Annotated in this window: 106 protein-coding genes and 3 tRNA genes; 51 read left to right on the top strand and 58 right to left on the bottom strand. The window is 63.1% G+C overall.

The features are described 5' to 3' along the window. The first annotated feature begins 108 nt into the window (after positions 1–108). Genes rpsF through rplI form a run of 3 tightly spaced genes read left to right on the top strand, consistent with a single transcriptional unit; the run spans position 109 to position 1,297 of the window. Positions 109–471 (top strand): 30S ribosomal protein S6, encoded by a 363-nt coding sequence (gene rpsF, locus ABUH87_RS00800; protein WP_367767949.1) that lies wholly within the window; start codon positions 109–111, stop codon positions 469–471. A 3-nt stretch (positions 472–474) separates the two neighbouring features. Further along, on the top strand, positions 475–699 hold the full coding sequence (rpsR, locus tag ABUH87_RS00795; RefSeq protein WP_367767947.1) for a 30S ribosomal protein S18: 225 nt from the start codon (positions 475–477) through the stop codon (positions 697–699). 13 nt (positions 700–712) lie between these two features. Beyond that, positions 713–1,297: a 50S ribosomal protein L9 gene (gene rplI / locus ABUH87_RS00790; RefSeq protein WP_367767945.1), complete on the top strand. Its 585-nt coding sequence runs from the start codon at positions 713–715 to the stop codon at positions 1,295–1,297. 166 nt (positions 1,298–1,463) lie between these two features. On the opposite strand, the gene apaG is transcribed toward rplI, so the two are convergent. Both apaG and ABUH87_RS00780 read right to left on the bottom strand, forming a co-directional pair. After that, the gene (gene apaG, locus ABUH87_RS00785) at positions 1,464–1,862 is read right to left on the bottom strand and encodes a Co2+/Mg2+ efflux protein ApaG (protein ID WP_367767943.1); all 399 of its coding nucleotides are present in this window, start codon (positions 1,860–1,862) and stop codon (positions 1,464–1,466) included. A gap of 133 nt (positions 1,863–1,995) precedes the next feature. Beyond that, complete coding sequence (locus ABUH87_RS00780; protein ID WP_367767941.1) at positions 1,996–3,207, bottom strand: trans-sulfuration enzyme family protein; 1,212 nt, start codon at positions 3,205–3,207, stop codon at positions 1,996–1,998. Between the two features lie 96 nt (positions 3,208–3,303). On the opposite strand from ABUH87_RS00780, the gene ABUH87_RS00775 reads away from it, so the two are divergent. Beyond that, complete coding sequence (locus tag ABUH87_RS00775; protein ID WP_367767939.1) at positions 3,304–4,581, top strand: phospholipid carrier-dependent glycosyltransferase; 1,278 nt, start codon at positions 3,304–3,306, stop codon at positions 4,579–4,581. Positions 4,582–4,788: 207 nt separating this feature from the next. Here ABUH87_RS00775 and ABUH87_RS00770 read toward each other — a convergent pair whose 3' ends face one another. From ABUH87_RS00770 to ABUH87_RS00745, 6 genes are all read right to left on the bottom strand, one after another. Next, the gene (locus ABUH87_RS00770; protein WP_367767937.1) at positions 4,789–5,964 is read right to left on the bottom strand and encodes a glycosyltransferase; all 1,176 of its coding nucleotides are present in this window, start codon (positions 5,962–5,964) and stop codon (positions 4,789–4,791) included. 59 nt (positions 5,965–6,023) lie between these two features. Continuing rightward, positions 6,024–7,067, bottom strand: coding sequence for a 3-isopropylmalate dehydrogenase (gene leuB, locus ABUH87_RS00765; protein WP_367768037.1), 1,044 nt, complete (start codon positions 7,065–7,067; stop codon positions 6,024–6,026). A gap of 31 nt (positions 7,068–7,098) precedes the next feature. Further along, positions 7,099–7,707, bottom strand: coding sequence for a DNA repair protein RecO (gene recO / locus ABUH87_RS00760; RefSeq protein ID WP_367767935.1), 609 nt, complete (start codon positions 7,705–7,707; stop codon positions 7,099–7,101). 76 nt (positions 7,708–7,783) lie between these two features. Further along, positions 7,784–8,038, bottom strand: coding sequence for an accessory factor UbiK family protein (locus ABUH87_RS00755; RefSeq protein ID WP_367767933.1), 255 nt, complete (start codon positions 8,036–8,038; stop codon positions 7,784–7,786). A gap of 44 nt (positions 8,039–8,082) precedes the next feature. After that, entirely contained in the window at positions 8,083–8,637 is a 555-nt protein-coding gene (locus ABUH87_RS00750; protein ID WP_367767931.1) for a TspO/MBR family protein, read from the bottom strand. A gap of 83 nt (positions 8,638–8,720) precedes the next feature. Further along, on the bottom strand, positions 8,721–9,500 hold the full coding sequence (locus ABUH87_RS00745) for a TlyA family RNA methyltransferase (RefSeq protein WP_367767928.1): 780 nt from the start codon (positions 9,498–9,500) through the stop codon (positions 8,721–8,723). A gap of 225 nt (positions 9,501–9,725) precedes the next feature. Between ABUH87_RS00745 and ABUH87_RS00740 the strand changes: the two genes are divergently transcribed. The 3 genes from ABUH87_RS00740 to yghU all read left to right on the top strand — a co-directional run bounded on the left by ABUH87_RS00740 (position 9,726) and on the right by yghU (position 13,157). Further along, positions 9,726–10,091 carry a hypothetical protein gene (locus ABUH87_RS00740; protein ID WP_367767926.1) on the top strand — a complete coding sequence of 122 codons (366 nt, stop codon included), beginning with the start codon at positions 9,726–9,728 and terminating at the stop codon, positions 10,089–10,091. A gap of 626 nt (positions 10,092–10,717) precedes the next feature. Then, positions 10,718–11,821 (top strand): branched-chain amino acid aminotransferase, encoded by a 1,104-nt coding sequence (locus ABUH87_RS00735; RefSeq protein ID WP_367767924.1) that lies wholly within the window; start codon positions 10,718–10,720, stop codon positions 11,819–11,821. A gap of 493 nt (positions 11,822–12,314) precedes the next feature. Next, positions 12,315–13,157: a glutathione-dependent disulfide-bond oxidoreductase gene (gene yghU / locus ABUH87_RS00730; RefSeq protein ID WP_367767922.1), complete on the top strand. Its 843-nt coding sequence runs from the start codon at positions 12,315–12,317 to the stop codon at positions 13,155–13,157. A gap of 138 nt (positions 13,158–13,295) precedes the next feature. Here yghU and ABUH87_RS00725 read toward each other — a convergent pair whose 3' ends face one another. Continuing rightward, entirely contained in the window at positions 13,296–15,815 is a 2,520-nt protein-coding gene (locus ABUH87_RS00725) for a TonB-dependent receptor (RefSeq protein WP_367767919.1), read from the bottom strand. A 133-nt stretch (positions 15,816–15,948) separates the two neighbouring features. On the opposite strand from ABUH87_RS00725, the gene ABUH87_RS00720 reads away from it, so the two are divergent. After that, positions 15,949–16,023: transfer RNA gene (locus ABUH87_RS00720), tRNA-Gln, on the top strand. A 185-nt stretch (positions 16,024–16,208) separates the two neighbouring features. On the opposite strand, the gene ABUH87_RS00715 is transcribed toward ABUH87_RS00720, so the two are convergent. Further along, positions 16,209–17,468 carry an MFS transporter gene (locus ABUH87_RS00715; RefSeq protein ID WP_367767917.1) on the bottom strand — a complete coding sequence of 420 codons (1,260 nt, stop codon included), beginning with the start codon at positions 17,466–17,468 and terminating at the stop codon, positions 16,209–16,211. A 231-nt stretch (positions 17,469–17,699) separates the two neighbouring features. Between ABUH87_RS00715 and ABUH87_RS00710 the strand changes: the two genes are divergently transcribed. The 3 genes from ABUH87_RS00710 (at position 17,700) to ABUH87_RS00700 (ending at position 19,345) form a co-directional block, all read left to right on the top strand. Continuing rightward, on the top strand, positions 17,700–18,206 hold the full coding sequence (locus ABUH87_RS00710) for a hypothetical protein (RefSeq protein ID WP_367767913.1): 507 nt from the start codon (positions 17,700–17,702) through the stop codon (positions 18,204–18,206). A 264-nt stretch (positions 18,207–18,470) separates the two neighbouring features. Continuing rightward, complete coding sequence (locus tag ABUH87_RS00705; RefSeq protein WP_367767911.1) at positions 18,471–18,989, top strand: hypothetical protein; 519 nt, start codon at positions 18,471–18,473, stop codon at positions 18,987–18,989. A 38-nt stretch (positions 18,990–19,027) separates the two neighbouring features. Then, the gene (locus ABUH87_RS00700) at positions 19,028–19,345 is read left to right on the top strand and encodes a PRC-barrel domain-containing protein (protein ID WP_367767909.1); all 318 of its coding nucleotides are present in this window, start codon (positions 19,028–19,030) and stop codon (positions 19,343–19,345) included. A gap of 157 nt (positions 19,346–19,502) precedes the next feature. Here ABUH87_RS00700 and ABUH87_RS00695 read toward each other — a convergent pair. The 4 genes from ABUH87_RS00695 to grxC form a co-directional block, all read right to left on the bottom strand. Beyond that, positions 19,503–19,579 (bottom strand) — tRNA-Arg (locus ABUH87_RS00695). 40 nt (positions 19,580–19,619) lie between these two features. Next, the gene (locus ABUH87_RS00690; RefSeq protein WP_367767907.1) at positions 19,620–20,111 is read right to left on the bottom strand and encodes a DUF1178 family protein; all 492 of its coding nucleotides are present in this window, start codon (positions 20,109–20,111) and stop codon (positions 19,620–19,622) included. 8 nt (positions 20,112–20,119) lie between these two features. Then, positions 20,120–20,953 carry a carbon-nitrogen hydrolase family protein gene (locus ABUH87_RS00685; RefSeq protein ID WP_367767905.1) on the bottom strand — a complete coding sequence of 278 codons (834 nt, stop codon included), beginning with the start codon at positions 20,951–20,953 and terminating at the stop codon, positions 20,120–20,122. Continuing rightward, the gene (gene grxC, locus ABUH87_RS00680) at positions 20,950–21,213 is read right to left on the bottom strand and encodes a glutaredoxin 3 (RefSeq protein ID WP_367767903.1); all 264 of its coding nucleotides are present in this window, start codon (positions 21,211–21,213) and stop codon (positions 20,950–20,952) included. The genes ABUH87_RS00685 and grxC overlap by 4 nt, the downstream gene beginning before the upstream one ends. 162 nt (positions 21,214–21,375) lie before the next feature. Between grxC and ABUH87_RS00675 the strand changes: the two genes are divergently transcribed. Continuing rightward, positions 21,376–21,849, top strand: coding sequence for an Hsp20 family protein (locus ABUH87_RS00675; RefSeq protein ID WP_367767901.1), 474 nt, complete (start codon positions 21,376–21,378; stop codon positions 21,847–21,849). A gap of 55 nt (positions 21,850–21,904) precedes the next feature. Here the strand turns inward: ABUH87_RS00675 and ABUH87_RS00670 are convergent, their stop codons facing one another. The 3 genes from ABUH87_RS00670 to tpiA form a co-directional block, all read right to left on the bottom strand. Next, positions 21,905–23,533 carry a CTP synthase gene (locus ABUH87_RS00670; protein WP_367767899.1) on the bottom strand — a complete coding sequence of 543 codons (1,629 nt, stop codon included), beginning with the start codon at positions 23,531–23,533 and terminating at the stop codon, positions 21,905–21,907. A gap of 112 nt (positions 23,534–23,645) precedes the next feature. Further along, positions 23,646–24,035 (bottom strand): preprotein translocase subunit SecG, encoded by a 390-nt coding sequence (gene secG, locus ABUH87_RS00665; protein ID WP_367768035.1) that lies wholly within the window; start codon positions 24,033–24,035, stop codon positions 23,646–23,648. 135 nt (positions 24,036–24,170) lie between these two features. Then, entirely contained in the window at positions 24,171–24,929 is a 759-nt protein-coding gene (gene tpiA, locus ABUH87_RS00660; RefSeq protein WP_367767897.1) for a triose-phosphate isomerase, read from the bottom strand. 247 nt (positions 24,930–25,176) lie between these two features. Between tpiA and ABUH87_RS00655 the strand changes: the two genes are divergently transcribed. The 9 genes from ABUH87_RS00655 to lexA all read left to right on the top strand — a co-directional run bounded on the left by ABUH87_RS00655 (position 25,177) and on the right by lexA (position 34,275). Beyond that, entirely contained in the window at positions 25,177–27,060 is a 1,884-nt protein-coding gene (locus ABUH87_RS00655) for a peptidylprolyl isomerase (protein WP_367767893.1), read from the top strand. Between the two features lie 27 nt (positions 27,061–27,087). After that, positions 27,088–28,608 (top strand): anthranilate synthase component I, encoded by a 1,521-nt coding sequence (trpE, locus tag ABUH87_RS00650; RefSeq protein WP_367767885.1) that lies wholly within the window; start codon positions 27,088–27,090, stop codon positions 28,606–28,608. A 2-nt stretch (positions 28,609–28,610) separates the two neighbouring features. Beyond that, complete coding sequence (locus ABUH87_RS00645; protein ID WP_419956648.1) at positions 28,611–29,387, top strand: phosphodiester glycosidase family protein; 777 nt, start codon at positions 28,611–28,613, stop codon at positions 29,385–29,387. Beyond that, positions 29,384–29,968, top strand: coding sequence for an anthranilate synthase component II (locus tag ABUH87_RS00640; RefSeq protein ID WP_367767883.1), 585 nt, complete (start codon positions 29,384–29,386; stop codon positions 29,966–29,968). Before ABUH87_RS00645 ends, ABUH87_RS00640 begins: the two co-directional genes overlap by 4 nt. Further along, on the top strand, positions 29,965–30,945 hold the full coding sequence (trpD, locus tag ABUH87_RS00635; protein WP_367767881.1) for an anthranilate phosphoribosyltransferase: 981 nt from the start codon (positions 29,965–29,967) through the stop codon (positions 30,943–30,945). The genes ABUH87_RS00640 and trpD overlap by 4 nt, the downstream gene beginning before the upstream one ends. Positions 30,946–30,950: 5 nt before the next feature. Continuing rightward, positions 30,951–31,739 carry an indole-3-glycerol phosphate synthase TrpC gene (trpC, locus tag ABUH87_RS00630; protein ID WP_367767879.1) on the top strand — a complete coding sequence of 263 codons (789 nt, stop codon included), beginning with the start codon at positions 30,951–30,953 and terminating at the stop codon, positions 31,737–31,739. 86 nt (positions 31,740–31,825) lie between these two features. Next, positions 31,826–32,305 carry a cyclic pyranopterin monophosphate synthase MoaC gene (gene moaC / locus ABUH87_RS00625; protein ID WP_367767877.1) on the top strand — a complete coding sequence of 160 codons (480 nt, stop codon included), beginning with the start codon at positions 31,826–31,828 and terminating at the stop codon, positions 32,303–32,305. Then, a complete protein-coding gene (locus ABUH87_RS00620) occupies positions 32,302–33,522 on the top strand; it encodes a molybdopterin molybdotransferase MoeA (protein ID WP_419956647.1) in 1,221 nt (406 codons plus the stop codon). The genes moaC and ABUH87_RS00620 overlap by 4 nt, the downstream gene beginning before the upstream one ends. A 69-nt stretch (positions 33,523–33,591) precedes the next feature. After that, on the top strand, positions 33,592–34,275 hold the full coding sequence (gene lexA, locus ABUH87_RS00615) for a transcriptional repressor LexA (RefSeq protein ID WP_367767875.1): 684 nt from the start codon (positions 33,592–33,594) through the stop codon (positions 34,273–34,275). A 128-nt stretch (positions 34,276–34,403) separates the two neighbouring features. Here lexA and ABUH87_RS00610 read toward each other — a convergent pair whose 3' ends face one another. After that, a complete protein-coding gene (locus ABUH87_RS00610; RefSeq protein WP_367767873.1) occupies positions 34,404–36,653 on the bottom strand; it encodes a ComEC/Rec2 family competence protein in 2,250 nt (749 codons plus the stop codon). Between the two features lie 28 nt (positions 36,654–36,681). Here ABUH87_RS00610 and gltX point away from each other — a divergent pair, with 28 nt between their 5' ends. Then, the gene (gltX, locus tag ABUH87_RS00605) at positions 36,682–38,166 is read left to right on the top strand and encodes a glutamate--tRNA ligase (protein ID WP_367767871.1); all 1,485 of its coding nucleotides are present in this window, start codon (positions 36,682–36,684) and stop codon (positions 38,164–38,166) included. Positions 38,167–38,180: 14 nt separating this feature from the next. Beyond that, positions 38,181–39,464 carry a citrate synthase gene (locus tag ABUH87_RS00600; protein ID WP_367767869.1) on the top strand — a complete coding sequence of 428 codons (1,284 nt, stop codon included), beginning with the start codon at positions 38,181–38,183 and terminating at the stop codon, positions 39,462–39,464. A gap of 71 nt (positions 39,465–39,535) precedes the next feature. Here the strand turns inward: ABUH87_RS00600 and ABUH87_RS00595 are convergent, their stop codons facing one another. After that, entirely contained in the window at positions 39,536–39,910 is a 375-nt protein-coding gene (locus ABUH87_RS00595; protein WP_367767867.1) for a YidH family protein, read from the bottom strand. A gap of 5 nt (positions 39,911–39,915) precedes the next feature. Beyond that, a complete protein-coding gene (locus tag ABUH87_RS00590) occupies positions 39,916–40,419 on the bottom strand; it encodes a DUF421 domain-containing protein (RefSeq protein WP_367767865.1) in 504 nt (167 codons plus the stop codon). Positions 40,420–40,669: 250 nt separating this feature from the next. On the opposite strand from ABUH87_RS00590, the gene ABUH87_RS00585 reads away from it, so the two are divergent. Further along, the gene (locus ABUH87_RS00585; RefSeq protein ID WP_367767863.1) at positions 40,670–41,119 is read left to right on the top strand and encodes a DUF983 domain-containing protein; all 450 of its coding nucleotides are present in this window, start codon (positions 40,670–40,672) and stop codon (positions 41,117–41,119) included. Between the two features lie 85 nt (positions 41,120–41,204). After that, entirely contained in the window at positions 41,205–41,777 is a 573-nt protein-coding gene (locus ABUH87_RS00580; RefSeq protein WP_367767861.1) for a hypothetical protein, read from the top strand. 69 nt (positions 41,778–41,846) lie between these two features. Here ABUH87_RS00580 and ABUH87_RS00575 read toward each other — a convergent pair whose 3' ends face one another. From ABUH87_RS00575 to ABUH87_RS00560, 4 genes are all read right to left on the bottom strand, one after another. Continuing rightward, positions 41,847–43,052 (bottom strand): type III PLP-dependent enzyme, encoded by a 1,206-nt coding sequence (locus tag ABUH87_RS00575; protein ID WP_367767858.1) that lies wholly within the window; start codon positions 43,050–43,052, stop codon positions 41,847–41,849. 341 nt (positions 43,053–43,393) lie between these two features. Further along, positions 43,394–44,590, bottom strand: coding sequence for a carboxynorspermidine decarboxylase (locus ABUH87_RS00570; RefSeq protein WP_367767855.1), 1,197 nt, complete (start codon positions 44,588–44,590; stop codon positions 43,394–43,396). Between the two features lie 16 nt (positions 44,591–44,606). Then, positions 44,607–44,960, bottom strand: a complete 354-nt coding sequence (locus tag ABUH87_RS00565; RefSeq protein WP_367767851.1) for a DMT family protein — start codon at positions 44,958–44,960, stop codon at positions 44,607–44,609. A gap of 2 nt (positions 44,961–44,962) precedes the next feature. Further along, positions 44,963–46,174, bottom strand: a complete 1,212-nt coding sequence (locus ABUH87_RS00560) for a saccharopine dehydrogenase family protein (RefSeq protein WP_367767849.1) — start codon at positions 46,172–46,174, stop codon at positions 44,963–44,965. Positions 46,175–46,309: 135 nt separating this feature from the next. Here ABUH87_RS00560 and ABUH87_RS00555 point away from each other — a divergent pair, with 135 nt between their 5' ends. Both ABUH87_RS00555 and ABUH87_RS00550 read left to right on the top strand, forming a co-directional pair. Continuing rightward, positions 46,310–47,284, top strand: coding sequence for a threonine ammonia-lyase (locus tag ABUH87_RS00555; protein WP_367767847.1), 975 nt, complete (start codon positions 46,310–46,312; stop codon positions 47,282–47,284). A 2-nt stretch (positions 47,285–47,286) separates the two neighbouring features. Beyond that, the gene (locus tag ABUH87_RS00550) at positions 47,287–47,556 is read left to right on the top strand and encodes a hypothetical protein (protein ID WP_367767845.1); all 270 of its coding nucleotides are present in this window, start codon (positions 47,287–47,289) and stop codon (positions 47,554–47,556) included. On the opposite strand, the gene ABUH87_RS00545 is transcribed toward ABUH87_RS00550, so the two are convergent. From ABUH87_RS00545 to ABUH87_RS00515, 7 genes are all read right to left on the bottom strand, one after another. Then, positions 47,545–48,747 carry a class I SAM-dependent RNA methyltransferase gene (locus tag ABUH87_RS00545; protein WP_367767843.1) on the bottom strand — a complete coding sequence of 401 codons (1,203 nt, stop codon included), beginning with the start codon at positions 48,745–48,747 and terminating at the stop codon, positions 47,545–47,547. The genes ABUH87_RS00550 and ABUH87_RS00545 overlap by 12 nt on opposite strands. Continuing rightward, the gene (locus ABUH87_RS00540) at positions 48,744–50,141 is read right to left on the bottom strand and encodes an NAD(P)H-hydrate dehydratase (RefSeq protein ID WP_367767841.1); all 1,398 of its coding nucleotides are present in this window, start codon (positions 50,139–50,141) and stop codon (positions 48,744–48,746) included. Before ABUH87_RS00540 ends, ABUH87_RS00545 begins: the two co-directional genes overlap by 4 nt. Positions 50,142–50,145: 4 nt before the next feature. After that, positions 50,146–50,508 carry a hypothetical protein gene (locus ABUH87_RS00535; protein ID WP_367767839.1) on the bottom strand — a complete coding sequence of 121 codons (363 nt, stop codon included), beginning with the start codon at positions 50,506–50,508 and terminating at the stop codon, positions 50,146–50,148. Next, entirely contained in the window at positions 50,508–52,364 is a 1,857-nt protein-coding gene (gene ilvD, locus ABUH87_RS00530) for a dihydroxy-acid dehydratase (RefSeq protein WP_367767837.1), read from the bottom strand. Before ilvD ends, ABUH87_RS00535 begins: the two co-directional genes overlap by 1 nt. 145 nt (positions 52,365–52,509) lie before the next feature. Further along, positions 52,510–53,241, bottom strand: coding sequence for an N-formylglutamate amidohydrolase (locus ABUH87_RS00525; protein WP_419956646.1), 732 nt, complete (start codon positions 53,239–53,241; stop codon positions 52,510–52,512). 14 nt (positions 53,242–53,255) lie between these two features. Continuing rightward, complete coding sequence (locus ABUH87_RS00520; protein WP_367767834.1) at positions 53,256–54,068, bottom strand: 4-(cytidine 5'-diphospho)-2-C-methyl-D-erythritol kinase; 813 nt, start codon at positions 54,066–54,068, stop codon at positions 53,256–53,258. 58 nt (positions 54,069–54,126) lie between these two features. Next, on the bottom strand, positions 54,127–55,779 hold the full coding sequence (locus tag ABUH87_RS00515; protein WP_367767832.1) for an electron transfer flavoprotein-ubiquinone oxidoreductase: 1,653 nt from the start codon (positions 55,777–55,779) through the stop codon (positions 54,127–54,129). A gap of 91 nt (positions 55,780–55,870) precedes the next feature. On the opposite strand from ABUH87_RS00515, the gene ABUH87_RS00510 reads away from it, so the two are divergent. The 3 genes from ABUH87_RS00510 to moaB are packed head-to-tail and all read left to right on the top strand — an operon-like array spanning position 55,871 to position 58,959. After that, positions 55,871–56,635, top strand: coding sequence for a uracil-DNA glycosylase family protein (locus ABUH87_RS00510; RefSeq protein ID WP_367767830.1), 765 nt, complete (start codon positions 55,871–55,873; stop codon positions 56,633–56,635). A gap of 28 nt (positions 56,636–56,663) precedes the next feature. Continuing rightward, positions 56,664–58,442: a lytic transglycosylase domain-containing protein gene (locus ABUH87_RS00505; RefSeq protein ID WP_419956645.1), complete on the top strand. Its 1,779-nt coding sequence runs from the start codon at positions 56,664–56,666 to the stop codon at positions 58,440–58,442. Further along, entirely contained in the window at positions 58,432–58,959 is a 528-nt protein-coding gene (gene moaB / locus ABUH87_RS00500) for a molybdenum cofactor biosynthesis protein B (protein ID WP_367767828.1), read from the top strand. The genes ABUH87_RS00505 and moaB overlap by 11 nt, the downstream gene beginning before the upstream one ends. Here the strand turns inward: moaB and ABUH87_RS00495 are convergent, their stop codons facing one another. Next, positions 58,960–59,802 (bottom strand): arylamine N-acetyltransferase family protein, encoded by an 843-nt coding sequence (locus ABUH87_RS00495; RefSeq protein WP_367768025.1) that lies wholly within the window; start codon positions 59,800–59,802, stop codon positions 58,960–58,962. 274 nt (positions 59,803–60,076) lie between these two features. Here ABUH87_RS00495 and ABUH87_RS00490 point away from each other — a divergent pair, with 274 nt between their 5' ends. After that, on the top strand, positions 60,077–61,147 hold the full coding sequence (locus ABUH87_RS00490; RefSeq protein ID WP_367767826.1) for a PA0069 family radical SAM protein: 1,071 nt from the start codon (positions 60,077–60,079) through the stop codon (positions 61,145–61,147). 62 nt (positions 61,148–61,209) lie between these two features. Continuing rightward, positions 61,210–61,479, top strand: coding sequence for a hypothetical protein (locus ABUH87_RS00485; protein WP_367767824.1), 270 nt, complete (start codon positions 61,210–61,212; stop codon positions 61,477–61,479). A gap of 35 nt (positions 61,480–61,514) precedes the next feature. On the opposite strand, the gene dnaE is transcribed toward ABUH87_RS00485, so the two are convergent. The 6 genes from dnaE to ABUH87_RS00455 all read right to left on the bottom strand — a co-directional run bounded on the left by dnaE (position 61,515) and on the right by ABUH87_RS00455 (position 69,369). Continuing rightward, positions 61,515–65,084, bottom strand: coding sequence for a DNA polymerase III subunit alpha (gene dnaE, locus ABUH87_RS00480; RefSeq protein WP_367767822.1), 3,570 nt, complete (start codon positions 65,082–65,084; stop codon positions 61,515–61,517). 74 nt (positions 65,085–65,158) lie between these two features. Continuing rightward, positions 65,159–65,638 (bottom strand): glutathione peroxidase, encoded by a 480-nt coding sequence (locus ABUH87_RS00475; protein ID WP_367767820.1) that lies wholly within the window; start codon positions 65,636–65,638, stop codon positions 65,159–65,161. Between the two features lie 152 nt (positions 65,639–65,790). Continuing rightward, the gene (locus tag ABUH87_RS00470) at positions 65,791–66,090 is read right to left on the bottom strand and encodes a hypothetical protein (RefSeq protein ID WP_367767818.1); all 300 of its coding nucleotides are present in this window, start codon (positions 66,088–66,090) and stop codon (positions 65,791–65,793) included. Between the two features lie 370 nt (positions 66,091–66,460). Continuing rightward, the gene (locus ABUH87_RS00465; RefSeq protein WP_367767816.1) at positions 66,461–67,075 is read right to left on the bottom strand and encodes an outer membrane protein; all 615 of its coding nucleotides are present in this window, start codon (positions 67,073–67,075) and stop codon (positions 66,461–66,463) included. A gap of 370 nt (positions 67,076–67,445) precedes the next feature. Next, complete coding sequence (locus ABUH87_RS00460) at positions 67,446–68,135, bottom strand: ABC transporter ATP-binding protein (protein WP_367767814.1); 690 nt, start codon at positions 68,133–68,135, stop codon at positions 67,446–67,448. Then, positions 68,128–69,369: a lipoprotein-releasing ABC transporter permease subunit gene (locus tag ABUH87_RS00455; protein ID WP_367767812.1), complete on the bottom strand. Its 1,242-nt coding sequence runs from the start codon at positions 69,367–69,369 to the stop codon at positions 68,128–68,130. The genes ABUH87_RS00460 and ABUH87_RS00455 overlap by 8 nt, the downstream gene beginning before the upstream one ends. A 249-nt stretch (positions 69,370–69,618) precedes the next feature. Here ABUH87_RS00455 and purF point away from each other — a divergent pair, with 249 nt between their 5' ends. The 3 genes from purF (at position 69,619) to ABUH87_RS00440 (ending at position 72,216) form a co-directional block, all read left to right on the top strand. After that, the gene (gene purF, locus ABUH87_RS00450) at positions 69,619–71,088 is read left to right on the top strand and encodes an amidophosphoribosyltransferase (RefSeq protein WP_367767810.1); all 1,470 of its coding nucleotides are present in this window, start codon (positions 69,619–69,621) and stop codon (positions 71,086–71,088) included. Beyond that, a complete protein-coding gene (locus ABUH87_RS00445; RefSeq protein WP_367767808.1) occupies positions 71,085–71,804 on the top strand; it encodes an SDR family NAD(P)-dependent oxidoreductase in 720 nt (239 codons plus the stop codon). Before purF ends, ABUH87_RS00445 begins: the two co-directional genes overlap by 4 nt. Before the next feature lie 67 nt (positions 71,805–71,871). Next, on the top strand, positions 71,872–72,216 hold the full coding sequence (locus ABUH87_RS00440) for a PilZ domain-containing protein (protein ID WP_367767806.1): 345 nt from the start codon (positions 71,872–71,874) through the stop codon (positions 72,214–72,216). Here the strand turns inward: ABUH87_RS00440 and ABUH87_RS00435 are convergent. Together ABUH87_RS00435 and ABUH87_RS00430 are read right to left on the bottom strand one after the other, a co-directional pair. After that, a complete protein-coding gene (locus ABUH87_RS00435; protein WP_367767804.1) occupies positions 72,213–73,523 on the bottom strand; it encodes a class I SAM-dependent methyltransferase in 1,311 nt (436 codons plus the stop codon). The genes ABUH87_RS00440 and ABUH87_RS00435 overlap by 4 nt on opposite strands. A 50-nt stretch (positions 73,524–73,573) precedes the next feature. Continuing rightward, positions 73,574–74,956 carry a cryptochrome/photolyase family protein gene (locus tag ABUH87_RS00430; RefSeq protein WP_367767802.1) on the bottom strand — a complete coding sequence of 461 codons (1,383 nt, stop codon included), beginning with the start codon at positions 74,954–74,956 and terminating at the stop codon, positions 73,574–73,576. 41 nt (positions 74,957–74,997) lie between these two features. Between ABUH87_RS00430 and ABUH87_RS00425 the strand changes: the two genes are divergently transcribed. Further along, entirely contained in the window at positions 74,998–75,705 is a 708-nt protein-coding gene (locus ABUH87_RS00425) for a phosphatase PAP2 family protein (RefSeq protein WP_367767800.1), read from the top strand. Here ABUH87_RS00425 and ABUH87_RS00420 read toward each other — a convergent pair. The 3 genes from ABUH87_RS00420 to ABUH87_RS00410 are packed head-to-tail and all read right to left on the bottom strand — an operon-like array spanning position 75,686 to position 79,747. Then, on the bottom strand, positions 75,686–76,669 hold the full coding sequence (locus ABUH87_RS00420; RefSeq protein WP_367767798.1) for a metal-dependent hydrolase: 984 nt from the start codon (positions 76,667–76,669) through the stop codon (positions 75,686–75,688). The two genes, ABUH87_RS00425 and ABUH87_RS00420, sit on opposite strands and share 20 nt — an antisense overlap. A gap of 35 nt (positions 76,670–76,704) precedes the next feature. Next, positions 76,705–77,754, bottom strand: a complete 1,050-nt coding sequence (locus tag ABUH87_RS00415) for a 2-oxoacid:ferredoxin oxidoreductase subunit beta (RefSeq protein ID WP_367767796.1) — start codon at positions 77,752–77,754, stop codon at positions 76,705–76,707. 37 nt (positions 77,755–77,791) lie between these two features. Continuing rightward, on the bottom strand, positions 77,792–79,747 hold the full coding sequence (locus tag ABUH87_RS00410; protein ID WP_367767794.1) for a 2-oxoacid:acceptor oxidoreductase subunit alpha: 1,956 nt from the start codon (positions 79,745–79,747) through the stop codon (positions 77,792–77,794). A 267-nt stretch (positions 79,748–80,014) separates the two neighbouring features. Between ABUH87_RS00410 and ABUH87_RS00405 the strand changes: the two genes are divergently transcribed. After that, on the top strand, positions 80,015–80,497 hold the full coding sequence (locus tag ABUH87_RS00405; RefSeq protein WP_367767792.1) for an RNA pyrophosphohydrolase: 483 nt from the start codon (positions 80,015–80,017) through the stop codon (positions 80,495–80,497). Positions 80,498–80,520: 23 nt separating this feature from the next. Here the strand turns inward: ABUH87_RS00405 and ABUH87_RS00400 are convergent, their stop codons facing one another. The 4 genes from ABUH87_RS00400 to ABUH87_RS00385 form a co-directional block, all read right to left on the bottom strand. Next, positions 80,521–81,024, bottom strand: a complete 504-nt coding sequence (locus tag ABUH87_RS00400; RefSeq protein ID WP_367767784.1) for a tetratricopeptide repeat protein — start codon at positions 81,022–81,024, stop codon at positions 80,521–80,523. Between the two features lie 50 nt (positions 81,025–81,074). Next, positions 81,075–82,250 carry an RsmB/NOP family class I SAM-dependent RNA methyltransferase gene (locus ABUH87_RS00395; RefSeq protein WP_367767779.1) on the bottom strand — a complete coding sequence of 392 codons (1,176 nt, stop codon included), beginning with the start codon at positions 82,248–82,250 and terminating at the stop codon, positions 81,075–81,077. A gap of 108 nt (positions 82,251–82,358) precedes the next feature. Next, the gene (gene guaB, locus ABUH87_RS00390) at positions 82,359–83,819 is read right to left on the bottom strand and encodes an IMP dehydrogenase (protein WP_367767777.1); all 1,461 of its coding nucleotides are present in this window, start codon (positions 83,817–83,819) and stop codon (positions 82,359–82,361) included. Positions 83,820–83,886: 67 nt separating this feature from the next. Then, positions 83,887–85,401, bottom strand: coding sequence for a M28 family peptidase (locus ABUH87_RS00385; protein ID WP_367767775.1), 1,515 nt, complete (start codon positions 85,399–85,401; stop codon positions 83,887–83,889). Between the two features lie 261 nt (positions 85,402–85,662). Here ABUH87_RS00385 and ypfJ point away from each other — a divergent pair, with 261 nt between their 5' ends. Genes ypfJ through ABUH87_RS00370 form a run of 3 tightly spaced genes read left to right on the top strand, consistent with a single transcriptional unit; the run spans position 85,663 to position 88,431 of the window. After that, complete coding sequence (gene ypfJ, locus ABUH87_RS00380; RefSeq protein ID WP_367767773.1) at positions 85,663–86,526, top strand: KPN_02809 family neutral zinc metallopeptidase; 864 nt, start codon at positions 85,663–85,665, stop codon at positions 86,524–86,526. 35 nt (positions 86,527–86,561) lie between these two features. Continuing rightward, entirely contained in the window at positions 86,562–87,227 is a 666-nt protein-coding gene (locus tag ABUH87_RS00375) for a hypothetical protein (RefSeq protein WP_367767771.1), read from the top strand. Between the two features lie 55 nt (positions 87,228–87,282). Beyond that, positions 87,283–88,431: an alpha-hydroxy acid oxidase gene (locus ABUH87_RS00370; RefSeq protein ID WP_367767769.1), complete on the top strand. Its 1,149-nt coding sequence runs from the start codon at positions 87,283–87,285 to the stop codon at positions 88,429–88,431. 8 nt (positions 88,432–88,439) lie between these two features. Here the strand turns inward: ABUH87_RS00370 and ABUH87_RS00365 are convergent, their stop codons facing one another. Then, entirely contained in the window at positions 88,440–90,290 is a 1,851-nt protein-coding gene (locus ABUH87_RS00365; protein WP_367767767.1) for a M56 family metallopeptidase, read from the bottom strand. Next, positions 90,287–90,676 carry a BlaI/MecI/CopY family transcriptional regulator gene (locus tag ABUH87_RS00360; RefSeq protein WP_367767765.1) on the bottom strand — a complete coding sequence of 130 codons (390 nt, stop codon included), beginning with the start codon at positions 90,674–90,676 and terminating at the stop codon, positions 90,287–90,289. The genes ABUH87_RS00365 and ABUH87_RS00360 overlap by 4 nt, the downstream gene beginning before the upstream one ends. A 154-nt stretch (positions 90,677–90,830) precedes the next feature. Between ABUH87_RS00360 and ABUH87_RS00355 the strand changes: the two genes are divergently transcribed. Continuing rightward, positions 90,831–91,625, top strand: a complete 795-nt coding sequence (locus tag ABUH87_RS00355; RefSeq protein ID WP_367767763.1) for a hypothetical protein — start codon at positions 90,831–90,833, stop codon at positions 91,623–91,625. A 24-nt stretch (positions 91,626–91,649) separates the two neighbouring features. Here the strand turns inward: ABUH87_RS00355 and ABUH87_RS00350 are convergent, their stop codons facing one another. The 5 genes from ABUH87_RS00350 to ABUH87_RS00330 form a co-directional block, all read right to left on the bottom strand. Then, positions 91,650–91,925 (bottom strand): type II toxin-antitoxin system RelE/ParE family toxin, encoded by a 276-nt coding sequence (locus ABUH87_RS00350; protein ID WP_367767761.1) that lies wholly within the window; start codon positions 91,923–91,925, stop codon positions 91,650–91,652. Continuing rightward, positions 91,922–92,107 (bottom strand): type II toxin-antitoxin system RelB family antitoxin, encoded by a 186-nt coding sequence (relB, locus tag ABUH87_RS00345; protein WP_367767759.1) that lies wholly within the window; start codon positions 92,105–92,107, stop codon positions 91,922–91,924. Before relB ends, ABUH87_RS00350 begins: the two co-directional genes overlap by 4 nt. 280 nt (positions 92,108–92,387) lie before the next feature. Continuing rightward, positions 92,388–93,494 carry a hypothetical protein gene (locus ABUH87_RS00340; protein WP_367767757.1) on the bottom strand — a complete coding sequence of 369 codons (1,107 nt, stop codon included), beginning with the start codon at positions 93,492–93,494 and terminating at the stop codon, positions 92,388–92,390. Positions 93,495–94,269: 775 nt separating this feature from the next. Continuing rightward, a complete protein-coding gene (gene lepA, locus ABUH87_RS00335) occupies positions 94,270–96,072 on the bottom strand; it encodes a translation elongation factor 4 (RefSeq protein WP_367767755.1) in 1,803 nt (600 codons plus the stop codon). 31 nt (positions 96,073–96,103) lie between these two features. Then, positions 96,104–98,692, bottom strand: coding sequence for an EAL domain-containing protein (locus ABUH87_RS00330; protein ID WP_367767753.1), 2,589 nt, complete (start codon positions 98,690–98,692; stop codon positions 96,104–96,106). A 331-nt stretch (positions 98,693–99,023) separates the two neighbouring features. Between ABUH87_RS00330 and ABUH87_RS00325 the strand changes: the two genes are divergently transcribed. After that, on the top strand, positions 99,024–100,337 hold the full coding sequence (locus tag ABUH87_RS00325; protein ID WP_367767751.1) for an FAD-dependent oxidoreductase: 1,314 nt from the start codon (positions 99,024–99,026) through the stop codon (positions 100,335–100,337). Between the two features lie 20 nt (positions 100,338–100,357). On the opposite strand, the gene uvrC is transcribed toward ABUH87_RS00325, so the two are convergent. Together uvrC and ABUH87_RS00315 are read right to left on the bottom strand one after the other, a co-directional pair. After that, positions 100,358–102,301 (bottom strand): excinuclease ABC subunit UvrC, encoded by a 1,944-nt coding sequence (uvrC, locus tag ABUH87_RS00320; protein ID WP_367767749.1) that lies wholly within the window; start codon positions 102,299–102,301, stop codon positions 100,358–100,360. Between the two features lie 63 nt (positions 102,302–102,364). After that, positions 102,365–104,968 (bottom strand): TonB-dependent receptor domain-containing protein, encoded by a 2,604-nt coding sequence (locus tag ABUH87_RS00315; protein ID WP_367767748.1) that lies wholly within the window; start codon positions 104,966–104,968, stop codon positions 102,365–102,367. A 211-nt stretch (positions 104,969–105,179) separates the two neighbouring features. Here ABUH87_RS00315 and infA point away from each other — a divergent pair, with 211 nt between their 5' ends. The 6 genes from infA to ABUH87_RS00285 all read left to right on the top strand — a co-directional run bounded on the left by infA (position 105,180) and on the right by ABUH87_RS00285 (position 108,821). Further along, positions 105,180–105,425 (top strand): translation initiation factor IF-1, encoded by a 246-nt coding sequence (gene infA / locus ABUH87_RS00310; protein WP_058735963.1) that lies wholly within the window; start codon positions 105,180–105,182, stop codon positions 105,423–105,425. 8 nt (positions 105,426–105,433) lie between these two features. After that, the gene (locus ABUH87_RS00305) at positions 105,434–106,036 is read left to right on the top strand and encodes a Maf family protein (protein ID WP_367767747.1); all 603 of its coding nucleotides are present in this window, start codon (positions 105,434–105,436) and stop codon (positions 106,034–106,036) included. Further along, positions 106,029–107,003 carry a ribonuclease E/G family protein gene (locus ABUH87_RS00300; RefSeq protein WP_367767745.1) on the top strand — a complete coding sequence of 325 codons (975 nt, stop codon included), beginning with the start codon at positions 106,029–106,031 and terminating at the stop codon, positions 107,001–107,003. Before ABUH87_RS00305 ends, ABUH87_RS00300 begins: the two co-directional genes overlap by 8 nt. After that, positions 107,000–107,167, top strand: a complete 168-nt coding sequence (locus ABUH87_RS00295) for a DNA gyrase inhibitor YacG (protein WP_367767743.1) — start codon at positions 107,000–107,002, stop codon at positions 107,165–107,167. The genes ABUH87_RS00300 and ABUH87_RS00295 overlap by 4 nt, the downstream gene beginning before the upstream one ends. Before the next feature lie 92 nt (positions 107,168–107,259). Continuing rightward, a tRNA-Phe gene (locus tag ABUH87_RS00290) sits at positions 107,260–107,335 on the top strand. A 160-nt stretch (positions 107,336–107,495) separates the two neighbouring features. Beyond that, positions 107,496–108,821 carry a tyrosine-type recombinase/integrase gene (locus ABUH87_RS00285; RefSeq protein ID WP_367767741.1) on the top strand — a complete coding sequence of 442 codons (1,326 nt, stop codon included), beginning with the start codon at positions 107,496–107,498 and terminating at the stop codon, positions 108,819–108,821. 133 nt (positions 108,822–108,954) lie between these two features. Here ABUH87_RS00285 and ABUH87_RS00280 read toward each other — a convergent pair whose 3' ends face one another. Then, the gene (locus tag ABUH87_RS00280; RefSeq protein ID WP_367767739.1) at positions 108,955–109,584 is read right to left on the bottom strand and encodes an SOS response-associated peptidase family protein; all 630 of its coding nucleotides are present in this window, start codon (positions 109,582–109,584) and stop codon (positions 108,955–108,957) included. A gap of 122 nt (positions 109,585–109,706) precedes the next feature. Here ABUH87_RS00280 and ABUH87_RS00275 point away from each other — a divergent pair, with 122 nt between their 5' ends. Beyond that, a complete protein-coding gene (locus tag ABUH87_RS00275) occupies positions 109,707–110,171 on the top strand; it encodes a thermonuclease family protein (RefSeq protein ID WP_367767737.1) in 465 nt (154 codons plus the stop codon). Positions 110,172–110,416: 245 nt separating this feature from the next. Here the strand turns inward: ABUH87_RS00275 and ABUH87_RS00270 are convergent, their stop codons facing one another. Continuing rightward, a complete protein-coding gene (locus ABUH87_RS00270) occupies positions 110,417–110,545 on the bottom strand; it encodes a hypothetical protein (RefSeq protein ID WP_367767735.1) in 129 nt (42 codons plus the stop codon). Positions 110,546–110,554: 9 nt separating this feature from the next. On the opposite strand from ABUH87_RS00270, the gene ABUH87_RS00265 reads away from it, so the two are divergent. Next, positions 110,555–110,845 (top strand): hypothetical protein, encoded by a 291-nt coding sequence (locus tag ABUH87_RS00265; RefSeq protein WP_367767733.1) that lies wholly within the window; start codon positions 110,555–110,557, stop codon positions 110,843–110,845. Between the two features lie 87 nt (positions 110,846–110,932). Then, positions 110,933–112,420 (top strand): PIN domain-containing protein, encoded by a 1,488-nt coding sequence (locus tag ABUH87_RS00260; RefSeq protein ID WP_367767731.1) that lies wholly within the window; start codon positions 110,933–110,935, stop codon positions 112,418–112,420. Positions 112,421–112,581: the final 161 nt, after the last annotated feature.

Raw genomic sequence — 112,581 nt, 5'->3', positions numbered from 1 at the left:
CCTGCGCTTCCCCGACACAGTTGTGCCGTGGAAACTGAAGAAAGCCGGAGGGGCCCCGCAATGGTGCGGACAAGCCAGCGATCGGTTACAGATGTAAAGGAAGCTGCCGTGCCGCTTTACGAGCACGTGTTCCTGGCCCGCCAGGATCTGAGCCAAGCGCAGGTCGATGCGCTGGCCGCCACCGCAACCGAGATCGTCGAGAACAACGAGGGCAAGGTCACCAAGACCGAGACCTGGGGCCTCAAGAATCTCGCCTACAAGATCAAGCGCAACCGCAAGGCGCACTTCGTGATGCTGAACATCGAAGCTTCGGGCGATACCGTCGCTGAGCTCGAGCGTCAGACCTCGATCAACGAAGACGTCATCCGCTGGATGACCATCCGCGTTGACGAGCACGAGGGCGGCCCCTCTGTGATGATGCGCAAGTCCGACCGCGAGCGCACTCGCCGTCGCGAACGTGAAGGAGCCTGACACATGGCACGCGCCTTTTTCCGTCGCCGCAAGTCCTGCCCCTTCTCGGGTAAGAATGCGCCCACCATCGATTACAAGGACGTGCGTCTGCTGCAGGGCTTCATGTCCGAGCGCGGCAAGATCGTACCTTCCCGTATCACGGCCGTTTCGGCCAAGAAGCAGCGTGAGCTGAGCCAGGCGATCAAGCGCGCCCGGCACATCGGCCTGCTCCCCTACATCGTCAAGTAAGGAGGAAAGCCCCATGGACATCATCCTCCTGGAGCGCGTCGAAAAGCTCGGCGCCATCGGCGACGTCGTCACTGTCAAGGACGGTTACGCTCGGAACTACCTGCTCCCCAACAAGAAGGCCCTGCGCGCTAACGAGCGCAACAAGCAGGTCTTCGAAGCCAACCGTGCGAAGATCGAGGCAGAAAACGCCGAGCGCCGTTCGGACGCTGAGAAGCACTCGAGCGACGTCGAGGGCAAGCAGGTCGTCCTGATCCGCGCTTCGTCGAACTCGGGCCAGCTCTACGGCTCGGTTTCGGTGCGCGACATCGTCGACGCCCTGAACGAAGACGGCGCAAACGTCACCAAGCAGATGATCGTGCTCGAACGCCCGATCAAGACGCTCGGCATCTTCGACGTTCGCGTTTCGCTGCACCCCGAGGTCTCGGTTAACGTCAAGGTCAACGTCGCGCGTTCGCCCGACGAAGCCGAACTGCAGTCGCAGGGCGTGGACGTGATGGCCGCGATGTTCGAACAGGACGTCTCCGGTTTCACCGAGAAGCGCGATCCGAGCCTTGAGCCGGGTGAAATCGCGGCAGAAGAGACTGAAGAGCAAGCCTGATCAGGCTCCTCTCCTAAGCTCACCGATAAGCCCTCGTCTCTTTCGGGAGACGGGGGCTTTCTGTTTTGAAGCCCCTGAGTTCACCTCAGCGATCAACAGTTTCAAAACAACGTCAGGTGAGTGCGCTGTCTTGTTCGTACGTTTGCTTGCCGGTCGGAAAGACCGATCAGCCGGCGGTTGCGGGAGCTGCGAGGGGGAAGAACGGGATCGCAGCGCGCACCTGGGCACCATCGTGGCACTCAAAGGTGTAGTAGCCTTCCATGCTGCCCTGCGGCGTCGAAAGGGGACAGCCAGAGACATAATCGTGGCTCTGGCCCGGCTGCAGGATCGGCTGTTCGCCCACCACGCCTTCCCCTTCGACAAGATTGACGGCGCCGTGCCCGTCAGTAATGCGCCAATGTCGTGTCACCAGCCGCACTGTGCGGTCCGATCCGTTCTCAATACGGATGTGATAGACCCAGAACCATTTGCCCGCCTCCACGCGCGATTGCTCGGGCAGGAAGTTGACCGCGACACGAACGGTAATGCCATCAGTGATGGCGGCGTGCTGAAAAAGCTCCTTCATCTCAAGAGGGAGCGTAACGGCAAATCGGCGAGCGGACAACACCGCTCATCTCTAATCACCCGAGGTCACATCGCAGCGCCAGCAACGGGGATCGACGTCCGGTTCTTTCGCCGTGTACGACACAACAGAACCGCTACGACAGGCCTGCCTTGGTCAGCGCCTGGTCCAGATCATCGATCAAGTCGTCAGGATCCTCCAGGCCGACATTCAGCCGCAGCATTCCCTCGGAAATCCCCATAGCCTCGCGCCCCTCCGGCCCCATGTTATGGTGCGTCGTCGAAGCCGGGTGACACATCAGCGACCGCGAGTCGCCGATGTTGTTCGATATGTCGATGAGTTCGAGAGCATCGAGCAGCGCATGTGCCTGCTCACGCCCCCCATCCAGAACGAAGCTGAAAATTGGTCCACAGTCGGCCATCTGCTTGCGCGCGAGGGCGTGCTGAGGATGGCTCGGAAGCCACGGATGAAGGATCCGTGGGACGCGGCTCTCAACGAAGCGCCCCACCTTCAGCGCATTTTCGCTTTGACGTTTGGCGCGCAGGTCCAAAGTCTCAAGCCCCTTCAGCACGACCCACGCGTTGAACGGCGAAAGGTTCGGCCCCGTGTTGCGCTGGAATGGCAGAAGCTTGTCGTTGATGAACTCCTCGCTCCCGCAAACCGCGCCGGCGAGTACCCGGCCCTGCCCGTCCATCAGTTTGGTCGCCGAATAGGCAATCACATCGGCTCCGAACTCGAGCGGACGCTGCAGTACGGGTGTGCAGAACGCGTTATCGATCACCGAAGTGATTCCGTGAGCACGCGCGAGGCCGCAAATGTACTCCAGGTCGGCGATGTCCATCGTCGGATTGGCCGGTGTCTCGAAGAAGAAGACCTTCGTATTCGGCCTGATCGCCGCTTCCCACGCAGCATTGTCGCGCGCGTCGACGACAGTCACCTCGACGCCGAATCGCGGCAGGAGGTGGTCGCCCAACCAGCGGCAGGAACCGAACGCCGCCCGCGCCGTGACCATGTGATCTCCAGCCGAAAGCTGGCACAGCAAGGCGGCCGTCATGGCGGCCATCCCGGAAGCCTGCACACGGCAGGCCTCAGCCCCTTCCAGCAGAGCGATGCGGTCTTCCAGCATCTGAACGGTCGGGTTCTGCAGGCGCGAGTAGGTCATGCCCTGCTCCTCCCCCGCAAACCGCGCAGCGACCGTGGCAGCATCATCGTAGGAGTAGCCAGACGTCAGGAACAGCGCCTCGCTCGTCTCCCCTTGCTCCGAGCGCCAGGTGCCCCCGCGCACCGCCTGCGTGGCCGGACGCCACTTGGACGTCTTGCTGCGATCTTGTCCGGTCGTCCTTTTCATGGTCTGGCGCTCTACGATCCAGCGTCCCCAAGCACAAGCGGGGAGAGGCCAAACGGCCTTGCGGGCCGCGCACTTGGCTCCTATGCCGCCGCCTCGATGCATGCTCCGAGCGAACGCGATCCGCTGCCCTGGTGCCTGGCGCTATGCTTTGCCTTCCTCCTCGTGTGTCTGCATCGACTGGACGTGCCGAGCAGGATCTACTTCGATGAGGTCCACTACGTCATCGCGGCGCGCAAGATGCTCGAAGGCGTCCCGGCGAACCGCGAACATCCGATGTTTGCCAAGGAGGTAATTGCCGCCTCGATCGCGCTTCTGGGCGACCGCGCCTGGGCGTGGCGGATCCCCTCCCTTCTGTTCGGCGTCCTGGGCCTGCATGCTTTCGGCCGCATGCTCTGGCACGTGAGCCGGCGGCGCTTCGCGACCATCGCAGGGGTGTTCCTGCTGGCCGTCAATTTCCTGTGGTTCGTTCAGAGCCGCATCGCCATGCTCGACATGATCTCTGCAGGGCTAGGCATGGTGGCGCTGTGGCAATTCGCCGCCGTCCTCCATCAGCCTCATTGGCGACCCAGACTGCGGCTTGCACTCTGCGGGATATCGATGGGCCTCTCTCTTGGCGCAAAGTGGAGCGTCGCGCCCATCCTGATTTTACCTGGCCTCCTCTTCCTGGCGCTTCGCGTAAGGGAGAGAGGCTGGAGGATCATCGGCAGCAAAGGGGCCGGGCCGATCCCGGGCGTGTCTCTGGTCGAGGCGTTCTGGTGGCTAGGGGTGCTTCCGCTTGCACTATACTGGCTGACGTACTTGCCGGGCTTCTTTTGGACCAAAAGGCCCATAGATCCGCTCGGCGCCCTCGCCCACCACCGCTACATGATTGAATTGCAGGACAGCGTGAAGCGCCTGCACCCTTATCGCAGCGTCTGGTACCAATGGATGAGCAACTGGCGCGTGATCTGGTACCTGTACGAGGCCACCGACGGATCTCAGCGGGGGATTATCCTCGTGGGTAACCCGTTCACGATGCTTGCGGGGCTGCCGGCGCTCCTCTGGTGCGCCTGGGCAGCATTCTGGCGACGCAGGTATGATGCTCTCGCGCTTGTCGTTCTGTACGTGCTGACACTTGGGATCTGGATCGTGAACGGAAAGCCGATCCAGTTCTATTACCACTATCTTCTTCCCGGCGCCTTTCTGATGGGCTGCCTCGCGCTGGCCCTGGACGCACTATGGCGACGCAACGACTACTGGCGCTGGCTGACACCTGCTGCCCTCATCGTTGCTCTGGCCATGTTCGTCTACTTCTATCCGATTATCTCGGCAGGCCAGCTTCACGGAGGAAAGCAGAGCTTTCTGCAGTGGACTTGGCTGGCCAGCTGGCGCTGACGGCTTCATCGGGGGTCAGGGGTCTGATGAAGGCCGCCAGCGCACTGACCCGGATCTCGGGCTAGGTCAATTTGCCTGCCTCCCCGCAGGAGTTCAGGCAACCCGTTCACAAGGCGAAGGGGGGCCTAGGGAAATCAGGCGCAGCAAGGTGCGCCCGTTCGTCGAACGGTCAACGGCGTCCGACGAACGCCGTCTTCGCGCAGGGGATCAGGCCGTGCCGTACTTGCCCCAGACGAACTTGGACGAGAGGGCGAAGTTCCAGACCGAAGCGATGACGATGCCGGTGAGTGCAGCGGGGTACTCATGAACCCCGTAGTGCACGAGCACGGCAGCCACGCCAACGTTGGCGGTCAGTCCCACGGAGCACGTTGCAGCGAACTTGGCCCAGCCGCGCACGAGCGGCAGAAAGCCCGTGAGCCGTTTGTCGGCGTACGTAAGCGCGTTGTTGAGGAAAAAGTTGAACGTCATCGCGCACACTGCTGCGATCGTCTGCCCCACCTCAAACGCTGTAACGAGCTGGCCTCGGATCGGCGGCCCTCCAAAGATGGCGAGAAAAACCATCAGCACCGCCATATGCACCAACACGCCGATGGCGCCGATGGTGCCGAACAGGGCAAACCGGGTGGGGATCACGCGACCGAGCCACTTGTCGTAAAGCCCGACGAGAAACTCGAAGACGACAGTACGGTCGAGCTTGCTTTCCCCGTCAGCACGGGCGGCAAACGCGAGCGGGAATTCCTTGACGCGCAACGGGGTCTCCACAGTAGCAAGAATGTCGAGAAGGATCTTGAAGCCGACGCCCGACAGGCGATGAGCATCGGCACGAAGCGTCTGCGTGCGCAGCATGAAAAAGCCGCTCATCGGGTCGGTAAGCGTCAGCCCGGTGACGCGGCGTGCCAGGCTGTTGGCCAGCCCGGACGCTTTCACGCGGTCAGGACGGTTCCAAGCCTCGGTACTCGCCCCTTCGCAGAAGCGCGAGGCATAGGAGAGGTCATATTCACCCGAGGTGATGGCTCGCAGCATCCCAGGCAAAAGCTTGGGATCGTGCTGATGGTCGGCGTCCATCACGGCAACGATCGGCGCGGCGGTAGCGCACATCCCCTCTATCGCGGCGGAAGACAGCCCCCGCCGCCCGATCCGCTGGATCACGCGAAGACGTGGGTCTCGCAGCGAAATGGCGCGCGCCGCATCGGCAGTTCCATCGGGACTGTTGTCATCGACGACGATCGCTTCCCAGGCGATGCCCCGCAGCGCCTCGTCGAGCCGCTCGACCAATGACTCCAAGTTATTGCGTTCGTTGAACGTCGGCAGAACAATAGCCAGCTCCAGTGGCTGCACAGCCGTACAGACAGCCAGAGTAAGGGCGGGACTGGGCATGTTCATGGACACGCGCTCTATATCTCAAACCTGAAGGATGGTTTAGCGTTATCAACTTTGCCGGATTACAATCGGGCGAGCACCGCATCCCCGATCTCGCGGGTCCCCGCCTGCCCACCCAGATCGCCGCCGCGGATACCATCCCCCAGCGCCTTCGCAACCGCGCTCTCGATGCGCGCTGCCTCAGTTTCTAGGCCGAAGCTGTGGCGCAGCAACATTGCGGCGGAGAGGATGGTGGCCATCGGATTGGCGAGACCTTTGCCAGCAATATCCGGCGCGGAGCCGTGGATCGGCTCATAAAGGCCGAAAGTGCTTTCGGCCAGGCTGGCGGATGCAAGCAGCCCGATCGAGCCCACACACATGCTCGCCTGATCCGAAAGGATGTCGCCGAACAAATTGCCGGTCACAATGACGTCGAACTGGCCGGGATTCTTCACCAACTGCATCGCCGCGTTATCGACGTACATATGGCTGAGTTCGACCTGGGGATACTCCTTGGCGACTTCGATCATGACATCTCGCCAAAGCTGCGAAGTCTCCAGTACGTTGGCCTTGTCCACCGAGCAGAGCTTCCTGCGGCGTCCCATTGCCGCCTTGAAACCGGTGTGAGCGATGCGCCGGACCTCGTCCTCTGCGTAGGACATCATGTCCCACCCCTCACGCCGCCCGTCCTGGGTCGTACGAAGGCCCTTCTCGCCGAAGTAGACGTCTCCGTTCAACTCACGGACGATAAGCAGGTCGATCTTCTCTGCGACTTCAGGGCGCAGCGTCGTGAGATCTTCCAAGCCCTTGAACACAGTTGCGGGACGCAGATTCGCGAACAGGCCCAGTTCCTTGCGCAGCCCGAGGATTGCCTGCTCCGGACGCAAGTGACGCTCCAGATGGTCGCAAGAGAAGTCACCGACCGCGCCAAAGAGAATAGCGCCGCACGAACGAGCGATGTCGAGTGTCTCGGGTGGAAGGGGATGTCCGTGCTTGCGGTAGGCAACACCGCCGACGTCACCATAGACCAGTTCCAGGCCAGGAAGATCGAGCGCCTCCAGCACGCGGACCGCCTCAGCAGTGACCTCCTGGCCGATTCCGTCTCCGGCAAAAACCGCCACCCGCATTGCACTTGCGCTCATCTTCGTCCCCACCAGCTCAGGCGCCGGCAATCCGCGCCCACCGATCCCTCAGGATAGCGCGGGTCGCCATAACGCCTACGTGCCGTTCGGCAAGCGGGTAGCGCTCAAGCTCGCGACCAATTCGGTCAAACGCAGCAAAAATGCCAGTCCAGTCGCCCTCCTCGGGGCGCTTTACCGTCACGCCGTAGCCCAGTTCACGCAGCAGGAGTACTTCATAGGACAGCAGGGGAATGACCCAACCCCGCGCCGACGGGGCGACGCAGATCGCCGTCAGTAGCGCGGATAGCGCACTGAACAATGCGGGGAATGCCTGACGCTCTGGCAAGGCCACCGCGGTCAGCGCGGTTACCCAGGCGATCCCCGCGGCGGGTAGTGGCTCCGCCAGCCAAGGCCCGCGGCTTTCCCGCAGTTCAAGTCTTGCGAAAGGAAGCTGGCTCTCAACCCGTGAACGGACCTCGGCCTCCACAAAGTTGCCAGGCAGCAGCACAGGCCGCAACTGCCGTCCCCGCCCTCCCGCCACGTAAGCCCCGAGAAGACCGTGGTCCGCTGTCAGCAGCCGTGTGACGACGGCTGTCTCAGCGTGGTTGCGATTGGAACAGACAATTGCAGGTCCGCGGTACTCCATCGGCTATTGAAGTTCGCACGGATGGAGCAATGGAGCAAATTCACATCGAAAGAGGGCCGCGCTCTTGCAGCCGCCTTCAGCTCTTCGCGATAAGCTTCATCTCGAGTTCGTCGACACGCTTCTTGAGGGTCTCAGCCTCTTCGCGCGCCTTGGCGGCCATGTCCTTGACCGTCTCGAACTCCTCGCGACTTACGAAGTCCATCTCGCCCATGAGCTCCTTGAAGCGTTCACGCGCGGAGTCCCGCGCCTCACGCCCAACGCCGGCCAAGGTGCCGGCCGCACTGTTCATCAGCTTGACGAAGTCGGATATGATGGGATTGTCGCTCTGCATGGTCTTTAGATGGGCGGTATTTTCATCGTCCGCAAGTGTGACGATCAGAACTCGATCCTCTGCACAGCCACTGGAACCTGAATGCCGTCCAGATCCGGGTTCTTCTGGAGAATGGCCCAGTTGAGATAGGACGCAAAGAGAACCCAGACGAGGTATGGCGCCAAGAGCCAAGCAGCTACCGGCCGCACCCGTGCGAACAGGACCATGGTCACCACGATCGCCACGTCGAGCAGCAGGATGTCGACGAGCGCCCAACTCATGCGGTGCGCTCCGAAGAAAATCGGTGACCAAGCCAGATTGACCGCCAATTGCACAGCAAAGGCGATGATCGCGAGGCCTCTGCCTCGTGCACCGTAGGCGGAAATTACCAAGGCGAGCGCCATGCCCATGAGCGCATAGAGAACACCCCAGACGATCCCAAACGCGGCAGGAGGGGGATAGGCGTCTGGCTTTTCCAATGCAGCGAACCACGCTCCTTCGGCATTAGTGCCGGAAAGCGTTCCCGAAAGCGTACCAAGCAGAAGCACCAGCGGTACGCAAATGAGAGCCGAACGGATAAGACCAGCGCGCAATTGCCCTGTGGACGCCAGGAAGTTCATCCGCCCGTTTTCTCCGCCGAATCGGTGGTACCCTTTCGATCTGTTAAGCAATGCGGGCAAACACGCAAGAATTGGTGAACGGCTCACTTTCCGCGCGTGGCATAGATGAGGAATTCGACATTGCCCTCTGGCCCGGTGATCGGACTCTCGACAAGTCCTCGCACCGACCAGCCCTTTGCGACAAGCCAGTCTTGCACTTCGCCGCATACCCGCTGATGCAACTGCGGGTCACGCACCACCCCACCTTTACCCACTTCGCCGCGACCGACTTCGAACTGCGGCTTGATAAGCGCCACCAGCGTACATTCGCCCCCGGCAAGCGACAGAGGCACTTCCAGGACCTTGGCCAGTCCGATGAAGCTGGCATCGCACACCACCCAATTGCACTCAGCGTCGATCAGCTCGCGCGTGAGCACACGTGCGCTGGTCTGTTCCAGCACTGTTACTCGAGGATCCTGCCGCAACTTCCATGCAAGCTGATTTGTGCCGGAGTCGACGGCGAAGACCCGAGATGCCCCCTTGGAAAGCAGGACATCCGTAAAGCCGCCGGTCGAACTGCCGATATCCATCGCCACCGCCCCAGCCGGATCCAAAGCGAAGTGCTCGATAGCATGCGCAAGTTTGATGCCACCGCGCGACACCCATGGATGGTCTCGGCCGCGCACATCCAGAGGCGCATCTGCGGGTAACTGCTGCCCCGGCTTCGCCAGCTTGACCTCCCCCGTAAAAACCAGGCCGGCGAGAACAAGCGCCTGCGCGCGCGTTCGGCTCTCGGCAAGCCCACGGTCCACGAGCAGTTGATCTGCGCGCAGTTTGGCCGGGCCCTTACGGGCGGCAGGTCGAGGCGAGTGCGAGTTGGACATGGCTGGAGCGGGCTTGTGGTGGAGAGCGTCTCATTCCATACCATGGCCATGAAGGCAAACCTGCTCGCACCCGCCGCGCTGGCGATCGGAGCTCTCGCGGTGGCATCTTGCGCCAGTCAGCGTATCATCCCACCTCCCGCGCAAGCCCCGGCTCCTCCGCCGCCTGCCCGAACACCAAGCCCCCCGCCAGCGGCCGCGCCACGGACCGATTGGATCGACGCGCCCGTGACGGCAGGCAATTGGCAATGGAACATGGAAGGACAGCAATCCGTCGCACGCTTCGCCGGAAACCGCCTCACCCTGCGGTGTGACCCGACCGCACGGACCATTCACATCGAGCGGCGCGAGCCTTCTGCCAGCACACAGTTTTCCGGTAGTGCAACTCTGACCGTTCGCACGCAATCACAAACGCGGGTCTTTGCCGCGATACCCCAAGGAGGCGCAGTGACAGTAAGCCTCGCCGCTCGAGATCCTCTGCTGGACGCCATGGCGTTCACGCGCGGCCGCTTCGCTGTCGAGGCATCAGGCATGCCAACGCTGTACGTCCCGAGTTGGACGGAGGTGAGCCGAGTGATCGAGGATTGCCGCTGATCTATCCACCGAGCCTCAAGCCCTCGGGCGAAGCTGGGGAAAGCAGCGCGAGCAGGCGATCTTGCCGCCAAAAAAAATGATTGCAAGGCTTGTTGTGCGCTCCAGAATTTCCCACAATTAGAGGCAGGGCAGGCTGGCATCCGAAGGGTCCCTTCAAGGCGCCAGCAGCCCCCGCCGCTTAAGTGCGGCATCTTGGCTCAACAGCGCGAAAGGAGGTGATCCGATGTCTCATGGTTCAGCAGAGAGGTCGGCAATTTCCGTCGCGAGGCATTATCGCTGAAGTTTAAGCAGTAAGCGATAAAGGTTTCGCTGGCGGCACTTCCGGCCGCTGACCATGCGAAGGGCCGTATCGGTATTCCCGGTGCGGCCCTTCTCATTTCTGCACGCTACTGCAGCATTCGCACCGACTCGCCTTCTTTGAAGCTGCGCCGGAGCCTTGAGAGCGGCTCCAACCGCCTCGCCCTCCATGTAGAAGGAGCCGGGTAGCGTTCGCTCCGCCGGCGTTTGCGTCATTGTGCCCTCGTGCTAGAAGGAAGCCTCCGCGACCTAAAGTTGCCTTTAGGTTGTCAAACGCGCAATTTTCGTTCAACGGCTCACTGACCTCAAAGCTGAAGGAATCCCGCTTCATGGCGACTGTCGCCGATACCGGCCTGCAATTCACCAATCGGCCCCTCACTTCGCCCATCAGCGCGGACGAGCGCGCGGCGGTGCTCGCCAACCCCGGCTTTGGGACGAAGTTCTCAGAGCACATGGTCACGATCGAATGGACCGAGGAGCGGGGGTGGCATGACGCAGTGATCGGACCGCGCGGACCGATCGCACTCGATCCGGCATGCGCCGTGCTCCACTATGCACAGGAGATCTTCGAGGGGCTGAAAGCGTATCGTCACCCGGACGGGAGCGTTGCCCTGTTTCGCCCTTACGCGAATGCTGAGCGCTTCAACCGATCGGCTCGGCGGCTTGCCATGCCCGAATTGCCGGAAAACGTGTTCGTCGAATCGGTGCGGCGCCTGGTCGAAGCGGATCGCGATTGGCTGCCGAGCGTTGAAGGCGGATCGCTTTACCTTCGGCCCTTCATGTTCGCGTCGGAGGTTTTCCTCGGCGTGCGTCCGGCCAAGGAATACAAGTACATCGTCATCGCCAGCCCGGCAGGCAACTACTTCAAGTCAGGCGCGCCTGCCGTGTCCATCTGGGTTAGCCAGGAGTACACACGTGCCGCTCCCGGCGGCACTGGTGCGGCAAAGTGCGGCGGCAACTACGCGGCAAGCCTGGTGCCCCAGGCCGAGGCGATCCGCGAAGGGCACGATCAGGTCGTGTTCCTCGACGCTGTCGAGAACAAGTGGGTTGAAGAACTGGGAGGCATGAACCTCTACTTCGTCTTCGACGACGGCACGCTTCTGACGCCGCCGCTGTCTGGCACGATCCTGGCGGGTATCACCCGCGACAGCCTTCTCACCCTGGCGCGTGACGAGGGTCTGACCGTTCGTGAGGAGCGCTACAGCCTCGATCAGTGGCGAGAGGACGCGAAGTCAGGGCGCCTCGTCGAATGTTTCGCTTGCGGTACGGCTGCCGTGGTCACGCCGGTCGGAAAAGTCGCCGGGCACGACGGAGAGTTCACGATCGGTAGCGGCGGGCCGGGGCAGCTGACGCAGGAGCTGAAGGACCGACTTGTGGCAATCCAGCGCGGCGAGGCTCCGGATCCTCATGGTTGGGTGATGAAACTCAGCTAAGTACTCGGGAGGGGGAGGCAAACCTCCCCCGTCCTTCCACCCTGCGATGCAAGCTGCCTCCGGCACCACACCCAATATACCCTATATCCCTGCAACAGATCCGAGCGCTCCGAGAGTGGGCGTTTGAAGCCGCTTTGGGGCGGCTGAAGCCTCGCGCAAGAACCAAGCGTCTCCACCAAAGGCGCCCTTCCCCCCTCCTTCGATATGCAGGATGGCAGGCGGTTGAGAGGCCGGGTCCGAAGACACCTGACGACAGCCGTCCGTTCGCAAGTCGTCTACTACGCGCTGATTGAACTTCTGGGTCGCGACCAACTGCGACCGTTCTCACGCTCCTTCCCGTCATCGGTGCCCTGCCCAAGTCTGCGCCAGTCCTCGCCTGCGGGTCGTGGACTCTCTGCTCGGCGGTGGGTTCCGGCTCTCCTGCCCAGACCTTGCGCGACCATCGCGGAGTCCTAGATGAAGGGCTCCTCCGATCAGCAAGGATGTGAAGCGCATGGAAGATACCACCTACACGCCGCCCGAAGTCTGGACTTGGGACAAGGAAAGTGGAGGCCGCTTCGCCAACATCAATCGCCCGATTGCGGGAGCGACGCATGAGAAGGAACTGCCTCGTGGGCGGCATCCGTTCCAGCTCTACTCGCTCGGAACACCGAACGGGCAGAAGGTGACGATCATGTTCGAGGAACTCCTCGCCGCCGGCCATGCAGAGGCGGAGTATGACGCGTGGATGATCGAAATTGCGAACGGAGATCAGTTCGGCTCAGGCTTCGTCGCCATCAATCCTAACTCAAAGATCCCTGCTCTCCTGGACTGCAGCGGCTCGGAGCCGTTTCGCGTATTCGAGTCGGGCGCCATCCTGTTGCATCTTGCAGAGAAGTTCGGCGCCTTCATTCCGACAGACGCGAAGGGGGTTGCCGAATGCCTGTCATGGCTGATGTGGCAGATGTCGACGGCCCCGGTGATCGGCGGGGGCTTCGGGCACTTCTATGCCTATGCCCCAGAAAAGTATGAGTACCCGATAAATCGCTACACGATGGAGACCAAGCGTATCATCGACGTGGCAGACCGGCGGTTGGGCGAAGAGCGATACCTTGCGGGCGACGAGTACACGATCGCCGATATCGCGACCTATGGCTGGCTGGGCTACCTGGCTCGAGGCGAGGCTTACGGAGACGCGTTCCGCTTCCTCGATATGGCAAGCTATACCAATGTGGCGCGCTGGGCTCAGGAACTTGGCCAACGCAAAGGGGTGATGCGAGGCACGAAGGTCAACCGCGAGGGTGACGGGCTGTTGCGGGAGCGTCACCAGGCACAGGACATCGATGCCCTTATGTAAGAGGCCCTGAACGGCCATCAGAATAGCCCAGAAAACGAGAGGCCCGCCAACCATCAGGTCGGCGGGCCTTCGCTTTAGGACCAGTAGCAAGTCTCTGACCTGCAGGCCTTGGCCTGCAGGTCAGTTCCTCTTGCGACTTCAGCCGCCGCCGAAGGTGACGCGCAGACGCGCGCCGTACATCCGCGGCTGGCCGAGGATCAGGTTCTCGGAACCCGTGGAGAGCCACGAGTTGCCAACGAACACCGGGTACTTCTCGTTGGTCAGGTTCGTGACGAACGCTGCGAGATCGACCGGGCTGCCGCCCACCGAGTTCCAGTTCAGGTTGAGGTTCCACAGATCCGACGACGGCAGAACACCGTACGGCGAGTCGTTCGTGGCAACCTGCTTGGCCGTGTAGGTGTAGGTCGCCGAAATGCTCACGCGTCCGATGCTGTAATCCAGCGGAAGTGTGTACGACGGCGTGACGGTCAAGCGGTGCTTCGGCGAAAGCGGAAGGTCACCGCCGATCAGAGCGCCGGTGGTTGGCTCGAAATAGCCTTCGAACGCCGGCGGATTGTAAGACTTCAGCTCGGTATCGAGGTACGCATAACCCACGTTGAGGTTGGCACCTTCGTACGAAATCGAAGCATCAGCTTCCACGCCCTGGATCTTCGACTTACCGGCGTTCACGATCGCCTGTGAAGGCGACGCGTTGGGCACCGTGCCATTCGGGATCAGGTTTGCGGCGAGCTGCTGGTTCGAGAAGTCGTTGTAGAACGCAGCGATATTGAAATAGCCCGACAGCGTACCGCGGAACGAGGTCTTCGCACCGATTTCGTACGTGTCGACCTTCTCCGGACCCCATGCGACCGGGATCGTGTTCGAAGCGTTCACGTTGCCCTGACGATAGCCGCGAGCGTACTTCGCGTAGAGCAGCACGTCGTTGGTCGGCTTGTAGTCAAGGCTGATCAGCCACGTGGGCTTTTCGGACTTCTGCTTGATCGTGGTCAGGCAGTCAGGACCCGTTCCGCTGGCGGCGCAGCCGATGATCGGCGGAGCACCGTTGATGATGCGGATCGTGCGCGTAGCGCCCTGCCCCTTCACCTTGTCGATCGTGTAGCGGATGCCACCTGTCAGCGAGAGCTGATCGGTCAGGGCGTAGGTTCCCTGAGCGAAGAAGCCGACGTTCTGATACCAGTAACGCGTGAGCGAGTTCTGGATGATCGACGGGATCAGCGGATTGCCGACGTTGTTGATTGCGGTGCAATCCAGCGCCTGCAGGTTCGCACAGCTCACGGTGGTGAAGATCGGGATCGGTGCACCCGTCTGCGACGGCTGAAGCACAGTCGTGATTGGCGAGAGCGAGCCCTGGAACTGGCTTCCCGGCGCACTGCCTTCGTAATAGCCGCCAAGAACGTAGTTCAGCGAACCATCGGTCGTACGGCCCTGGATCTGGAACTCTTCAGTCCAGGTCGCCTGGTTCACGTTGTCGTAGTTCGGATCGGGCGCGAGGCCGACCCATGTGAACGGCAGACCCACCTGCGAAGCGGGCGTGTTGAACCAGCGGGGATCGGTCCCCGGAGCCGGCACGCTGTAGTTGTCCGAGCCGATGTTGAACGACTGCCGCTGACGGAACTCCTGATAGCTGGCAATGTTCTTCAGCGTAATCGTATCGCTGACGTTCCAGGTGGTCGTGTTCTGCACGCCCCACTGCTCGATCTTCAGGAACGGGTTGGGGTTGTTCACCTCGACGTCGAAGTACCCGTCGCCGCGTGCTTCTGAACGCTGCAACTGAGCGCAAGCCAGGGGCGCGAGGTAATAGGCGGTGCTCGTCGGGCTCGGCAGTCCGAAGCGCGAGCGATCGACACCCGCGTCGCATCCCGCTGCGTTTGCACCCACCAGCTTGCCGGCGGTGCCATTGGTGTCGGACTTGCTGTAACGCGCAATGATGTAGTTCTCGAGATCCGGCGTCAGCTCGGCGAGAATGCTCAGGCGCAATGCAGTGTAGTCAACGTCTCCGAACGCATCCGGGCCGACGGACGCCTGGTTCTTGAGGAAGCCGTCGCGCTTCATGCGGTCGAAGCCCAGACGGACCTTGAACGTATCTGCCAGAGGAACGTTCAACGCGCCCTGCACGCGCTTCATGTCGTAGTTGCCGTACGAACCCTCGATGTAGCCGCCCAGCTCGTCCTTGGGACGCTGCGGAACGATCAGAACCGCGCCGCCCGTGGTGTTACGACCGAAGAGCGTACCCTGCGGGCCTTTCAGAACCTGAACGTTCTGAAGGTCGAAGAACTGACCCACGCCAGCGCCGTTACCACCGGGCGTGCCGCCCTGTGCACGCGGACCGATGACGTCAGCGAAATAGATCGCGACCGACGGCGAGGTGAAGCTTTCCTGCGTGAAGCCGCGGATAGCGAAGGTCGCGGTCTCTGCGCCATAGCGCGAGTTGGCGGCCAGCGACGGGGTGTAAGTGGCGAGATCGGCGCCGGACACGATGTTCCGGTTGCTGACCTGCTCTTGGTTGAAGACGGTGATCGAAATCGGAACGTCCTGAAGGCGCTCTTCCGTACGACGTGCGGTAACGACGATGTCGCCCCCGTCCTGCGCCATGGCCGGAGCGAAGCTCCCCAGCGCGGTCGTCGCAAAAAGAAACAGCTTGGCAGCTGTATGCCTCATTTGTGCATCTCCCTGAAAATGACGGCCATATCCCTCAAGCCGTCGATGGCGGCCCGCTGACATAAAGCAGCGGATGCAGCAAGGGGCCTTTTCATCAGCAAGGTTAGCAGCTAAGCGCCCCTCACCAACGCGATGGGGCGTCGCCAAGTGGTAAGGCACCGGTTTTTGGTACCGGCATTCGCAGGTTCGAATCCTGCCGCCCCAGCCATCGCCAGCGCGATATCGCTGTTCTCACGGCCTTGAAGGCCGGATCTTTGCCTAAGAAGATCGTTTCAGCCGCTTTTTCGGGACCATTGTTCTCACTGCGGCTGGACTGCGAATCACTCCTTTTGCTCGCCGGAGCTGATCCACACGACAACCGCCGTTGCCGTGGGAGTGCTCCGGTCAGAGGGATCAGCCCACCTTCTCATGCTCTGAACTCCAAGGGAGCAGCAGGAACAGGAGGCTGCCGACAATCACCGCACCGCTGAGGAAGAACAGATAGGGTGAGAAGCTGCCGCTGGCCGCGAGAGTCCAGCTGATGCCCAAGGCACCAAGTGCGGAGGCCAGGAACGACACGCAGTACAGCAGACCCAGCGTGGTCGCGTAGATCCGCAGCTTGAAATAACGCGCGACTAGATAGGAGATAAGATCCGACTCGGCACCGATGGACAGGCCCACGATGAACATGGCGATTCCGATGACAAGCAAGCTGTCGAGATCAGTGCCAAGCAGAAAGAATCCAACGGCCGGGAGGATCAAGGAAATTGTGGTGACCGGCGGCGTGGCGAAGCGGTCTAGTGCAAGACCGCAGCCGATTCTGCCGACGATAGTACCGAACGCATAGAGCGGAACGATGTTGGCAGCAGCCTGCGTCGAAATGCCGTTGTCCACGAGCATCAGGTTCATCTGCGTCGAATGCAGTGGCATCTGCAGCAAGCATAGGAACATGCCGAGGAAGACGATCCAGAATAGGCGGCTGGAGAAGATCGCCTTGTAGTCTTGCCGAGCCGTGGCGGTCTGGGGCGTGGCGCTGGCGATCTGGGGCGTTGCGCTGACGACCTCTGTAGCGGCGACCTGAGTTGGCTCGGGCTGTGGTCGTTTCCTCGGAATGAGCGAAATTGCGGCCAGTCCGCCAAGAAGGCTCACTGCGCCAAGCGCAAGGTAGGCGCTACGCCAGTCGTAGACCTCGATCCACCAGTTCAGCAGCGGTACGAGCACGATCGCAAGCGCTGCAGGAACGCAGTTGACCACCGTGAGAGCAAGGCCGGTGGCGCGACTGAAGTTTTCCGCAATCAGGCGGGTGTAGACTAGCGGGCTCGTAAGGCTGCCGACGGCCAGCACGAGAGTGAACACCGCAGCATACCACAAGAAACTTCCATTCTGGGCCGCATAACCCAGGAAACAGAGCGGAACGAGGAGGGTCCCCAGAAGGGCAACGGGACGCACGCCCTTGCTGTCCGTAAATCGGCCAGCGAACGGCAGCACGACAAGAGTGGTAAGAGTAGCCAGACCAATCAGGGCGAACTGCGCGCGTGACCACCCGAACTCCTCCACCAGATGCGGTGCAAACACGCTATTGGTGTAGGCGAACAGCGGAATGCTTGTGCCTGATCCCAAGCTTGCAGCAAGCAGAGGTCGCAAATTGCGACGAAATTCGCCGAGGTAGGTCACGCAGCTCTCCCAATCCGCCGCCGCGTTCACCCGGCATGCTTTTCCGGGCTTGTCGGCGATAAGACGCTGATTGTCGAGAGACGCTATGTTGCGCGACGTTCTTCATCCGGCACACTCACGAAACTCTGGAGTTTTCTGCACGGCCTGCCGAGAGGGGGGCGGCAAGAAGGTGGATCGTCTATAATGAGAAACGGCAATCAGTCAGAACGCGAACGATCCGAAGGCGATTTCATGTTTCAGGACCAGGGCTGCGCCCTTCCCACGCCGCTTGCGGTGACCGCAAGCACGCGGTCCGATACTCTTGACGAGCAGTTTGCGAGACTGCTGGGCACCCGCATTCATATGATCGAGTTCGCGAGCTCCGGTCTGCTCGAAATCAAGGGGAGAGATACCGAGGGACGCCCCTGCTGGACTCTGATCGTAGCAGGAAGCGCTCGCTTCACTTTCGCGAACAGGGCCAGCAATGGCAGCTGGCAGGTCGAGGCGAACTTCGATGCTGGAGGGACCGTCAGGAGCAGCGATCGTTCAATGATTCTCGCCATGTGCGGCATGGTGGTATCGTCCTTCCTCGCGGGAGCGGACCACTTGGTTGTGGAGAGCGATGACGGCCGCAGGATCGAAGTGCCCTATGATCTGAATGAAGATGGCATCGTCATCAACATCCACGCCAGAACGGACCAGGGAAAGCCGCATCACATCATAATTGCCCCCGGCGCGGATGCTGAAAGCCCAGAATAAAAGAATCGTGAATGGCCTGCCGACAGCAAGGCTATTGCCGCATTGCGACGGGACGCATCCTACCACGCGAAAGTGGTTCGAAGATCGCAAACCACACCATTTTGCATTTTCTCGGAACCGCATGGCTGCACCGACCTTCTGTACAGGAGTCCTTGGCCCTTGCCGCACGAAGCCTCCGCTCCTGGATAAGCCTCGCTTAAAGGCAAAGGCCTGCCAAAACAGGAGGAAGCCTTGGCTGAGATACCCGTCGAACGCAAAAGGAGCATGACTTGGCTCTGGGTCCTTTTAGCGCTGATTGCACTAGCTCTCGTCATTTGGTGGATCGCAGGAAGCAACGAGAACGAAGAACTCGCCAACAACGAGATCGTCGGCGCAGAGCCGGTCGCTGTTGCACCCGTCGATCCAGTCGCTCCCGCTTCGCCCAATGCTGGCGAGGGAGCTTTCACAATCGCGAGCATTCTGGAAACGCCCGCAACCTACATCGGACGCGACGACTTCCAGGCTGACGTTGCCGTTCCGGAAGTCCCGACCGACCGCGGGTTCTGGGTTGAGCATGAGGGCCGCCGCATGTTCGCTATCATCATCGATGCGCCGCGCGAAGTCCCCAAGGACATCAACGCCGGTCAGCAGCTTCGTGTCCGAAACGGCATGGTTCGCGATGCCACCTTCCTCTCCGATTTGCCCGGTAAAGCACTCGATGCCGACACTCGGCGGATTGCCAACGAGCAGGACGCCTTCCTCGTGGTTGATGAAGACGACATCGAAATAATGTCGCGGCCGTAACCGCAAGCGACACTGTAACGAAGAGAGGAGAACTGACTGTGGTAGACCAGTACACAAGTCTCACAGATCTCGACAAGTACAAGCTCGAGAACGAGGAACAGGACTTGCGCGGGCGCGCACTGCGGACATACGATGGCCGCAGGCTCGGCACTATACAGCGGATGCTGGTTGATCCCGAGCGCCAGCACGTGGCCGCGCTCGTCCTGGAAGACGGACGAGGCGTTCCGGTGGCCGACATCGAGATCAAGGATGGGGACGCCTACATCGATCCGATCGAAGAGTCGCGCTACTTCAAACCGCCAGCTGCGCGCACAACGGTTCCGCGCGGTCCCGTTCGGGTAAGAAACCGCGCCTGACCCTTATGGCTCCGGGAAGGTATGGGAGAACTGAACCATCTCGGAGCCACTGATCTGAGAAACTCCGGTTGCATGCAGGGTACCAACACCTCTGCATCGACTGGACAGATCGCCAACCCTTGATCGCCAAAGCGCGATGACCGCAATCCTTGAGAAATGGTGCGCCCGACAGGATTCGAACCTGTGGCCCCCAGATTAGGAATCTGGTGCTCTATCCTGCTGAGCTACGGGCGCACGCAAGCTGTCTCTTAAGCGGCGCCGTGCGCCTTTGCAATCAGTTCGCCTGCTCGGGCGGCACCGCAGGGAACGGCAAGGGTGCGACCGCTATGCCCTCCTCGATGAGTTCCTGCGCCTCGGCCAGCGTCGCCTGCCCGTGAATAGCCTCTGGATCCCGCTCTCCATAATGCATGGCGCGCGCATCCTCGGTGAAGCTCTCGCCAACGTAGCGAGACGTTTTGAGCGCCTCCGCCTGCATGGTTGCGAGCTTATGCATCAGCGCAACCGCCTCAGGCGGCATAGGCGCAGAAGCCATCGGAGCCGACGGGACTTGCTCCGCTTTCATCTTCTCAGGACGAACAGGGGTCGGAAGCTGATTTCCCTTCCGTCCGATGCGCGGCGCCATGATCGCCTTGCCGACATCCGGCGAACCGCAGTGCGGACATATCACAAGCCCGCGCTCCTGCTGGCGCGTGAAATCGTCGGAGGACCCAAACCAGCCCTCGAACTTGTGACTGCCCTCACGGCATTCCAGATCGAATACAATCATCGGATCGCCTAATTGGGAATCGCGCGCCGATTGGCAAGACTCGGAAGTTGCGAGCGCACCTCGGCAATTCGAGCGCGATCGATGGTTGCAAATCCCAGACATGCAGATTCGCCACCAAGGTCAAGCAGGACATCGCCCCAGGGGTCTACCACCAGGCTATGGCCGTAAGTCGAACGCCCATCTTCGTGGCGCCCCACCTGGGCCGCTCCGATAACGAACGCACTTGCCTCGACCGCACGGGCTCGCTGCAAGAGATGCCAATGCGCTTGCCCGGTCGGGATCGTGAAGGCGGCCGGGATGGCAATGACATCGCACCGCGCCCGGCCCAGCGCTTCGAACAGCGCTGGAAAGCGAATATCGTAGCAGATCGAGAGCCCCAGACGCCCGAGCGGAGTCTCGGCGGTGACCAGTGCGTCTCCCGCCACGTAGGCGTTGGACTCGCGCCAGGACTCTCCATCGGCAAGATCCACATCGAACATGTGAAGCTTGTCGTAACGCGCCACGACTTCACCGCTGGCGTCGATCACGAAAGAGCGATTGGCCCATCGGCCATCATCGCGCTCGACGGCAAGTGAGCCGATCGCGACCCAAAGGCCGGCGCGCGCCGCCGCCTCCCGCACTGCAGCCAGGACTCCATCGTGCTCCTCAGGAACAATGGCGCGTGCCGCTCTCTTGCGATTGCGGTCGAGCAGCCCCGACATTTCGGGGGTGAACAACATGGCTGCACCGCCCTCCTTAGCCTCCTGAACGGCGGCAGAAATGGCGACCGCGTTCGCTGCCGGATCAACTCCGCTGGTCATCTGCAGCACGGCGACGCGCGACGCCGCTGGCGCAGTGCTCAAATTCCGAGCACCGCGTCGAGTTTGCCATCGGCGTCGAGAGCGCTGATATCGTCGAAGCCGCCGAGCGCCTTTCCATCCGCCAGCACCTGGGGAACCGTGCGCGCACCCGGTACGCGCTCCACCATCTCGGCTCGCTTCGCACCTCCCATGGTGACGTCGTACTCCTCGTAGGAGACGCCCTTCTTGTCCAGCAGCGACTTCGCGGCAACGCAGTAGGGACAGCCCCACTTGGTATAGATCTCGACCTTGGCTTGAGCCATTCGACGTCAGTCCTTTTCTCTTGGGTCTGGCGGCCCTTGAAACCGCCGGCAGCTACCATATCTCTCGAAACGAGTCATGGCCCACCGGGGATGACTCGCCAACGGGGTGCCGGGTTCCCGGGCCTCGAACACACGAAGATTGCTCATTGGAGGATTTTTGTCATGAACCGTATCGACTTTTCGCCCTACCGCCGCACGATGGTCGGCTTCGATCGTTTGTTCGACATGATCGAGAATCAGGCCCGGGTGCAAGGCGGCGACAAGTACCCACCCTTCAACATCGAGCGCCGCGGCAGCGACGCTTATCGCATCACTCTTGCGGTCGCAGGCTTCAAGCCGGCTGACCTCGATATCACCGCGCAGGCCAACCTGCTGGTGGTCAAGGGCAACAAGCCCGAGGAGTCGAGCGAGAGTGAATTCCTGCACGTCGGTATCGCCCAGCGGGGCTTCGAGCGTCGCTTCGAACTGGCGGACTATGTCCGCGTTCAGAGCGCCGACCTTGCAGACGGCCTCCTGGTGATCGACCTGGTGCGCGAAGTGCCCGAGGCGATGAAGCCGAAGAAGATTGCGGTTGGCGGCAATACGCTCACCGTGGTCGACAACAACGGCGAGCAGGCTGACGCTGCCGCCGCCTGAGCATAAGAGCGCACAACTGTTGAGGGGCGGCCCTGCGGGTCCGCCCCTTTTTAGTTCAAACCAGCCGCGCCTGACGGACAGCAGCGCCGATAAATCCAGCGAAAAGCGGATGCGGGTCGAAAGGCTTGCTCTTGAGCTCGGGGTGGAACTGAACGCCAACGAACCAAGGATGATCCGGCCGCTCGACGATCTCCGGCAGGAGACCATCGGGCGACATGCCCGAGAAGATTAGCCCGTTGCCCTCAAGAGCTTCGCGGTAGGAGCCGTTCACCTCGTACCGGTGGCGGTGGCGCTCTGAAACCTCGGTGGTGCCGTAGATGGCCGCGACATGGCTATTGGCGGACAGCATGGCGGGATAGGCGCCGACACGCATCGTGCCGCCCAGGTCACCGCCCTCCGCCCGTTTCTGCAGGCCGTCCTTGCTCATCCACTCGGTGATGATCCCGACGACGGGTTCCTCAGTAGCCCCGAATTCGGTGGAGGATGCACTCGCGATACCAGCTGATCGGGCTGCCTCAACGCAGGCCATCTGCATGCCGAGGCAAATTCCAAAGAACGGCACGCTGCGCTCACGCGCAAAGCGCACACTGGCAATCTTGCCCTCCGTTCCGCGCTCGCCGAAGCCACCCGGAACGAGGATACCGTGCATGGGCTCAAGAAGGGCTGCGACCTCGGAGGCCTCGCGCTCGAACACCTCGGCGTCGATCCAGTTGATGTTGACCTTCACGCGATTGGCCATGCCGCCATGGACCAGAGCCTCGTTCAGCGACTTGTACGCATCTGGCAGGCCCACATACTTGCCCACGACGCCGATCGTCACTTCACCTTCCGGGTTCTGGTAACGGTCGACGATGTCGGCCCAGCGCGAGAGCACGGGTGCTGGCGAGGTCATGCCGAAGTGGTGCAGCACTTCGGCGTCCAGCCCCTCACCGTGATACTGAAGCGGCACCGAGTAGATGTTGGGAGCGTCCAGCGCAGGGATCACGGCCTCGCGACGCACGTTGCAGAACAACGCAATCTTGGCGCGCTCGCTCTCCGGCAGTTCGCGCTCACAGCGGCACAGCAGAATATCGGGCTGAATACCAAGTCCCGTCAACTCACGCACTGAGTGCTGCGTGGGCTTGGTCTTCAGCTCGCCGGCAGCGGCAATGTAGGGGACGAGCGTGACATGGACGAAGCAAGTCTGCTCGCGCCCCAGCTCGTTACGCAACTGGCGCAGCGCCTCGATGAAAGGCAGGCTCTCGATGTCGCCCACTGTGCCGCCAATCTCGCACAGCACGAAGTCGAGATCCTCAGTGTCGGCCATCGCGAACTGCTTGATCGCATCCGTCACGTGCGGGATCACCTGCACAGTGGCGCCGAGGTAGTCGCCCCGGCGTTCCTTCGCGATGATATCGCGATAAATGCGTCCGGAGGTGATGTTGTCGCCCTGGTGCGCCGAAACGCCGGTGAAGCGCTCGTAATGGCCGAGGTCGAGGTCTGTCTCGGCCCCGTCGTCCGTCACGTAGACTTCGCCATGCTGATAGGGGCTCATCGTGCCCGGATCGACGTTCAAGTAAGGGTCGAACTTGCGGATTCGGACTTTGAAGCCCCTCGCCTGCAGCAGGGCTGCCAAGCTTGCCGCCATGAGACCTTTGCCGAGCGAGGAGACCACGCCGCCGGTGATAAAAATGTGCCGCGCCATGGGAGTTGGGCCTTAAATCGCATGAAGGCACCAGGGCAAGCGCCCTGCGCCTCAGTTCCACAAAAAGAGGATGCGCCGAGCCTTGCTTCAGGTCATCGGCGCCACCGCGTGCTTACTGCGCAGCAGAGCCCGCGAGCGGATCCTCAGCCGGTGCGGGAGCCGTTGGCTGCTGGGGTGCGGCGCCAGGATTGGCAGCGCCCGCCAGCGGATCTACCGGCGCTTGCGGCACCACCGGTGCATTGCGCTGGAGCGAGGTGTCGAGTTCACGCGTCGTGCTGACATCGACCGCCATTGCGGCAAGAGCGATGCTGAGCACGACAAAAAGCGTCGCGAGGATCGCCGTCGTCCGCGTAAGAAAATCAGCCGCGCCGCGTGCCGACATCAGTCCGGAAGGATTGCCACCACCGGTGCCCAGACCACCTCCTTCCGAGCGCTGCACGAGGATCACCCCCACCAGAGCGGCGGCGATCAGCGCCTGAACAACAGTCAGAAAGAGAAACAGCGACATGCGAACCCCGGAGAATCATTCGCGGGAAGAGCCATCGCCGCCCGCATATATGCCCGCGCAAATAGGCGTTCGCCGGCCCGGGTGCAACCCACCCCTCCGGTGCAACTCCAGCGAACTGAGCGATTTTGCTCAGCCCTCCTCCAACGCGGCTGCGGCCCCGACGATTGCGAGGAAGCTTTCAGCAGTGAGGCTGGCACCGCCAACAAGGGCGCCACCCACCTCAGGGATCGACAGAAGCTCTGCGGCATTGTCCGCCTTCACCGAACCGCCGTAGAGGATCCGCACCTGCGCACCGGCGTCGCCGTAGATCGTGACCAGCTTGGCGCGGATAGCCTTGTGCATCGCCGCCACGTCCTCGACGGATGGCACCCTTCCGGTACCGATCGCCCAGACCGGCTCGTAGGCGACGGTCAACTTATCCACCGCACCCTCGAGCCGCGGCACCGAACCCTCGACCTGTGCGCCGACGACCGCCTCTGCGTTTCCGGCATCGCGTTCCGCCTCGATTTCTCCGACGCACACGATCGTTGCCAAGCCGGCAGAGAATGCAGTCTCGGCCTTGGTCCGCACGACCTCATCCGTCTCGCCGTGCAGCGTACGGCGCTCCGAATGTCCGACGATCGTGAAGTCGGCCCCGGCGTCCTTCAGCATTGGCGCGGAGATATCCCCGGTGAAGGCACCGCTTTCCTTTACGTGGCAATCCTGGCCGCCGACGCCGATCAGTTCGACCGCTTCACGCGTCCGATAGATGAGCGTTGCTGGCGGAGCGACGGCGACCTGCACCCTGGGCAGCCGGGCCGCGGCCCGATCAATGGCGCGCGCCTCGTTCAGCATCGCGCGCGTGCCGTTCATCTTCCAATTGCCGACAATGTAAGGCAGACTTGCCATCTTCAACCCTTGTTAACGAGCCGACTCCAGACTCGGCCCCCTGTTAGAACGGGCAGCTAGGACAGGGGCACCCGGCTTGTCAAAGCAGGCGCACCGCCTTTGCGACGACCGGCGCTGGCCCACCACGGCGGATGCACAAGTTTCCCGCGCGCCATTGCAGGAATGCACATTGGCTCTTAAAGCGACGGCGCTCAGGCGGAGAGGTTCGGTCCTCCCCGGCATCCACGGATAAACGGCCCCCTCGCGCATGCTTCAGTTCTTCCGCTCGTTCCTCAAGTCCAAGGTCGGTGCCTTCGTGGGCCTTGCCGTGCTGGCGCTCATTGCGCTCGCGTTCGCCGCTGCCGACATCTCGGGAGGCAGTTTCGGCGCCGCCGGGTCCAGCGGTCATGTTGCCGAAGTCGGCAGCGAGGAAGTCACACCGGCAGAACTCAGCCGCGAAGCGAACGAGGCTCTCCAGCGCGTGCGCCAGCAAGAGCCGACCATGTCGATGAGCGGCCTGATCGCGCGCGGCGGCCTCGACATCATTCTTAACGACCTCATCGACCTTAAGGCGCTTTTCGCATTTGGGGACGACCACGGGATCGTCGCCGGCGATCGCCTGATCGACAGCGAGCTGCAGCGTGCAGGAGCGATTCAGCCTCAGGCCATCCCGCGTGATTCGGTCGCCCAGCGCCTTGTTGCGCGTCAGTTGCTTGCGCCTGCCGAGTACGGCGCGATCCTGCCGCGCGAGATGGCGGTGCGCTATGGTCAATTGCTGGGGGAGCGGCGGACCGGCTCGATTGCCATCCTGCCCTCGATGCTCTTCGCTCCGGAGGGTGAGCCAAGCGCCGCCGAGCTCGCGGCCTATTACAAGGCCAACACGGACGCGTTTATCCGTCCTGAGCGGCGGGTAATCCGTTATGCCACTTTTGGCGCGGATACCGTGAAAGATGTCCCTCCACCTTCGGACGCAGAGATCACGCAACGCTACAATGCCGACAAAGCTCAGTATGCAGCACTTGAACGGCGTCAAATCACGCAGCTGGTGGTGCCGACGGAAGCGGCTGCCAAGGCGATTGTTGCGGAAGTGGAGGCTGGTAAGTCGCTTGAAGCCTCGGCTTCGGCAAAGGGACTGTCGGCTGCAAAACTCGGCCCGCTGAGCAAAGCGGAGCTTGCCACGCAGACCTCGTCGACCGTAGCGGATGCTGCGTTCGGAGTGCAGCAGGGCGAACTTACAGTCGCGCGCAGTCCCCTCGGTTGGTATGTCATGCGGGTTGAAGCGATTGAGCAGCGCTCGGCGCGTACCCTCGAACAAGTGAGGGGTGAGATTGCCAGCGCTCTTACCACTGAGAAGCGCCGGAATGCGCTGAGCGAAACGATCTCCAGGATCGAAGAGCAGTTCGAAGAAGGTGCGAACCTGCCGGAAATGGCCAAGGGCTTGGGCGTGCAAGTGCAATCCACGCCACCGATCACGGCTGATGGAAGCGTCTACCAGCAGCCCGGCCAAGGCATCTCACCAGCTCTGAAGCCCGTCCTGCAGACTGCGTTCGCCATGCAGGAGAACGAGCCGCAAGTCGCAGAGGCGGAAGCCGGCACGACCTTCGTCATCTATGAGGTGACAGACGTCGCCGCATCCGCGCCAGCCCCGCTGCGCGAGATCACGGAAGACGTCAAAACCGCCTATGCGCTCGACAAGGGAGCGGAGGCAGCCAAGGCGCAGGCGCAGAAGATCATGGCCGCCGTGCGCAAGGGTGAGAAGCTGGAGACAGTGGTCGCCAAGCTGGACAAGAAGCTGCCGCCCGTGGAGCGCGTCGGCATGACTCGCCCGCAGCTGATGCAGATCCAGCAGTCGGGTCGTCCAGTCCCGCCGCCGATCCGCCTTCTGTTCGCCATGGCATCCGGCTCGGTGAAGATACAGGAAGCACCGCAGCAGCGTGGCTGGTTCGTGGTCGCTCTCGACGAGGTGGAGCCCGGTAAGGTCGAGCGAGACGACCCGTCGGTCAGTCAGACGCAGCGTGAACTCGGTAAGGTCGTGGGCAGCGAGTACTCAGAGGCGCTGCGCAAGGCGATCACCAAGGAAGTCGGGGTCGAGCGCAACGAGGCTGCCATTCAAGCAGTGCGCGAACAGCTCACCGGCACGAACGGAAACTAAGCGGACAGGTCACGGAATAGTGCGGTTATGGTAGGCGTGAGTGGAACGCACCAGCGACAGTCGGCTATCGCAAAGCTTGAGACGGGCACCCCTGCCCTCGTCTGGCGGCGGCTGGTTGCCGATACCGAAACGCCTGTAGGCGCTGCCCTCAAGCTGTTCGAGGCCGGGCGCGGCGACTTCCTGCTGGAATCGGTGGAAGGTGGCGAGACGCGCGGTCGCTACAGCCTCGTTGGCCTCGACCCGGACCTCGTCTTCCGCGCCGGACCCGAGGGCTGCGAGATCAACGCAGAGTGGCAGCGCGATCGCGACGCCTTCGTTTCGCTCGGAGCTGACAGCCTTGCTGAGCTGCGTTCGCTGGTTTCCGCCTGCCGCATAGATGTACCGCCGGAGCTTCCGTCCGCGTTGGCCTGCCTTGTCGGGTACTTCGGATACGAGACGATCGGCCTGGTCGAGAAGCTGCCCCGGGCTCCGCAGGGTATGCTGCAGTTGCCGGACATGCTGTTCGTGCGTCCATCCCTGATCCTCGTGTTCGACCGGCTGAGCGATGAGTTGTTCTGCGTCGCTCCGGTATGGCCGGGCAAAGGTGCCTCATCCGAGACTGTCACTCGGGCTGAAGAGCGCATCGAGGAAGCTTTGCGCAACCTCATGCGGCCGGCGCCGCTTTCTTCTGCCCACGTGCCGGATACCGTCCCTTCGCCGCAACCGGTGATGGCACCCGAGGACTACCGCGCGATGGTCCTCCGGGCCAAAGACTATATCGAGGCCGGCGACATCTTTCAGGTGGTGCTGGCACAACGCTTCACCTGCGAATTCCCGCTTCCGCCGCTTGCGCTTTACCGCGCATTGCGCCGCGTAAACCCGTCACCGTTCCTCTACTTCCTGGATCTGCCGGGATTTGCGCTTATCGGTTCCAGTCCGGAGATCCTGGTACGGGTGCGCGACGGCGACGTGACCATTCGCCCGATCGCGGGAACACGACCACGCGGAGCCACTCCAGCAGAGGACAAGGCGAACGAGGCGAGCCTGCTTGCCGACCCGAAGGAGCGCGCAGAGCACCTCATGCTGCTCGATTTGGGGCGCAATGACGTCGGTCGCGTTGCTACTGCAGGGAGCGTAGAAGTCACCGACAGCTATACAATCGAACGATACAGCCACGTCATGCACATCGTCTCCAACGTGGTTGGCAAGCTCGACACCGCGCGTCACGACGCGGTGGATGCGGTGCTTGCCGGATTCCCGGCGGGGACCGTGTCCGGTGCCCCTAAGGTCCGCGCCTGCGAGATCATAGCGGAGCTTGAGCCGGAGACCCGGGGCGCATACGCAGGCGGCGTCGGCTACTTCGCTCCGGATGGTTCGGTCGACTCCTGCATCGTCCTGCGAACAGGTGTGCTGAAGGATGGCGTGCTCCACGTTCAGGCCGGCGCGGGGATCGTGGCGGACAGCGATCCGGCCTCCGAACAACGCGAATGTGAGGCCAAGTCGGGCGCACTCTTCGCCGCTGCCCGAGAAGCTATGCGCGTCGCGGGAGAGCCGGGCTTCGGCCAGTGAGGATCGCGCTGCCTGTTCTGGCCGCGCTCACGCTTGTCGGCTGTGGCCGCGGGCGGGACACAGCCTCGGCTCAGGAGGCTCCCCCGCAGCCACCCTGCTCGAGCGCCAAGTTCGAAGATGTGCCCCTCACCCACTGCATAGCCGACCCCGCGCAACACACCGTCCGCGTCGTTCTTGGGCCCAGCGATGGTTCCCCTTACCGCAGCCTCTCTGAGCTGGCCGTGAGTCTTGGCGAGAAAGCGGAGCGGGTCGCGTTTGCCGTCAACGGCGGCATGTTTGATGCTGAGGGCATGCCGATCGGCTATTATGTCGAGAATGGCGAACGCCGTCATACGCTCAACCGCAACGAAGGCTGGGGCAATTTCCACCTGCAGCCCAACGGCGTGTTCTACGGCAGCGGCGGCACCTGGGTGGTTCGCACCAGTGACGACTTCGCCGCAAAGGTCGACAAGCGTCCTGAATTCGGCACGCAGTCCGGTCCTATGCTCGTCATCGAGGGCAGGCTCCACCCTCGATTTGACGAGGACGGTCCCTCGCGCAAGCTGCGCAACGGCGTGGGTGTCGACAAGAAGGGCCGCGCCCATTTCGTCATCAGCGAGGCGCCGATCTCCTTCGGCAAGTTCGCACGTTACTTCCGCGACGAGCTCAAGACGCCCAATGCCCTGTTCCTCGACGGCAGCGTTTCCTCCTTGTGGGATCCGCATACGGGACGCGTTGATGGCGGGCCTCCGCTGGGCCCCTTGATCGTGGTCGAGAAAAGGCACAAGGCAAAGCCATGATCCTCGTCGTCGACAACTATGACAGCTTCACCTGGAACCTGGTCCATTACCTGATGGAACTCGGCGCCGAAGTGGAAGTCGTACGCAACGACGCACTGTCTGCCGAGCAGGCCCTTTCAAGCGGGGCTCAGGGTTTTCTGATCTCTCCTGGGCCATGCACGCCGAACGAGGCCGGCATCAGCCTCGATCTTGTCGGCGCTGCCGCGGATGCGGGCAAGCCGCTGCTGGGCGTGTGCCTCGGCCACCAAGCCATCGGGCAGTATTTCGGCGGCAAGGTCATGCGCGGCGGGCTGATGCACGGTAAGACGTCACCGGTTACGCACGACGACAGCGGCGTGTTCCACGATGTTCCCTCGCCCTTCACCGCGACGCGCTATCACTCGCTGATCGTGGACGACATCCCTGAGGTCCTGCAGGTAAATGCCCGGTCGGATGATGGCCACGTCATGGGCTTTCGGCACAAAAGCCTGCCCATCCACGGCGTTCAGTTCCATCCGGAGAGCATTGCGACCGAGCATGGTCATGCGATGCTCGCCAATTTCCTGAAGGGCTGCGGCATAGAGACGCGCCTTCCCGCATGAGCGCCGTAACCCACCCCAGCATCGCCGAAACCGAGGCACTGTTCGGCCGCATGCTCGATGGCGAGATGAGCGACCTTGAAGTGACCGAGGCGCTGCTCGGCCTGTCCGATCGCGGCGAAACGGCAGAAGACATCGCTGGCGCCGTGCTCGCGATGCGCGCGCGCATGATACCGGTGAAGGCACCCGCGAACGCCATCGACGTTTGCGGTACCGGCGGTGACGGGCAGCACAGCCTTAACGTCTCCACGGCTGTCGCCATCGTTGTCGCAGCGTGCGGAGTGCCTGTCGCGAAGCACGGCAACCGTGCGGCCTCGTCGAAGGCCGGCGGTGCCGACACACTTGAGGCGCTGGGCCTGGACCTGACCCGAGCCAGCGAAACAGCTGAGGAAACGCTGGCCGATATCGGGATCGCATTCCTGTTTGCGCAGAAGCATCATCCGGCTCTCGCCCGGCTTGCACCGATCCGCAAATCCATCGGCAAGCGCACAATCTTCAACCTGACCGGTCCAATGTGCAACCCGGGGCGGGTGACGCGCCAATTGGTGGGCGTGGCAAATCCGGTCTATGTGCCGATCTACCGCGATGCGATGGCGATGGTTGGCTGCGGCGCCGCGATGGTCGTAGGCGGCGAGGAAGGTCTGGATGAGCTCTCCATCGACGGGCCAAGCGTCGTGGCCACCCTCAACTGCGGGAATGTGCCTGAACGGATCACACCCGGCGATGCAGGGCTCGCGACGCACCCGCTGGACGCCTTGCGCGGCGGCGATGCGGCATACAACGCGGCAGCCTTGCGGCGCCTGCTCAATGGCGAACCTGGCGCCTATCGCGATGCGGTGCTGCTTAACGCCGCCGCCGCACTCATCCTTGCCGGGGAAGCAACGGACCTGCGCGACGGAGCCGAGGAAGCGGCCGAGGTGATCGACAAGGGCTTGGCCAAAAGCCTGCTCGACTGCTGGATCGCGACAACGGCCAAGTGAACGAGATGTCCGACAAACTCATTGAAATCTGCGCCACGAAGCGCGAGGAGGTCCTGGCTCGCAAGGGCTACGCCACGCTGGCTGACCTGGATGCACGGGCTACCGGGCAGACACCACCAAGGGGCTTCCGCAAGGCTCTCGAGGTCAAGGCAGCAGACGGCTTTGCGCTCATCGCAGAGATCAAGAAAGCTTCACCCTCCAAGGGACTGATCAGGCCAGACTTCCGCCCGGCTGAGCATGCCATCGCTTACCAGCGCGGCGGCGCAGCCTGCCTTTCCGTGCTTACTGATGCGCCGTATTTCCAGGGGCACGAGGATTTCCTGGTCGATGCGCGCGCCGCTTGCGACCTGCCCGTCCTGCGCAAGGATTTCATGGTCGATCCTTGGCAAGTCGCCGAGGCGCGAGCGATCGGAGCCGATGCAATCCTGATCATCGTGGCGGCTTTGGAAGACAGCCAGATGGCGGAGATCGAGGCTGCAGCCATAGAGCGCGGCATGGATGTGCTCGTCGAAGTTCACAACGAAGACGAAATGGCGCGGGCAAGCGATCTGCAATCCCGCCTCATCGGCATCAACAACCGGGACCTGAAGCGCTTTGTTACCGACCTTGCCGTAACCGAGCGGCTTGCGCCTCTCGCACCTGAGGGCACGCTCCTGGTCAGCGAGAGCGGTATCAATACCCATGCCGACCTCCAACGGCTGTCGGGCTGCGGCACACGCACCTTCCTCGTGGGGGAAAGCCTGATGCGCCAATCGGATGTAGAGGCAGCGACAAGAACGCTCCTGCTCAGCTAAAACCTGCTCGGGTTGCGGGCGGATCGTCGCCACCCCGCGCACTTTCCGGGTTTTGAAACGCTGTCGTTTGCGGCAACACTCGGGTCATGAACAAATCCCTGACCCATATCGATGGCGATGGCACCGCGCGCATGGTCGACGTCGGTGCCAAAACGGAGACGCAGCGCCTCGCCGTCGCCTCTGGCCGGATCCGCATGAGTGCTGATGCGATCGCCGCAATTCGGGCCGGCGATGCGCCCAAGGGAGACGTACTCGGCACCGCGCGGATTGCAGGCATCATGGCGGCCAAACGAACCGGAGAGCTCATCCCGATGTGCCATCCGCTGGCCCTTGACGCGGTAGATATCGACTTCGCCTTCGAACCGGACGCGGTGCGTGCCACGGCCACCGCATCGCTCACCGGCAAGACGGGCGTGGAGATGGAGGCCATAACGGCTGCCACAATCGCGCTGGTGACCATGTATGACATGGCCAAAGCCCTCGACAAGGGAATGGTGATCGAGGACGTTCGCCTGATCGAGAAGCGCGGCGGCAAATCGGGCCATTGGCGCGCGCAGGAGGGATGATGCACGAACCGCCGCTACCGCTGGAAGAGGCACAGGCACGCCTGCTTGCTCTTGTCGAGCCGTTGCCGATCGAGCGTGTCGACATTGATGGTGCGCTCGGCCGCTACTTGGCTGAGCCGTTGCGCGCGCGGCGCACGCAGCCCCCCGCCGCGCTCTCGGCCATGGATGGCTATGCCGTGGCGGAGGACGATTTCGCCGGCCCCTGGCGTGTCGTCGGTGAAAGCGCTGCCGGTCACCCGTTCGCAGGCTCTCTCGCACGCGGGGAGGCAGTGCGGATCTCAACCGGCGCTCGCCTGCCGGCCAATGCTGCGTGCGTAATCGTTCAGGAGGACATTGCCCGAGCTGACGACCACATCAGCCTCTCGGGCGAACCGCCCTCTCCTCCGCATAAGCACATCCGCCCCTGCGGGCTGGACTTCCACATGGACGAGCAAGTGCTGCCTGCGGGCGCACGCCTCGGGCCCGCGCAACTGGCACTTGCGATCAGTGCTGGACACCGCCACCTGCCGGTTCGGCGCGCTCCGCGGGTGCTCGTGATGGACAGCGGGGATGAACTGGCCGCCGATCCCGAGAACTGCCGCGAGCACCAAGTCCCTGCGAGCAACGGCGCAATGCTTGCGGCGATGGCGCGGGGACTTCCGTGCGAAGTGCAGCGTATTGGCCCGGTTCCCGATGCAATGGACGCTCTGGCCGAAGCGCTGGCGCAGGCCGATGACGCAGACGTGATCGTGACCAGCGGGGGCGCCTCTGTAGGGGATCACGACCTTGTGAAGCCGGCGCTCGAAGCCTGGGGTGCCGAGCTCGGCTTCTGGCGCGTGGCTATCAAGCCGGGCAAGCCCCTCATCGTCGCCACGCGCGAGAAGTCCGGCAGGCGGCAGATCGTCCTCGGCCTGCCCGGTAACCCGGTCTCCAGCCACGTCACGGCATACTTGTTCATGCTGCCCCTGCTGCGGGCGCTGCTGGGCGCTGCCCATCCCCTTCCTCAGGCATTTCCAGTCCGCCTAGGCGCACCTCTGCCTGCGAATGGCGGCCGACGCACCTTCATGCGAGCGATCTGGGACTTCGACACTGTGTCTCCCGCCGCCGTTCAGGACAGCAGTGCTCTGGCGGCGTTGGCAGCAAGCAATGTCCTCATCGACCGGCCCGCGAATGCGCCTGCCGCGGAGGCGGGAGCGCAGGCCCATGTCTTCTGGCTCGAGAACGGCGGAATTGCTTGACGCGGGGATGTTTGTTTCTTAATTGTTCGCCAATTGTTCACAATAAGAACGCCTGAGGAGGCGCCGAACATGTTGACGCGCAAGCAGCACGAATTGCTCCGGTTCATCCAGGTTCGGCTGGAGGAGACTGGCATCTCTCCCAGTTTCGAGGAGATGAAGGAAGCGCTTGATCTCAAGTCGAAGTCCGGCGTGCACCGGCTGATTTCGGCACTGGAGGAACGCGGCTTCATTCGCCGCCTGCCCAATCGTGCGCGCGCTCTTGAGGTGCTCAAGCAGCCAGAGAATGCGCCCCCCCGGCCGTCGCCCCGGGTTCCGGCAAATGCCAACGATGGACCGCGCCCGCAGATGACACCGCCGTCGGCAGCGAACGACGTTATCGAGATCCCACTCCACGGGCGCATCGCCGCTGGCGTGCCGATCGAGGCGCTTGAGGGTCAGACCACCCTGCCCGTACCGGCAGCACTGCTTGGTTCCGGTGAGCATTATGCGCTGGAAGTCTCTGGCGATTCGATGATCGAGGCAGGAATTCTCGATGGCGACTTCGCTCTGGTGAAACGCACCAGCACGGCGCGCGATGGTGAGATCGTGGTCGCTCTGGTGCGTGGTGAGGAAGCCACTCTCAAGTACTTGCGTCGCGAGGATGATATGGTGCGGCTCGATCCTGCGAACGCAGCTTACGAACCGCAGGTCTATCGTTCGGGCGAGGTCGAGGTACAGGGGAAGCTTGCCGGCCTGCTGCGTCGCTACAATTGAGGCACAGCTCTCCTCGGGTCCACAGCGTTAGAGGGTGCGTAACCGGCATGTAAGCGCATTCAGGTCTGTCAGAGTTTAGACCTGAAGGCCGATATGTCGCCTCCGGCTGCAAGTCGGTGGTCGGCTGCTCACTCACCAACGGCGGTCGAAACGCCGGCTGTCGCTGCACGAGTCCTTTCACGCTGGCGAGGCCTGTCGGCCTCGCTCCGCCACCACCCATGTTGCCCCTCGCCTTCGGCCACGCTCATCACACTCGCGTGAGCCAGATCGATGGCGAGGCCACCGGTGCGCGCAAGCGTTCTGCGGTCGGCCTTCAGCCAACGAGGACGGCAGCTGCGCGGCAGCCATCGGTCCGAGATGACGATGTCGACTCGCTCGCAGACGGCGGCAAGCGCACGCTCAGGCACGGTATATCGCCCCCGAGTTAGCAGCAGATGCCATCGATAAGATCCGCGTTGCACGGCGATCACGCACGCGTCGCTGTTGCAGTTGGCTCCTGCAAGCCGGGTAAAGGGCACGGGCGTACCCTGCATGCCTGCAATCTCCAGCAGATTGTCCCGCACGAAGTCACTTCTGGTTTCGCGAAGAACGAACAAGGCGTCGCGCGTCTTTGAAAGCAGGCCCACATGGCGGCCATCGCCGGAGATCAGCAGATCCGGTGGCCGCGCGGTCGCCACCAGCAGCACTCCGGCGACGGCGGGCGCAAGTCCGAACCAGCGGATCTTGCCCGACCACAGGCCGAGCCACAATCCGCCTGCAATGAACAGGCTAAAGGCTCCACCTGCCATGGCGGGCATCACGGTCACTGCACCCGGACGGCTTGCGATCCAGTGCGCCAGTGCGTTCAACGCAGCTATGCCCTCGCCGGCGATCCACCAGAACGGAGCGCCCAAACCGATCAGGTCCATCAGCAAGGCGAGCAGCAGCGCCGGCATCACCACGAGCGTCGTCAGCGGAATCGCCACGACGTTGGCGAAAGCGCCACAAATCCCCGCCCGATGGAAATGATAAAGCCCGATCGGCATCAAGGCGAATTCGATGACAAGGCCGGTCAGCAGCACCAGCGCCAGATGGCGAAGCGCTCTTGCCGGTACGCCCTCTTCGCGCGGCGCCAGAAACCGCCGGATCGGACCGGCTCCCGACAAAGCGATGATGGCGAGCACAGCGGCAAAGCTCATCTGGAAACTAGGGCCCATCAGCGCTTCAGGCCACAGCAGCATCACCAGAAACGCCGCAATCGCAAGCATGCGCAGCGACAGCGGTTCGCGGCCGATGGCAAGAGCAATGAGCACGAGCAGAGCGCCGATGCACGAACGCACCGTTGGCACCTGCGCCCCCGTCAACAAGGTATAGGCGATTCCGGCGAGTGCGCCGAAACCTGCTCCAACCACGGGGAGACGTACCCGCAGCGTCAGCCATGGCCAGAACGCCAGCAGCTTCAGCGCCACGAAATAGACAGCGCCGATGACGGCGCTAACGTGGAGGCCGCTGATTGATAACAGGTGCGCCAGACCCGCATCCCGCATTGCCTGAGCGTCCGCTTCCGGGATGCCCCCGGTGTCACCCGTCGCCAGCGCCGCTGCAATGCCCGCCTCGCCCCCGTCGAGGCGCGCACGGACATGGGCAGAGATATTGCGCTGGGCTCCACTGACCAGACTAGCGCTATCACTACTTCTCAGGATCTCAGGTGCGCTCAGAGCCGTACCGGTAGCGGCAAGACCCTTGAACCAGGCCGTACGCGCAAAATTGTAGGCGCCGGGCAGCATGGGCGGGGCCGGAGGCATCAGCCTGGCTCTCACTCTCACCAGATCACCGGTGTTGAAGCGCGAACCTGGGGCGAGCCTGTCAGGCAGGTTGATCCGCACCCGGATGGGTCGTGCCGTTCCCGGTTCGCGCGTCGCCATGACCAGCCGGCTGCGCTCCTGCGCCGGCTGAACCTCGACGGAGAGTATCCTGCCCTCCAGCGTGACGACGACCGGCCCTGGGATCGGCGCGGCGCCAACCAGGTGAGACCGCGCCCAGACCGAGCCGCAGCCCGCCGCGACGACGAGGGGAATGACGATGCCGCTCAACCGCAGGTACGGGTAGCGCCCGTACTTGTGGAGAAGCGCGGCGAAGCTCGCCGACAGACCTGCGCAAGCGACCATCAGCGCCAGCCAGTGCCCGGGCGATGGGAGGGCGAACCAGATTGCGATTCCGATACCAAAAGCAACGGCGAGCCACGGCACCCGATCAAAGCCGGCACCGGCAAGAAATCGCTCGATCCCTTCCAACCCCCTCGACAAGCGGCGCGCGCTGTTCCATGGCCGATGTTGCAATGCAGCGCCCTCCGGGGCGGCTTGGGGCAGGATATCTTCGCACGCGGCTCGGGTGGCCATGCGCGCATTGGACAGGAAGGATCGATCGATGGCAAGCGGCAGCTTAGCGGAGGCGACGCAAAGCGGAGCTTCGGCTGACGCTCGTCCCGGTTCCGCGCGGCCGGTCGTCACCCGGTTCGCGCCTTCGCCCACTGGCTTTCTGCACATCGGGGGCGCCCGCACGGCGCTGTTCAATTGGCTCTATGCGCGCCATCACGGCGGCAAGTACCTCCTCCGGGTCGAGGATACGGATCGCGCCCGCTCAACCGAGGCTGCCATCGGTGCGATTTTCGATGGCCTGTCATGGCTTGGTCTCGAGGGGGATGAGGAAGCCGTTTTCCAGTTTGCCCGAACCGAGCGTCACGCCGAGGTGGCACGCAAGCTGATCGAGGCAGGTCACGCCTATCGCTGCTACATGACGCAGGAGGAGCTTGCCGCTCACCGTGCAAAAGCGCAGGAAGAGCGTCGGCCTTTCCGTCTCGTCAGCCCCTGGCGCGATGCGGATGAGGGAAGCTGGCCGGCGGCGGAGCCTTTCGTGGTGCGCATCAAAGCCCCGCGGGAAGGCGAGACGGTCATCGAGGACCTGGTCCAGGGGACCGTTACGGTTCGCAACGAAGAGATCGACGACTTCGTCCTTTTGCGCTCGGACGGAACTCCCACGTACATGCTCGCAGTTGTGGTGGACGATCATGACATGGGCGTCACGCACGTCATTCGCGGCGACGATCACCTCAACAACGCCTTCCGGCAGCTCGCGATCATAGATGCCATGGGCGCGATCGAAGGTTGGGAGCGCCCGCTCTATGGTCATGTTCCGCTGATCCACGGAGCCGATGGTGCCAAGCTTTCGAAGCGGCATGGCGCTCTCGGCGTAGACTCCTATCGTGACGAGCTCGGCATTCTGCCCGAGGCGCTTTTCAATTACCTTCTCCGCCTCGGCTGGGGCCATGGAGACGATGAGATCATCGCGCGTGAGCAGGCCGTCGAGTGGTTTGATATCGCTCACGTCGGCAAGTCACCTTCGCGGTTCGATCTTGCCAAGCTACAGAACCTCAATGGGCATTACATGCGTGAGGCAGACGACGGCCGCCTCGCCTCTCTTGTCGCGCAGCGCATGGGCGGGACGGCGAATCTCGACCTGCTCACCCGCGCCATGCCGGTTCTCAAGGTGCGCGCCAGGGATCTGAACGAGCTCGCGGAAGGCGCCGCATTCCTGTTCGCCACGCGACCGCTGCCTCTGACTGAAAAGGCCGCGGCTCTTCTTACCGAGGATGCGCGCGCGCGCCTTGGATCCGTGCACGAGCACCTCGCCCAGGAGGCAGACTGGACTGTTGAAAGTCTGGAAGGCAGCCTCAAGGCAATGGCCGAGACTCTGGGGATAGGTCTCGGCAAACTCGCACAGCCCTTGCGGGCTGCCCTGACGGGTCAGACGACTTCGCCAGGGATTTTCGATGTTTTGGTTCTGCTCGGACGGGAAGAGAGCCTGGCGCGGATCGCCGCGCAGGTTGCCACTCCTGCCGGGTCGCAAGTCTAAGGGAGTATAAGCACTTGGCAAACCAGGCAAAGCTGAACGCAGCAGGCAAGGACTTCGATTTCCCGGTCCTTCAGGGCAGTGTCGGTCCCGAAGTGATCGACATCCGCAAGCTCTACGGCCAGACGGGAATGTTCACCTTCGACCCGGGCTTCACCTCGACGGCGTCGTGCGAGTCCGCACTGACCTACATCGATGGCGACGAAGGCGTGTTGCTGCACCGCGGCTACCCCATCGGTCAACTGGCTGAAAACTCCAACTTCATGGAAGTCAGCTATCTCCTGCTCAACGGCGAACTGCCGAGCAAGGACGAGCTGGAAAGCTTCACCTACACCATCAGCCGCCACACCATGCTGCACGAGCAGCTTGCAACGTTCTATCGCGGTTTCCGCCGCGATGCGCACCCGATGGCGATCATGTGCGGTGTCGTCGGCGCGCTCTCGGCGTTCTACCACGACTCCACCGACATCGCGGATCCCGAGCACCGCAAGATCAGCTCGCACCGCTTGATCGCGAAGATGCCGACGATTGCGGCGATGGCGTACAAGTATGCAGTCGGGCAGCCCTTCCTCTATCCCGACAACAACCTGAGCTACACCGGCAACTTCCTGCGCATGACCTTCGGCGTGCCCGCGGAAGAGTACGAGGTGATCCCCGCGGTCGAGAAGGCGATGGACCGCATCTTCATCCTCCATGCCGACCACGAACAGAACGCGTCGACTTCGACCGTCCGGCTGGCCGGTTCTTCGGGCGCCAATCCGTTCGCATGTATCGCTGCTGGCATTGCCTGCCTCTGGGGCCCCGCCCACGGTGGCGCCAACGAGGCGGCACTCAACATGCTGAAGGAGATCGGCACGCCCGATCGCATCCCGCACTACATCGAGCGCGCCAAGGACAAGAACGATCCGTTCCGCCTCATGGGCTTCGGTCACCGCGTCTACAAGAACTACGACCCGCGCGCGACTGTGATGCAGTCCACCGTGCGTGAGGTGTTCGAGGCGCTGAAGGTCACCGATCCGCTGTTCGAGACCGCACTGCGCCTCGAAGAGATCGCGCTGAACGATCCTTACTTCATCGAGAAGAAGCTGTTCCCGAACGTCGACTTCTATTCGGGCATCATCCTCTCGGCGATCGGCTTCCCGACCACGATGTTCACCGTGCTCTTCGCGCTGGCCCGCACCGTGGGCTGGGTCGCGCAGTGGAACGAAATGATCAGCGATCCAGGCCAGAAGATCGGCCGTCCCCGTCAGCTCTACACGGGTCCGACGCAGCGCGACTACGTGCCGCTCGACAAGCGCTGAGCCGCCTCAGATTCACGTCGTCAGAGGGGCCTCGGTGCAAAGCCGGGGCCCTTCTTTCTTGTCGAGGCCCCTCAAACGGGCACGAGCAGCCAGATGGCTCCCGTCAGCACCACGGTGACAGTCACAAGCGACCAACTCATGAAGCGTATGCGTATCGAGCCAAGCTCCGATACCGTATGCGCTTCGAGCCGACTGATAATCCGACAGGCGCGCCGCTCCGCAGAGTAAAATATCAGGATTGCAATCAGGAAGAAGCCGGTAGCGATTGCCTTGGCGACCCAGCCAGGCTCTAGCGCCCGAAACAGCGCGTTCAGCCCTAGTCCGATCCCGACAGAGGCCATGCCCGTCCTCACCCAGCCCGCAAAGGAGCGCTCGTGGGCGAGCACCGTGCGGTCTTCGGCGAGATCCGTGCGGTCCTGCGCCAGCGCCTCGTTGTCTTTGCCCATCGTCCCTAGCGCCGGACGTGCTTCAGAACGGTAAGAGGGCCATCCGCCTTCTTGATCACGCTCATGCTGCCATCCGTCTCCAGCACGACAGCTGCCACTTCCTCCCTGCGCCCAATCCCCGCATTTCGGATCGCCGAGTCTACCTCCGGCTCCGTCACGCGTTCGTCGGCCATCGCTCCGTCGAGGAGCCGGCCTTCCTCCAACAGCAAGCGCGGCTGACTTCGGATGAGGTCCCGAAACCGCGTCGACGAGATCGAGAAGCGCGACACCAGCCACTGGAGCAGCGCCAGCATCGCAAACGCCATTGCGCCCTCGGCAAGCGCAACATCCTGCGTCAGCAGCACAGTTGCCAGCGTGGAGCCGAGTGCAATTGTCACCACGAAGTCGAACGCATTCAGCTTGGCCAGCGCCCGCTTGCCCGTAACCCGAAGTACGACGACCAACACGCCGTATGCGAGCACCGATATGACGACGACGCGGAGCAGACCTTGCAGATTATCGAACAGCATGCTCGATTAAGCTCATACGACCGCCGTTTGTTTCCGCGGCCTTGTCCCAGCGATCGGGGATAATTCCGCCCACCGGCGCCCAGCTCAGCGAACCCGGCGCCCGCTGCGCTTTCGCGGCCGCATCGAGATCGTGCGCCATCTGACAGTGAAAACAAGGCTCATCGTCGCTATGTGGGCGACGCGAGAGCCTCTTGCTCAATGACGGGCGGACGCGCCCGACGCGCGCTACTCAGGGAACAGTGAATCCGATATGTCAGAACAGGTATCAGAACGCCGCGAAAAGCTCCTCTGGATCGCGCGGTGCGGCTGGAAGGGACTGTGCCCGCGCTGCGGCCAAGGCCGCATGTTTCGCAAATGGCTGAAGCTGGTCGATACCTGTCCCACCTGCGGCCTGAACTATAGCTTTGCGGCTCCCGATGACGGCCCTGCATTCTTTTCGCTGTGCATCATCGCGTTCCCGTTGATCTTCTTCGTGGTGTGGCTTCAAGTCGCCTTTGATCCGCCTTTCTGGGTTCACCTCCTCACTTCCTTTCCTCTCCTTGGGCTTGGCTGCATCCTGCCGCTCCAGCCGATCAAGGGCTGGCTCGTCGCCTCGCAGTACGTGAACAAGGCGCAAGAGGCCGGCACCGCGCAATTATGGGAGCAGCTTCACGGCAGCCGGGGTAACTGGCTGGACGATCACACCGAACCTAAACCCTGAGCCACAGCCGCGGCACATGACATCCGTCAAGGAAGCGCCGGCGGCGGCGTGGTAACCAGCCAGCGATGGCTAGGCTCGGCACAAGATGATGGATCAGGCGGTGTTCCTGGCCGCCATACTGGCGCTGCTGTGCGCTCCCGGTCCGACGAACACGCTTGTCGCGCTGGCGGGGGCGCAAGGAGGGATGCGACGCGTCCTGGGACTGCTGCCTGCCGAGGTTGCAGGCTACCTCACAGCCATCCTCCCGCTGGTCCTTGCTGGCGACGCCCTCTTCATGCGCTGGCCCGCTCTGGTCGTCGCGATCAAGGCTGCAGCTGCGGCATGGGTGTTGTTGCTGGCCGCCAAACTCTGGAGAACCGGGACCCTCCGGCACGACACCTTGGCCGTAAGCGCACGCAGGATCTATCTCACGACCTCGCTCAACCCGAAAGCGCTCGTCGTCGCGTTTGCACTGCTACCAAGCCCCTCAACCAAGCTCTTCGCCTATCAGTTGCTACTGTTCTGCGCGGTGGTGCCCGCGGTAGGCCTGGGCTGGGGAGCGCTGGGCGCCACTCTGCAGGACAGAAGCCGATCGCGCATGCCACTCATCCATCGCGCTGCGGCCCTCTGGCTGACGGCCGTTTCGTGCAGCCTGGCGGCTAACGCCTTCAGCGCATAGGCGGCGCCGGAATGCAAAAGACCTTGCGGAGCAAGCCCCACAAGGTCTCCTGACAAACTTGGCTATACGTTAGCGCAGCGAGACAACGTTGTCCGAAACGCGCGGATCCTGACGTTCACCGGTGTAGAGGCTCGCCATCGGTTCGTCGGTCACGATCACGCTTTCGCCCTGTCCGAAACCGTTGAAGGCGGTCCGCATAGCAGCGCCGTAAGCTCCGAGCATGCCGACCTCGATGTGGTCGCCCGCCTTGATGTCCTCAGGCAGTTGGAAGGGACCCTCCATGTAGTCCGCGTCATCGCAAGTCGGACCGTAGAACGCGAAGTCCTCCAACACCTCCGAGCGGCCCTCTGCCAGGCACTTCACCGGAAAGCGCCAGGCGACATGCGCGGCGTCGTAGAGCGCGCCGTAGGCGCCGTCGTTGATGTAAAGCTCCTTGCCCCGGCGCTTCTCCACTTTGACGATCAGCGAGTTGTATTCCGCACACAGTGCGCGGCCCGGCTCGCACCACAACTCGGCGTTATAGGCGATCGGCAGCGCTTCGAAGTGACGGTGAATGATCGCAAAATAATCCTCGAGCGGCGGCGGCTCCATTCCCGGATAGACCGAGGGAAAGCCTCCACCGACGTCGATCATGTCGATAACGACGCCTGCATCGGCGATCGCCGCACGCACGCGCTCCAGCGCCTGCACATAGGCGAACGGCGTCATCGCCTGGCTCCCCACATGGAAGCATACGCCTAGCCAGTCCGCGACCTGACGCGTCTCCTGAAGCAGTGGACCAGCGTCAGCGAGATCGATCCCGAACTTGGAAGCGAGACTCAGTTCGGAATAGTCCGAAGAAACCCGCAGACGCACGCACAGGCGCAGATCGCTGGCCGGATTGCCATCGGCATCAGCGGTGGCGGCCACGATCTTTTCCAGTTCCTCGCGTGTGTCGAGGCTGAAGGTGCGCACGCCATGCTGGAAGTAGGCCTCACGAATGGCGCTCGCCGTCTTGACCGGATGCATGAAGCACAGCGTCGCTTCAGGCAACGTCGCGCGCACGAGCCTCACCTCAGCAATGGAGGCGACATCGTAATGCGTGATCCCCGCACCCCACAGGATCTGGATGAGATCCGCAGAAGGATTCGCCTTCACCGCATAGAGCGACTTGCCCGGAAACTTCGTCGCGAAGAAACGAGCAGCGCGCGCCGCAGCATGCGGGCGGTTCAGAATAACGGGTTCGTCGGGCGCGAGAGCGCGCGCTACAGCCGATGCGTCAAGGTGATGGTGCAACTCAAGGGACCCCCAAACGGATGTTAGCGAAAAGCTGCCTTGCGGTTTGGAAGGTCCCATGGGGCAGCGGAGGGCGGATATAGGGGGGTAGAGACGAATCGCAAGTTAAAAACGATCCGTTTCACAAAATCGTCATACGAGACGAGACATCGCTTGCGGACCGGGCGCGCCTTTAAACATTCATTAGGTTTATCAGGCACTTACCATCACCTCCCGCTGATCCCTCCTGCTCTTCGTGAAGTAGCGTATCATTGCAGGGAACGTGCTCCCCCGCTCCACGTTGCGCCTGGCCATTAGAGTCCGGGTTCGGACGCCTGCGCGATGGGCCGGATCGTGACCATTCAGCTCAGACGGTCGCGAAAGTCCTCATACTCGAATCGCCTTATGCACTCGAGTGCATCGGTTTCCGAGTCCCAAAGCCAGATGGAAGGCAGCGGGACGCCGTTGAAGGTCGTCGTCTTCACCATCGAATAGTGCGCCTGGTCCAGAAACGCGAACCGCTGCCCCGGCTCGACGGGAGCCGGCAAAGCATAGTCTCCGATCACGTCTCCCGCGAGGCACGACGGTCCACCGAGGCGCACCCGATTGTGGTCCTCCATGATCTCTCCTGCCGGTGACGCTCTCTCGCCCAGCATGGCGGGACGATAAGGCGCCTCAATCACGTCGGGCATGTGGCAGGTGGCCGAGATGTCCGTGATGGCGAGAGGGATGCCATTCCAACCGGTGTCGAGGATGGTGCCCACCAGAATCCCGGCGTCCAAGGCTACCGCCTCACCCGGTTCGATATAGACCTGCGCACCAGTATCCTCGGCTATGTCGGACAACAGCTGCACCAGAGCGTCTCGCTGATAGTCGGCGCGGGTGATGTGATGCCCTCCGCCAAGGTTGATCCAGCTGAACTGCCCGAACCAGGGCTCGAGGAAGTCGAAGACCTTGTCCCACGTCCTCGCAAGCGGCTCGAAGTCCTGCTCGCACAAGGTGTGCATGTGGATGCCGTCGATAAGCGCCATGTGGTCATCGGTTAGCTGATCGATCGGGAAACCGAGCCGGGAGTGCGGAGCGCAGGGATCGTAGCGCGGCACCTCACCCTCAGCATGCAGCGGATTGATCCGCAGACCTATGTCAAAACTCTCGCCGCCCGCGCGCGAAACCTCGATGATCGGCCAGAGCCGTTCGATCTGCCCGGGAGAATTGAAGATGACGTGATCCGACAGCCGGAGGATCTCTGGCAGATCTTCGGGCTTGTAGGCCGCACAGTAGGTTGTGATCTCGCCATCGTAGAACTCTGAGGCGAGGCGCGCTTCCCACAGGCCCGAAGTGCACACACCGTCCAGATACTCACCAACGATGGGCGCGGTGGACCACATGGAGAACGCCTTGAGTGCGGCGAGCACCTTCGCGCCCGATCGCTCCCCCACGTCCTGCAACACACGCAGGTTTGCCCGCAGCTTGGCCGCATCCACCACGAAAGCGGGGCTGTCGACGCGGCTGAGATCGAACTGCGCGAATGCGCCCGGATCGCCGGCTCTGGTTTCCATCACATGTCTCCTGCGCTCAACCGAGCGGCCCCTTGAAGATGAACCAGGCGCCTGCTCCGACAAGAGCGAAGCCAACGACTTCGTTCCAGCCCGGCTTCTGCCCGAACAGGCTCCAGGCCACGAGGACGAATGCGAGAAGCGAGAACGCCTCCTGCATGATTTTGAGCTGCCCCAGCGAATAGACCGCACTGCCGATCCGGTTGGCCGGGACCGCCAGGCAATACTCGAAGAAGGCGATGCCCCAGCTCATCAGCACTGCAATCCACAGCGCCTTGCCTGGCATCTTCAGGTGAAGATACCAGGCTGTATTCATCAACAGGTTCGAGCCGGCCAGAAGAACGACCGGCGCGATCCAGGTCCAGCCGCCCACCGTCAGAACGGAAGCGGGCCGGGAAGCTCCTCAACCGTCCAGGGAAGTCCCTGGGCGTTCAGCATCTCCATAAACGGATCGGGATCGAGCTGCTCGATGTTGAACACGCCCTCGCCCTTCCACTTGCCGGTGAGCATCATGGCCGCGCCGATCATTGCCGGCACGCCGGTGGTGTAGCTCACCGCCTGGTTACCGGTCTCCTCGAACGCTTCCTCGTGATCGCAGATGTTCTTGATGTAGAACGTCTTCTCGCCCGAACCGTCGAGCGCCTCACCCGTTGCGATGTCACCGATGTTGGTCTTGCCCCTGGTCGTCGCACCCAGGCTCGAAGGCTCAGGCAACACCGCCTTGAGGAACTGCAGAGGAACGATTTCCACGCCGTTGTAGGTGACAGGATCGATGCGGGTCATGCCCACGTTCTGCAGCACGGTCAGGTGCTGGATGTAGGCGTCGCCGAAGGTCATCCAGAAGCGTGCGCGCTCCATCTCGGGAACGAACCGGGCGAGGCTTTCCAGCTCCTCGTGGTACATCATGTACATGTTCTTGGGGCCGACGCCCTCGAAGTCGAAGCTCTGCTTCACGGCCATTGCCGGGGTCTCGATGAACTGACCGTTCTCCCAGTGTCGCGCAGGGGCCGTCACTTCGCGGATGTTGATCTCCGGGTTGAAGTTCGTCGCGAAGGGCTGACCATGGTCGCCGCCATTGCAGTCAAGAATGTCCAGAAGGCGGATGGTCTTGAGCTTGTGCTTCTTCAGCCACATCGCGAAGACGCTGGTGACGCCCGGATCAAAGCCGGAGCCGAGCAGCGCCATCAGACCTGCTTGCTCGAACTTCTCCTGATACGCCCACTGCCACTTGTACTCGAACTTGGCTTCGTCGCGCGGCTCGTAGTTGGCTGTGTCGAGATAGTTTGTGCCCGTGGCGAGGCACGCGTCCATGATCGCGAGATCCTGGTAGGGCAGCGCCAGATTGACGACGAGTTCGGGTCCGATGCTCTCAATCAGCTTGCTCGTGGCGGCCACATCATCCGCGTCGATCGCGTAAGTGGAGACGGAAACGCCGGTGCGCTCCTTTACGGACTGCGCGATGGCCTCGCACTTCGAGACCGTGCGGCTCGCCAAATGAATGTCGCTGAAGATGTCCGGGTTCATCGCCATCTTGTGAACCGCAACCGAGCCGACGCCACCTGCGCCGATCACCAGAACCTTGCTCACTCGCCCGTCTCCTTCATCGTCGGCGCGGATTGGCCGACGGCTGCGAAAGGCCCGCATATAGGCGCGGCTTGTGACAAGACAACCGCACACGAACGGTGCTTGCCCAAGCCGCCATCCAGCGCCTAACCCGGCGGAATGCTCTTTGCTCCATCCCGCGCGCCCGATCGCGCCGGCGTGCTCCGCGCAGCCGACAAGATCGCGGCCATTCTGCCGCCCACGCCCTTGCTACCGCTCGAGTTCGACGGCGGTACGATCTGGTGCAAGGCCGAGTGTCTGCAACCCGTCGGCGCCTTCAAGATACGGGGCGCGTGGCACCGGCTCAGCGACTTGTCGCAAGAGGAGCGCGGGCGCGGCGTGGTCGGCGTTTCCAGCGGCAATCATGCACAGGGCGTGGCCTGGGCGGCAAAACGACTGGGCATTGCGGCTACCATCGTCATGCCGTCCGACGCGCCGCAAGTGAAGCTCGCCGCGACTCGCGCGCTAGGCGCCGACGTTGTGCTTTACGACAGGATGACGCAGTCGCGTGAGGAGATCGCCGGTCAGATCTGCGAACAGACCGGAGCCACTCTCGTCCACGCGTTCGCAGATCCCTGGATCATCGAGGGACAAGGCACCGTCGGTGTCGAGCTGGACGAACAGATGCGTGCGCGCGCAGGCGGGTCGCCATACAAGATTATCCTGCCGTGCGGCGGCGGCGGACTGACAGCTGGCGTCGCGCTCGCCTGTCCTGATGCGGCTATTATCCCCGTCGAACCCGAGGGATGGGATGATGTTGCGCAAAGCCTCGCCTCGGGAGAGATCGTGCCCGTCGGCGAGGGGCCGCCACCCACCGCGTGCGACGCACTGCAGACGCTCTCCACCCAGCCAGTCAATTTCGCCGTCCTGAAGGAGCGCTGCGGCTTCGGCCTCAGCGTGACACCGGCTGAGGTACGAGCAGCACAGCGGCTTGTATTCTCGCGACTGCACCTCGTCGTTGAACCGGGAGGCGCAGCGGCGCTTGCCGCGGTACTCGCGGGGAAAGTGGAGCTGGAGGATCGCACCGCCGTAGTGCTCTCGGGCGGGAACACCGACCCGGCCGCGTTCGCGCGGGTAATCGAGACCGGAGACTGAGCATGGACTTCGACGACCAGCTGCGCCGTTATTTCGGCACCCCCGATCTCTCCGCCGTCACCACCCCTGCGATGCAGGCCGGCATCGAGCGGATGGCGGTCGACCTTGGCATGGAGACGGACCGGGGGCGCCGATTCGCCCTTTGGTCCCTCATGTACCTGTTGGGGGCTGCGCCCGATCTGGACGTCGCCTTCAAGTCCGAGGAGGACCGCGAGGCCGCCCGTGACTTCATGGACATGATGGATCAGGCGACCCGCGACTCAGACCCGTAGAAACAGGCTCGCAAGCTCCACATGCGTGGACCAGCGGAACTGCCCCACGGGGCGTAAGTCCGCCAGACGGTATCCGCTCGCGACCAGAGTGGCAGCATCGCGTGCCCAGCTCGACGGATTGCACGAGATATAGACCACACGCGGAACGGTGCTTTCTGCGATCCGGGCCACCTGATCGCGTGCCCCGGCTCGCGGCGGATCGATCAGAACAGCTACGAAACGGTTGAGCTCATCCGCTTGAAGGGGATTGCGGAACAGATCGCGGTGAAGCGCGTGAACAGGCACCTGCGCCCGGCCTGCCGCCGATTTGCAGGCAAGATGGATATCCCGCGCGGCCTCGACCGCGAGCACCTTCGTGCCCGGCCCGGCTAGTGCGAACGCGAATGTGCCCAGTCCCGAGAATAAGTCGGCGACGGTACTCGCCCCGTCCAGCCACTCGCGCGCGGCCGTGACGAGCGCATCCTCTCCGTCAGCGGTGGCCTGAAGGAAGGCACCCGAAGGCAAAGGTACGCTGACGCTGCCAAGACGCACGGTTACGGGCTCCGGCTCCCAGACGGCCTCGGCACCATAGCCCTGATCAAAGGTGAGGCGAGCAAGACCCTGCCGGCGTGCGAAGTCGAGCATGGCCTCTGTCGCGGCGAGACCTTCGACGGCCAACCCGTTGATGCCCACGTCAACGCCCTGCTCCGCGAGTGTCATCTCAACGTCTACGGCAAGACGTCCGGGCTGCGCCGCAAGCAGGCGTCGTAGCGGGCCAACGAGCGCAAATAGCTCCGGCGCCAGAACATGGCATTCCTGCATGTCGACGATGCGGTGCGAGCCGGCTTCGCGGAAGCCGAGCAGAATGCGCCCGCCCGCGCGTTGAGCATGAAGCGAGGCCCGACGCCGGCTGTTTGGAGGCGACAGGTGCGGTGAAGCAACCGCTCCCGCTTCGAGCCCTTGACCACTCGCTGCATTCGTGACGCGCTCCGCTACGAAGCGGGCAAGCACCTCCTCGTCCAGGTGCTGCAATTGGCAGCCGCCGCATGTTCCGAAGTGTCGGCAAGGTGGCTCTGCGTGGTGTGGACCGAACTCAAGAGTGCCATCTTCCCGGATGCGATCGGCGGGCGCGGCGAAGGACACGTGTTGGCCGCTCGCCGTGACGCCCTCGCCTTTTGCGGCGACGCGGACGATCTCTTCAGCCACGGTCACAGGCACGCCCCGAGCGCTTGGGGTATGGCGCGGGCCAACTCGCCTGCGGTGAATGCTGGCGGAGAGAGGCGCGCTGCTTCCGCGTGCAGCCAAACGCCCTCACATGCACTTTCGAAAGGCTCGCGACCATTCGCAAGCCGACTGGCGATAACACCGGCCAGGACGTCTCCCGTGCCCGCCGTGGACAGCCAGCTGCTCGCGACTCCGGCACATGCAAGCCGCCCGTCAGGAGCGGCGACGAGTGTGTCGGGACCTTTGGAGACGATGATCATTCCGGTTGCTTGCGCGATGGCGAGAGCACGCTCCGCCTTGCTTCCCGTGGCTTCGCACTCGAATGCGCGCTCCAGCGCCAGCAATTCGCCCTCGTGAGGCGTCGCGATAATCGGCGCGGTCCGCTCGCTCAAATTGCGAGGTGAGAGCAGCACGAGCGCATCGGCATCGATAACCGCAGGGATTTCAGCCGCAAGCGCGACAGCGAGCCGCTCACGCGCGTCGGCGTCGCGCCCAAGGCCGGGTCCGACCAGAACTGCCGCGATGCGCCCATCCTCCAGAGCCTCCCCGAGCGGATCGGTGCTGAGCACAAGATCACTCGGGACTTGTCCCGTATGCTCCGAAAAGATCCGCACATAGCCTGCACCGGCACGCTGTGCCGCAGTCGCCGCCAGCACCGCAGCGCCGGGCATCGCGCCGGCGACCAGTGCCACAAGGCCACGCGTGTACTTGTGAGCGTCGGGCGCCGGTCTTTTCAGAGAAGGACGGACGATCGCCTGCGCCGCGCTCTCAATCGGCTCAACCCCTATGTCGATCAGGTGCAGGGCCCCCATCAGCCCCGCCGCAGGACGCAGAAAGTGCGCGAACTTCCAGGCGCCCAGCGCCACAGTCAGATCGAAGCGACACAAGTGGCCGGCCAGCAGCATACCGGTATCAGACTGCACGCCGCTAGGCACATCGACAGCAATGCGGTGATGGTGCGCGGCCGCAAGTTGCGCGATCAGCGCTTCGTCGTCGAGTTGCAGCGGACGCGTCAGCCCGCTGCCGAAGAGGCAATCGACGAATACCTCGCCACGCGCCTCGACCGACCGGGCAAGCACCTCGCCCGAGTAAAAGTTGCGAGCGTTGCGTGCCGCCGGCGTCTGCGGCGGGTAGGCCGCGACAACCACCGCGTCTCCGCCGCGTTCGCGAATAGCCTGCGCTATCACATAGCCATCGCCACCGTTGTTGCCGGGGCCGCAAAGCACCGTTACCCGATGACGTGCGGCAACCCGCCAGACCCAGTCGGCTGCGCCGCGCCCGGCCACGTCCATCAGCGCCTCCACGCTGCTGCCGCGCGCGATCAACGCTTCCTCAGCTGTGCGCATCTGCGCAACGGAAAGGATCTGATGGCTTTCGGGCATCGGCTTATGAAGGCCGTTTGACCGTAGCCGGGAACAGATAGCGATCTTCGGCGACGGTCACAGCCAGCTTGTCCCCGTCCACGCGCGTCAGCGCCTCCTCCGCGCCATCCGCGACGACGAGCCCTCGCCCGTCGCTCACAACCGCAAAGCGGCGAAAGGCGCCGTCCGGGTGGCGCACAACCAGCGTGAGCCGGCCGTCCGCCACAGTCCGCTCAACCGCGCAGGCCTCAGAGAACTCCACAGACCCGCCGAGGGCGCAGGAGATACGATCCTCCCCCGAGGCCAGATCCGACGCATCGTCAGCACCTGATGAACAGCCGGCCAGCGTCGCGCAGGAAGCGAGGAGCAGCAGACGCAAGGCGCGCATCAGCCCCGCTTCAGCTGCGAAACATCGCGCACTGCACCGCGCGCAGCACTCGTCGTCATCGCGGCATAGGCCTGAAGCGCAACGGACACCTTGCGAGGGCGCGGGTGCACCGGCTTCCAGGCCGCTTCGCCTTTCGCCTCCATCGCAGCTCTGCGCTCGCGCATCACTTCATCCGAGATGGCGAGGTGGATCGTGCGGTTCGGGATGTCGATCTCGATAGTGTCGCCGTTCTCCACCAGTCCGATCGCTCCGCCCTCGGCCGCCTCCGGGGACGCGTGCCCGATGGAAAGCCCCGAGGTTCCTCCGGAAAAGCGCCCGTCGGTAATCAGCGCGCAGGCAGCGCCCAGCCCCTTCGATTTGAGGTAGCTCGTCGGGTAAAGCATTTCCTGCATGCCCGGGCCACCACGCGGCCCCTCATAGCGGATGACGACCACGTCGCCCGCCTGGACCTGCCCGCCCAGAATGCCCGCAACAGCCGCATCCTGACTCTCGTAGACGCGCGCGGGGCCGGTAAACTTCAGGATCTTCTCATCCACGCCAGCGGTCTTCACGATGCAGCCATCCAGCGCAATGTTGCCGGATAGCACCGCAAGGCCGCCGTCCTGGCTGAAGGCATGCTCCTTCGAACGGATCACGCCGCCTTCACGGTCGACGTCGAGCGAATCCCAGCGACGGGACTGACTGAACGCAGTCTGCGTCGGCACGCCGCCGGGGGCCGCCGCATAGAACTCCCGCACTTCGCCGGAGGGCTGGAGTGCGATGTCCCAACGCTCGATCGCCTCACCAAGCGTGCGGCAGTGAACAGTGGGCAAGTCGCGATTGATCAAACCCGCACGGTCCAGCTCACCCAGGATTGCCATGATGCCACCTGCGCGGTGAACGTCCTCCATGTGGACGTCGTTCTTGGCTGGAGCGACCTTCGACAAACAAGGCACTTTGCGGCTGAGGCGGTCGATATCGGTCATGGTGAAATCGACGGCCGCTTCATGCGCAGCGGCGAGCAGGTGAAGCACCGTGTTCGTCGAGCCGCCCATCGCGATGTCGAGGCTCATTGCGTTCTCGAAAGCGCCGAAGCTGGCGACCGCGCGGGGGAGGACGCTTGCATCTTCCTGCTCGTAATACCGGTGACACAGGTCGACCGCCACTCGTCCCGCCTCAAGGAAGAGCTTCTCCCGGTCGGCATGCGTTGCCAACATCGAGCCATTGCCCGGAAGAGACAGGCCGAGCGCTTCGGTCAGGCAGTTCATCGAGTTGGCGGTGAACATGCCAGAGCATGATCCGCAGGTGGGGCACGCGGAGCGCTCGATCGCCTTCACGTCCTCATCCGAGTACGACTCGTCGGCGGCGGCAACCATCGCATCGACCAGATCGAGCGCGTGCTCCTTGCCCTTCAGGATGACCTTGCCCGCTTCCATCGGCCCGCCCGAGACGAACACAGCCGGAATGTTCAGCCGCAGCGCTGCCATCAGCATGCCCGGCGTGATCTTGTCGCAGTTGGAGATGCAGACCATGGCGTCGGCACAGTGTGCGTTGACCATGTACTCCACGCTGTCGGCGATGAGGTCGCGGCTGGGCAGCGAATAAAGCATGCCGTCGTGGCCCATCGCGATGCCGTCATCCACGGCGATGGTATTGAACTCCTTAGCCACACCGCCAGCCGCCTCGATCTGGCGGGCGACAAGCTGGCCCAGGTCTTTGAGGTGCACATGGCCCGGCACGAACTGGGTGAACGAGTTCACCACCGCGATGATCGGCTTTCCGAAATCGGAATCCTTCATCCCCGTTGCTCGCCAGAGACCGCGCGCGCCCGCCATGTTGCGGCCGTGAGTGGTGGTGCGGGAACGATAGGCAGGCATGGATCGGCTCCGGAACAGCGAACACGGACAGTGGGCGTGAGACTTCCCCCTACTCCACACGAGCAGTCAGTCGAAGGGGAAAATGGTGGTTTGTCGCCGTGGTGTAAGACCTGCGCTGCAATTCCTCGCTTGGTGGGGGCAAAGCTCAGCTCAGGCGCAGGGCCACTTCGTTGGCGATCCGTGAGAGCCGCTCAGCCCAGACCGCCTGCCCATCCGCGTCAGCGATCTGGTCCTGTCGGATCTCGACGCCCAGGTATGGCCGTCCGTCGGCCTCGGCATGGCGGTTCATTGTCGCGTTGAGGAGCTTGCCGGAATAGGGCTGCTGATCGCCGACGGTCAGCCCCTCAGCCTGCAGCAGCGGGATGGCCAGACGGGCGGCCCGATCGTCCTCGTTGTAGAGAACGCCGACTTGCCATGGCCGCTGCTGGTCAGGATCGCTGGCGAGTTGCGGAGTAAAGCTGTGCAAGGAGACGATCAGCGACTGCGGCGTTCCATCGAGCAATGCGGCGAGCCCGGCATGATACGGCTCGAAATAGCGCGCGATCCGCTCGGCGCGCGCCTCGTCGCATAAGAGATTGCCGGGAATCTCATGCCCGTCGCTCACCGCCGGAAGCACCCCGAGTGCGTCGCATTCCCGATTAAAGTCGCATACCAATCGGCTGACATTCGCGAGGTAAGCCGCAATCCCCGGGCGCACCATGCGCTCGGCAACGCCGCCCACGCCGATGTCCACTGCGATGTGCTCGTCCAGCAACTCAGCCGCAACACCGAGTTCCACATCCTCTGGCACGCGGTTGGAGGCATGATCGGCGACGACGAGAATCCCGCCGAAGCGCGGTTCGCCCAGGAGGCGGAAGACGTCCGATTGCAATGCCATTCCTCCAGTTACCTTCAGCGCAACTTGCCCGACATCTGCCACCAGGCAGGGTAACGCGCCGCAATCGCCGCTGCCGCTTCGGCCATATGAGCGCTACTGTCGTAAAGTCCGAAGCACGTCGCGCCCGACCCCGACATGCGAGCGAGAAACGGGGCCGTCGCTCGCAAGGCGGTGAGGACATCGGCTATGACGGGGCAGATCGAAATGGCGGCGTCTTCCAGATCGTTACGGCCGTTGAGCGCGACGGCGCGAACAGAGCCCGGTGGCATCGCCCCTCGATCCACTCCGTCCCACGCCTTGAACACGGGACCGGTAGGAACCGGCTCACGCGGGTTGACCAGAAGCACACGGGTTCCGGCAAGATCGTTCTCGATGGGCTCCAGCTCGGTTCCGGTGCCTCGGCCGATACAAGCACGCGAACGGACGCAAGCGGGTACGTCTGCCCCCAGCCTGGCTGCTCTGGCTTGCCAATCGTCCGGCAACTGACCTTGCGCCTGTTCGATCATGCGAAACACGGCACCCGCGTCGGCCGATCCGCCGCCCAGCCCCGCCGCGACGGGAAGGCGCTTATCCAGTTCGACCGCCAGCCCGCCCTCGTGCGGTAGTGTACCAAGCGCCTTCGCGACGATGTTGCCGAATGGATCGTCGATCCCCGAAGCGAATTCGCCGACTGTGCGCAGCGTGTCCCGTTCTGACGAACGCGCTGTCAACTTGTCGCCGTCATCCACGAACGCGAACAGGGTCTCAAGCTCGTGATAGCCGTCATCACGTCGCTCGCGGACATGCAGCGCGAGGTTGATCTTGGCGTATGCGGTTTCGGTCAGCATGGATCGCCCCGACGGTGCGGCCGGACCTCAGCGCAGATGCGCCAAGGTCCGGTGAGGATCACATGTTCGGATAGTTGGGGCCGCCGCCGCCTTCCGGAGCGGTCCACTCGATCTGCTGCCCCGGATCCTTGATGTCGCAGGTTTTGCAGTGGACGCAGTTCTGCGAATTGATCTGGAACCGCATCGCCCCGGTGTCCTCGTTGCGAACGTACTCGTAGACCCCCGCCGGGCAGTACCGCGTCGAAGGTCCGCCGTAGACCGGAAGCTCCGTCTCCAGCGGATAGTCCGGATTCTTCAGAACGAGGTGAACCGGCTGGTCTTCCTCATGGTTCGTGAAGGAGTACGACACGCTTGTCAGGCGATCGAAGCTGATGACGCCGTCCGGCTTGGGATACTCGATCGGCCGATAATGATCAGCGCGCTGGGTCGCGGAAGCATCGGTGTGGTGCTTCATCGGCTTGGCGACGCCAAAGCCGAACAGCGTACGCAGCCACATGTCGGCGCCGGCGAGGATGGTCCCCATTTCGCCGCCCCACTTTGCTACGAGCGGCTCGGCGTTCTGGACCAGCTTGAGCTCCTTGGCGATCCAGCTTTCGCGTACCGCGCTGTCGTACTCGTCCAAGCTATCCTGCTCGCGCCCGGCCTTGACAGCGGCGGCAATCGCCTCGGCAGCCAGCATGCCGCTCTTCATCGCGGTGTGGGTGCCCTTGATGCGCGGCACGTTGACGAAGCCAGCCGAGCAGCCCGCGAGCACGCCGCCGGGGAACGCCAGCTTGGGCACCGACTGCCAGCCGCCCTCGTTGATGGCGCGCGCGCCGTAGGCCACGCGCTTGCCACCTTCCAGGATTGCGCGGATGTCCGGGTGCTGCTTCCAGCGCTGGAATTCCTCGAACGGGAAGACGTAAGGGTTCTTGTAATCGAGCGCAGTGACGAAGCCGAGCGCCACCTGATTGTTCGCTTGGTGATACAGGAAGCCGCCGCCCCAGCTGTCGCTTTCCGACATCGGCCAGCCCTGCGTGTGGATGACGCGACCGGGCACGTGCTTGTCGGGATCGATGTCCCACAGCTCCTTGATGCCCAGGCCGTAGATCTGCGGCTGGCAATCGGCTTCCAGATTGAACTGCGCCTTGAGCCGCTTGGTCAAGTGGCCGCGTGCCCCCTCGCAGAACACGGTGTACTTGCCGAGCAGTTCCATGCCGGGCTCGAAGTCAGGCTTCGGCGTGCCGTCGCGAGCGATACCCATGACGCCGGCGACCACGCCGCGCACTGCGCCATTCGCGTCGAACAGAACCTCGGACGCCGAGAAGCCGGGGAAGACTTCTACCTCAAGCGCTTCGGCCTGCTCGGCCAACCAGCGGCACAGGTTGCCCAGCGACCCCGTGTAGTTGCCGTCGTTCGACATGAACGGAGGCATGATGAGGTGAGGCATCGCGTACTTCTTGCCGCGCGTCAGATGCCAGTGCCAGTTATCGGTTACCGGCGTCTCCGCCATCGGGCACCCGTCGTCGCGCCAAGTGGGCAGGAGTTCGTCGAGCGCCCTTGGGTCGATCACTGCGCCAGACAGAATATGCGCGCCGATCTCTGATCCCTTTTCAAGGACGCAGACGCTCAGTTCCGGATCCACCTGCTTGAGCCGGATCGCGGTGGACAGGCCTGCAGGTCCGCCGCCGACGATGACGACGTCAAAGGGCATCGATTCGCGTTCACTCATGGCCGTCCGGCCCCCCATCTCAATTTTCAATCGCGCGATTAACTGTCGGAATGCCTTGATTGGTGGAGTGCGGCAGGTCAAGACCCGAGACATGGGGATCGGAACAAATCCGGATTACGATCAGGCTTTTGCCGCCGCACTGGACTGGTGGCGGCAGGCCGGGGTCGACTGTGCCTTCGAGGATGCCCCGCGATCGTGGCTGCCCGATCCACAGGAGCCCGAATCCGCATCCGGCAAGAAGCCTGCCCGGGCGCGGCGGATTGAGGTTATCGAGCAACCGGACACCCCTGCTCCGCTCATACTGCCCCAGGATCTGGAGAGTTTCCACGCATGGTGGATGACCACGTCGGAACTCGACCCTGGGAGTGTGTCCAGCCGAGTTGCCCCGCGCGGTGACGCAAACCCCGCCTTGATGATTCTCGCCGCGACTCCGGAAGACTGCGACCGTGAACGCCTGTTATCGGGGCCCGAGGGCGGCATTATCGACGCGTTCCTGCAGGCTGCGCAGGTGCCGGAAAACGATGTCTATCGGGCAAGCGTGCTGCCGTGCCATTCGCCGGGTGCGGACTGGTCTCCAGAGGCGAACCGCGTCGCTGCGGAAGCCCTGGCGCGCCATATCGCGTTGGTGCGCCCGCAGCGCATCCTTGTCTTGGGTTTCATCATCCTGCCGCTACTTGGCCACGATTCACCTCAAGTCCCTGCAGTTTCGCTAGATTTTAAGCATGAAGGGGCATCGACACCGATGCTCGCCTTGCGGAGAATACCTGCGGCGGCTTCGCGGCCGCGCTGGAAAGCCGCATTGTGGCAGGCCTGGCTGGAGTGGACGTCTTGCGCTTCTCCAGACCACACAGGCTGATGGATCGAATAGGGAACGGGGTGCAACCTTGAAGAAAGCTGCCAGAATCGGGCTGCTCGGACTGCTGGGCGCCGCTTCGCTTACCGCCGTACCGGCACTCGCCAACAGTGCTGCGGTCGACTACTTCCGCTCGCGCGCAGACCGCACTGCGGTTCCGTCGCTGCTCAGCCAGGATGAGCGCGAGTATTACCGCAACTTGTTCGGAGCGATCGACGGCAAAGACTGGTCGCGCGTTCAGCAGCTTTTTGCAGAACGAACCGACGGTCCCCTTCATCAGCAAGCGCGTGCCGAATACTATCTCGCTGCTGGATCGCCGAAGATCGAATTGCCCGATCTTCAGGCATGGCTCGCTCAAGGTACGGAGCTGCCGGGCGCGGACCAGATCGGGCGCCTGGCGTTGAGGCGTGGCGCCAGTAGCCTGCCCGCCCTTCCGGCCGCTCAGCAGTTCGCGCGGCTGCCTTCACTTTCCAAGCGGGTAAAGCCTGATCCGATCAATGACGGCACAATGCCGGCGATGATCTCCAACAGCATCCTCGACCGCATTAAGGCGGACGATCCTCTGGGCGCGCGCGTGCTGCTGGACGGCATTGACGCTGCCCTGAGCCCATCCGCACGCGCAGAGTGGCGCCAGCGGGTCGCGTGGTCCTATTACATCGTCAACCAGGATGCGCCCGCCTACGAGATGGCGCAGCTCGCCGCGCGAGGTGTGGGACCTTGGGTTGGCGAGGCGTGGTGGACTGCGGGCCTGGCCGCCTGGCGCCTGGGTGACTGCGACGGCGCGGCGGACGCCTTCAAGAACGCTGCGGCTCGTTCGGAAAACGCGGAGCTGACGTCCGCCTCCTATTACTGGCAAAGCCGCTCGCTTATTCGCTGCCGCAAGCCGGAAGAGGCTGCCGCGACCCTGCGCAAGGCCGCGGTTCGCGACGAAACGCTTTACGGCATGCTTGCCGCAGAACAGCTCGGCATGCGTTTGCCCGAGCAGCACAGCGCCCCCGATTTCACGCAGAACGACTGGCAGCACTTGCGCAACCGCAACAACATCCGTGTCGCGGTGGCGCTGAATGAAATCGGGCAGGACAGCTTGGCCGACGAAGTCCTGCGCCATCAGGCCAGGATCGGATCCCCGGCGGAGTTCGAGCCGCTGACAAGGCTCGCACGCGACCTTGGCCTACCCAAGGCCCAGTTGTGGATGGCCTACAACGCACCGCGCGGCGGCAAGCCAGCGCCTGCCATACGCTTCCCCACGCCCAAGTGGACGCCCGTGGGCGGATGGCAGGTGGACCCCGCCCTCGTCTACGCGCACGTGTTGCAGGAATCGGTATTTCAGGCGAGCGTCGTCAGCCCTGCAGGTGCCCGTGGACTGATGCAGATCATGCCCGCCGCTGCTCGCGACCATGCGGGTAGCCTCGGTTACAGCGGATCGGCCACCGACCTGAACAAGCCGGAGGTGAACCTTGCCTTCGGTCAGCGGCACCTTCAGATGCTGAAGAACAACAGCGGCACGCAGGGCCTGCTCCCGAAGGTCATGGCGGCCTACAATGCCGGGCCTGCACCGGTCTCCCGCTGGAACACCGAAGTCCGCGATCAAGGCGATCCGCTACTGTGGATGGAGTCCGTGCCCTACTGGGAAACGCGCGGCTACGTGAACATCGTCATGCGCAATTACTGGATGTACGAGCGGCAGGCCGGCGGCGCCTCTGAAAGCCGCGAGGCTCTGGCCCAGGGCATGTGGCCAACATTCCCCGGCCTTGGCAGCGCAAAGGGCGTGCGGATGGCCGCGAACGGAGCAATCCTGCGTGGCCATTGATCCTGCGCGTGAGTTCAAGCCGATCCAGATCGCCCTGCTCACGGTGTCCGATACGCGCGGCCCCGACGAGGATACTTCAGGCGACATTCTGGCCGACCGCATCAAGGACGCCGGTCACAAGCTCACTGCCCGTGCGATCGAAAAGGACGATGTGCAGCAACTGGTCACCCGCCTGAACAACTGGATCGATGACAGCACTGTCGATGCCATCGTGATCACCGGCGGGACCGGCCTGACCGGCCGCGATGTCACACCCGAAGCGTTAAACCGCGTAAAAGAGAAGGACATCCCAGGTTTCGGAGAGCTGTTCCGCTGGATCAGCTATAACACCATCGGCACGTCGACGGTTCAGTCCCGCGCGTGCGCGGTCCTGTCGCGGGGCACATACATCTTTGCGCTTCCGGGTTCGAACGGAGCAGTCAAAGACGGCTGGGATGGAATTTTGGCGGAGCAACTCGATAGCCGGAACCGCCCCTGCAATTTCGTGGAACTGATGCCGCGCTTGCGGGAGGTTTGATCAAGCGAAGAGAGGCAGGCGCTCCACCTCCTCGGCACTCAGCCTGATCCGAAAGATCGAGCGCAGCGTTTCGCGGTAGTCGTGCAGGTCGGTGACCGAGCGCTTTTCGGCACCGCTCTCGCGGTAGACGGTCAGTTCCCGATCCGTCAGCGCCGCGAAGCCGTTTTCCAGCACAATGCTGGCGATGTGCAGCGTGGTGAAACGTGTGCCGGGCCGGGTGGAGGTCCAGTGGTTTGCCTGCTCCAGGTCCTCAGCCGCCACCTCTGCCAGGTCGAACGAGTATTGCGGTTGCCAAGCATCGTGGGCAGCCGCCCGTCCGTCCGTTGCGAGCGACGGACCTGCCCGCTCCAGTTTCCACTCACCCGCGAGCGCTCCCCTCCCTTCCGTTCGCACCAGACGGTGAGCGGCACCGTCTGGTGTTATCGCCTGTGCACCGTCGCGCATCGGCAGTGGTGGCAGATTGCTTCCGCCGAACCCAGCGTCCATCAGCCAAGGCTCGCCGTCGATCGTTGCGAGCAGGCACACGTGCGTACGCGGCGGCACTACATCGGGAACTACGCCCAGCCAGACCCGCGCGAGCAGCGGCCGGTTGGGAACACCCAGTGCAGACAGCGCATCCGACAGCAGCCGGTTCTGCTCGAAACAGTAGCCGCCCCGCTCCTGAACCACGAGCTTTTCGAAGACACTAGCCTCGTCGATGGCAATACCCCGGCCCAGCCGGACGTCGAGATTCTCGAAACCGATTGCCAGCCGGTGCGCGCGTTGCAGGCGGGCCAGCCCCTCCGGATCTGTGACAGGTGCGGCAGGGAGCCCGATGCGCGCAAGATAGCGTTCCAGTTGCATCGGCAGACTATAAGCAGATTCGCTCCGTGACACACCTCTCCTGGCGCGCACGGCCTGACCCGAGGCAGGGTGAAACTGTGCGCATAAGCCTGTTCAGTGCCTGTGGACAGACCGGGCAAAACCGGAAGGGCGATCCAGACGAATGATGGCCACCCGCTAATTCCTCCGCGACCGCCGAAGTTCGGCAACGACCTCCGCGCGGTCACATCGCAACCGGATCGTTCGGCACTCTTCTCCTATAGCTCCGCTAGATTGTTCATGGTATGTTCCGTGCATGCGTGCAATCAAGGGCAGAGGCGCTGCGAGTAGTCAGCAGAGTCGCCGGTTCAATCTCCCTCAAAATGAGGCTGATGGAGACTGGATGGACCTGCGCGAGCAGATCGACGGCACTGCGCCCAGCCAGCGCACCACCGTTGTCGAGCTCCATCCAAAGACAATCCTGTCATTCAATCGGTCGCCCGACATCCCATTCGACCGCTCGGTGAATGCGTATCAAGGCTGTGAACACGGGTGCATCTATTGCTTCGCGCGCCCGACCCATGCCTATCACGACCTCTCACCCGGCCTTGATTTCGAGACAAAGCTGTTCGCGAAGCCCAGCGCCGCGCGGCTGCTGCGGGAGACCCTCGCCAAGCCCGGCTATGTTCCGGCACCGATCGCCATGGGCACGAACACCGATCCCTATCAGCCCATAGAGGCGCGCTATCGGATCACGCGGGACGTGCTCGAACTCTGTCTGGAGACGCGCCATCCGGTCACCATCACCACCAAGTCGGATCGTCTGCTGCGCGACCTCGACTTGCTGGCAGAACTGGCCAAGCTGAAACTCGTCGCAGTGGGCGTGTCCGTCACCAGTCTGGATTCGGCACTCTCGCGCCTGCTGGAGCCTCGTGCGGCCTCTCCGTCCAAGCGGTTGGACGCGTTGGGTGTGCTCGTGAAGGCGGGGGTGCCGTGTCACGTATCTGTCGCGCCAGTCATCCCCTCGATCACCGACTCCGATCTGGAGCGCATTCTGGCCGAGGCAGCGGCGCGAGGCGTGCCGGCGGCGACCTGGATCATTGTGCGCCTGCCGCACGAAGTGGCGCCACTCTTTCGCGAATGGCTTGAAGTCCACTTCCCGGAACGTGCGGAAAAGGTGATGGCGATCATTCGGTCTCTTCGTGGCGGGCGCGACAATGATCCGCGCTTCGGCAAGAGAATGAGCGCTCAGGGTGTATGGGGCGACCTGTTCCGCAGACGTTTTCGAGTGGCGATGCAGCGCCACGGTATTCAACGACCGCAAATCGACCTGGATTGCAGCAGCTTCAGACGTCCCTCCTCCGACGGTCAGCTCTCCCTGCTTTGACGTAAGGAAACCCTACGGGTTTGTACGCGTTTCGCCGCTGCATCAATCGAGAGGAAGATGTCATGGTTGAGGAACGTGTCACCACCACCGAACCGGGAGCGGGGCCGACCACGCACACCACGGTCATACATGAAGAGCCGCGGCGCGGAGGCGGCGCGACGATGCTGCTGATGATCGTCCTGATCGTGGCCGTGATCGCCGGCATTTACATGTTCAGTCAGTCAAGCTCAAGCGAAGCGGCAAAGGACAACGCCATTGCCGAAGCGGCGAGCAGCGTCGGCAATGCCGCGGAACAGGTTGGCAATGCCGCCGAAAGCGCTGTGAAGGAATAGCGACCGGGGCGAGCTCTGTTAGGCTCGCCCACTGGTTACGCCACCAGGCGCAGGTGATCACCTGCGCGACGCGCCGTGAGGGAAATCTCCGAAAGCCCATCCACTTGCGCTAACTGCTCGGCAAAATCACCATCAAGCGCAAAGTCGCGGCCCAGCCGGACCTTTTGGTAGCGGTGCTCACCGAGCCGCAACCGCGCGATGACTTCTCCGCAGCCCTTTGCGCCCGGCCGCAGCAGCAGAGCAAGTTCGCCCACGGCCTCCACCCGCTCGATGTCGAGCGTCAGCACCATGCGCGCGTCTGCCTTCACCTCCGCCAGTGGCCGCGCCCCACGTACGGTCACCCGTGGCGGCTCATCCGCACTGGGGCTGTCGAGTTCCACGTTGAGCAGCACGCAGGTGCCCTCCTTCGCCCACCGGACGAAGTTCTCCACCAGGCTCTCCTCGAAGCAGGACGCGGTGAACTGCCCCGACTGATCGGAGAAATCCGCCATTACGAAGTCCTTGCCCTTGCGGGTCTTGCGCTTCTGGACGTTCTCAACGAGGGCCGCCATTACCGCAGCTGCCCTGCCCGTGGCCCCGCCGGCGATCAGGCTGGCATGCGTGCGTGCACCGTTCGCGGACGCCACCATGCGCCATTGTTCGACCGGGTGGGCGGCAAAGTAGAAGCCGAAATTCTCGCGCTCCTTGGCCATCTGATCCTGGCGGCTCCATGGCGGACAATCCACCAGCCGCAGGGCCTGCTCCACATGTCCGTCCCCGCCGAACAGGCCGCCTTGATTGCTGGTGCGCTCACGCGAGGAGCGGTCGGCCTCCGCCAGCAGCGTGTCGGCGTTCGCCAGCACTTTGGCCCGGTTCGGCTCAAGACTGTCGAAACCGCCCGCAGCAGCAAGACTTTCCAGCTGACGGCGGTTCATGGATCCCGCCGGAGCGCGGCGAAAAACGTCGTCCAGAGAGACGAACTTCCCGTTCGCCTCGCGCTCGGCAACGATCGCCTCCATCGCTTTCTCACCCACGTTGCGGATGCCGGCGAGGGCATAGCGCACCGCGTGGCTGTCGGGCGTCTCTTCAACGGAAAACTCGGCCTCTGACATATTGATGTCCGGCGCCGCCAGTTCGATCCCGTTCCTGCGCGCATCGTCCACGAAGACTGCGAGCTTCTCCGACTGATGCATGTCGAAGCACATCGAAGCGGCGTAGAACTCATGCGGATAGTGCGCCTTGAGCCATGCCGTGTGGTAGGCAAGCAGTGCGTAGGCGGCAGCGTGCGATTTGTTGAAGCCGTACCCCGCAAACTTGTCGATCAAGTCGAACAGCTCGTTGGCTTTGGCCTTATCGATGTCCGAGTTTGCCTTGCAGCCGTCGACGAAGCGCTGACGCTGCGCGTCCATCTCGGCCTGGACTTTCTTGCCCATGGCGCGACGCAGAAGGTCGGCGTCACCCAGCGAGTAGCCCGCCAGGATCTGCGCGGCCTGCATGACCTGTTCCTGATAGACGAAGATCCCGTAGGTCTCGGAAAGAATGCCTTCCAGCTTCGGGTGTGGGTACTCGATGCTCGCAAGGCCATTCTTCCGCTGCCCGAACAGCGGGATGTTGTCCATCGGGCCCGGCCGATAGAGCGACACGAGCGCGATGATGTCACCGAAATTGGTAGGCTTCACCGCGGCCAGCGTACGGCGCATGCCTTCCGATTCCAGCTGGAACACACCAACTGTGTCGCCTCGCTTGAGCAACTCGTAAACGCCAGGATCGTCCCAAGACAGTGAGGACAGATCGATGTGGATGCCGCGCCGCTCCAGCAGATCGGTCGCCTTGCGCAGCACCGAGAGAGTCTTGAGGCCCAGGAAGTCGAACTTGATGAGTCCCGAGTCTTCGACATACTTCATGTCGAACTGCGTCACCGGCATGTCCGAACGCGGATCGCGGTAGAGCGGGACGAGCTTCGACAATGGCCGGTCGCCGATCACCACGCCGGCGGCGTGCGTCGATGAGTTGCGCGGCAAGCCTTCGAGCTGGCGCGCAAGGTCGACCAGGCGTTTGACCTCGTTGTCGTTGTCGTACTCGCGCCGGAAGTCGGCGGCGCCGTTCACCGCGCGGTCGAGGGTCCAGGGATCGGTGGGATGGTTGGGCACCATCTTGCACAGCGAGTCGACCCGGCCATACCCCATCTGCAGGATGCGCCCGCAATCGCGGAGCACAGCGCGTGCCTTCATCTTGCCGAAGGTGATGATCTGCGCGACGTGATCGTGTCCGTACTTCGCCTGCACGTAGCGGATCACCTCGCCGCGGCGGGTTTCGCAGAAGTCGATGTCGAAGTCCGGCATCGAGACGCGCTCGGGATTAAGGAAGCGTTCGAACAGCAATCCAAGCTTGAGCGGATCGAGATCGGTGATGGTGAGCGCCCATGCCACGAGCGAACCGGCACCCGAGCCGCGCCCCGGCCCCACCGGAATGCCGTTGTCCTTGGCCCACTTGATGAAGTCGGCAACGATCAGGAAGTAGCCGGGGAAGCCCATGCGGATGATAATCCCGGTCTCAAAGTCCAACCGGCTGGCGTAATCGAGGAACTCTTCGGCAACGCCCTGCGGTAAGAGCCGGCTTTCCCACTCGGCGCGACGCTCACCTTCGGGGAGAGTGAGAACCGCGTTCAGATCCTCGAGAGTCGTTTCAGGCCAATAAGGAGCGAGCCGGCGGGCCAGGCCCATGCGCGCATCCCGCACCAGCATGCGCTCCTCGCCCTCCTTGTCACCCGCGAGACTGGGGAGGATAGGCTTCCGCTTCGGCGGCGCGAACGCGCACCGCTGCGCCACGACAAGCGTATTGGCCATCGCCTCCGGGAGATCGGAAAACATATCCGCCATCATGTCGGCGGGCTTAACCCAGCGTTCCTGTGATGAGCGTGGCCGATCGGAGGCATCCACGTGCGTAGAATTCGCAATGCAGAGCATGGCATCGTGCGCAGCGTGGAAGTGTCTTTCGGCGAACTGAGCCGGGTTTGTCGCAACCAGCGGCAGGTCGCGCGCGTAGGCAAGGTCGATCAGCGCGTCCTCGGAAGCATCCTCTATCGGATCGCCGGTGCGAGCGACCTCGATGTAGAGCCGGCCGGCGAACAGATCCTGCAACCGGTCGCAGTACCGCTGCGCCGCCTCGGGCCGATCCTCTGCGAGCAGTCGGGCGATGGCTCCCTCGCCCGCCGCAGTCAGACAAATCAGGCCGTCCGAGTGCCCGTCGAGGTCCGCCAGTTCCACATGCGGATCAAGCTCCAGCGGCCGGTCAAGGTGCGCACGGCTGACGAGATGACACAGGTTGTTCCAACCCGTCTCGTTCTGGGCGAACAAGGCCAGCCAGTCGATCGGCGCTTCGCTGCCCTGGCTGGCGGCCTCAGGTCTGGCAACGGCAAGGAACGTCCCGATGATCGGCTGCACGCCTGCCCCACGGCACGCCGCCGCGAACGCGACCGAGCCATAGAGCCCGTTGCGGTCACAAATCGCAATGGCCGGGAACTTCCGCTCCTTGGCCAGTCTTGCAATGGCCTTGGGCTCGATGGCCCCATCGAGCATGCTGAAGCTCGAGAAGATTCGGAGGGGGACGAATTTTGCGAAGGGCATTGATGGATTGTGGCCTCAGCAAACCCGCCGTTCAATAAGCCGACGCTACAAAAGACGGGGAAAGCAGGCGCGGGCTAAAGCAGCGCCTCGATGTCGCGGGCGATCTTCTCGGGCTTGGTGGTGGGCCCATATCGCCGGACAACCCGACCGTCGCGCCCAATCAGGAACTTCGTGAAGTTCCACTTGATGGCGCGGCTGCCCCACAAGCCCGGGGCTTCTTTCTTCAGCCAGTCATACAGCGGAATGGCGGTCGGCCCGTTGACGTCTACTTTCGCCATGAGTGGGAAACTGAGACCGAAGTGAATGTCGCAAAACGTGGCGATCACCTCGTCGCTGCCAGGCTCCTGATGGCCGAACTGATTGCAGGGGAACGCGAGCACCTCGAACCCCAGTCCGCCAAATTGCTGCCACAGCATCTCGAGACCCTGGTACTGAGGCGTGAAGCCGCACTTGCTGGCAGTGTTCACCACAAGCAGCACCTTTCCGGCTTTGGCAGCCAGCGGCAGCGGTGCACCTGAACCCGCTACGACTTCAAAATCCGCAATCGTGGTCATGATCTTGGCGCGTTCAGTAGCTCGCAATGCTGAAGAGTATGTCGGCACATTATTCATTACTCGCCGCACACAGTAAGCGGCATGGCTTTGCGTTACTGATCAATCGTTTAGCATTCAACCGCACATATGTGCAGATAGGGGCGAAGCGAAGCTCAGCTTCGATGAGCAGTCTTGTGTTCGGCTGGAAAATCATCGCGCCGCCACAGGTTGCGGATCTCACCGATCTTCATGCGGTGATCACCCTCCTTGAGGATGCCATAGTCATCCTGCTGGTCTTCCGGCAAGCTCATGACGAACGCGACGAGTTCGGCAAGCGAGCCGTTCCGGATCGTCTTGAAGCGGTGGAAAATGCCGCCGCCATCCTCGCACTTGTGCAGCTGGGCTGCGTCATCCCAGCCCACGCGCGCCGCACCTGCGGGGCCGGCCTGGATGGTCGTCGGATTGTCACTCATGGGCGGTCTCCTCTTCTGGAAATGCTCTTAACCAGAGCGCCTTTCCGAGCCACGCCGCGGGACGGCGCGATTACTCGGCCAGGGTCGACTCGCGAAGCGATATCGCAGTGAGCCCCCCTTTGCGCTGCTACAAGGCAAGAACCGCTGGAATGCGGAGGGGTTCCACGGAAGGGGAGCCTCATGGTCAGCCTCAAAGCATGTTCGCTTGGGGCCATGAAGCAGCAAAGGCGGCGGAGCCTTGTACGGGAGGACCGATCCAGCCGTAGAGCTCGCGCCGCCTTTACCTTCAAACGTCATTCGGGCGCTTCACGCCTCGGAATGCCCCTCCACTACCAAGAGAGCGGAGCACGCCAGGGCAAGAGGCCTCGCCTTACTTGAAGCGGACGCCGATGCCGCCCATCACGCGGTGGCGCGAGGAATGGCCGTGATAGTCCGAGAAGACGTACTGTGCATTGACGTACACCGGGAGCGAGGTCTGCGTCAGCGTGTACTCGGCACCGCCGCCGACCTGATAGCCGTCCGAACGGTAGGTGTCGTAAACGAGCGGCGCGCCAGCTGCCGTGGTGATGCGCTTGCGCTGCTCGGAATTGACGTAGCCGCCCTTCGCGAAGATCAGAAGGTCCGGAGTGGCGAGTACGCCGGCGCGGACAGCCGCACCCCACTCTTCGAACGCCTTGCGGCACACGTTGGTGGTGTCAGCAGCGGTCGAGCAGTTCTCGGTCCACTTGTTGGCACGCCAGTAGCTGCCTTCTGCACCGATCACGAAGCGCTCGCCGATGGTGCCGTCAAAACCGAGAGTACCGCCATAGCCGAACTTCTCGTTGTTGGTGCCTTCCGACTGGAAACGATCCCAGCCAGCGTTTGCCTCAACGCGAATGCCGCGGAACGTGGTGCCCCCGCCAGTGGTGGCGTCCTGTGCGAGCGCAGGCTGTGCGGCGGCGGTGCTTGCAACGAGTGCGGCGAACAGAGCGATCTTGTTTTTCATAGGTCCCTTCCTTGAACTTTCGGCTGCAAAACTCGCCCTGCATCATTCGGTTGCCGGTGAAAACACGCTAGGACTACGCAGTCGCCAGAGTGTTGCATAGGTGCAACATAGGTACAGCAACTGCGACGCGAAGCGCGGCTGTTCGTTCCGAGATATTCTGTTCACCTACAGGCACTTGCTGGCTCCGCTCTTCTCGCACGCCACGCCGCGTGCACCTGCGCGATTCAGGCTGGCAAGCTGAAACCGGCATGCGCACCGTGTCTGCCAGGATCACCCAGAGGCGTCGGGACGAATCCAGCTTCGGAAGCGCGGACGCATGACAGTCTGCAAGTGGGAACCTGAATATTCTTACAGGCCAGCACGAACACGCTCAGGCCGGTAAGATCTCTTCCAGCACCCCATCGTGGATGCGCACGACGCGATCCATCGCTGCGGCCAGACGCTCATTGTGCGTCGCCACGAGCGCGGAGGACCCTTCACCGCGAACCAGCTCGAGAAATTGGCCGAGCACCCGGTCGGCCGTTGTCTCGTCCAGATTTCCTGTAGGTTCGTCGGCAAGCACAAGCTGCGGCTTGTTCGCCAATGCACGCGCTACGGCAACGCGCTGTTGCTCGCCGCCCGACAGCTGACTGGGCCGGTGCTCCAACCTATGCTCCAAACCGAGCGCGGTGAGCAATTCGATCGCACGCGCCTGGGCCCGCTCGTGCGCCTTGCCAGCGACGAGCTGGGGCAAGACGACATTTTCAATCGCGGAGAAGTCGGGCAGCAAGTGGTGGAACTGATAGATGAAACCGATGTGATCCCGGCGAACCGCAGCTCGCTGGTCCTTGCCCAGGCGAGACGCATCGATGCCGGCAATCTCTATCTGTCCGCCAAACCCGCCTTCAAGAAGGCCGATGGCCTGCAACATCGTAGACTTACCGGAACCGGAGGGGCCCAGCAGCGCCACGATCTCTCCGGGGCCTATCGCAAGATTGGCGCCGCGCAACACATCGATCCGAACGCCGCCCTGCTCAAAGCTGCGTGTCAGCTGATCGAGAACCACCACCGGATTATTCATAGCGAAGCACCTGCACAGGGTCGGTGCTTGCCGCACGCGAGGCCGGATAGAGCGTGGCAAGAAAGCTCAAGACTAAAGCAAGGACGCAGATCACCGCCACCTCGACAGGATCGGTCCGGCTCGGCAGCTCCGTCAGGAAACGGATCGATGGATCCCAAAGGTTCTGCCCGGTGAGGATCTCCACGCCGCGTACGATCGGCTGGCGGAAGAACAGGAATACGAACCCCAGAAGTACCCCAGCACCCGTGCCAAGCGCTCCGATGAGGAAGCCGGCGGTGACGAAGATCTTCATCAGAGAGCGCCGCGTCGCCCCCATCGTGCGCAGGATCGCGATGTCGCGGGTTTTGGCCCGCACCAGCATGATGAGCGACGAGAGGATATTGAAAACCGCGACCAGGACGATGATCGAAAGCACCACGAACATTGCCACCCGCTCGACGGCCAAGGCTTCGAACAAGGAAGCGTTAATCGTCTTCCAGCTGGTGACGATCGCTTGACCAGCCAGCTTGCGTTCCAGCGGGGCGAGAATTGCCTCTACATTGTCGGGATCGGTCGTCGTGATCTCGATCATGCCTATCGTGTCGCCCGTCAGCAGGAGCGTCTGCGCGTCGGGGATTGGCATGACCACGAAGGCCTGGTCGTAGTCATAGACGCCAATCTCGAAGATGGCTGCGACCTGATAGCCGATCTGACGCGGCACCGTGCCGAAGGGGGTGGCGCGCCCTTGCGGATTGATTACCGTGATCGTGTCGCCCACCTGCACACCAAGGTTCTGCGCGAGCCGCGAGCCGATCGCGACCATATCTCCGCCCGGACGCAGAGGCGCAAGGCTGCCAGCCGTCACCTGCGGCTTGATACGGGCGATGTCCTCCTGCGTATTGCCGCGCACGAGAATGGCTTCAACCCGACCGTTGAACGTCGCAAGCAGCGGCTGCTCGATCAGCGGGGAGGCACGCGTGACGCCTGGCGTCTTGCGCACGTCCTCCAGCACTTCCTCCCAATTATCGAGCCGACCGCCGTACGCCTGCACGATGGCATGGCCGTTCAGCCCGACGATCTTGTCGAACAGTTCGGCACGAAAGCCATTCATCACGCTCATGACGATGACGAGAGCGGCGACTCCCAGCATGACCGCGACCAGGCTGATCCCGGCAACAAGCGCTATGAACGCCTCGCCCCTGCCCGGCAGCATGTAGCGCTTGGCGATCATCCATTCAAAAGGGGAAAGCAGCAAGCGCGATGGTCCGTGATGTCAATGCCAGAGCGTGGCGAATAGGTGGTCGGTGCAGGAGTGGCAAGCACGCCCATCCCGGTGCGGCTGGGAAACGGCGCCAGATCGAGGCAGTTCCCGGCAAAATGAGAGCGGCTTGTCACGAGAATGCCATTCTTCCGGAGCGTTGCCGATCTGGCCCCCTTGCAATTTGGCCCGACATCCATCACATGCCCCACCAGCAACCACGCGTCACGCGGGCCGAAAAACTTCATGAACTTGACACATCCTTTCCGTGATCCCGACGGTGACAAACTGCGCGAGGAATGCGGCGTCTTCGGCGTCATTGGCGCCCGTGAAGCGGTGAATATCGCCGCACTGGGACTGCACGCTTTGCAACACCGGGGCCAGGAGGCCGTCGGCATCACGACCTATGATGGCAAGGAGTTCTACTCCCGCCGCGGGATCGGTCATGTCGCGCAGGTGTTTTCGGAAAAAGACCTGGGTGAGACCCTCCCGGGTGAGATGGCTTCTGGCCACGTCCGGTATTCCACGACGGGCGGCTCTGGCTTGCGCAACGTACAGCCACTGTTTGCTGATCTGTCGACCGGCGGGTTCTCGATCGCTCACAACGGCAACATTTCCAACGCAACCACTCTGCGGCGCGAACTGGTCCGGCGCGGAGCCATCTTCCAGTCGACCTCAGACACCGAAGTGATCATCCATCTGGTCGCCACCAGCCGGTACCCGACACTGCTGGACCGCTTCGTGGACGCGCTGCGCATGGTAGAGGGCGCTTACTCGCTCATCTGCATGACAGATCAGGGCATGATCGCCTGCCGCGACCCGCTGGGCATCCGTCCGCTCGTTATGGGCCGATTGGGTGAAGCGACAGTCTTCGCGAGCGAAACCGTTGCTCTGGACGTCGTGGGCGCCGAGTTCGTCCGCTCGATCGAGCCGGGCGAACTGGTCCAGGTTGACCACAAGGGCACCGTTTCCAGCCACCGCCCGTTCGGCAACATCTCGCCACGTCCCTGCATTTTCGAACACGTCTATTTCAGCCGCCCTGATTCCGTGATGGACGGGCGCTCCGTCTATTCGGTGCGCAAGCAGATCGGGGTGGAACTCGCCAAGGAATCGCCAGCGGACGCTGACATCGTCATCCCCGTGCCGGACAGCGGCGTGCCGGCGGCAATCGGATATGCGCAGGAATCGGGTATTCCCTTCGAGCTGGGGATTATCCGCTCGCACTACGTGGGCCGCACGTTCATCCAGCCGTCGGAAGGCGCACGTCACGCTGGCGTGAAGCGCAAGCACAACGCGAACCGCGCGATCGTGGAAGGCAAGCGCATCATCCTCATCGACGACTCGATCGTGCGCGGCACGACTTCGATGAAGATCGTGGATATGATGCGCGATGCCGGAGCGGCCGAAGTGCACATGCGCATCGCCAGCCCGCCTACCGGCCATTCCTGCTTCTACGGCGTCGATACGCCGGAACGCTCGAAGCTGCTTGCCGCGAACATGGATACCGAGGCGATGGCAGCCTTCATCAAGGCGGACAGTCTCGCGTTTGTGTCCATCGACGGTCTCTATCGGGCCGTCGGCGAAGCGGGACGGAACCATGGACGCCCGCAGTTCTGCGACGCCTGCTTTACAGGCGAATACCCCACCAGTCTTACTGATCTTGCGGATCGCGATGCGCCCGATCTGCTGACGTTGCCGGTCAACAAAGTCGCGTGAGCACTCCCGATTTTCAGGGCCAGACCGCGCTGGTAACCGGCGCGAGCCGGGGCATCGGCGCTGCGACGGCGAAGGCTCTTGCCGCCGCGGGCGCGCATGTGATTCTGACCGCACGCGATGCTGCCGCGCTTGAGGCTATCGAGCAGGAGATATTCGAGTCCGGTGGCTCGGCCACCATCGCGCCGGTGGATCTGGCACAGCCGGACGGGATCGCTCGACTTGCGGCGGCTGTTGCGCAGCGCTGGGACAAGCTCGACATCCTGGTGATCAACGCGGCGGTCCTGCCGGAACTGACTTCCGTGGCAGATATCGACCAGAAGGCCTGGAACAAGGCGCTGACCGTCAACGTCCTCGCCACACAAACGTTGATCGCGAACTTCGACCGGCTCCTGCGGGCCAGTTCGGACGGACGCATTATCGGCCTTACCAGCACGGTTGCCCAGGCGCCGCGTGCTTTCTGGGGGGCCTATGCCTCCACCAAGGCCGCGTTCGAAGTCCTGCTGGACTGCCACGCACAGGAAGTGGCAAATATCTCCAAGGTCCGCGTGGCCATCGTTAACCCCGGCGCAACGCGCACGGCGATGCGTGCTCGGGCTTACCCGGGAGAAGACCCCGCCTCCGTCAAGGCTCCCGAAGCGGTCTCTGAACGCATTGTTTCTCTTCTTGCAGAACCATTTGCGACCCGCCACCGCGAGACGGTTAACCCTGCCCGTTAGGACCGTATCAACCTTTTAGGAGCAGCTTTCGTTAGCAAAGCTGTCCAAAGGAATCGGGTCCGCAGTCATGACCAGCGAGCAAAGCGACAGGTACGCCTTCGCCGCCCAGGAAGATCGTAGCGCTCCGCGCACAAAGCTGTCCCTGCCGGCGACTCTGCGCCCGGCGGGAGGCCGCCGCTTTCAGACCGTCGTCCGGGACCTTTCCCTTTCGGGGTTTTCAGCCACCGCCATCTCACGCTTGCCGGTTGGAGGCATTTGCTGGCTGACCATGCCAGGGATGGAATCGATGCAGGCGCGTGTGGTCTGGTGGGAACAAGGATTGGTAGGGTGCGCGTTCGAGCGGCTGCTCAGCCCGGTCATCCACGAAACGATCCTCACCCGTTGGCGGGGTGTCTCGCTCTATCAGGGTTAGTGCGGCACCTGAGGTGGGGCTGCCTTGACCAGCGTCACCTGTGCGACGTCTATCCCGCCGCCTAGAAAACCGCCTTCGCAGTACATCAGATAATAGCGCCAGAGCCTTACGAAGCGCTCATCGAAGCCAAGAGGCAGGCGCCCCTCCTCCACCGCATCGTCGAACCGCTTGCGCCATATGGCAAGCGTGCGGGCGTAGTCCTTGCCGAAACAGCGGCGATCTTGCCACTGCAGACCGCGCACTTCTGCCAGGCCCCGGAACTCCTCTTCGTTGAGCAGCATGCCGCCGGGAAATACGTAGGCCTGGATGAAGTCGGCGCTGCGCGCATAACTTTCGAAGATCTCATCCTTGAGCGCGATGTACTGAAGCGCCGCGCGACCGCCGGGCTTGAGGCTACGGGCGATGCAGTCAAGGAACTCACCCCAATACTCCCGGCCTACCGCTTCAACCATCTCGACGCTCACCACCGCATCGTAAGTACCGGTGGTGTCGCGGTAGTCCTGTTTGCGGAAGTGGACCGCGCCCCGCGGCGGGTGCCAGTGCGCGGCAGCGAAGGCGAGTTGCTCGTCGGACAGACTGATCGCGTCCACGCTCGCTGCGCATTCCTGCGCCAGATGCGCAGCGAGCGCGCCCCAGCCGCAGCCGATCTCCAGCACGCGGGCTCCCGGCTTGAGTGCGAGCCGTGCTTTCAGCGCTGCCAGCTTGTTCAGTTGGCCGAGCTCCAATTCATCTTCGAATTGCGGCTCCGCTTCGGACAGAGGTCTCTGTTGATCAAATAGGGCGCTCGAGTAGATCATCGTCGGCCCAAGCCACTGGGCATAGAAGTCGTTGCCCAGATCGTAATGCGCGTGGATGTTCCGCTTCGCGCCCTTGCGTGAATTGCGGTGGAGGCGGTGGAGCAACCGGGCCGCGAGCCGCCAGGGTCCGCGCGCACGCGCCGCGTTTCCAAGCGCAACGGCATTGTCCATGAACAACGCGAAAAGCGGCACAGGATCGGGGCTGGTCCACTCGCCCGCTTCCCACGCCTGATACCACCCCACGGAGCCGCCGGTGGCGAGGCGCAGCAACGCACGCGCGCTCCGCAGTTCCACGACAGCGTCGAAGCCGGGTTCCTTTCCCCCGAGCAGCCGAGCGCTTCCGTCGGGCAGAGTCGCCATGATGGACCCGCGTTCAAGACCGGCGTCGATGCGATCGAGCACGCGGTGCATCCCGCCTGACCAGAGCCGCGCGAGCCACTGCGGTCCGACTCTCAGCCGACGCCCACCTGCGACGAGCTCGCTTCCTCTGCCCGGAACCTGCGCGTTCATAGAGGCAGTATGCCGCCAGCTTTCGGCAGTATCAATCGGCAGCTCTCCGTTCAGCCTTTGGCGGCGCGGTAGGCAGACAGCGCCCTCTCCCGTGCGGCCTTGTGGTCGATACGTTTCACCGGGTAGCCATTGCGCCGGCGGGAGTCAGCTGGATCGTGGATCTCCGCGTCTTCAAGGCCAGCCAGTTCCGGAACCCACTCACGGATATAGGCGGCGGCGTCGAACTTCTCCGACTGGCTGAGCGGCGCCATGATCCGGGGGAACATGTTCGAATCCACACCGGAGCCGGACACCCACTGCCAATTCACCCCGTTGTTGGCATAGTCCGCATCCACCAGCGTGTCCCAGAACCAGCGCTCACCGTGGCGCCAGTCGATCAACAGGTGTTTGATCAGGAAGCTTGCCGCAATCATCCTTACGCGGTTGTGCATCCATCCCGTCGTCCAAAGCTGGCGCATGCCTGCATCCACGATGGGATATCCGGTCCGCCCCCGCTGCCATGCCCTGAGATCCGCCGCAGCTGACTCGCTTTTTTGCGGATCTCGCCACCCGAAGCGTTCGAACACATCGCGATAGCTGCTCTCTGGATAGCGGGGAAACTGATGAATGACGTTCTGCGCATAGTCACGCCAGATGACCTCGCCGCGGAACGTATCCGCGCCCGTGCCACGCTGCCCATCGAGCGCATGCCACACCTGGGTCGGCGATATTTCTCCCCATTGCAGGTGTGGCGAGAGGCGCGAGGTGCCATCGACGGATGGCCTATTGCGTTCCTCTTCGTAGGCGTCGGCACGCTCTACGAAGTCGTCGAGCTGCGCATGCGCAGCCTCTTCGCCCGGCTCCCACGCGTCGCGAAAGCCTGCCGCCCAGTCGGGGTTGCCTGGCCTCAAGTCCCACGAGACAAGGCTGTCGGAACCTGGCCACGCCTCCGGAGCAGTGATCGCTGGCACAGGCAAAGGATCGCGCAGCGGAAGCAGTCGCAGCAAAGCACGGGCGAACGGCGTGTAAATCTTGAACGGAGACCCGGTGCCGGTGGTGACGAGGCCGGGTGGCGCAAGGTAGTTGCCGTCGTGCAGTTGGAGGTCGGTCTGGCGTCCCAGCTCCTCTTCCGCTTCGCGCCACCAGGGCTCGTAGTGGCGGATCGCGTCCACCCCGCTCGCGCCCGTTTCCGTCACCAGGTCCAGGATCTGCTTGACGCAATCACCCCGCCGCAGGATGAGCCGCAGGCCGTGACGCTCCACCTCTCGACCAAACGCTTTCAAGCTACCATGCAGCCACCATCGGGCGGCACCGCCCAGCTGCCGCTCACCCGCGCGCGCGTCGTCCAGAACGTAGACCGGGATCACCGGCCCCTGCGCTGCAGCGGAACAGAAGGCGGGTTGATCGGCCAGCCGCAGGTCGCGGCGCAGCCATACGATACGAGGCGCGTTCATCCGCGCGCAACGAGGACGAGCGCGGTGCGTTCCTTGCCCCTATGGCCGTAGCCCATCAGACCATGCCACCGCTGCGCAGCTATCGCATCGACCCTCGCAAGGCCGTAATAGCGGCCGCTCTGTGCTGGACCGGCTTCGCCGTCGTCGTCTGGGCTGTCCAGAGCGGTCACACCACGCTTATCGACAAGTCGGGCCTGCTGTTCTGGCGCGGGCCCGACCTGCACCCCGCCGGTCCGAGCAAGCTGCTTGAGGCGGTGCGAGATATCACCGCTCTCGGCGGCACACTGCTGCGCAACCTCTTCGCGCTGATGGCAGTCGTCGCGCTGCTCTTCCTCCGCCTGCGCCGCGAGGCTGCCCTGCTTGCCGCTTCGGTGCTGCTCGCGTTGCTCGTCAACAGCGGCCTCAAGGTCCTGGTCGGGCGCGCCCGACCGGAGATCGTGCCTCACTTGATGGAAGCGGGAGGCAACAGTTTTCCGAGCGGTCACAGTTTCGGCGCCGCAGTGGTGTACATCAGCATCGCTCTTGCCTTTGCGCCCATGAGTCCGAGGCGCCGGGTTCGGTTGACCATCATATCGACAGCCATCGTCGTCAGCATGATAATCGCCTGGAGTCGAGTATGGCTTGGAGTGCATTGGCCCAGCGACGTGATCGCGGGCTGGCTGGGTGGTGCAGGCTGGGCATTCCTTGCGGCCGCCCTGCTCGACCGGCCGGCAAGAGCCGCAGCACAAGCTACGGCGTCTTCGCGTTGACTTGCGACCCCGCGCAGGTGTCGATGGTCGCCTCGCTCTCCATGAAGCTCCTGCCGTCGATCTGATCGGGAAACCGCTCGTCGCCAAAGATCACGGTTGCACGGCAACCATTCCGCTCCACCCGGGCGGTCGTCATCGTGGACCAGCGCAGGTAATCAATCACGTCCCGGTTTGCGGTCATGGCCCTGCGGACAAGCGGCGCGCTGAGACCATCGGGCTTTGGCGGCGTATAGCTCGTCAACTCGGTCAGCCGCCGCAAGGGGTCGAACCGACCCTGTGCGATCATGCCGTCCTGACGCCACAACACGGTCCTGCGCCAGAACGCCAGCGGATCGGGCGAGGCATAGACCGCTTCCGGTCGCGCGTAAGGAGCGCCGCGGGCGGGAGCACCCCGCGCCAGCTGCGAGATGGCTCCGTTCACGCAAATGTATGTCGCCATGCTGATGAGCGCGACAACTGCCGGCCACCGCACATGACCTTGCCAGCGGCGCTTGCGCGCCAGCCAAATGCCGAGAGCCAGGCTTAGTAGAACCCACGGGTCGATGATGAACAGCGCATCATTGTGGTACCAGCGTGTGCTGAGCGGCGCCAAAAGCTGGACGGCATATGTATTCTGCCAGTCCAGCAGCGGATGCGTCAGTGCGCCGAGATAGCAGAGCGCGAGCAGCCAGCCGAAGTGCATCGGCAGCCCGCTCTTGAACCGCACGCCTCGGGAAACCTGCACGCAATCAAGCAGCCAGAGCAGACCGGCAAGCAGCGGCGGCATCAGCAGCATGCCGCCCACCAGCCCGTGAGTGAAGCCCCGGTGGGTCGCCAGAGAGGCCCACGGCGCCCACCCGAAGAATACGTCGATATCGGGCATGTTGGCGCCCAGCACACAAGCCGCAAGGCCCTTGCGCGTGCGCCGCTTCAGCCCGGTTTCAGCGAGCGCCCAACCGGTAAGGCTGTGAGTAACGTTATCCATTCAGACGACGGACCAAGCCGGACGAGAGGTCCGGCTCAGTCCATCAGTCCGTGCGCGGCCTCCGGTTCGACCGTCCACGTCTGCCCCTTGCCGAGCAGCTTGGTGAGGTCCGCCGTCTTGCCCGAAACCGACTTCTCGCGTTCCAGTGCCACCGACTCCTCGAAGGTGGGAGCGGGATCGTCGTAGATCACGCCGAGCGCCATCGGGAATGGGCCGTAAGGCATCTCGACCAGCATGTGAGCAAGGCCACGGTTCTTCACGTTGTGAACGACGACGCCCGCCGTCTGCCAGTCACCGTCGATCACGTCGACGACCTTGAGCGACAGCGTGTCGAGATCGAGGGCAAGGCCCTTGATGCTACCGGTCTTCGCGTTGCCGAACAGCAGCGGCTCACCGTGCTTGCACCACAGCTGCATGTCCTCGGTGCCCTTCGACGTGAAGTCGTCGAAGCGGTCCTTGTTGTAGACGATGCAGTTCTGGAAGATCTCGATGAAGGCCGCACCCTTGTGAGCGTGGGCGGCGATCAGCGTGTTGGACAGTTCCTTCGATACGTCGAAAGCCCGCGCGATGAAGCGCGCACCGGCGCCGAGCGCGAACGCACAGGGGCTCGCCGGACGGTCGTAGGAGCCCAGCGGCGTCGTCGGCGAGTTCGTGCCCATGCGGCTCGTGGGCGAGAACTGGCCCTTGGTGAGGCCGTAGATCTCGTTGTTGAACAGCATGATCTGGCAGTTCAGGTTGCGGCGCAGGACATGCATCGTGTGATTGCCGCCGATCGACATGCCATCGCCGTCACCCGTGACGATCCAGACGTCCAGGTCTGGATTGGCAAGCTTGATCCCCGTCGCGAACGCAGGCGCGCGGCCGTGGATCGTGTGGAAGCCGTAGCTCTCCACGTAGTACGGGAAGCGGCTGGAGCAACCGATGCCGGAAACGAACACGGTGTTCGCCGGGTTCGCGCCGATCATGGGCAGCGTGCGCTGCACGGCCTTCAGGATCGCGTAGTCTCCGCAGCCCGGGCACCAGCGCACTTCCTGGTCGGTTTCCCAGTCCTTGAGCGTCGTGGTGATGGGAGTCATGTCGTTCATGGTACTTGCCTCGTGATCCCGTGCTCGGGAGTCGAAATCAGTCGTTGTGTGCTTCGGGGCTTGGCAGCTGGCCTTCGTTGACGAAGACCTCTCCGCCCTCGTTATCAGGCACGTGATCGAAGAACTTTGCGATCGCCTCCTCGATCTCGGCGATGGCAAAGGGCTGGCCGGAGACCTTGTTCAGCGGCACCGCGTCGATCAGGTACTGGTCGCGCAGCACGGTCTTGAACTGACCGGTGTTCATCTCGGGCACCAGCACGTTCTCGTAAGCACCCAGCAGCTCGCCCAGGTTTGCAGGAAGCGGCCAGACGTGACGGACATGGATATGATGCACGTCGAGCCCCTTGCGGCGGGCGCGGCGCACCGCCTGGTGGATCGGCCCGAAGGTCGAGCCCCAGCCAACCACCGCCAGCTTGCCCGAGGCCTCACCCAGAGTGACGTCCTGCGCCGGAATGGCCTGGGCAACGCGATTGACCTTGGCCGCGCGCGCATCGGTCTGCGACTGGTGCGTGTGGGGCGCATAGTCGATGTTGCCGCTGTCGATCGCCTTCTCGATGCCGCCGATGCGGTGCATCAGTTCCGGCGTTCCCGGCTTGATCCATGGACGCACGCCCTGATCGTCGCGCTTGAACGGCAGAACCTTGCCCTCGGGATTGTTGCTTTCCTCCAGGAAGGTTTTGGGGAACGGTGTGAACGAGGCCGGGTCCGGCACCTTCCACGGTTCGGAAGCATTGCCGATGTAGCCGTCCGTCAGCAGCATCACCGGAGTCATGAACTGCGTCGCGATGCGGCAAGCCTCGATCGCACATTCGAACGCGTCGGCAGGCGAACGGGCTGCGATCACCGGCATCGGCGCGTCGCCATTGCGGCCATAGACCGCCTGGTAGAGGTCCGACTGCTCGGTCTTGGTGGGAAGCCCGGTCGAGGGGCCGCCGCGCTGCGAGTTCACGATGACGAGCGGCAGCTCGGTCATGATCGCAAGACCCATCGCTTCGCCCTTGAGCGCGATGCCCGGACCTGAAGACGACGTCACCCCCAGCTGCCCGGCATAGGACGCGCCGATGGCAGCGCAGATCGCAGCGATCTCATCCTCAGCCTGGAAGGTGGTAACTCCGAACTCCTTCATCTTCACGAGATTGTGAAGGATCGCAGAGGCCGGCGTGATCGGATAGCCGCCGAAGAACATCGGCAGGTCGGCCAGCTGCGCACCGGCAACCAGGCCAAGCGAGACGGCCTCGGCGCCCGTGATCGTGCGGTAGAGCCCCGGAGCCGACGGCACCGGATCGATGTGAAGCTTCTTGAGCGGCCCTGCCAGTTCCGCCGTCTCGCCATAGGCGTGGCCAGCGTTCAGCGCCGCGACGTTCGCCTCTGCCAGCACCGGATTCTTGGCGAACTTGCTGTTGAGCCAGTCGATCAGCGGCGCGCGGTCCCGGTCGAACATCCACAACGCGAGGCCCAGCGTCCACATGTTCTTGCAGCGCAGAGCTTCCTTGTTGCCGAGGCCGAACGGCTTCACGGCTTCGAGCGTCATTGCACTGATGTCGAAGGCCAGCAGGTCCCACTTGGCAAGGCTGCCGTCATCGAGCGGGCTGACCTCGTACTTCGCCTTTTCGAGGTTGCGCTTGTTGAACTCACCGGTGTCCGCGATGATCAGGCCGCCGGGCTTGAGCGACTGCACGTTTACCTTCAGCGCGGCCGGGTTCATCGCCACCAGCACGTCAGGCGCGTCGCCCGCCGTGGTGATCTCGCTCGACCCGAAGTTGATCTGGAAAGCCGACACGCCGAACAGCGTGCCCTGCGGCGCACGGATCTCTGCAGGGAAATCCGGGAAGGTGGCGAGATCGTTGCCCGCCAGCGCCGTGGACAGAGTGAACTGCCCGCCAGTCAGCTGCATGCCGTCACCGGAGTCTCCGGCGAAACGCACCACGACGGCCTCGGGCGCGGCGGCGCCTGCCACGGCTGCGGATTCCTTCTCGGCAGATTGTATTGCCATGTTATTCCTCTGTCGCCCGGTCGCGTCCTGCGCTTTGCCAATCCATGCGCCCCGTCCTGTATGCTAAGTGAGATTGCCCCTGATCCCGATCAACCCACCTGGCAATTTAGAAAAACCATCGCAGGCCAAACTCAGGCCATCGATAGAGGCCCATAAATGCGACTGGTCAAGTCCGGCCACCTGCGCCATGGTCGTTTACCGCACGGCGCGCCCACAGCTGCTCCGCGCCTCCTGGCTACTTCATCCACGTCGAGCAAATCTGCACCCATGAGCGATCCCACCCGTCTGCCCTATCGCCCCTGCGTCGGCGTCATGCTTGTCAACTCTTCCGGCAAGACCTTCGTCGGCAAGCGCATCGACAACAAGGAAGGCGACTGGTGGCAGATGCCCCAGGGCGGCGTCGATAAGGGCGAGGATCTGAAGACCGCTGCCCTGCGTGAGCTATGGGAAGAGACAGGCGTTGCCGAGCAGCACGTAAAGCTGATCGCGCAAACCCGCGAAGAAGTTCTGTACGATCTGCCCGAGGAACTCATGGGCCGGATATGGGGCGGCAAATATCGCGGCCAGCGCCAGACCTGGTTTCTTGCCCGCTTCGAGGGAACGGACGCAGACATCAACCTCGATGCGCACGAGCCGCCAGAGTTCTGCCAGTGGAAGTGGGTGGAGCCTGAGTTGCTGCCCGAACTGATCGTGCCGTTCAAGAAGCGAGTCTACCGGTCCGTGCTCGACGAGTTCCGACCGCTGATCTGAAGGAGCCGCCTAAGCGGCCCCCATCAGTTTCCCGAAACGAGGGGCTTGGGCTTGACCGAAGCCGCACTGACCATCTTCGGCGTCGGGCCGCGGGCAATGGCAGTGGCCAGCTGCTGGCTCTCCGCACAGCCGCCGCACAAGCTCTTGAGCCGTGCGAGATTGCGGTTCGCCTTCTCGGTCGCACCCTTCTCCGCAAGAGCCACGCCTTCTCCGGCAATGGCAGATACGTTGCGCGGTTCGATCTCCAGCGCCTGCCGGTAGTAGTGGATCGCACGGCCTTGCAATCCCGTGCGGCGGGTCGCGGTGGCCAGATTCACCAGCACCTCTGCGCTCCCTGGCTCCAGCGTCAGCGCCGCTTCGAAGGCGTCGATCGCGGCATCATGCCGCCCAGCCGCCATCTCCTCACGCCCTTGCGCGACAAGTGCGGCAGCACGCGGGTCAAGCGCCGGAGTGGGCGAAGAGTGGAGAACACTGGAACTGACGGCAACGACAAGCGAGAGAGCAAGAGCGACCGGGGTATAACGCATCAACAAATCCTTGGCCGAGAGCGACGTCTTGGTCATTTCAGGCGAAGCTATCATAGCGCACCAAAACGCGCGATGAAAAACCCGTCCGTTCCATCGCGATATGGCGAAAGCCGCAGGCCCGGTCCGCGCTGTGTGCCAGCCGGCAGCACGGGCTGCTCTGACCGCCATCGCCCCGCATTACGATCAAGAAACCCAGCGGCCTGCTCCGCCCCTTCAGCGTCCAACAGGGAACACGTGACGTAGACCAGCCGCCCGCCCGGACGCACGAGCGCCGCACCCACATCCAGTAGCCGCGCCTGAAGCGAGACGTAGCGATCCAGCTGCGCCGGCGTCAGCCGCCAGCGAGCCTCCGGGTTGCGCCGCCATGTGCCGGTGCCCGAACAGGGCGCATCCACCAGCACTGCGTCCGCCTGGCCGTGCCAGTCGGCAAGCTGCTCCAGTTCTGCACCGGGATTGAGCAAGCGCGTCTCGATCCCGTCGGCCCCGGCACGTTCTGCTCGGGGCTGCAGGCGCGACAGCCTGCCCCGGTCGGCATCGCAGGCAAGGATTCGCCCCGCCCCTTCCATCGCTGCAGCGAGAGCCAGAGTCTTGCCGCCGCCTCCCGCGCAGAGGTCGACAACACTCTCACCCGGCTTCGCGGCCAAGGCGTCGCATGCGAGTTGCGACCCGGTATCCTGCACTTCGATCACGCCCTCGCGCCAGGCGGGCGTGTCCTCGATGCGAGTGCCGTGCGGATAACGCCAGCCGTTGGCGGCAAGGGTGCGCTCACCCCCGCTCGGCAAGTCCGCCCGCCCCGCGCGCAGGCCGTTCACCCGCACATCGAGCGGCGCCCGTTCGAGCAGGGCAGCGGCCTCCGCCCCTTCGATGCCGCTCCGCGCCAGCGCCGTGACCAGCCACTCCGGCGCGAGGCCTGCGGCGGCGACCGGCTCACCGGAAAGGATCGGCTGCGGACCATGACGGGATCCGTCGAAAAGCGCGGTCAGCGCGGCGTCCTCGCTCGCCAGCAAAAGCATGGCAGCGCGGCCGCTCGCAGGAATCTCCCCACATGCACGGATCGCCCGAAACACAAGGTCGCGAACGGCGCGGCGGTCTCCGCTACCGGCGAAGCGGCGCGACCGGAACCACTCGGAAACGATGCGGTCTGCCGGCGCGCCGTTGGTGCGTGCCGCCGCGATTACGAGATAGAGCACCTCGATAGCCGCCTCTACGCGTGCCGCAGGAGTCACGCAGCGCCTCCGGCCCGACAGGCAGAACCGCCCTGCACAGAACTGCACAGCCACGAAGGGACAGCCGTTCGGCCCTCCCCCAGCGGCTCCCCGTCCAAACGAGGACTGTCAGCGAGTCGGGTAATTCGGAGCCTCGCGCGTGATGGTGACGTCATGGACGTGGCTTTCCCGCAGACCGGCGTTGGTGATGCGGATGAACCGGCTGTTGTGGCGCAGGTCGTCAATCGTGGCCGAGCCGGTGTAGCCCATGGCCGCCTTGACCCCGCCCACGAGCTGGTGGATGACATCACGCGCCGGGCCCTTGTAGGGAACCTGACCCTCGATGCCTTCGGGCACCAGCTTCATCTGGTCCTTGATGTCGCCCTGGAAGTAGCGGTCGGCCGAGCCCCGGCCCATCGCGCCCACCGAACCCATGCCGCGATACGACTTGTAGGCGCGGCCCTGATATAGGAACGTCTCACCCGGAGCTTCCTCGGTGCCAGCGAGCATCGAACCGACCATGATCGTCGATGCGCCAGCCGCAAGCGCCTTGGCCGCATCGCCGGAGGTGCGCAGACCGCCATCCGCGATGACCGGCACGCCCGACTTCTCAGCCTCTTCAGCCGCCTCCATGACCGCGGTCAGCTGCGGCACGCCGACACCGGCAACGATGCGGGTGGTGCAGATGGAGCCGGGGCCGATGCCCACCTTTACCGCATCCGCGCCCGCGTCGATCAGAGCGCGCGCAGCTTCCGCCGTGGCGACGTTGCCCGCAATCACCTGCGCCGAGTTCGAGAGCTTCTTCACCCGCTCGACCGCGCGCGCCACGTCGGCGTTGTGGCCGTGCGCGGTGTCGATCACAATGACGTCGCACTCCGCCGCAAGCAGCGCCTCTGTCCGCGCGAAGCCCTTGTCGCCCACCGTCGTCGCAGCAGCGACGCGCAGGCGCCCGGCCGCGTCCTTGGTGGCGCTGGGGTACATGACGGCCTTTTCGATGTCTTTCACGGTGATCAGGCCGATGCAGCGGAACGCATCGTCGACCACCAAAAGCTTCTCGATCCGGCGCTGGTGCAGCAGGCGGCGCGCCTCGTCCTGGGTGACACCAAGGCCGACCGTCGCGAGATTCTCGCGCGTCATCAGCTCCGAGACGGGCTGCAGCGGATTGTCTGCGAACCGCACGTCACGGTTGGTCAGGATGCCCACCAGCTTGCCGCCGGGCTGCTCGACCACGGGGATGCCGCTGATGCGGTGCTGGCTCATCAGCGCCTGCGCATCGCCGAGCGTGGCGTTGGGCGAGATGGTGATGGGGTTCACCACCATGCCGCTCTCAAACCGCTTCACGGTGCGCACCGCAGCGCACTGCTCCTCGATGGTGAGGTTACGATGGAGCACGCCGATGCCCCCCATCTGCGCCATGACGATGGCCATGTCGCCTTCGGTGACGGTATCCATCGCGGAAGAGATGACCGGGATGTTCAGCCCGATCTCACGCGTCAGGCGCGTGCGGGTGTCGGCTTGTGTGGGCACGATGTCGGACTTCGCCGGGCGCAGCAGGACATCGTCAAAAGTAAGCCCGAGCGAAATTTCCATATGTGCCATTCTCCGACCGGATTCGTGGCGGCCCATGTAAACAAGCCGGGCGGTCAGGGCTAGGGCATCATTTCGTTGTCGCAGGAACGCGGCGAATATCTGCAAACCAGCGCGTAAGCGCCGTCAGCATGCGCACATCGTCCAGTGCCCCGCCCAGCTCCAGCGGCTGCGAAAGGTCGTCGCTGGGCCGATGATAGTGGCCGTCGAAAAAGCCGCGCATGCGGTCGATCTGCCCGTAGGCAGTCGTGACCATCACGGCGGGGATGTCGTGCTGCAAAAGCGCCCAGCCGTCCTGCCGCTTCACGAACTCGTTCGCCTCGTCGCCCGCGACCACTTTCATCCGCTCTGCGCGGGCAACCTGCTCGATCTGCGCATCGAGATCGGTCATCCCGCGTCCGACGATTGCCAGCGGCGTCCCGCGCGGGGCAACGGCGATGCTGTCGATATTGAAGGCGGCAACGATCTGGCTCAGAGGGAGTGGCGGATTCTCCGCAAAGGCATGCGCGCCCCAGAGGCCCAGCTCCTCAGCCGTGGTCGCGAGGAAGTAGACGTCACGGTCCAGCTCCGGCCCGCGCGCCAGCCGCCGCGCCAGTTCCGTCAGAGCGGCCACGCCGCTCGCATTGTCGATCGCGCCGTTGCAGACCAGATCCTCGGCCGGAGGCGAGCCGCAGACACCGAAGTGGTCCCAATGGGCCAGCAGCAGCACCGCGCCTGCTTCCGGACGGCGGCCGGGCAGCTTGCCGATCAGATTGTGCGTGCGGATCGTGGTCTCTCTGGTGGTCGCCTCAAGCGTCACCGAAAGATTGAGCGGTACAGGAACGAAATCCGGCTCCTTGGCAGCTGCAGAGAGACCTTCGAGCGTCTTGCCTGTCCCTTTCAGCAGCAGCGCCATGACATCACGCGTGATGAAGGCTTCGAGGTCACCGCCCAGCGAATCGCTTGCCAGCGCGTATCCCGTCCGCTCGCGCCGGGCACTGACCTGTTCGAGCGTGCGCTCTCCATCCAGAACGGTGAGTACAGCCGAGGCCCCCTGCGCCAGAAGCTTGTTCTGCCGCTCGCTCCCCTGGCTCCCGCCCCCTTCGACATGCTCGCCATCCAGCAAGACGGCGACTCGGCCAGCCAGTTCGTTACGGGTAAACTCGTGCCCTTCCCCTTTGCCCACGAACAGCAACGGCGCCTGCCGCAGCAGGCTGCGCTTGCCCGAGGTGAGAACGAGAACCTCATCCTGCGGTATGACGACCGGCCGCCCCCTCCTGAAGAAATGCGCGCTGTCGGCCGCCGGCTCCCGCGCGGTGAGCGTGACAGGAGCGAACCATGGATTGCCCGGATCGTTAGTGCCTGAGACAAGCCCGATATCGAACCATTGGCGCCCCAGGTAGCGCAGCGTCTTCGCCTCGCCCTCGGTGCCCGGCTCACGCCCCTGGAACTCATCGCTGGCGAGCACCTGGATGTGAGCGCGCATGCGCTCTTCCAGCTCGCGATCGGCGCGCGAAGCTGGTGCCGCGATCGCCGGGAGGGCAATCGCCAGCATCGCGCCCGCAAGCGCGGCCCGAACGGCAGGTATAGCAGTGCCCCTTTTCATGCAGTCCAGCTTAGAACGATCAACTTGCGACTAGGTGTCCGAGGAGAGGCGAATCAAGGTCCGGAGAAGAAATAAAGTACGACTGTGGGCAGAATGTCGCACTTCGTTCCCGCCCGAACGCAGAACAAGGCGGAACAAAGAAGCGGCACGGCCATTCTCATCGGCATGCGGGAAGCCTCCGTCGGAGGCTATCGGCGCAGCCTGATACCTGCATCCAGTAGAAGGCAGACACGGTCGCGACTGAGCAGGAACAACGAAGCAGTGAGACTCAACCCTTTCGATCCCGGCAACATCCGCGTTAGCGAGGGCGGCTCAGGCTTCCCCGGCGGTGGAGGTGGCAAGATCGGCTGCGGGACCCTGGTCATCGTCCTGATCGGCGCCCTGATCTTCGGAGTAGACCCCGCCCAGATGCTCGGCGCGATCGAAGGCGCGCAGCAAGGACCGCCCGTGCAGACGCAGTCGACGAGTACAGACACGCAAACGATCTGCACGCGCAACGCCTACGCGACCGAATCCTGCAACGCCCTGAGCTCGCTGAACCAGACCTGGGAGCCTCTGTTCCGGCAGGCGAACATCCCGTTCGAACAGCCCACGCTGAACTTCTATCAGGGCGGGACCCGTTCCGGCTGCGGCGCGGCCCAGAGCGCGATGGGTCCCTTCTACTGCCCGGCGGACCAAGGCATCTACATCGACACCAGCTTCTACGAGGAACTGGCGCAAGGTCTTGGTGCGCAAGGCGACTTCGCACGTTACTATGTGATGGCGCACGAGTACGGGCATCATGTGCAACACCTGACCGGCCTGGCTGGCCAAGTGCGTAGCGCGCAGCAGCAGAACCCTTCTCAAGCGAATGCACTTCAGGTTCGCATGGAGCTTCAGGCGGATTGCTACGCCGGCGTCTGGGCAGGACACAATCGCGAACTGATCGAGCCGGGCGATATGGAAGAAGGACTGACAGCGGCCAGCGCGATCGGCGACGACGCACTTCAACGCAGTGCCGGCAGGCAGGTCACACCCGAAAGTTTCACCCATGGCTCCAGCACGCAGCGCATGGAATGGCTCAGGCGCGGTCTGGAAACAGGCAATGACGAAGCTTGCGACACTTTCGCAGACCTCACGCGATGAAGGCTGGCGAGCGGCACACAAGAATGGAGAAGATCATGCATAAGCTTCTGTTATCGGCACTGGCCGCTTCGGCTCTCACCACGGGGGCCGCGCACGCGGCGGATCAGGACCGCCCGATCACCCAGTACGAGCCGGGCGTCGCGGATGTCGCCAAGACACCTGTCACGGATCTCAATCTCGATCGCAGGGAGATACCCGCGCTGCTCATCGAGGCGCAGACACGGCCCTACTCCCTGCAGAACCTGGGCAAGTGCTCCCAGCTCATCACTGCGGTGGAAGAATTCAATGCCATTCTCGGCCCCGACCTCGACTTGCCGCAGGAAGAGCGCGCCCGCTTCAGTGAAGGCCGCATTGCGCAGTCGGTAATCGGATCGTTCATTCCGTTCCGCGGCATCATCCGGGAAATCTCCGGCGCCAACAAGCAGGAGCGGGAACTGCTGGCCGCGATCCAGGCAGGGCTGGCGCGACGCGGTTTCCTCAAAGGCGTGGGCGCCGCTCGCGGCTGCCGCTATCCAGCCTCACCGGCGACGCCTGCCATCGTGGCACAGTACGAAGCCGATCTTATGGCGGAAGAGGAGAAGGACGGCAAAAACGACAGCGACGGGAAGAAGGAGGACGCCAACAAGCAGAGCAGCCCTGCTGCTCGGGAACGCGGCGTAACCTACACGTCCGAGCCGGTGGTGCAGCCGACCCGCAAGTAAACCTCCGGGTCGCGAGCCGATTGCGGCTCGCGCCGACATCGCGGTAAGAACAGGCATGCGCCTTTCCGACTGCCACAACATCGCTGACTTCCGCCGCCTTGCCAAACAGCGCCTACCTTGGCCCGTGTTTGACTACATCGATGGCGCGGCGGACGACGAGATCACGAAGACGCGCAACACAGCAGCGTTCGACGATGCAGATCTGGTGCCGGATGTGCTGGCGGGCGTTGAGGCCATCGACACCTCCGTCACCATCCTCGGGCGGCGTAGTGCCCTCCCCCTCATCCTCTCGCCGACCGCCCTGCAGCGCGTGTTCCATTGGCAGGGGGAACGGGCGGTTGCCAAGGCCGCCGAGAAGTTCGGCCTCTGGTGCGGCATCTCCAGCCTCGCCACCGTGTCCATCGAGGAGATCGGAGCGCTGATCTCCAGCCCGAAGATGTTTCAGCTCTACGTCCACAAGGACAAGGGCCTGAACCGCTCCATGATCGAGCGCTGCCAGGCGGCCAAGTTCGATGCCATCGCGCTGACCGTGGACACGATTGTTTCTGGAAAGCGAGAGCGCTGTGCGCGCAGCGGCTTCACCTCGCCGCCGCGCTTCACGCCGTCATCGGCCCTCTCCTATGCGATCAAGCCTCGCTGGGCGCTGGACTACCTGTTCCGTGAGAAGTTCGCGCTGCCCAATCTCGACACCCATGTCAGCGCAGGCAGCGGCGAGGCCGTTTCCATTGCTGGCTACTTCAATACGATGCTGGACACCTCGATGACCTGGCAAACGGCCGAGCAGATCCGTCAGGAGTGGGGCGGCAAGTTCTGCCTCAAAGGCGTGATGAGCGCAGCGGATGCGCGCCGGGCCGTCGAGATCGGGGCCGACGCCATCATGGTGTCCAACCATGGCGGGCGCCAACTGGACGGCAGCCGCGCGCCCTTCGACCAGATCCGTGAAATCGTTGACGCCGTCGATGGGCGGATCGAGGTGATCTGCGACGGCGGCGTGCGTCGCGGAACGCACGTCCTCAAGGCTTTGTCTGCAGGCGCGGACTGCGCCTCGGGCGGGCGGCTGTACCTCTATGCCCTGGCGGCGGCGGGCCAGCCCGGCGTCGAGCGTGCCATCGAACTGCTCAAGGACGAGATCGAGCGGGGCATGCGCCTGATGGGCGTCACCCGAGTGGATCAGCTCGGCCCCGAGCGACTGCGCTGGCGTTAACCCCCGGCTCAGTCGGCGCGGGCTTCTGCGATACCGCGGTCCAGTTCGGAAAGAATCTCAGCTCGGATCTGCGCGGGCATATACGCGCTGGCCACGGAAGCACGAGCCTGCGCCAGTGCTGTCGCCACATAGCGACCAGTGTCCGGGGCACCTGTACAGATGCGCGTGAACGCTGCGTTGCCGCCAGTGCGCGCCTGTTGACCGGCCCGGCAGCTTGCGTCGATCACCATGGTGCGGGTCATTGCCGGGCGGCTGCCGGAAGCGGGAGTAAAAAGACGCAAGGTCTGCACCTTCCCGTCGGCCGACGTGGATTGCTCTACTCTGGGAGCCTGCGCCATCGCGAGGTGGGCCGTCCGCTCGGCGAGAGCGGCGCTGTGCTCCGCAAGCCGTTCCGCCCGTTCCGCCTCCTGCTCGGCAAGACGCTCTGCCCGCTCGGCCTCGCGCTCCGCAAGCCGCTCGGCCCGTTCCGCTTGCTGTTCGGCCCGTTCGGCTTGTTGTTCGGCCAGGCGCTCAGCGCGCGCGGCGCTACGCTCAGCGCGCCGTTCCGCGCGTTCGACCTCCGCATGGCTTCGTTCAGCGGCGAACTGGACCCGTTCGGCACGGGCAAGGGCGTTCTCCACCACGCGGTGGATTTCGTCCGCGGAGACGGGGTGAGGCGTTAGGACCTGGAAGCGTTTGCCACTGTGCACGATAGTCTGGCGGTGGGCAGTCTTCTCCGCGTCCTCACACGTTTCGTCCAGCCCATGCTTGATCGTGATCAGCGGAGCCGATGTGACAGCCAGCGAAGCTTGCGTGAAGCCGCTGCTCCGGGGCTCTGCCGTGGCAACCGATAGCACTGGCGCTTCTCCGGCAGGCCGCTGCGGCACCGCGGGCACGGCATGCGTGATCTGCGGCAGTTCCGCCTCCGCCCCTTCATCCGCGGCGTAAGTGACCGTCGCAGTCAGAGGCACGGCAATAACCGAGGCTGCGAACAGGCTGCGACCGAGCAGCGGGTGCCGCTCCGCCTGTTCGTTGCGCACCAGCGCCTTGAGCCGGTGGATGATCGGCTTGTCGCCCTTGAGCGGCCCCGCCATCGGTGCTGCCAGCGCAAATTGCGATCCGGCAGCGAAAGAGGCGATCAGGCGGCCGTAGCGCTCCCGCTCACGGCGGGTGCAGCCGGTCATCACGCGGGCGTCGCAAGCGGCCTCCTGGTCGCTGCGCAGCGCGCGCCAGGCGAGCCAGGCGATGGGGTTGAACCAGTGCAGCGCGAACAGCGGCTGGACCGCCATGTTGGCCAGCAGGTCCTTGCCGGCGTGGTGCTCCAGCTCATGGGTGATCGCGAAGTCGGACGCGTCGGAGTCGGCGGTGGCAAGGAAGCCGCGGGGCAGCGCCACCACTTTGTCGAACACCCCGAACGCCACCGGCGCGGCGACGGCCCGGCTCTCGACGATGCGGATGTCGCCAGCGTGGCCGACGCTGCGGGCGTCTGCCAGGAGCTGGCGGCGCATCACGCGGTAGGCGATCACCCGGTGCGCAAGGAACAGCGCCGCGCCGCCCAACCACACCGCGATGAGGATCGTGTCGAGCGGCAAGGCGAAAGCGGGTTCCGCAGCCTCCACCATCGGCGCGGACGCCAGCGCCTCTACCGCCACCACTTCCACCGCAGGCTCGGCCGGCGGGAGCAGCGCTTCGGCGGCCCGGGTGGCGGCGAGGCTTTCGGGCAGGACGAGCGGCGGCAGGAACAGCCGGATCATCGGCAGCGCCCACAGCGCATAGGCCGCGCCAGGTCCGAACCATCGGCCCACCGGGCGGCGCACGAGAAGGATCAGCGCCATGATCGCGCCGGTCATGATGAGAGTGTCGGTCAGCCAGGCGATCATGACTTGAGCTCCTGCAACAGGGCCTCGATTTCCGCGATGTCTTCCTCGGTCAGCGCATCGGCCTCTGCCAGGTGCGCGAAGAGCGGGGCGGCGCGGCCGCCGAACAAGCGATCGACCAGCCGCCGGCTCTCAGTGCCGACATAGTCCTGGCGCGCGATCCGGGGGCTGTAGAGGAAGCGCTTGCCGTCAGGCGCGGTCTCAACCGCCTGCTTGGCGACGAGGCGCGAGAGCAGCGTCTTGACCGTGGCGAGGCTCCAGCCCCTGGCATCGCAGACCTGCTGGCACACTTCGGAAGCGGTGAGCGGCGCGCGCTGCCACAGCGCCTCCATCACCGCATGCTCGGCTTCCGAGATCCGCTCGGGCTGCTCGGGGCTTTCGGCGGCCACCGGCTCCTCCACTGTTATCGTTTACACGCGTAATCGACTACGTCTGTAAACATGAACGCCAGGTGAACCGCCAACGAACATCGTGGGAATTATCTTTCCTACACCGCACCCCCGCGTCATTCTCCCGCGCCTTGTCCACCCGAGGAGCCCCCGCATGATCGACAAGTCCCGCGCGCCGCGCCGCCGCAATGCGAAGAGCCTGCCCGCCTTCACCCCCGTCCCCCGCCACACCAACCGCCACGACGGCTGGACGCCCGAGCGGCAGGCCGGCTTCATCGAGGCGCTGGCCGACACCGGCAGCGTCAAGGCCGCCGCCCACGCGGTGAACATGACGCCGGAGGGCGCGTACCTCCTGCGCCGCCACCCCGAGGGCAGCAGCTTCCGCACGGCGTGGGAGGCCGCGCTCGCGCTCGGCGTGCAGCGGCTGGAGGACGTCGCGATGGAACGCGCGCTCCACGGCATCGAGGTGCCCGTCTATTCCTACGGCAAGATCATCGGCACGCGCCGCGTCTACAACGACCGGCTGCTGATGTTCGTCCTGAGGAACCGCGCGTCCGAGCGCTTCGCCGCCGGGACCGGAACAGCCAAGCGCGCGGACACCGTCAGCCGCTCGCAGCTCGCCCGCCTCAAGCGCGAGTGGCGCGCGGAATGGAAGCGGGAGTGGGAGGCGCAAGCCGCAGCGCAGGCGACTCGCTCGCCCGAGCAGATCCACGCGCTTCTCTCCAAGCGGATCGACGTCGCGCACCACGACTGGCTCAGGGGCATGAGCGAGGAGACCCTGCGCTACTACGAAGCCTTCCGCGCCGCCAAGCGCGCCCAGCAGGCCGGCACCACGCTGGAGGCGCTGGGCCTCGATCCCCTCGCGGAGGATTTCGACCCGGAGACGCCGCTGCTGCCGCCGCCGGACGAGAGCGCGCGGGAGCAGATCAGGGAGATGGGTGGGGATTAAGGGAGCGTTGCCGTACCACCGGCATCAGGGATACTGTTGTCGCGCGTGCACGAGACTGACGATCTCCACGGCACTTGTACCGACCCGATAGACGAGAATGTAGTTCGGGTGGGCCACCGCCTCGCGCGTGCCGGGAACGCGGCCCGGACGGTAGAGGAACGGGTGCTCCGGCAAACGCTCGGCGCAAGCCTCGATCGCAGCGGCAAGACGCTCGGCGGCGGCGAGGTCCCGGTCGGCGATGTAGGAGAAGATCTGCCTGAGATCCTGGCGCGCACTCTCGCGCCAGACGAGCGCCATCATGCCCGCTTGCGCTGCCGTGCTTCCTCGATGATCGCCTGTACCTCGGCCATGGCCACGTCATGAGCAACGGGCGGGCGTTCGTCGGCCAGCGAGGCGGCGACTTTGGCCTTGAGCCATTCCTCGTAGGCTGCGGCCTCTTCCGAGGTCGCGAACTCCGAGACGATGGGGGAGTGGGCGGTCATGCAGGGAATGTAATAGGCAGAGAGGCAGTTGCAAAGCCCCGAGCAATGGCCAAATAAGCAGTGTGCGACGGCGCTCCTGCCCCTAACTCCCGTCCCGAGACTCTCGCGAAATCACCTCTTGCACATCCTTTTCGCGCCGAGAAGGCAACAGCCTCGTCAAGCCGGTTGGCCCCTTTGGATCGCGGCGGAACGCCCAAATCACGTGGCTGAAGGCTGTTAGAACTGCGGCAATGCCCATCAAGGCGAAAGGGTCCATCGTCACCGTCATGGTCGCTACGAGCTACGCCGCCTCCTCACCAAACGAGAGCCGAAGTGGAGCGTCGAAAGCTCCCTCTACAACCGTCGCCTTCAGCTTCTCGATTGCTTGCGCGTACTGCCTCAGCCTTTTCTTACGTTGCGCGAAAGTCATCCGCCGCCCAGGCGTATCGGCCTCAACTCGCATCTTGGCCACGCCCTGAATGGCAGGCGAGCGGTGGTGCAGAGGTAAAGGGAGAAGCAAGCACTCAGAGTAACGCTCAAGAGCATATGCCTGCTCCGAAAGCATTATCTCAGAAACCTCAATTATAGCACTTGTTAGTTCAGCCTCTTCGTCAGGGTGGTAATTCGGAGCATAGAAAGACACAACATTGATAGGAAACATGGGTTCTGCATCTTCACCATCACCGTCAAACACCCACGGCTCGAATATCAATGCTCCGATCTTCTTTAGGAGACTAACACGGTCCCAGAAATTCGCCCAACTAGCCTCTGCAGTAGGCCCTTCATTGTAGTGAGGCCGGACCCAATCACCTTTGGCCTTCATTGAGTGGTCGGAAGGAAGGGCCCAAACCGCATTTGCACCTAGCTCCGCAACTTTCCGGCTAGGTTCTCGAGGAGCCTCACGAAGCTGGGAAAGAGGCAGGCTGAAAGTAGCATCCAGCTGAATAAGGCCGTACATGTCGATAAGCATGCGCAACAGAAGCGGATCACCAGTTTCACGCACACGCCTAAGCACTGGAGTTTCGCCGCTCAGCCCTGTCACGAGTTGGTTGGGTAAAAAGATCGGGTCGGCATCATCAGGAAGATGCTTCAACAGATACTGCGGACGCAGTCTTGTAGACCCTTCTGTGCGCTCGATCAGCCCCGCATCGATCAACTCGCCAATTGCAAGCTGAGCCCTAGGCTTCCCCATACCTACATAGTCTTCGCACGCCTTAGCCGACCATTTAGTGAGCCGATGGTCCGCGCCCGTTCCCGCTAGAAGAACGATAAATGCGCTGACAAGGTTCAAGCGGTTAGTAGCAGGCACTTCCCAGAGGCGGCTCCAAACGGCGCGGTCGAGCACACTGAAGCTGCTACCCCGGCCTTTGCCGCGCAACTGCTTTGTAGCTTCACTCTCGCTCGACATGGACGCACCTATCCGACTCTAGCTGATTAAGCTCATAACAGGTTGTTTTGACCCTATCAAGGATATCAAGGACATTAAGTTGCTCAAGGTGTTCTAGGAGCTCAAGGGCATCCAGTACGAGCGGACCATATCAAGGATATCTACTGGAAGCGGATCGACCGGTGACGGAGTGCACCGCATTGGAATACTGGCGGTCAGAGATCGAGTGGAGTCGGCTGGAACACTGTAACGCTACCTACTGAGCGGTGCTGCGAGCGTCCCCATGCGATGGAGCGGTAAGTTCCCGCTGCAGCCTCGGCGCAGCGCAGAGGCCTTCCACTTCAGGCGTAAGCGAAGGCTGCACTGAAGAGAGTTTTAAGCCGCTTACCTGAGCTCTTGTGAGCCAGCGTTGTAGGAAACTGTCGCCCGATGAGCGCGGCGCTTCTAATCTCAACAGCCAGAAAACGGTTTCTAAGCTGCGCTTGACGCTGCCAATCCAGCCTAATCCCAGCTCAGCAGCTTGAGAGACCACTTTTTTCGAACGTCAGCTTACGCCTCTGGCGCACCGCTCTCGTCAAAAGGGGAGGTAAACAGCGCTGGGAGCGCGAGGATGATGGCCCTCGCATCTTCTCTTTTCTTCACCGTCGCGCCAGCGGCCTTCCGCCCTCATGGCTGGCGCCATGACGTCGAACCTCGCCTGTGGCGAGGCCGGCCGNNCGGGTCGACCGCTGCGCTTTCGCGCACCGGCTTCTAAGCTACCGTTCTTGCAGAACGTCGCTTAGGCGCCTGCGGTCTCCTATTCCTCACCCATCCGCAGCGCCGCAATGAACGCCTCTTGCGGGATCGAGACGTTACCATACTCCCGCATCCGCTTCTTGCCTTCCTTCTGCTTGTCGAGCAGCTTCTTCTTGCGGCTGATGTCGCCGCCGTAGCACTTGGCGGTGACGTCCTTGCGCATGGCGCTGATCGTCTCGCGGGCGATCACCTTGGCGCCGATGGCCGCCTGAATGGGCACCTTGAACATGTGCCGGGGGATCAGCTCCTTCAGCCGCTCGACGAGGCCGCGGCCGCGGGCTTCGGCCTGGCTGCGGTGGACGATCATGGAGAGCGCGTCGACCGGCTCGTTGTTGACGAGGATGTTCATCATCACGAGGTCGCCCTCGCGCAGGCCGATCTGCTCGTAGTCGAAGCTGGCGTAGCCGCGGCTGATCGATTTCAGGCGGTCGTAGAAGTCGAACACCACTTCGTTCAGCGGCAGCTCGTAGGTCACCTGGGCGCGGCCGCCGATGTAGGTGAGGTCGATCTGGATGCCGCGGCGGTCCTGGCACAGCTTGAGGATCGAGCCGAGGTACTCGTCGGGCGTGTAGATCGTCGCCTTGATCCAGGGTTCTTCCATCTCGGCGATCTTGACCGGGTCGGGCATGTCGGCGGGGTTGTGCAGTTCCTTGATCGTGCCGTCGGTCATGGAGAGGCGATAGACGACGCTGGGCGCTGTCGTGATGAGGTCGAGGTCGTACTCGCGGCTGAGGCGTTCCTGAATGATCTCCAGGTGGAGGAGGCCGAGGAACCCGCAGCGGAAGCCGAAGCCGAGCGCGGCGCTCGATTCCATCTCGAAGCTGAAGCTGGCGTCGTTGAGGCGCAGCTTGCCGATCGATTCGCGCAGCTTCTCGAAGTCGTTGGCGTCGACCGGGAACAAGCCGCAGAACACCACCGGCTGCACTTCCTTGTAGCCGGGGAGCGCCTGCGTCGCGCCGTTTTTCACGGTGGTGACGGTGTCGCCGACCTTGGCCTGCTCCACTTCCTTGATCTGCGCGGTGATGAAGCCGATCTCGCCGGGGCCGAGTTCGGGCAAGTCGACGCGCTTGGGGGTGAAGGCGCCGACGCGGTCGATCAGGTGCTCGGTTCCCCCTTGCATGAACTTGACTTGCAGGCCCTTCTTGATGACGCCGTCGATCACGCGCACCAGGATGACGACGCCCAGGTACGGGTCGTACCAGCTATCGACGAGCATGGCTTTGAGCGGCTGGTCGCGCTCGCCCTTGGGGGGCGGGATCTTGGTGACGATGGCTTCCAGCACTTCGTCGATGCCGATGCCGGACTTGGCGCTGGCCATGACCGCGTCCGACGCGTCGATGCCGATGATGTCCTCGATCTCGGTGCGGACTTTCTCGGGCTCGGCGGCGGGGAGGTCGATCTTGTTGATGACGGGGACGATCTCGTGGTCGTGCTCGATCGACTGGTAGACGTTGGCGAGCGTCTGCGCCTCGACCCCTTGCGCGGCATCGACCACCAGCAGCGCGCCCTCGCACGCGGCGAGGCTGCGGCTGACCTCGTAGGCGAAGTCGACATGGCCCGGCGTGTCCATGAGGTTGAGCTCGTACGTGAGACCATCCTTGGCGGTGTAGTTCAGGCGCACCGTCTGCGCCTTAATGGTGATCCCGCGCTCTTTCTCGATGTCCATGTTATCAAGGACTTGCGCCGACATCTCACGCTCGGTGAGGCCGCCGGTGCGCTGGATCAGCCGGTCAGCCAGCGTCGACTTGCCATGGTCGATGTGGGCAATGATCGAGAAGTTACGAATAAGAGCGAGATCGGTCATCCCGGCCCGTTAGCAGCGAGTCGATGAACTGTCAGCCTGCCTTGCGCAATACAGCTTGCTCAAGCTTGTCCCGCACCGGGCGCGGCGGCGAGAAAGACACAGCGCCGTTCTCATCAAGAGGCAGCGGCTGCGCAAATTCCACGCCCATCCGGTCTTCGTTACACCAGCGGCACGTCGCCTGGACCAGGAGTCCCTCGGACAGCTGTAACGCGAACACAGTGCCCTGCGGGACGTTCCAGAGACCTTCGACCATCGCGCCGGTATAGGAGATGTTGCGGATGGTGCCGTCATAGTCCTGGCCGTCGTACTCCAGCACCACCCTCCGAAACATCGTCTGCCGAGGAGCGCGTGCTGACTTGGGTCCCCGCGCGATCGCAGAGATGCCCTCCTGCAACCTGGCGGACGCAGCAGCCTCGGTAAGCGGGGTTTCGTAGATGTATCCTTGGACATGGCTGCAGCCGAGCGTCCTGACGAGGTCCAGCTCGTCAAAGGTTTCAACGCCCTCGGCTGTGGTTTCCATGCCGAGCGCTTCCGCCAGGCTGACAATGGAAGCGATGATCGCGCCATTACGGCTGCCCGAAATTGTTGCTCCGCGCACGAAGCCCTGATCGATCTTGATCTTGTCGAAAGGTGCGCTCTTCAAATAGCCGAGAGATGAGTACCCCGTCCCGAAGTCATCAAGTGCGAGGCGGACACCCACCCGCTTGAGGGCCGCGAACGTGTTCTCAGTGCTTTTGTCGTCGCCTAGGAACACACTCTCGGTGATCTCAAGCTCCAGACGATCCGCCCTGATGCCAGAGGCCGCGATGGCGCTGGTAACGATAGCAGGCAGTGCGGGATTGGCGAATTGCAGAGGGGAAACATTGACGGCGACACGGACTTCCTCCGGCCATTGTGCCAAGGCATGGCAGGCCGTGCGCATAGCCCATTCGCCGATCTGTGGGATCAGCCCCGCGTCTTCCGCGACCGGGATGAACTTAGCAGGTGATAGGTATCCCAGGCGAGGATGCTTCCAGCGCAAGAGCGCCTCGAAGCCAGTGATCTGCTCTGTACTGAGGCGAACCTGCGGCTGATAGTGCAGTTCCAAGTTGCCATGGGCGATCGCGTCGCGCAGATCGTGCTCGAGTTGCTGACGTTCCTGTGCGTCGCTGTGAAGATCCTTCGCATAGAAGTGGTGGCGTCCGCGCCCACCATCCTTCGCCGCGTAAAGCGCAAGATCGGCATTGCGGATCAATGCTTCCGACGTGCAACCATCGTCTGGTGCAAGCGCAATGCCGGCCGAGGCCCCGATGGTGACGCGGCTTCCCTCGATAGAATAGGGTTGCGACAAGCTTTCTATGATACGACAAGCAAGCTGAGCCAGTTCCTCTCGCGACTGATGGCCAGGTAGGACCACCTGAAACTCGTCGCCACCGAGACGCCCCACCCTTCCTGCATTGCCGACCGTGCTGCGGAGGCGGTCCGCGACCTGACGCAAGAGCGCGTCTCCAGCAGGATGCCCCATCGTGTCATTCACCTGCTTAAAGCGGTCAAGATCCAGCAGGAACACGGCACAAGCACGATTTTCGACGCGCGGTGCGCTAAGTATCTTCTCGAGCCACTCGGACATCTGGAACCGGTTGGCCAACTTTGTCAGCGAATCGAACCGCGCCAGTTCAACGACGTGGCGCTGTGACTTGCGCGTCTCAGTAAGATCCGTCCCGGACCCGCGAAAGCCGAGGAAGTTGTTGAACTGATCCAGCACCGGACGGCCTGTGATCGACCACCAGCGCTCCTCCTCCTCATCTGTTGCGGCCCGGACCTGAAGGTCCTGGAACGAGGAACGCGTTGAAAGGTGGAAAACAAGCGTGCGCTCGCTCTCCTGCTCGCGCGTGTTCAGTTCGAACAGGTCTGTAAAGGGTCGCCCCTCCAGACCGGCCTGGGTCTTGCCGACGAGTTCGGCTATCCGGCGAGATATGTACGTGATCTGGCCACGCCGGTCAGTCTCCCAGAACCAGCCCTGCCCCGTTTCTTCATACTCCGCGAGCATCTCTTCAGCGCGATGTTGCTCCTGCTCGCGAGACAGGCGTGCTTCAGCGCGAAGCCTGGCGTTACCGACCTCGCGATAAGCGATGAGAACACCGAGCAGCATGCCGACGCCCCACAGCGACTGTGCTTGCAGACTGTTGCTGTAAAACGCTGGCCCGATCCAGACTGCAGCCAACGCGGTCAGCATGGAGAGCAAACGGCTTGTGAGTACGACGGCAGCAAGCATGGACAGGATCCCGCAGCTGGCCACGACTTGGGCCCAACTGGGTCCCGACAGCGCCTCTGCCCAGCGCGCTGCGGAGAACCCGAACAGAGCCAGAGGAAGCCCGATCGTCGCGACAATGACCGGGTAGTGCCGCCACTCGCCCACCTCGCGTCGAACTGCAAACGGTAAGAGCTTCGTGGAGGCGAGGCAGACCATCACCGCCACGCATGCCATGGCGCCCGCGACCATATCGGGCAGACTTGCCGATGCGACGGCCATCAGTGCGAAGAGCGCGGAGAGCCAGCCGGCGAAGAAGCGCCATCCTGCAGGTATCACCTCAGCCTGCGCATCTTCTGCAGATGGACGAGCAGCCGTTGCCGAGACCATGCGAGAGGCTCGCCTACGATCGGCATGCCCACGCGTAACCTGCGTCCGGAAACCGTCTCCTGCTGATGCATCTTCAGCATCCTCCGACCGCGCTCCTAGGGATACGCGCTGCTCAGGAGAAGAAAGGGTTTCAAGACTACTCGCCATCAGCGTTCCATGTGCGCGCGGCTGTTGCAAATGCGTTAAGCGAAGGGTGCGTTTGCGACCTACGGAACGTTTAGCCAAAGGTCGGCTTTGCAATTGACGGCGTTTTCGACTTGCTTGCAGGCCGATAGCCATGCTTGCTTGCGAGATTGCTGGGCATCAAGCTCGGAGTCCTGGGAGAATTCAGGTGAGGCACATCGCGATTGTCGGATCTGGCCCTGCCGGATACTACACGGCGGAAGCCGCGCTGAAGCAGTGGCCCGAAGGCGTTAAAATAGACGTCTACGACTCTCTACCGGTGCCATTCGGACTCATTCGCAGCGGCGTTGCGCCAGATCACCAGTCGATCAAGGGCGTGTCGCGGCGTTATGAATCAACAGCTCTTTCTGATTGCGTTCGGTTTCTGGGCAACGTGACAATTGGCCGTGACGTAAGCATCAGCGAGCTACAGGACTTCTACGACGCCGTCGTTCTGGCGACCGGAGCACCACAAGACCGCAAACTCAATTTGCCTGGCGAGGACCTGGAGAACGTTTTCGGCAGCGCGTCGTTTGTCGGCTGGTACAATGGACATCCCACCTTCAGCGACTTGAAGCCGGCTTTGTCGCACCACACTGCAGTCATTATCGGCAACGGAAACGTCGCGCTGGATGTGGCCCGCATCCTTGCCAAGGCGCAGGATGAGTTTGCTGGAAGCGACATCGTTTCCCATGCTTTGGATGCGCTCGCCGGAGCAAGGGTGGAACGCATTGTAATCCTTGGCCGCAGGGGGCCGCATGAGATCACCATGACGCCGAAAGAACTCGGTGAATTGGGGCACCTCTCTCGCGCTTGCCCGATCGTCGACGAGCAGGATCTACCACCGCTTGAGGAAGACGATGCGCTCGAACCAGGGCTGCGCAAGTCTGTCGCCCATCTGCGCGCATTCGCTGCTCAGAAGCCCGAAGAGTGCTCTAGCAAGGCAGTTCGGATCGAGTTCGACTTCTTCGCAGCACCGCAGAAGATCATCGGCAGCAACCAGGTGGAAGCCGTCGTGGTGGAGCGCACGAAGTTGGTTGATGGAAGCGCGGTCGGAACCGGAGTGAGCTACACCATTCCGGCTGGATTGGTGATCGCGTGTATCGGCTATGAAACGTCGCCCATTCCCGAAGTTCCTTTCGATAAGAAGGCTGGGCGGTTTGCCAACGATGACGGCCGTATCCGTCCCGGCCTATACTGCGTCGGCTGGGCACGACGCGGACCAACGGGGACGATTGGCACCAATCGGCCGGACGGCTTTGCCATTATCGAAAAGGTCAGTGAGGACATCGGCGAAGGAAGCGGAAAGCAGGGAGGTTGTGCCTTCGATGCGCTTGCAGCTGAACGCGGCCTCAACGTCGTGCGTTTCCGCGATTGGAAGAGAATCGAAGAGGCGGAAATCGCCAACGCTCGTGCAGGAGCTCCGCGGGAGAAGTTCGTCCTGGTTGAGGAGTTGATCGCCGCGGCGAACGCGGAGCGATAGCGCCGAAGAAGGCAGACGCCTCAGCCTGAGGGATGATAGAAGTCGTAAATGGATTGGGCCACCGCCGCGCTAACACCGGGCGCGCGCTGCAGGTCCTCCAAGCTGGCCGCACGCACTCGTCCGGCAGTCCCAAAGTGAAGAAGCAGCGCACGTTTTCTTGCCGGACCAATGCCTGGGATCTCATCGAGCGGGCTGGCACTAATCGCTCTGCTGCGCTTCGCTCTGTGCGCTCCGATTGCGAAGCGGTGCACTTCGTCCCGAAGGCGCTGCAGGTAAAACAGGAGCGACGAGTTAACCGGCAACATCTTTTCCCGGCCATCCGGGAAGTGAAACACTTCGCGCCCCTCCCGTCCGTGATGCGGCCCCTTCGCAATCGCGATCAGCGCGATGTCCTCCACCCCAAGCTCATCTACGGCCTGGCGAACGGCGCTCATCTGCCCTTTGCCTCCATCGATCAGGACCAGATCAGGCCACATGCCCTGCTCGCGCTCGGGATCCTCCTCCAGCACTCGGGCAAACCGACGAGCCATGACCTCGCGCATCATCGCGAAATCATCGTTGCTCTGCGCGTGGCGGATGTTGAACTTGCGATATTGGTTCTTGAGGAAGCCTTCGGGCCCAGCCACAATCATCGCGCCTACCGCTTTGGCTCCCTGGATGTGGCTGTTGTCGTACACTTCGATCCGCTGCGGCACTTCCGGTAGTTCTAGGAATTCGGTCAGTTCCTGCATGATCTTTGCCTGGGTGCCGCGTTCAGCCATACGCCGCTCAAGCGCCTCAACGGCGTTGCGCGTGGCTTGAGCGAGCAGACGGCGGCGGCTGCCTCTCTGCGGAACCGAGACCTCGACCTTGCCACCCGCAGCTTCGCGCAGCGCTTCCGCCAGCAAGTCGGCCTCGGGAAGCTCCCGATCCAGCAGGATGACCCGCGCCGGCGGCACCTCTTCATAGAACTGGGCGAGGAAGCTGGTCAGAATTTCTTCTTCTGCCAAGCCCTCTGTGTGGGTTGGGAAAAAGGCGCGATGTCCCCAGTTCTGCCCCCCGCGAATGAAGAACGCCTGGATGCCGACGTGCCCTCCCTTGCACGCCATCGCGAAGATATCCGCGTTATCCATCCCTTCCGCATTGATGGCCTGGCTGCCTTGAATGAATGTCGCTGCTCGCAATCGGTCCCGCAGCATCGCAGCACGTTCGAAGTCGAGGTTCTCGGCCGCTTCGGCCATCTGCGCCTCGATCTTCTTTTGCACCGCACTCGAACGTCCGCCGAGGAAATCCTTCGCCTCTCGGACGAGCTCGGCGTAACCCTCCTGATCGATGCGCCCCACGCAGGGGGCCGAGCAACGCTTTATCTGGTAGAGCAGGCATGGCCGGTCGCGCCGGGAGAAGAAACTGTCGGTGCAGCTTCGCAGGAGAAAGAGCTTCTGCAGCGCATTGACAGTCGTGTTGACCGAACCGGCGCTCGCGAACGGCCCGTAGTAATTGCCTTGCGCCTTACGCGCTCCGCGATGTTTCATGAGGCGCGGAAATGCGTGATCGGCGCGAAGCAGGATAAAGGGGAAAGACTTATCGTCCCGCAGCAGTACGTTGTACGGCGGGCGAAAGCGCTTGATAAGCTGTGCCTCCAGCAGCAGCGCTTCAGCCTCTGAGTTGGTCGTGACGATCGTCATGCTGCGCGTCTGGCTGACCATACGCTGGAGGCGGCTCGGAAGGCGCTCCCACTGCACATAGTTGGCCACGCGATTCTTCAGTGCACGCGCCTTGCCGACGTACAGCACGTCGCCGCGCGCATCCTGCATGCGGTAAACGCCGGGCCGAGGCTTCAGAGTACGAACGGTGTCGCGGATCGCCTCGACACCCGCTTGCAGGTCAGGCTGCTCCGTTCCGCGAACGGTATACGTCGCCTGCTCTTCGTGAAAACGTTCGGTGCCTTTGGGGAGATCAGGTCTGCCGGCAGGAGTTCGGGCCATGCGCGCGATTTAGGAGCGGCGGGACGAAAAGGAAACCGCCCCGCCGCGAACCTATCCGCCAGCTCAGAACATTTTGCGCAAATCTATGCCGACGATCCGTCCCTGCGGCTCCCGGTACGCAGCTTGGTATGCCAGCGGCACGTTGCCGTCTTCATCCGTTACGCGCTGTCGCTGATCGAACAGATTATCCACTGTCAAAGAGACCCGCGTATTCTTCAGGAAAGGAACGCTCTGCACCAGAGACTGCTGCTGACCCAAGTCGACAAACATGCGAAGGCCGACATCGAATGTGCTGCCGAAGCGCAAATCAGAACTTCCCGGCAGGCCACTTCCGTTGACTCGCGCAGGCGCATTCCACTCGCCCTGGAGACGAAGGCCGTACCCGTTGCGGAACACGCCTCCTTCGAACTCGATTGCATGTCTCGGCACGCCGCCAGCGGAGATTGCATCGCCCTGCAACTGATCAAGTTGTTCCACGCCCGGCGCAATGCGGATCGTGTCGGTGAAGCGCCAGGTATGGTAGACGGCGACATTCCAGCGCCCGCCTTGTCTGCCCCGCCGCATCGGACCGACACCAGCAGGCTCCGCACCGCCCCGGCTCGCGCGTTCGGGAGCGCCAGAGGGGCCACCGGGCCGCTCTGCACGGGAGCTTGCGCGATCCGCTCCGGGCTGCGGCTCTTCGCCTGCGGTCGATCGGGCTGCCGGCCTTCCTCCTGTTGTCGGCGACGAAGGACGCCGCGCTGCCGCAGGCGCTCCTGCTGCAGCGGCGTTCGCGCTGCTGCCCAAGCTGCCACCGAAGTTGAGGCCCCAGCGCATGCGCGAACTGGCTATCTCGTTAAAAGTGACAGGCCTGCGATCGATTGCCATCAATCGGCCCGCCCCATCACGCGTAACCCGGCCCGGGAAAGCTGCCTCTACGGCCGGCGTCAGCAACGGGAACGACTGAGTGACGTCAGTTGATCGATTTCGGAAGTACTCGATTACGAGATTGGACCGATCCAGGATCGGCAGTTCCCAGTTGAGCGCCAGCTTGATGTCCCGCTGCCGCTCGGCAAGCAAATCAGGATTGCCGCCCGAAACCAACGTCACCAGTGCCGTCTCCCCGCGCACGAAGTCGAAGGTTGGCACGTTGAAAGCGAGGACTTGCGGACTCGCCAGCTGGCTGAGTGAGGGCGCTGCCTCGTTCACGATGTAGCTCGCCTGGAAGCTCAGCTTTTCCGTCGGCGCCCAGGTGAAGCCGGCACTCCACTCCGTCAGGGTGCCAAAATCCGAAAGATGGTCGACCCCGCCACTGAGGTTGAGTGCGATGTCACCCACCGCGCTTAAGACGTCCTCGCGTCGGCTCGTAAGCGGCAGGGCCAGATTCACTCCTGCCGAGAACTCGCTGCGGTCAAGAACAACAGACCCGTTGAGATCGCGCGTGTCCTCGTTGTCGCTGCGACTGTAATCGAAGCCTGTACGGAATGTAGCAGCGATTTCACCGGCAGGAAGGCGCAGGAGGTTGCCAGCGACCGTCACCAAGGAGCTAACGCCCACATCTTTGGAGCGGGCCGTGTCGTACCCTGCGCCAGCGACCGGCGGGAGGGGGCCCATGATGGGCAAAGTTCCCGCCGCTGCCGCGTCAATCAGTGCCTGCAGATCCCGACGTCGGTCCACTTTCGTGGTTGCATCCGTATAGGACGCGTCGACGGTCCCGGTGAGCTGCCAGCCACCCAGCGCCTTGTTGTAGGCCAAACCACCCTGGAACGCGTCGGTACCGACCCGACTCCGCAGAGGTCCCTCCAAGCTCCGCCGCACGGTCGCACCGTCTGCTGTCAGCAACACGGTATCGAGGCCGGAAAGCGACCGGGTATCCGTTCGCGTGTAAGCGCCGTTTACGGTGAGGGAGCCGCCCAGCCCATCCTCGCCGAGCCCCATCGCAGACGTTCCACCCAACGTTATTTCCCGACTGGCGGAAACCAGGCTGCGATTGTCGGCAGGATCGGGGGCGCCGGGTATCGTGGGAACCGTGCCAGGCTCTTGAATGACATCGCGCTCAGCCTCTGTCAGCAAGGAGGTTTCGACGATCTTGGCCTCAAGAGTCGTCCTGCGTTGTCCGTCTACGCGGAACAGGCTGCCTTCGACTTCATAGTTCGAGTACCCCCCACGGGTCGGATAGTTGAACTCTCCAGCAATTTGCTTGCTCGCAAACTTATCCTTCAGGATGATGTTCACCACCCGCTGGTTCGGCGGGTAGCCGAAGCGAAGGGCCACCTCTTCGGGCAGGACCTGCATACGCCGGATCGCCTCTGGCGGTATCGAACGCATCTCACGGAAGCTGGAAACGCGCTGCCCGTTCAGGAGAATTACGGGGCGCCCACCGCCACGCCCACGGCCGCTACCCGTCTGAGGAGAGATCGCTTCCAGCAACTCGGATATCGACGCCACGCCGTAAGCCGCAATGTCCTCCTCCTCGAAGACCGCCACGGGCTGTTGCGGCACATCGATTTCGCCGCGAAGACGACCCGCTCTTACGACGATCTCCTCTGCTCCGCCATATTGCCCCTGGCCGTCCTCATCGTCATCTTCCGGTGCAACGGCGGGAGCAAGTACCTGCCCTGCATCCTGCGCATGAGCGACGACCGGACAGCACCCCGCTAAGAGCGAAATCGTGACGAGAGAGCGCAAAGGTAATTCTCCGAATGCAAATGGACGCCTGCCCTGAGCAGTGCGCGATGAGCCTCTGATGAAGCGCACCGCCGACACCAGACAAGCCACGGAGGGTATCAAATTGTCGCAAGTGTCTTGAGTTTCATCAGAACGCGACACTTCCCTTTTGCGCAAGCGATAGCTATGTGCCGCCCCGATGATGAACAAGACGAACGGAAACTGATCGCCAATGGCGAAAGAAGAACTCCTCGAGATGCGCGGCAAGGTGGTCGAGCTGCTGCCGAACGCGATGTTCCGGGTTGAGCTGGAAAACGGTCACGAAATCCTCGGCCACACTGCCGGCAAGATGCGCAAGAACCGCATCCGCGTGCTGGTGGGTGACGAAGTGCTGGTTGAACTGACCCCGTATGACCTGACCAAAGGCCGCATCACGTACCGCTTTATGCCGGGCCGCGGTGGGCCGGGGTCGTACTGACAGAGCAGATGCAGGCGCTGGCAGGCTCTGATCCTTCCCCCGCTCTCCGGCTGACCCTAGCCTCTGCCAGCCCACGTCGCCGGGAGCTTCTTGCTCGCCTCGGCGTCATGGCAGATGTCATTACCGCAGCGGATATTGACGAAACCCCAGCGAAGCACGAATTGCCCCGTGCCTATGCGCGCCGGATCGCTCGGGAGAAAGCCCTCGCGCTTTCCGCAGATGAAAGCCATGTGCTGGCTGGCGACACGGTCGTCGCGCTCGGACGGCGCATCCTCCCGAAAGCCGAAGATGCGCAGGTAGCACGCAACTGCCTGGAACTGCTCTCCGGCCGAAGGCACCGTGTGCTCTCCGCCATTGCGCTCAAGGCGCCGGATGGCACTCTGCGTGAACGGCTGTCCGAAACGGTTGTTCGCTTCAAGTCCCTCAGCGCATCAGAAGTCGAAGCCTATCTCGCCTCCGGGGAGTGGGAGGGCAAGGCCGGAGGCTACGCCATCCAAGGGAGTGCAGAAGGGCTGATCTCGTGGATTGCAGGCAGCCATTCGGGCGTCGTCGGCCTGCCTCTGTTCGAAACCCGCGCACTGCTGCGCTCTGCAGGGTTCGCGATTGCCTGAGTGGCTCGTTGAGCACGGCATAGGAGAGGCCCGTGCAATTCTGGTCGACAACGGCGAGGTGATCGCAGCCCGCCTGGATCGACCAGGGCGGCTCCGCGCAGGATTAATCGCCGACGCGAAACTGATCGCGCGCGCCTCACGGTCACGTCGGGGCACCTTGCTATTCGACTGCGGCGAGGAAGCACTCGCGGATGGCTTGCCAAGCGAAGCAAGCGAGGGCTCCACGCTTCGCGTTCAGGTCACCCGCGCGGCACTGGCGGAAAAAGGCCGCTACAAGCGCGCGCAGGCCCGCCCTACCAACGCCCAAAGTCGCCCTGCCCCTACGCTTCAGGAGACGCTCGCGGCATCAGAATTGCCTGTACGGGTTGTCCGCCGCTTCCGTGAAGATCCATGGCCAGAACTGATCAGCGACGCCATGGAAGGAGATCTGACTTTCACGGGCGGAGCCCTCCAGATCAGTCCGACACCAGCAATGACGCTCATCGATGTGGACGGCATTCTACCCGCCCCCCAACTCGCACGCGCAGCCGTACCCGTCATTGCTTCGGCCATTTTGAGGTTCGACTTGGCCGGTTCGATCGGAATCGATTTTCCTTCGCTGGAATCCAAAAGTGACCGCCGGTCTGTCGATGAGGCACTTGCAGAGGCCCTTCGTGATTGGCCCCATCAGCGCACCGCAATAAATGGCTTTGGGTTTGTTCACATCGTTGCAAAGCTGGAGAGGCCCTCCATCCTCTCGATGGTACAGCAGGAGCCCGCACGAACCGGAGCCTTGCTTCTCCTGCGCAGGGCCGAAGATGTGCGTGAAGCGGGACCGATAGTCCTGCGGGCTCATCCTAGGGTCATGTCCGCCTTGTCTCCGGATCTGCGAGCAGAACTGACGAACAGGACGGGCCGATCCATCAGCTATGAAACCGATCCCGCACTTGCTCTGCTCGGCGGCTTCGCGCAGGCGACAAGCTTATGAGTCGTATAGAACGCCCGTGTCCGATCTGCGGAAAACCTCGCGCCGCTGAGTATAAGCCATTCTGCTCAGCGAGGTGTCGCGATCGCGACCTCCTTAAATGGCTTGATGACGGGTATGCCGTTCCCGGCCCCCCAGCGCCGGTCCGAGATACAGACGAAGAATAATCCTGCAATTCGGGCTTGCCAACGCGCCTCCCCTTCGCCATAGGCGCGGCTCCAGCCGCTCGCCGGTCCTCTCAGACCGTCGCCGCAGCGTCGCCCGGGTAGCTCAGTTGGTAGAGCACATGACTGAAAATCATGGTGTCGGCGGTTCGATTCCGTCCCCGGGCACCATCGCCTCCTCCGCGATGGTCCACCAACGTCCAGAAACGGCTGAAATCCTAGCTTTCTGACGGTACCAACTCCGCTGCGATCCGCCACGATCCATTGGCACCCGCGCGTCCTGACGGTACATTGACGGTATCAGCCAGCCCAGCGCGGAGCAGATACCGTCATGCTCACCGATGCCGCGATTCGAAGGATCAAGCCCGAAGCCAAGCCGTACAAAGTCGCCGACATGCACGGGCTCTACCTGCTCGTGCAGCCTGGCGGTGCACGGTATTGGCGGATGGACTACCGTCATGAGGGCAAGCGTGGGACGATGGCGCTCGGCGTCTATCCGGACGTTTCGTTGAAGGAGGCTCGCGAGAAACGTGCAAGCGCGCGTCGCCTGCTCGACAAAGGCATCAATCCCTCAAGCTATAAGAAGCTGACGCGAGGAGTGGCAAGCATCTCGGCAGCCGTTACCTTCAAGGCCGTCGCTCAGGAGTGGCTGCAGAAGATAGAGGCCGAAGGTCGAGCCCCCAAGACGATGCAGAAGCTGCGCTGGCTTCTGGACTTCGCCTACCCGCTTATCGGCAATCGTCCTGTCTCTGAAGTCTCCGCGCCCGAACTGCTCACGGTCCTTCGGACAGTCGAGGTCAGGGGGCGTCACGAATCGGCGCGCAGACTGCGCAGCACCTGCGGCAGCGTACTTCGGTACGCGATCGCCACGGGCCGTGCACAGCGGGATGTGTCGGTCGATCTGCACGGCGCGCTCATCACCCCCAAGGTCCAGCACCGGGCGGCGATCGTGGAGCCTCGCAAGCTCGGCGCTTTGCTGCGCGCAATCGAGACCTACGAAGGACAGCCGCACATAGGAATTGCGTTGCGCCTGGCGCCGCATGTCTTCGTGAGGCCGGGCGAACTGCGGCATGCCGAATGGGCAGAGTTCGACTTTGCGGCCAAGGTCTGGACCATCCCCGCTTCGAAAATGAAGATGGGGCGGGCGCACAAGGTGCCGCTTTCACGGCAAGTCTTGGCCCTGCTGGCCGATCTACGCGAACTCCGCGCAGGCTCGCGGTACCTTTTTCCAAGCATCCGCTCCGACGACAGACCCATCTCCGACAACACGATCAACGCCGCGCTGCGACGTCTTGGATATGGCAAAGAGGAAGTGACGGGTCATGGCTTCCGGGCAACCGCCAGCAGCTTGTTGAACGAGTCGCGCAAGTGGCATCCAGACGCGATCGAGCGGCAGCTTGCGCATATGGAAAGCGACGATGTCCGAAGGGCCTACCTCAGAGGCGAACACTGGGCCGAGCGCGTACGCATGATGCAGTTCTGGTCCGATTACCTGGATCGTCTGCGTGACAACGGCAATCGCGCGAATGCATCCAAGGGAGCAGGAGCCAAAAGGGCCAAGAAGGACCACACCCGTACCAGCGGGAACAGTCTGGCTCCTGCGGCTGCTTTGTTGGACGAAGCAGATCGTCCGAGATCAACCGAGAAGACGCGGTAAGCTGCCTCGGGCCGGCTGGCGGCCAAGCTCACCGAGCTCCACAGACCGCCATTGGAATGGCCTGCCCGTCCCCGCCGGAGCGTTTCTCATCTTCCGCAGGCCGCGTTCGCGCCCCGCAGGCGGCCTGCGCCCTCTACTCCTCGCCAGTTCGCGTAGGGAACACCGGCCCACGCACTGTCATCTTTGCGGCATCATAGGGCTTCTGAAGCGCTACGACCTCGTCATACGAGCCTCTCAGCCAGGTATCCACGTCCTCAGGCTCAAGGATGGTGATCATCGCCTTCGGGTGGATGGGTGCGACGAGTTCGTTAGGGTCGCACGTCACCATCGTGAAGCCCGTGCCATCCTTGGTGCGCTGCCAGAACCCGGCCACAGGAAACACGCGCTGGTCGGTGCTAAACCACATTTCCCCCTTCAGCGGCGGCTTGCCGTCGCCAAGATCGTGCTTGTCCGGAGTGAACTCGCAAAACTCGGTCAAGGGCACGATACAACGGTTCTCAGGCTTCTCGGCCAGCCTGCGCCATTGAGGCAGCCCAAGCTGCCGCACGTTCGTCATCGGCCATTTCGCTTCGCCGCCGAGCACATCCCAGGTCATCACGTCCCAGGCGCGCACGCCGCCATGCTCTCGCACCACGTAGCTGCGGCTCTTAGGGCGAAGCTCCACTGGATCGAAGCGGTTGTCGCGCGGACGCTCGCTGAACAGCTGCGCCATCGATCCCCAGAGAGTTTCAGGCTCACCTCGCATGCGGGCTCGATTACACATGCGGCATTTGTAGACTGTTAAGCGGTCGGGATCCAAGCTCCCACGGTGAGGAGAAAGCCCCCTTCCCCCTGGTCAGCCGCAGGTCTGCCGTACTTCGACGCAAGCGCCGGATGAGGCGCGTCATGATGATCATCGCTGCGCTTGTCGCCGCTGGCGCCGTTGGCGGCGCAGCTGGCGTCGCCTCTCATTTTCTTGAACGTGACGCAACTGCTAGCCATGTGGCAGTTGCTTATGCTGACCCGATCTACGGCTGCTCCGCGACAGACGGCGATACGATCCGCTGCGGCGATGAGCGTATCAGGCTCCTGGGGATCGACGCCCCTGAGCTACCCGGCCATTGCCGCGTCGGTCGGGATTGTGCACCTGGCGACCCGCACGCCTCCACGAACAACCTGAAGGCAGCAATGAGCGGGTCCCTGACCATCAAGCGGATCGGCGAGGACCACTATGGCCGAACGCTGGCGCTGGTTGCGGGCAGCAAAGGAGATCTCTCCTGCTGGCAGCTCAGCCACGATCAGGTGATCTACAAGGCCGATTGGGACGATGGCCTGAACGTCGCCCGGACTTGCCCGAGCGACGTTCTCTAAGGCCGTGCACTGGAATCAGTACTTCCCTGCGCGACAGCATGAGGGCTTGGCTGCCATTGGGACTTCTCTGCCGTTCACATGCCACAGCCTGGATATCAGCTCTTGTCAGAAGCCGACGTTCAGCGTTTTTCCGCGCGGCGTCGCGTCAAAAATGAAGCTGGGCATGCCCGTCCGCTTTTCGAGCCGACGGCCGCCTGAAGACGACATAGCATCGCAATCGCGGACCTGCGCTCCCGGCAACTAGATCAGCGGGCCACCGGGCGTATCGCTTCGACCAGCAACATTGACAGCTTGTACGCATCTAGCGCGGCATCCTTCACCCGCTCGGCATTGAACGCGTAATACCGTATGCCTACATAAGTGTTGGCCTTCATGGCTTCGGGGTGCTGGGGGGTTCAAATCCCGCAGGCTGGCTGATTATCGGTGCCCTCTTTTTGGCTCTGGCGCTTCGCTTCGCGAGCGTCATTTTCATGGAGAGATTGCCTATGATTACATGTTCAAAATCTCGCGCTCGCAAGACGCACAAGGTCAAGAACACCAACCTGAACCCAGTAACTAACGTGATGAAGCTCTGTTCTGTTTCTTTCGAGACCGTCTGGGCACTGATCGTTGGCTGGTCTGCTGGTGCGGCCGGCCCCGCACCATCGGCGCAGTTGCGCCAGCGTCGCCAGTAGAGGGCGGAAGAGCGATCTTCCGCCCTTTGCTTTTTTGGCCCTTTGTTACCGCTGGAAGGCGGGCGGTTCCGGTCATACACCGGTCTCATGGCTGACCAGGTTCCCTTGATCGTATTCCCTGACACAAACGTCCTCATCCAAGGGCGCGCGCTAAAGGATCAGCCATGGGAAGAGCTTGGCCGCGACAACATCGGCGTCATTCTTTCCGGGCCCGTAATCCGCGAGCTTGATCGGCTGAAAAACCGGCCGGGGAGAGTTGGGAAGGTTGCGCGGTCGGTTAGCACGAAGGTGCGCGAGTTGATGGCGACCACGGGCCGGGGGGAGCTGCTGCGCGAAACCGGGCCAAGGGTCATGCTGCGTCTCGCATCTGGCGTGCCGAGCCAAGCCAAGGTGCGCGAGGGAATCGACCTTACCCATGACGATCAGGCCATCATCAATCAGGCGCTTGCGAGCCTTGATGCAGGGGATGACGTCGTCCTCCTTACCGACGATAATTTCGCGGCAATGACCGCAGAGCATTTCGGGTTGCCGGTGCGGATGCTGCCAGGTCACTGGCTGAAGGAGCCCGAAGCCGACGATAGTGTGAAGGAACTCGCCCGCAAGGACGCGGAAATCGCTCGGCTTAAGGCAGCAGAGCCGATGCTTCAACTCCGCTTCATCGATCAATCGGGCACCCAGATCGATCGCCTCGACGTGACGATGAAGCGCTATCTTCCAGTCCCACCTGATGATGTCGATCAACTTGTGGAACGGGTCACTGCGCTCGCGCCGATGGCCGAGCTGACACCCACGCCACTGAAGGAAGCCTCCAAACCCCGGAGCACCGGCAAGGGGTTCGACATCTCGAGCATCGCGTACCCTGAAGGCGTGATACCTCTAACCCGAAGCGACATCGACAAGTATGAGGATGACTATCGGAACTGGGTATCGGGCGTCCGTTCGAAGATCGCCGGATTCCACGCGGAATGGAATCGCCGACGCGACTGGCCTCAGGCTGTTTACTGTGTGCAAAACACGGGCACACGGCCCGCTGCGGATGTCCTCGTCGAGATCGCTGCGTCTGGCAGTTTCAAGCTGAGTGGCCCGGGGGAGGACGTCAGCGAGAGCGGCGGCAAAGGCGTGCGCTGGCTTGAGCTTGCGCTCCCTCCACAGCCGCCGCGCCCGCAATCTCGCGCCGAGATCCTTATGGCAACAGGGATCTTCGATCGTGATCCTCTTTCGAGCCTGCCGCGCGCTCCGATCTTCCCCTCGATGGCGAACCCGCGGCGGGACGATGATGCTTTCTACTGGCGAGACGGCAGATCCGATCCCGTCTCTACGATGGCGCTTGAATGCAAGACCTGGCGTCATGGACGAGAGGAAGAGGATTTTCCCTTTCGCATCTGGGCAGACGATAGCGCGGACGTGCGAGGCCTGATCGTTGGCCGGATCAGTGCGAGCAATATTCGAGAGCCACTCGACAAGCACCTTCCGCTCCGTATCAACTTCGAAGATCGCGAGTGCCTGGTGCTGGCAGAAGCGCTCGTAGACGATTTCGAGCGACGGCTCGCACAGAATAGCAGGTTGAGGAGATAGAATGGATACCTTCAACGCTGGAGTTCAGTATAACGACTTCAAGGGAACCGTCGCCGCGGACATCTCATGAGACCTGTGCGCGGGTGGGCGTAGACAGGTGCGATGAATGCTGATTCTATGCGCTTTCCCAGGAGGAGAGCAGGCGATGGCGCATCGTTCGA

This window comes from Novosphingobium rhizovicinum (assembly GCF_040813635.1).
Classification (GTDB): Bacteria; Pseudomonadota; Alphaproteobacteria; order Sphingomonadales; family Sphingomonadaceae; genus Novosphingobium; species Novosphingobium rhizovicinum.
Note: the sequence above shows the minus strand (reverse complement) of the source record. Positions and strands in the feature narration are given on the sequence as shown.

Bases quoted from the DNA above. Each gene is read 5' to 3' on its own strand.
- leuB (WP_367768037.1), bottom strand. From the start codon at position 7,067: ATGCGGGTGGCGGTTTTTGCCGGAGACGGAATCGGCCAGGAGGTCACT.
- ABUH87_RS00270 (WP_367767735.1), bottom strand. From the start codon at position 110,545: ATGAAGGCCAACACTTATGTAGGCATACGGTATTACGCGTTCAATGCC.
- ABUH87_RS00330 (WP_367767753.1), bottom strand. From the start codon at position 98,692: ATGGTCTCGGCAACGGCTGCTCGTCCATCTGCAGAAGATGCGCAGGCT.
- trpD (WP_367767881.1), top strand. From the start codon at position 29,965: ATGAGCGCCGTAACCCACCCCAGCATCGCCGAAACCGAGGCACTGTTC.
- ABUH87_RS00460 (WP_367767814.1), bottom strand. From the start codon at position 68,135: ATGAATAATCCGGTGGTGGTTCTCGATCAGCTGACACGCAGCTTTGAG.
- ABUH87_RS00725 (WP_367767919.1), bottom strand. From the start codon at position 15,815: ATGAGGCATACAGCTGCCAAGCTGTTTCTTTTTGCGACGACCGCGCTG.
- ABUH87_RS00485 (WP_367767824.1), top strand. From the start codon at position 61,210: ATGGTTGAGGAACGTGTCACCACCACCGAACCGGGAGCGGGGCCGACC.
- purF (WP_367767810.1), top strand. From the start codon at position 69,619: ATGAACTTGACACATCCTTTCCGTGATCCCGACGGTGACAAACTGCGC.
- ABUH87_RS00365 (WP_367767767.1), bottom strand. From the start codon at position 90,290: ATGATCGCCTGGCTGACCGACACTCTCATCATGACCGGCGCGATCATG.
- ABUH87_RS00475 (WP_367767820.1), bottom strand. From the start codon at position 65,638: ATGACCACGATTGCGGATTTTGAAGTCGTAGCGGGTTCAGGTGCACCG.
- ABUH87_RS00775 (WP_367767939.1), top strand. From the start codon at position 3,304: ATGCATGCTCCGAGCGAACGCGATCCGCTGCCCTGGTGCCTGGCGCTA.
- ABUH87_RS00550 (WP_367767845.1), top strand. From the start codon at position 47,287: ATGGACTTCGACGACCAGCTGCGCCGTTATTTCGGCACCCCCGATCTC.
- trpC (WP_367767879.1), top strand. From the start codon at position 30,951: ATGTCCGACAAACTCATTGAAATCTGCGCCACGAAGCGCGAGGAGGTC.
- ABUH87_RS00710 (WP_367767913.1), top strand. From the start codon at position 17,700: ATGTTTCAGGACCAGGGCTGCGCCCTTCCCACGCCGCTTGCGGTGACC.
- ABUH87_RS00295 (WP_367767743.1), top strand. From the start codon at position 107,000: ATGAGTCGTATAGAACGCCCGTGTCCGATCTGCGGAAAACCTCGCGCC.
- ABUH87_RS00425 (WP_367767800.1), top strand. From the start codon at position 74,998: ATGGCCGTAGCCCATCAGACCATGCCACCGCTGCGCAGCTATCGCATC.
- ilvD (WP_367767837.1), bottom strand. From the start codon at position 52,364: ATGCCTGCCTATCGTTCCCGCACCACCACTCACGGCCGCAACATGGCG.
- ABUH87_RS00305 (WP_367767747.1), top strand. From the start codon at position 105,434: ATGCAGGCGCTGGCAGGCTCTGATCCTTCCCCCGCTCTCCGGCTGACC.
- grxC (WP_367767903.1), bottom strand. From the start codon at position 21,213: ATGGCTCAAGCCAAGGTCGAGATCTATACCAAGTGGGGCTGTCCCTAC.
- guaB (WP_367767777.1), bottom strand. From the start codon at position 83,819: ATGGAAATTTCGCTCGGGCTTACTTTTGACGATGTCCTGCTGCGCCCG.
- ABUH87_RS00780 (WP_367767941.1), bottom strand. From the start codon at position 3,207: ATGAAAAGGACGACCGGACAAGATCGCAGCAAGACGTCCAAGTGGCGT.
- moaC (WP_367767877.1), top strand. From the start codon at position 31,826: ATGAACAAATCCCTGACCCATATCGATGGCGATGGCACCGCGCGCATG.
- dnaE (WP_367767822.1), bottom strand. From the start codon at position 65,084: ATGCCCTTCGCAAAATTCGTCCCCCTCCGAATCTTCTCGAGCTTCAGC.
- ABUH87_RS00705 (WP_367767911.1), top strand. From the start codon at position 18,471: ATGACTTGGCTCTGGGTCCTTTTAGCGCTGATTGCACTAGCTCTCGTC.
- ABUH87_RS00260 (WP_367767731.1), top strand. From the start codon at position 110,933: ATGGCTGACCAGGTTCCCTTGATCGTATTCCCTGACACAAACGTCCTC.
- ABUH87_RS00490 (WP_367767826.1), top strand. From the start codon at position 60,077: ATGCGTGCAATCAAGGGCAGAGGCGCTGCGAGTAGTCAGCAGAGTCGC.
- ABUH87_RS00415 (WP_367767796.1), bottom strand. From the start codon at position 77,754: ATGAACGACATGACTCCCATCACCACGACGCTCAAGGACTGGGAAACC.
- ABUH87_RS00590 (WP_367767865.1), bottom strand. From the start codon at position 40,419: ATGCTGTTCGATAATCTGCAAGGTCTGCTCCGCGTCGTCGTCATATCG.
- ABUH87_RS00655 (WP_367767893.1), top strand. From the start codon at position 25,177: ATGCTTCAGTTCTTCCGCTCGTTCCTCAAGTCCAAGGTCGGTGCCTTC.
- ABUH87_RS00755 (WP_367767933.1), bottom strand. From the start codon at position 8,038: ATGCAGAGCGACAATCCCATCATATCCGACTTCGTCAAGCTGATGAAC.
- ABUH87_RS00280 (WP_367767739.1), bottom strand. From the start codon at position 109,584: ATGTGTAATCGAGCCCGCATGCGAGGTGAGCCTGAAACTCTCTGGGGA.
- ABUH87_RS00585 (WP_367767863.1), top strand. From the start codon at position 40,670: ATGTCAGAACAGGTATCAGAACGCCGCGAAAAGCTCCTCTGGATCGCG.
- rpsR (WP_367767947.1), top strand. From the start codon at position 475: ATGGCACGCGCCTTTTTCCGTCGCCGCAAGTCCTGCCCCTTCTCGGGT.
- ABUH87_RS00535 (WP_367767839.1), bottom strand. From the start codon at position 50,508: ATGCGCGCCTTGCGTCTGCTGCTCCTCGCTTCCTGCGCGACGCTGGCC.
- ABUH87_RS00735 (WP_367767924.1), top strand. From the start codon at position 10,718: ATGGCGACTGTCGCCGATACCGGCCTGCAATTCACCAATCGGCCCCTC.
- ABUH87_RS00620 (WP_419956647.1), top strand. From the start codon at position 32,302: ATGATGCACGAACCGCCGCTACCGCTGGAAGAGGCACAGGCACGCCTG.
- apaG (WP_367767943.1), bottom strand. From the start codon at position 1,862: ATGAAGGAGCTTTTTCAGCACGCCGCCATCACTGATGGCATTACCGTT.
- ABUH87_RS00355 (WP_367767763.1), top strand. From the start codon at position 90,831: ATGATCGACAAGTCCCGCGCGCCGCGCCGCCGCAATGCGAAGAGCCTG.
- ABUH87_RS00515 (WP_367767832.1), bottom strand. From the start codon at position 55,779: ATGAGTGAACGCGAATCGATGCCCTTTGACGTCGTCATCGTCGGCGGC.
- recO (WP_367767935.1), bottom strand. From the start codon at position 7,707: ATGGAGTACCGCGGACCTGCAATTGTCTGTTCCAATCGCAACCACGCT.
- ABUH87_RS00375 (WP_367767771.1), top strand. From the start codon at position 86,562: ATGCATAAGCTTCTGTTATCGGCACTGGCCGCTTCGGCTCTCACCACG.
- ABUH87_RS00640 (WP_367767883.1), top strand. From the start codon at position 29,384: ATGATCCTCGTCGTCGACAACTATGACAGCTTCACCTGGAACCTGGTC.
- ABUH87_RS00690 (WP_367767907.1), bottom strand. From the start codon at position 20,111: ATGATTGTATTCGATCTGGAATGCCGTGAGGGCAGTCACAAGTTCGAG.
- ABUH87_RS00540 (WP_367767841.1), bottom strand. From the start codon at position 50,141: ATGCCCGAAAGCCATCAGATCCTTTCCGTTGCGCAGATGCGCACAGCT.
- ABUH87_RS00405 (WP_367767792.1), top strand. From the start codon at position 80,015: ATGAGCGATCCCACCCGTCTGCCCTATCGCCCCTGCGTCGGCGTCATG.
- rplI (WP_367767945.1), top strand. From the start codon at position 713: ATGGACATCATCCTCCTGGAGCGCGTCGAAAAGCTCGGCGCCATCGGC.
- ABUH87_RS00470 (WP_367767818.1), bottom strand. From the start codon at position 66,090: ATGAGTGACAATCCGACGACCATCCAGGCCGGCCCCGCAGGTGCGGCG.
- ABUH87_RS00410 (WP_367767794.1), bottom strand. From the start codon at position 79,747: ATGGCAATACAATCTGCCGAGAAGGAATCCGCAGCCGTGGCAGGCGCC.
- ABUH87_RS00520 (WP_367767834.1), bottom strand. From the start codon at position 54,068: ATGCTGACCGAAACCGCATACGCCAAGATCAACCTCGCGCTGCATGTC.
- infA (WP_058735963.1), top strand. From the start codon at position 105,180: ATGGCGAAAGAAGAACTCCTCGAGATGCGCGGCAAGGTGGTCGAGCTG.
- ABUH87_RS00675 (WP_367767901.1), top strand. From the start codon at position 21,376: ATGAACCGTATCGACTTTTCGCCCTACCGCCGCACGATGGTCGGCTTC.
- ABUH87_RS00670 (WP_367767899.1), bottom strand. From the start codon at position 23,533: ATGGCGCGGCACATTTTTATCACCGGCGGCGTGGTCTCCTCGCTCGGC.
- ABUH87_RS00510 (WP_367767830.1), top strand. From the start codon at position 55,871: ATGGGGATCGGAACAAATCCGGATTACGATCAGGCTTTTGCCGCCGCA.
- ABUH87_RS00435 (WP_367767804.1), bottom strand. From the start codon at position 73,523: ATGAACGCGCAGGTTCCGGGCAGAGGAAGCGAGCTCGTCGCAGGTGGG.
- ABUH87_RS00750 (WP_367767931.1), bottom strand. From the start codon at position 8,637: ATGAACTTCCTGGCGTCCACAGGGCAATTGCGCGCTGGTCTTATCCGT.
- ABUH87_RS00440 (WP_367767806.1), top strand. From the start codon at position 71,872: ATGACCAGCGAGCAAAGCGACAGGTACGCCTTCGCCGCCCAGGAAGAT.
- uvrC (WP_367767749.1), bottom strand. From the start codon at position 102,301: ATGGCCCGAACTCCTGCCGGCAGACCTGATCTCCCCAAAGGCACCGAA.
- ABUH87_RS00430 (WP_367767802.1), bottom strand. From the start codon at position 74,956: ATGAACGCGCCTCGTATCGTATGGCTGCGCCGCGACCTGCGGCTGGCC.
- ABUH87_RS00570 (WP_367767855.1), bottom strand. From the start codon at position 44,590: ATGGAAACCAGAGCCGGCGATCCGGGCGCATTCGCGCAGTTCGATCTC.
- ABUH87_RS00340 (WP_367767757.1), bottom strand. From the start codon at position 93,494: ATGTCGAGCGAGAGTGAAGCTACAAAGCAGTTGCGCGGCAAAGGCCGG.
- tpiA (WP_367767897.1), bottom strand. From the start codon at position 24,929: ATGGCAAGTCTGCCTTACATTGTCGGCAATTGGAAGATGAACGGCACG.
- ABUH87_RS00595 (WP_367767867.1), bottom strand. From the start codon at position 39,910: ATGGGCAAAGACAACGAGGCGCTGGCGCAGGACCGCACGGATCTCGCC.
- ABUH87_RS00525 (WP_419956646.1), bottom strand. From the start codon at position 53,241: ATGGCATTGCAATCGGACGTCTTCCGCCTCCTGGGCGAACCGCGCTTC.
- ABUH87_RS00610 (WP_367767873.1), bottom strand. From the start codon at position 36,653: ATGGCCACCCGAGCCGCGTGCGAAGATATCCTGCCCCAAGCCGCCCCG.
- ABUH87_RS00385 (WP_367767775.1), bottom strand. From the start codon at position 85,401: ATGAAAAGGGGCACTGCTATACCTGCCGTTCGGGCCGCGCTTGCGGGC.
- relB (WP_367767759.1), bottom strand. From the start codon at position 92,107: ATGACCGCCCACTCCCCCATCGTCTCGGAGTTCGCGACCTCGGAAGAG.
- ABUH87_RS00555 (WP_367767847.1), top strand. From the start codon at position 46,310: ATGCTCTTTGCTCCATCCCGCGCGCCCGATCGCGCCGGCGTGCTCCGC.
- ABUH87_RS00275 (WP_367767737.1), top strand. From the start codon at position 109,707: ATGATGATCATCGCTGCGCTTGTCGCCGCTGGCGCCGTTGGCGGCGCA.
- ABUH87_RS00580 (WP_367767861.1), top strand. From the start codon at position 41,205: ATGATGGATCAGGCGGTGTTCCTGGCCGCCATACTGGCGCTGCTGTGC.
- ABUH87_RS00285 (WP_367767741.1), top strand. From the start codon at position 107,496: ATGCTCACCGATGCCGCGATTCGAAGGATCAAGCCCGAAGCCAAGCCG.
- ABUH87_RS00770 (WP_367767937.1), bottom strand. From the start codon at position 5,964: ATGAACATGCCCAGTCCCGCCCTTACTCTGGCTGTCTGTACGGCTGTG.
- trpE (WP_367767885.1), top strand. From the start codon at position 27,088: ATGGTAGGCGTGAGTGGAACGCACCAGCGACAGTCGGCTATCGCAAAG.
- ABUH87_RS00465 (WP_367767816.1), bottom strand. From the start codon at position 67,075: ATGAAAAACAAGATCGCTCTGTTCGCCGCACTCGTTGCAAGCACCGCC.
- ABUH87_RS00745 (WP_367767928.1), bottom strand. From the start codon at position 9,500: ATGTCCAACTCGCACTCGCCTCGACCTGCCGCCCGTAAGGGCCCGGCC.
- gltX (WP_367767871.1), top strand. From the start codon at position 36,682: ATGGCAAGCGGCAGCTTAGCGGAGGCGACGCAAAGCGGAGCTTCGGCT.
- ABUH87_RS00420 (WP_367767798.1), bottom strand. From the start codon at position 76,669: ATGGATAACGTTACTCACAGCCTTACCGGTTGGGCGCTCGCTGAAACC.
- ABUH87_RS00370 (WP_367767769.1), top strand. From the start codon at position 87,283: ATGCGCCTTTCCGACTGCCACAACATCGCTGACTTCCGCCGCCTTGCC.
- ABUH87_RS00400 (WP_367767784.1), bottom strand. From the start codon at position 81,024: ATGCGTTATACCCCGGTCGCTCTTGCTCTCTCGCTTGTCGTTGCCGTC.
- ABUH87_RS00350 (WP_367767761.1), bottom strand. From the start codon at position 91,925: ATGATGGCGCTCGTCTGGCGCGAGAGTGCGCGCCAGGATCTCAGGCAG.
- lepA (WP_367767755.1), bottom strand. From the start codon at position 96,072: ATGACCGATCTCGCTCTTATTCGTAACTTCTCGATCATTGCCCACATC.
- yghU (WP_367767922.1), top strand. From the start codon at position 12,315: ATGGAAGATACCACCTACACGCCGCCCGAAGTCTGGACTTGGGACAAG.
- lexA (WP_367767875.1), top strand. From the start codon at position 33,592: ATGTTGACGCGCAAGCAGCACGAATTGCTCCGGTTCATCCAGGTTCGG.
- ABUH87_RS00495 (WP_367768025.1), bottom strand. From the start codon at position 59,802: ATGCAACTGGAACGCTATCTTGCGCGCATCGGGCTCCCTGCCGCACCT.